73 protein-coding genes (1 of these 73 running past the window's edge) are annotated in these 115,343 nt (G+C 66.7%); 31 read left to right on the plus strand and 42 right to left on the minus strand.

The genetic code is table 11. The annotated features are described in order from the left end of the window. Positions 1-507: 507 nt before the first annotated feature. The 5 genes from CAG29_RS06565 to CAG29_RS06585 form a co-directional block, all read right to left on the minus strand. On the minus strand, positions 508-2,463 hold the full coding sequence (locus CAG29_RS06565) for a MacB family efflux pump subunit (RefSeq protein WP_085639780.1): 1,956 nt from the start codon (positions 2,461-2,463) through the stop codon (positions 508-510). A 2-nt stretch (positions 2,464-2,465) separates the two neighbouring features. Continuing rightward, complete coding sequence (gene macA / locus CAG29_RS06570; RefSeq protein ID WP_085583613.1) at positions 2,466-3,614, minus strand: macrolide transporter subunit MacA; 1,149 nt, start codon at positions 3,612-3,614, stop codon at positions 2,466-2,468. A gap of 66 nt (positions 3,615-3,680) precedes the next feature. Beyond that, positions 3,681-18,371: a non-ribosomal peptide synthetase gene (locus CAG29_RS06575; protein ID WP_085694017.1), complete on the minus strand. Its 14,691-nt coding sequence runs from the start codon at positions 18,369-18,371 to the stop codon at positions 3,681-3,683. Continuing rightward, complete coding sequence (locus CAG29_RS06580) at positions 18,368-31,435, minus strand: non-ribosomal peptide synthetase (protein ID WP_085694019.1); 13,068 nt, start codon at positions 31,433-31,435, stop codon at positions 18,368-18,370. The genes CAG29_RS06575 and CAG29_RS06580 overlap by 4 nt, the downstream gene beginning before the upstream one ends. Before the next feature lie 158 nt (positions 31,436-31,593). Further along, positions 31,594-38,007: a non-ribosomal peptide synthetase gene (locus CAG29_RS06585; RefSeq protein WP_085694021.1), complete on the minus strand. Its 6,414-nt coding sequence runs from the start codon at positions 38,005-38,007 to the stop codon at positions 31,594-31,596. Between the two features lie 475 nt (positions 38,008-38,482). On the opposite strand from CAG29_RS06585, the gene CAG29_RS06590 reads away from it, so the two are divergent. The 4 genes from CAG29_RS06590 to CAG29_RS06605 all read left to right on the plus strand — a co-directional run bounded on the left by CAG29_RS06590 (position 38,483) and on the right by CAG29_RS06605 (position 41,984). Beyond that, entirely contained in the window at positions 38,483-39,277 is a 795-nt protein-coding gene (locus CAG29_RS06590; protein ID WP_085583607.1) for a helix-turn-helix transcriptional regulator, read from the plus strand. Positions 39,278-39,345: 68 nt separating this feature from the next. Then, a complete protein-coding gene (locus CAG29_RS06595) occupies positions 39,346-40,758 on the plus strand; it encodes an efflux transporter outer membrane subunit (RefSeq protein ID WP_085694023.1) in 1,413 nt (470 codons plus the stop codon). 141 nt (positions 40,759-40,899) lie between these two features. Next, a complete protein-coding gene (locus CAG29_RS06600) occupies positions 40,900-41,505 on the plus strand; it encodes an SCO family protein (protein ID WP_085583603.1) in 606 nt (201 codons plus the stop codon). Next, positions 41,505-41,984: a copper chaperone PCu(A)C gene (locus CAG29_RS06605; RefSeq protein WP_085694024.1), complete on the plus strand. Its 480-nt coding sequence runs from the start codon at positions 41,505-41,507 to the stop codon at positions 41,982-41,984. Before CAG29_RS06600 ends, CAG29_RS06605 begins: the two co-directional genes overlap by 1 nt. 49 nt (positions 41,985-42,033) lie before the next feature. Here CAG29_RS06605 and CAG29_RS06610 read toward each other — a convergent pair whose 3' ends face one another. Further along, a complete protein-coding gene (locus CAG29_RS06610) occupies positions 42,034-42,450 on the minus strand; it encodes an organic hydroperoxide resistance protein (protein WP_085694025.1) in 417 nt (138 codons plus the stop codon). Between the two features lie 195 nt (positions 42,451-42,645). Continuing rightward, complete coding sequence (locus CAG29_RS06615) at positions 42,646-43,674, minus strand: sterol desaturase family protein (RefSeq protein ID WP_085694027.1); 1,029 nt, start codon at positions 43,672-43,674, stop codon at positions 42,646-42,648. Positions 43,675-43,948: 274 nt separating this feature from the next. On the opposite strand from CAG29_RS06615, the gene CAG29_RS06620 reads away from it, so the two are divergent. After that, complete coding sequence (locus CAG29_RS06620) at positions 43,949-46,159, plus strand: LTA synthase family protein (RefSeq protein WP_085583595.1); 2,211 nt, start codon at positions 43,949-43,951, stop codon at positions 46,157-46,159. Positions 46,160-46,208: 49 nt separating this feature from the next. Here CAG29_RS06620 and CAG29_RS06625 read toward each other — a convergent pair whose 3' ends face one another. Beyond that, positions 46,209-48,239 (minus strand): TonB-dependent receptor, encoded by a 2,031-nt coding sequence (locus tag CAG29_RS06625; protein WP_085694029.1) that lies wholly within the window; start codon positions 48,237-48,239, stop codon positions 46,209-46,211. Positions 48,240-48,566: 327 nt separating this feature from the next. Here CAG29_RS06625 and katG point away from each other — a divergent pair, with 327 nt between their 5' ends. Further along, complete coding sequence (katG, locus tag CAG29_RS06630; RefSeq protein WP_085583591.1) at positions 48,567-50,834, plus strand: catalase/peroxidase HPI; 2,268 nt, start codon at positions 48,567-48,569, stop codon at positions 50,832-50,834. Between the two features lie 202 nt (positions 50,835-51,036). Here the strand turns inward: katG and pepN are convergent, their stop codons facing one another. The 6 genes from pepN to CAG29_RS06660 are packed head-to-tail and all read right to left on the minus strand — an operon-like array spanning position 51,037 to position 57,553. Further along, entirely contained in the window at positions 51,037-53,694 is a 2,658-nt protein-coding gene (pepN, locus tag CAG29_RS06635) for an aminopeptidase N (RefSeq protein ID WP_085694031.1), read from the minus strand. 10 nt (positions 53,695-53,704) lie between these two features. Beyond that, positions 53,705-54,535: a DUF2797 domain-containing protein gene (locus tag CAG29_RS06640; RefSeq protein WP_085583586.1), complete on the minus strand. Its 831-nt coding sequence runs from the start codon at positions 54,533-54,535 to the stop codon at positions 53,705-53,707. After that, positions 54,532-54,792, minus strand: a complete 261-nt coding sequence (locus CAG29_RS06645; protein ID WP_085583584.1) for a YeaC family protein — start codon at positions 54,790-54,792, stop codon at positions 54,532-54,534. The genes CAG29_RS06640 and CAG29_RS06645 overlap by 4 nt, the downstream gene beginning before the upstream one ends. A gap of 33 nt (positions 54,793-54,825) precedes the next feature. Further along, on the minus strand, positions 54,826-55,695 hold the full coding sequence (locus CAG29_RS06650; protein WP_085583582.1) for a rhomboid family intramembrane serine protease: 870 nt from the start codon (positions 55,693-55,695) through the stop codon (positions 54,826-54,828). Then, positions 55,692-56,666 (minus strand): metallophosphoesterase, encoded by a 975-nt coding sequence (locus tag CAG29_RS06655; RefSeq protein ID WP_371857687.1) that lies wholly within the window; start codon positions 56,664-56,666, stop codon positions 55,692-55,694. Before CAG29_RS06655 ends, CAG29_RS06650 begins: the two co-directional genes overlap by 4 nt. Next, entirely contained in the window at positions 56,663-57,553 is an 891-nt protein-coding gene (locus tag CAG29_RS06660; RefSeq protein WP_085583578.1) for an NAD(+) kinase, read from the minus strand. The genes CAG29_RS06655 and CAG29_RS06660 overlap by 4 nt, the downstream gene beginning before the upstream one ends. Before the next feature lie 113 nt (positions 57,554-57,666). On the opposite strand from CAG29_RS06660, the gene CAG29_RS06665 reads away from it, so the two are divergent. Beyond that, positions 57,667-58,617, plus strand: coding sequence for a DUF1853 family protein (locus tag CAG29_RS06665; RefSeq protein ID WP_085583576.1), 951 nt, complete (start codon positions 57,667-57,669; stop codon positions 58,615-58,617). 87 nt (positions 58,618-58,704) lie between these two features. On the opposite strand, the gene CAG29_RS06670 is transcribed toward CAG29_RS06665, so the two are convergent. Next, a complete protein-coding gene (locus tag CAG29_RS06670) occupies positions 58,705-59,988 on the minus strand; it encodes an arsenic transporter (RefSeq protein ID WP_085583574.1) in 1,284 nt (427 codons plus the stop codon). A gap of 258 nt (positions 59,989-60,246) precedes the next feature. Beyond that, positions 60,247-60,804 carry an NADPH-dependent FMN reductase gene (locus CAG29_RS06675; protein WP_085583572.1) on the minus strand — a complete coding sequence of 186 codons (558 nt, stop codon included), beginning with the start codon at positions 60,802-60,804 and terminating at the stop codon, positions 60,247-60,249. A 183-nt stretch (positions 60,805-60,987) separates the two neighbouring features. On the opposite strand from CAG29_RS06675, the gene CAG29_RS06680 reads away from it, so the two are divergent. Both CAG29_RS06680 and CAG29_RS06685 read left to right on the plus strand, forming a co-directional pair. Beyond that, positions 60,988-61,224: a hypothetical protein gene (locus tag CAG29_RS06680; RefSeq protein WP_085583570.1), complete on the plus strand. Its 237-nt coding sequence runs from the start codon at positions 60,988-60,990 to the stop codon at positions 61,222-61,224. A gap of 85 nt (positions 61,225-61,309) precedes the next feature. After that, complete coding sequence (locus CAG29_RS06685; protein ID WP_085583568.1) at positions 61,310-62,203, plus strand: LysR family transcriptional regulator; 894 nt, start codon at positions 61,310-61,312, stop codon at positions 62,201-62,203. On the opposite strand, the gene CAG29_RS06690 is transcribed toward CAG29_RS06685, so the two are convergent. The 5 genes from CAG29_RS06690 to CAG29_RS06710 all read right to left on the minus strand — a co-directional run bounded on the left by CAG29_RS06690 (position 62,169) and on the right by CAG29_RS06710 (position 67,433). Continuing rightward, positions 62,169-62,783, minus strand: a complete 615-nt coding sequence (locus CAG29_RS06690) for a GNAT family N-acetyltransferase (protein ID WP_085583566.1) — start codon at positions 62,781-62,783, stop codon at positions 62,169-62,171. The two genes, CAG29_RS06685 and CAG29_RS06690, sit on opposite strands and share 35 nt — an antisense overlap. 14 nt (positions 62,784-62,797) lie before the next feature. Further along, the gene (locus CAG29_RS06695) at positions 62,798-65,053 is read right to left on the minus strand and encodes an Orn/Lys/Arg decarboxylase N-terminal domain-containing protein (protein WP_085583564.1); all 2,256 of its coding nucleotides are present in this window, start codon (positions 65,051-65,053) and stop codon (positions 62,798-62,800) included. 142 nt (positions 65,054-65,195) lie between these two features. Beyond that, entirely contained in the window at positions 65,196-65,939 is a 744-nt protein-coding gene (dnaQ, locus tag CAG29_RS06700; protein ID WP_085583562.1) for a DNA polymerase III subunit epsilon, read from the minus strand. Between the two features lie 191 nt (positions 65,940-66,130). Then, entirely contained in the window at positions 66,131-66,583 is a 453-nt protein-coding gene (gene rnhA, locus CAG29_RS06705; RefSeq protein ID WP_085583560.1) for a ribonuclease HI, read from the minus strand. Positions 66,584-66,674: 91 nt separating this feature from the next. Continuing rightward, on the minus strand, positions 66,675-67,433 hold the full coding sequence (locus CAG29_RS06710) for a class I SAM-dependent methyltransferase (RefSeq protein ID WP_085583558.1): 759 nt from the start codon (positions 67,431-67,433) through the stop codon (positions 66,675-66,677). A 65-nt stretch (positions 67,434-67,498) separates the two neighbouring features. On the opposite strand from CAG29_RS06710, the gene gloB reads away from it, so the two are divergent. From gloB to fabI, 8 genes are all read left to right on the plus strand, one after another. Continuing rightward, on the plus strand, positions 67,499-68,266 hold the full coding sequence (gene gloB / locus CAG29_RS06715) for a hydroxyacylglutathione hydrolase (protein WP_085583622.1): 768 nt from the start codon (positions 67,499-67,501) through the stop codon (positions 68,264-68,266). 99 nt (positions 68,267-68,365) lie between these two features. Then, positions 68,366-69,832, plus strand: a complete 1,467-nt coding sequence (locus CAG29_RS06720) for a transglycosylase SLT domain-containing protein (RefSeq protein WP_085583556.1) — start codon at positions 68,366-68,368, stop codon at positions 69,830-69,832. Positions 69,833-70,102: 270 nt separating this feature from the next. Next, positions 70,103-71,935: an extracellular solute-binding protein gene (locus tag CAG29_RS06725; protein WP_085656554.1), complete on the plus strand. Its 1,833-nt coding sequence runs from the start codon at positions 70,103-70,105 to the stop codon at positions 71,933-71,935. Next, positions 71,932-73,773, plus strand: a complete 1,842-nt coding sequence (locus tag CAG29_RS06730; RefSeq protein ID WP_085583552.1) for an extracellular solute-binding protein — start codon at positions 71,932-71,934, stop codon at positions 73,771-73,773. The genes CAG29_RS06725 and CAG29_RS06730 overlap by 4 nt, the downstream gene beginning before the upstream one ends. A gap of 4 nt (positions 73,774-73,777) precedes the next feature. Then, on the plus strand, positions 73,778-74,851 hold the full coding sequence (locus CAG29_RS06735) for a microcin C ABC transporter permease YejB (protein WP_085583550.1): 1,074 nt from the start codon (positions 73,778-73,780) through the stop codon (positions 74,849-74,851). A gap of 1 nt (position 74,852) precedes the next feature. Beyond that, positions 74,853-75,872: an ABC transporter permease gene (locus CAG29_RS06740; protein WP_085583548.1), complete on the plus strand. Its 1,020-nt coding sequence runs from the start codon at positions 74,853-74,855 to the stop codon at positions 75,870-75,872. Position 75,873: 1 nt separating this feature from the next. Next, positions 75,874-77,484 (plus strand): ABC transporter ATP-binding protein, encoded by a 1,611-nt coding sequence (locus CAG29_RS06745; protein ID WP_085583546.1) that lies wholly within the window; start codon positions 75,874-75,876, stop codon positions 77,482-77,484. 19 nt (positions 77,485-77,503) lie between these two features. Beyond that, entirely contained in the window at positions 77,504-78,298 is a 795-nt protein-coding gene (gene fabI / locus CAG29_RS06750; RefSeq protein WP_085583544.1) for an enoyl-ACP reductase FabI, read from the plus strand. A 429-nt stretch (positions 78,299-78,727) separates the two neighbouring features. Here fabI and CAG29_RS06755 read toward each other — a convergent pair whose 3' ends face one another. The 6 genes from CAG29_RS06755 to CAG29_RS06780 all read right to left on the minus strand — a co-directional run bounded on the left by CAG29_RS06755 (position 78,728) and on the right by CAG29_RS06780 (position 84,704). Beyond that, complete coding sequence (locus CAG29_RS06755; protein ID WP_085639824.1) at positions 78,728-79,693, minus strand: diguanylate cyclase; 966 nt, start codon at positions 79,691-79,693, stop codon at positions 78,728-78,730. A gap of 40 nt (positions 79,694-79,733) precedes the next feature. Continuing rightward, on the minus strand, positions 79,734-80,312 hold the full coding sequence (locus CAG29_RS06760) for a hypothetical protein (RefSeq protein WP_085583540.1): 579 nt from the start codon (positions 80,310-80,312) through the stop codon (positions 79,734-79,736). A gap of 1 nt (position 80,313) precedes the next feature. After that, positions 80,314-82,476, minus strand: a complete 2,163-nt coding sequence (locus tag CAG29_RS06765) for a xanthine dehydrogenase family protein molybdopterin-binding subunit (protein ID WP_085694033.1) — start codon at positions 82,474-82,476, stop codon at positions 80,314-80,316. Between the two features lie 22 nt (positions 82,477-82,498). Continuing rightward, complete coding sequence (locus CAG29_RS06770) at positions 82,499-82,954, minus strand: (2Fe-2S)-binding protein (RefSeq protein ID WP_085583535.1); 456 nt, start codon at positions 82,952-82,954, stop codon at positions 82,499-82,501. A gap of 137 nt (positions 82,955-83,091) precedes the next feature. After that, positions 83,092-83,775 (minus strand): type 1 glutamine amidotransferase domain-containing protein, encoded by a 684-nt coding sequence (locus tag CAG29_RS06775; protein WP_085694279.1) that lies wholly within the window; start codon positions 83,773-83,775, stop codon positions 83,092-83,094. 5 nt (positions 83,776-83,780) lie between these two features. Next, the gene (locus CAG29_RS06780) at positions 83,781-84,704 is read right to left on the minus strand and encodes an acetoacetate decarboxylase family protein (RefSeq protein WP_085632657.1); all 924 of its coding nucleotides are present in this window, start codon (positions 84,702-84,704) and stop codon (positions 83,781-83,783) included. A 227-nt stretch (positions 84,705-84,931) separates the two neighbouring features. On the opposite strand from CAG29_RS06780, the gene CAG29_RS06785 reads away from it, so the two are divergent. Then, entirely contained in the window at positions 84,932-85,762 is an 831-nt protein-coding gene (locus tag CAG29_RS06785) for an alpha/beta fold hydrolase (RefSeq protein WP_085632655.1), read from the plus strand. A 36-nt stretch (positions 85,763-85,798) separates the two neighbouring features. Here CAG29_RS06785 and CAG29_RS06790 read toward each other — a convergent pair whose 3' ends face one another. Further along, complete coding sequence (locus tag CAG29_RS06790) at positions 85,799-86,191, minus strand: GFA family protein (RefSeq protein ID WP_085694035.1); 393 nt, start codon at positions 86,189-86,191, stop codon at positions 85,799-85,801. 106 nt (positions 86,192-86,297) lie between these two features. Here CAG29_RS06790 and CAG29_RS06795 point away from each other — a divergent pair, with 106 nt between their 5' ends. Together CAG29_RS06795 and CAG29_RS06800 are read left to right on the plus strand one after the other, a co-directional pair. After that, positions 86,298-87,446, plus strand: coding sequence for a GGDEF domain-containing protein (locus tag CAG29_RS06795; RefSeq protein WP_085694037.1), 1,149 nt, complete (start codon positions 86,298-86,300; stop codon positions 87,444-87,446). A gap of 52 nt (positions 87,447-87,498) precedes the next feature. Then, positions 87,499-88,170 (plus strand): bifunctional 2-polyprenyl-6-hydroxyphenol methylase/3-demethylubiquinol 3-O-methyltransferase UbiG, encoded by a 672-nt coding sequence (locus CAG29_RS06800; RefSeq protein WP_085632649.1) that lies wholly within the window; start codon positions 87,499-87,501, stop codon positions 88,168-88,170. Here CAG29_RS06800 and CAG29_RS06805 read toward each other — a convergent pair. Genes CAG29_RS06805 through CAG29_RS06815 form a run of 3 tightly spaced genes read right to left on the minus strand, consistent with a single transcriptional unit; the run spans position 88,167 to position 89,983 of the window. Next, on the minus strand, positions 88,167-88,550 hold the full coding sequence (locus CAG29_RS06805; RefSeq protein WP_256575731.1) for a glyoxalase/bleomycin resistance/extradiol dioxygenase family protein: 384 nt from the start codon (positions 88,548-88,550) through the stop codon (positions 88,167-88,169). The genes CAG29_RS06800 and CAG29_RS06805 overlap by 4 nt on opposite strands. Before the next feature lie 28 nt (positions 88,551-88,578). After that, entirely contained in the window at positions 88,579-89,733 is a 1,155-nt protein-coding gene (locus CAG29_RS06810) for an NnrS family protein (protein WP_085656558.1), read from the minus strand. Next, positions 89,726-89,983, minus strand: coding sequence for a transmembrane sensor/regulator PpyR (locus CAG29_RS06815; protein ID WP_085583521.1), 258 nt, complete (start codon positions 89,981-89,983; stop codon positions 89,726-89,728). Before CAG29_RS06815 ends, CAG29_RS06810 begins: the two co-directional genes overlap by 8 nt. Before the next feature lie 252 nt (positions 89,984-90,235). On the opposite strand from CAG29_RS06815, the gene CAG29_RS06820 reads away from it, so the two are divergent. The 3 genes from CAG29_RS06820 (at position 90,236) to CAG29_RS06835 (ending at position 95,460) form a co-directional block, all read left to right on the plus strand. Beyond that, on the plus strand, positions 90,236-90,739 hold the full coding sequence (locus CAG29_RS06820) for a VOC family protein (RefSeq protein WP_085632643.1): 504 nt from the start codon (positions 90,236-90,238) through the stop codon (positions 90,737-90,739). A 35-nt stretch (positions 90,740-90,774) separates the two neighbouring features. After that, positions 90,775-91,608, plus strand: a complete 834-nt coding sequence (locus tag CAG29_RS06825; protein ID WP_085583517.1) for an AraC family transcriptional regulator — start codon at positions 90,775-90,777, stop codon at positions 91,606-91,608. A gap of 189 nt (positions 91,609-91,797) precedes the next feature. Next, positions 91,798-95,460 (plus strand): hypothetical protein, encoded by a 3,663-nt coding sequence (locus CAG29_RS06835; protein ID WP_139831478.1) that lies wholly within the window; start codon positions 91,798-91,800, stop codon positions 95,458-95,460. Between the two features lie 56 nt (positions 95,461-95,516). Here CAG29_RS06835 and CAG29_RS06840 read toward each other — a convergent pair whose 3' ends face one another. After that, positions 95,517-96,104 (minus strand): LysE family translocator, encoded by a 588-nt coding sequence (locus tag CAG29_RS06840; protein ID WP_085583513.1) that lies wholly within the window; start codon positions 96,102-96,104, stop codon positions 95,517-95,519. A gap of 170 nt (positions 96,105-96,274) precedes the next feature. Here CAG29_RS06840 and CAG29_RS06845 point away from each other — a divergent pair, with 170 nt between their 5' ends. After that, the gene (locus CAG29_RS06845) at positions 96,275-96,895 is read left to right on the plus strand and encodes a LysE family translocator (protein ID WP_085583511.1); all 621 of its coding nucleotides are present in this window, start codon (positions 96,275-96,277) and stop codon (positions 96,893-96,895) included. Between the two features lie 4 nt (positions 96,896-96,899). On the opposite strand, the gene CAG29_RS06850 is transcribed toward CAG29_RS06845, so the two are convergent. After that, on the minus strand, positions 96,900-97,799 hold the full coding sequence (locus CAG29_RS06850) for an AraC family transcriptional regulator (RefSeq protein ID WP_170930387.1): 900 nt from the start codon (positions 97,797-97,799) through the stop codon (positions 96,900-96,902). Positions 97,800-97,993: 194 nt separating this feature from the next. Between CAG29_RS06850 and CAG29_RS06855 the strand changes: the two genes are divergently transcribed. Further along, a complete protein-coding gene (locus CAG29_RS06855; RefSeq protein ID WP_085632633.1) occupies positions 97,994-98,677 on the plus strand; it encodes a type 1 glutamine amidotransferase domain-containing protein in 684 nt (227 codons plus the stop codon). A gap of 34 nt (positions 98,678-98,711) precedes the next feature. On the opposite strand, the gene CAG29_RS06860 is transcribed toward CAG29_RS06855, so the two are convergent. Next, positions 98,712-99,128 carry a VOC family protein gene (locus CAG29_RS06860; RefSeq protein WP_085583505.1) on the minus strand — a complete coding sequence of 139 codons (417 nt, stop codon included), beginning with the start codon at positions 99,126-99,128 and terminating at the stop codon, positions 98,712-98,714. A gap of 109 nt (positions 99,129-99,237) precedes the next feature. On the opposite strand from CAG29_RS06860, the gene CAG29_RS06865 reads away from it, so the two are divergent. Then, on the plus strand, positions 99,238-100,320 hold the full coding sequence (locus tag CAG29_RS06865; protein ID WP_085632630.1) for a bifunctional transcriptional activator/DNA repair enzyme AdaA: 1,083 nt from the start codon (positions 99,238-99,240) through the stop codon (positions 100,318-100,320). A gap of 100 nt (positions 100,321-100,420) precedes the next feature. Then, positions 100,421-101,038 (plus strand): DNA-3-methyladenine glycosylase, encoded by a 618-nt coding sequence (locus tag CAG29_RS06870; RefSeq protein WP_085632628.1) that lies wholly within the window; start codon positions 100,421-100,423, stop codon positions 101,036-101,038. A gap of 308 nt (positions 101,039-101,346) precedes the next feature. On the opposite strand, the gene CAG29_RS06875 is transcribed toward CAG29_RS06870, so the two are convergent. The 3 genes from CAG29_RS06875 to CAG29_RS06885 all read right to left on the minus strand — a co-directional run bounded on the left by CAG29_RS06875 (position 101,347) and on the right by CAG29_RS06885 (position 104,094). Then, positions 101,347-102,633: an ATP-binding protein gene (locus tag CAG29_RS06875; RefSeq protein ID WP_085583499.1), complete on the minus strand. Its 1,287-nt coding sequence runs from the start codon at positions 102,631-102,633 to the stop codon at positions 101,347-101,349. Next, positions 102,634-103,341 carry a winged helix-turn-helix domain-containing protein gene (locus tag CAG29_RS06880; protein ID WP_085583498.1) on the minus strand — a complete coding sequence of 236 codons (708 nt, stop codon included), beginning with the start codon at positions 103,339-103,341 and terminating at the stop codon, positions 102,634-102,636. It abuts the gene before it with no gap. A 144-nt stretch (positions 103,342-103,485) separates the two neighbouring features. Continuing rightward, complete coding sequence (locus CAG29_RS06885) at positions 103,486-104,094, minus strand: tRNA-(ms[2]io[6]A)-hydroxylase (protein ID WP_085583496.1); 609 nt, start codon at positions 104,092-104,094, stop codon at positions 103,486-103,488. 158 nt (positions 104,095-104,252) lie between these two features. On the opposite strand from CAG29_RS06885, the gene CAG29_RS06890 reads away from it, so the two are divergent. Beyond that, positions 104,253-105,116, plus strand: a complete 864-nt coding sequence (locus CAG29_RS06890; RefSeq protein WP_085583494.1) for a universal stress protein — start codon at positions 104,253-104,255, stop codon at positions 105,114-105,116. Positions 105,117-105,236: 120 nt separating this feature from the next. Here the strand turns inward: CAG29_RS06890 and CAG29_RS06895 are convergent, their stop codons facing one another. Next, positions 105,237-105,707, minus strand: coding sequence for a DUF1289 domain-containing protein (locus tag CAG29_RS06895; RefSeq protein WP_085583492.1), 471 nt, complete (start codon positions 105,705-105,707; stop codon positions 105,237-105,239). Positions 105,708-106,174: 467 nt separating this feature from the next. Here CAG29_RS06895 and acnB point away from each other — a divergent pair, with 467 nt between their 5' ends. Then, complete coding sequence (acnB, locus tag CAG29_RS06900) at positions 106,175-108,784, plus strand: bifunctional aconitate hydratase 2/2-methylisocitrate dehydratase (RefSeq protein WP_085583490.1); 2,610 nt, start codon at positions 106,175-106,177, stop codon at positions 108,782-108,784. A gap of 419 nt (positions 108,785-109,203) precedes the next feature. On the opposite strand, the gene CAG29_RS06910 is transcribed toward acnB, so the two are convergent. Continuing rightward, positions 109,204-110,850 carry a SulP family inorganic anion transporter gene (locus tag CAG29_RS06910; RefSeq protein ID WP_085583488.1) on the minus strand — a complete coding sequence of 549 codons (1,647 nt, stop codon included), beginning with the start codon at positions 110,848-110,850 and terminating at the stop codon, positions 109,204-109,206. A gap of 93 nt (positions 110,851-110,943) precedes the next feature. Then, a complete protein-coding gene (locus CAG29_RS06915) occupies positions 110,944-112,224 on the minus strand; it encodes an HAAAP family serine/threonine permease (protein ID WP_085583486.1) in 1,281 nt (426 codons plus the stop codon). 345 nt (positions 112,225-112,569) lie between these two features. Between CAG29_RS06915 and CAG29_RS06920 the strand changes: the two genes are divergently transcribed. Both CAG29_RS06920 and CAG29_RS06925 read left to right on the plus strand, forming a co-directional pair. After that, on the plus strand, positions 112,570-112,953 hold the full coding sequence (locus tag CAG29_RS06920) for a tautomerase family protein (RefSeq protein ID WP_085583484.1): 384 nt from the start codon (positions 112,570-112,572) through the stop codon (positions 112,951-112,953). A 174-nt stretch (positions 112,954-113,127) separates the two neighbouring features. Beyond that, positions 113,128-114,096, plus strand: coding sequence for a 2-hydroxyacid dehydrogenase (locus CAG29_RS06925; RefSeq protein ID WP_085694045.1), 969 nt, complete (start codon positions 113,128-113,130; stop codon positions 114,094-114,096). Here CAG29_RS06925 and tssA read toward each other — a convergent pair. Together tssA and CAG29_RS06935 are read right to left on the minus strand one after the other, a co-directional pair. Beyond that, positions 114,093-115,193, minus strand: a complete 1,101-nt coding sequence (tssA, locus tag CAG29_RS06930; RefSeq protein ID WP_085694047.1) for a type VI secretion system protein TssA — start codon at positions 115,191-115,193, stop codon at positions 114,093-114,095. The two genes, CAG29_RS06925 and tssA, sit on opposite strands and share 4 nt — an antisense overlap. Next, positions 115,190-115,343, minus strand: partial view of a type VI secretion protein IcmF/TssM N-terminal domain-containing protein gene (locus tag CAG29_RS06935; protein WP_085632617.1) — the end only. It continues 3,668 nt past the right edge of the window; only the last 154 of its 3,822 coding nucleotides appear in the window; the start codon falls outside the window, past its right edge — the gene reads right to left on this strand; it ends in the stop codon at positions 115,190-115,192. Before CAG29_RS06935 ends, tssA begins: the two co-directional genes overlap by 4 nt.

The raw sequence follows: 115,343 nt of genomic DNA on the forward strand, positions 1-115,343 counted from the left end.
TGTTGATGTCCACATGGGGCTGGGCTCTGGCCGCACGCTCGGCCTGAGCAGCCTGGTCAACCATGGCCAGTTTTTCGGCGCTCATGGGGCGAGGTCCTTGTCAGTCAGTGACGGCTGCGTCAATGCGCTGTTGAGGTTGTCCAGCCGCTGACGGGGTGTTAAGCCGGACTCAACGTGGATGCGGCAGGAGGTGCCGGAGTCTTCGGTGCTGCTGAAGGCCAGCACCCTGGAGTCGTGACGGAAAGGGGGAATCCGCAACGCGAAGTGCGCCGCGTCGGACGGCCGATACATACGCTTATCCTTGCGCAATGAGGAAAGGAGCGCGATGTCCAAACCCTCCATGGTTCGTGCTCGCGAGAATGGGCGGGCACGCTACCAAGGCCAAAAACGGATAGATGTAGGGATAATCTCCAAGTTTTGAAGGACGCTTCCGGTACGAGGATCCGCTGTTCAACAAGCGCAAAAAAAGCCGCGATCATGTCGCGGCTACTTTTCATGAACGCCCGTTCAGTCCCGGGCCAGCGCCTCGATCGGGTCGAGCCGGGACGCGTTGCGCGCCGGGACGAAGCCGAAGACGATGCCGATCAGGCTCGAACAGACCACGGCGGTGAGCACCGCCAAAGGCGAGAACACCATCTCCCATTCCTTGATGAACACCGAGAACAGGTGGCCGATGGCGTAGCTCAGGGCGATGCCGACGGCGCCGCCGAGCAGGCAGACCATCACCGCCTCCACCAGGAACTGCTGACGGATGTCCGACTGCCGGGCGCCGACGGCCATGCGGATGCCGATCTCGCGGGTGCGCTCGGTGACCGACACCAGCATGATGTTCATCACGCCGATGCCGCCCACCACCAGGGAAATCACCGCGATCAGCGACAGCAGCAAGGCCAGCGAGCGGCTGGTCTTCTCCACGGTCTGCATGACGCTGTCGAGGTTGTTGGTGAAGAAGTCCTTGGTGCCGTGGCGCTGCAGCATCAGTTTGGTGACGTTGTCCTCCACCACTTTGCTCGGCTGGCCGTCCTTGATGCGCACGCTGATGCTGTCCAGGTAGCGCTGGCCCAGCAGGCGCCCGGCGGCGGTCTCGTAAGGCACCCAGACGTTGAGGGTCTTGCTGGCGAACAGGTTGCGGTTCTCCGCCGCCACGCCGATCACCGTGCACGGCAGGTTGCCGATCAGGATCACCTGCCCCAGCGGATCGACGCCTTCGCCGAACAGCCGGTGGCGGGTGTTGTAGTCGATCACCACCATCTGCGCCTGGCGCCGGGCATCGCTGTCGCTGAACGGGATGCCCGCCTCCATCTTGATCCCGCGCACCTGGAAGTACTGGTGGCTGACGCCGTTGACCTGGGCATCGACATCGATGTTGCGGTAGCGCAGCAACTGGTTGCGCCCCACCACCGGGGTGGCGCTGTCGACGTAGTACAGCCCGTTGAGCGCTGTCACGTCGGCGGGCACCAGGGTTTCGATGGCGCCTGAGCGGCTGTCGCCGAAACTGGCGCCGGGGTAGATGTCGATGGTGTTGCTGCCGATGGCCTGGATGTCGTTGAGCACATAGCGCTTGGCGCCCTCGCCGATGGCCGAGATCGACACCACCGAGGTGATGCCGATGACGATGCCGAGCATGGTCAGCAAGGTGCGCATGCGGTGCGAGATCAGCGCGACCCAGGCCATGTTGAACGCTTCCTTGAACAGCCCCAGGCTCGCCACCAGGCGCCTTGTGGTGCCGGGCCTGGGCGCGGCGGCGGTGTCGTTGGGCAGCGCGTCGGTGGCGCGTTCGTTGCGCCGGTCGCTGAGGATCTGGCCGTCGCTGACTTCGATGATCCGCTCGGCGTTGGCGGCGACCTTCGGGTCGTGGGTCACCAGGATCACCGTGTGCCCGGCGGCGTGCAGCTCCAGCAGGATGCGCATCACTTCCTTGCCGCTGGCGGTGTCGAGGGCGCCGGTGGGTTCGTCGGCGAGGATCACTTCGCCGCCGTTCATCAAGGCGCGGGCGATGCTCACCCGCTGCTGCTGGCCGCCGGAGAGCTGGCTGGGCCGATGGGTCAGATGGCCGTCCAGCCCCAGCCGCGCCAGCAGCTCCTTGGCCCGGGCATGGCGCTGCGGTTCCGGGGTGCCGGCGTAGATCGCCGGCATCTCGACGTTGTGCACCGCGCTCAGGTGCGGCAGCAGGTGGTAACGCTGGAAGATGAAACCGAAATGGTCGCGGCGCAGTTCGGCCAGGGCCTGGTTGTCCAGGTCGCGGGTTTCCTGGCCGTTGATCTTGTAGCTGCCGGCGGTGGCGTAGTCGAGGCAGCCGAGCAGGTTCATCAGGGTCGACTTGCCGGAGCCCGAGGCGCCGATGATCGCGACCATTTCCCCGGCCTCGATGGTCAGGCTGATGTCGTTCAGCGCCAGGAACTCGCGGTCGCCGGCGGTGAAGCTGCGGCGGATGCCGCTCAGTTGCAGCAACGGTTCGGTCATGCTCACGCCCCTGCCGTGCGGGTCACCGGATCGCCGATCACCACCCGGTCGCCTTCGGTCAGGCCCTGGTTGATCTGCACCTTGACGTTGTTGTTGATGCCGGTCTGCACGTTGCGCGCCTGGGCATGGCCCTTGGCGTCCAGCACCCGCACCGGGAAGCTGCCGTCGGCGTTGCGCGGCCCCAGCGCGGCCACCGGCACGGTCAGCACCGACTTGGCGGTGTCGAGCACCACCCGCACCTGGGCGGTCATGGCGATGCGCAGGCGGTGGTCGGGGTTGGGCACGTCGAACAGGGCGTTGTAGAACACCGCCGTGTTCTGCTTCGGCGTGCCGGCCGGCGGGGTTTCAAGGAAGTTCTGTGGCGCCGGCTCGGTGCCGCGCAGCTTGCCGTAATAGCGCTTGTCCTCGCCGAGGATGGTGAAATACACCTCCTGCCCCGGCGCGATGTGGATCACGTCGGCCTCCGACACCTGGGCCTTGACCGTCATGGTGTCCAGGTCCGCGAGCTTGAGCAGCACCGGCGCCAACTGATTGGCGATCACGGTCTGGCCTTCCTGGGTGACGATGCCCACCACGTCGCCGTCGATGGGCGCGACGATCCGGGTGTAGGCCAGGTTGACCTTGGCCGTGTCGATCTGGATGTGCGCGCTCTTGATCTGCGCATCCAGCGCCAGCAGGTTGGCGGCCTGCACTTCGTAGTTCGACTGCGCGGTCTCGAAGTCCTGCCGCGAGATCGACGCGTCGTCCTGCAGGTCCCGGTAGCGCTCGTAGATCGCTTTGGTCTGCTTGAGCTGGGCCTGGGTCGCCCGGCGCTGGGCCTGCAGGTTCTCTTCATCGACCAGGGCCTGGCGCAGGGTGTTCTGCAGCACCAGCGGATCGATCTCCGCCAGCCACTGGCCCTTCTTCACCTTGTCGCCGACCTTGACCTTGAGCGACTTCAGTTGCCCCGAGACCTGGGCGCCGACGTCCACCTGGCGGATGCCCTCCAGCAGACCGGTGGCCAGCACCGCGTTTTCAATGTCACCGCGTTCCACCGTGGCGGTCAGGTACTGCGGCGCCTCGGCCGGTGCCTGCACCGTGTAGAACACCAGCCCGGCCACCAGCGTCAGCGCCACGGCCAGACCGACTTTGCGCAACTTCGACTGTTCCATAAATGACCACAATTCCGTTCAGGGTTGGGCCCGGTCGGTGACCGGGCCCGGTTGGAGAAACACCGCTCAGGACAGCACCTGCCCCGCCGGCACGGTCAGCCCGTCATGCCACCACGCCGCGAGACTGAAGACGTTGGGCGCCTTGAGGATCGTGAAGTGGTTGCCCGGCCCGTACCACACCGCCAGGTCCGTGGCCTGCCGCCGCCAGCCCTCGACCATCGCCGCCTGCTCGCGCTGGTTGCCCGCCGCGTCCAGGGTCGGGTCGTCCACCAGCGCCAGCCGCAGCGGCCCGGTGTAGGCCAGCGCCGGTCGGTAGACCGTGCGCAGCGCCGTGGCGAAGGTGCGCACCGGGCCGTCCATGGCCTGGGGCGAGGAACGCTCGGAAAGAATTCCCGCGCGCACCATGCCCCTATGCAACAGGCGCATCTGAGTGTCCCCGTCGGCCTCGGCGAAGGCCGGCGGGTCGATGCCCAGGGACTTGCCGCTGGCCAACTGCAGCGACTCGACCAGCCGCTGCAACGCCGCCGTGGCGGTGTACGGCTTGCCCGCCACGCCGTTGCCGCCGGGGGACTCGCTGTCGATCAGGCTCAGGGACGCCACCTCGCGGCCCTGGGCTTGCAACAGCGCCGCCATGGCGTACGCCACCCAGCCGCCGAACGAGTGGCCGATCAGGTGTACCGGCCCCTGTGGGTAGAGCTGCCCGAGGGCCTGCACATAGAACGCGGCGGCCGCCTCGACCCGGCTGTGCGGCACCGTCACGCCGTCGAGGCCACGGGGCTGCAAGCCGAAGATCGGCCACTCCGGCCCCAGCGCCTCGGTGAGGTGGACGAAACCGATGACGTTGTCCCCCGCCCCCGGCACGCAGAAGATCGGCGCGTGGCCGGGGTGGCCGCTCTGGATGGTGAGCAACGGCTGGTAGCTGGCCGGTTCCGGCGCGGCCGCCGCCTCCAGCGCCTGAGTGAGGGCATGCCCCATCGCCTGGACAAGGGGCGGTTTCATCAGAGTGCGGTGATCGCCGGGCACGTCGATGCAGCGCAGCAGGTCTTGCGGCACATGCCCGCCCCAACCGCGCAGCGGGTCGGGCTGTTCCTGCCCGGGCATCAAGTCCTGCGCCCGGAACAGGTGCACGGCCTGGCTGGCCGGGCTCACCCGGTAGTGCTCCAGCGCCTGCCCATGGGCCGCCTCACGGTCGAAGTAGTGCCAGGCGTCGGTGACCCCGGCCGCCGAAAGTTCAGGGTCCGACAACTGCTGATCGCGGCAACGCGCGAACAGCTCATTGAAGTCGAGCCGTTCGATCTCGGCCTCCAGCAACGCCACTTGCGCGAGCGCCGCTTCGCCCTCCTCGCCACGGTCCAGGGAATAGGCACGGCAGTGTTGCAGCAACTGGTGCCTGTCCAGGTGTTCGCCGGTCCAGCGCGACTTGTCCTGGTGGGCGGGGTGCGGCGCGTAGGTGTCGATCAGGCCGACGAAGGCCACCGGCTCGTCCATGCCGATCAGTTGCTGGGCGATTTCGTACGACAGCAGCCCGCCGAACGACCAACCGGCCAAGCGGTACGGCCCATGGGGCTGAACCGAACGCATGATGCCGATCATCCTCGCCGCCATGCATTCCACTGTACGCAGCTGCGGTTGGCCGAGGGTGACGCCGGGCAGGCCGTAGACCGGGAAGTCGCCGCCGATGTGCAGGGCCAGCGCCGGGAAGTACATCTCCCGGCCGCTGAACTCGTGCACCAGGAACAGCGGCGTGCCCTGGTCGCCGGGACGCACCACGATCAGGCCGTCAGGCTGTTGCTCGCCCTCCTGGCGCCCGGCAAGCCGCGTGCACACCCCTTCCACGGTCGGGGACTGGAACAGCTCGGCCAGCGTCACCGCAAGGCCGGCTTGTTTCATCTGATTGATCAAACGGATCGCCAGCAGCGAATGCCCGCCCAGTTCGAAGAAGCTGTCGTGGCGGCCGACCCGGCCGATGTCGAGCAGCTCGGCCCAGATCTGCGCTACCGCCTGTTCGGTCTCGCCTTGCGGCGCGACGTAAGGACGGTCGCGCAGCACTTCGGCATCCGGCGCCGGCAGGGCCTGGCGGTCGACCTTGCCGTTGGGCGACAGCGGCAAGGCGTCCAGCGGCACGAAGGCCCCCGGTGCCATGTACTCCGGCAGCCGCTGCGTGATGTGCGCCCGCAGCGCCTCCGCGGTCGGCATTTCGCTGCCGGTGCGCAGGGTGAAATAGGCCACCAGCCGCTCGTCGCGCATCAGCACCACTGCCGTCCGCAGCGCGGGGTGCTCGATCAGCCGCGCTTCGATTTCGCCCAACTCCAGACGCAGGCCGTGCAGCTTGACCTGGAAGTCGTTGCGCCCCAGGAACTCCAGGTTGCCGTCGGTGCGGTAGCGCACCAGGTCCCCCGTGCGGTACAGGCGGTCGCCGGCCACGAACGGGCTGTCGATGAACCGCTCGGCCTGCAGCTGCGGCAGGTTCATGTAGCCCCGCGCGCCCCCCACGCCGCCGATGTGCAGTTGACCGCTGACACCCAAGGGCACCGGCAAGTCATTGGCATCGAGGACATACAGGCGGGTGTTGCAGATGGCCTTGCCGATCGGCAGCTCGGACTCCGGCACCGGCCGATCCGGCTCCAGCGTCCAGGCCGTGCTGTCGACCGTCGCCTCGGTCGGCCCGTAGACGTTGTGCAAGCGCACCCACGGCAGGCGCCGGCGCACCGCACGGGCCAGCGCGGCGGTGAGTTCCCCGCCGCCGCAGAACACGTCGGTGAGGCTGGTGCACTGGCCGGCCTCCTCCAGTTCGAGGAACTGCTCCAGCAACGCCGGCACGAACTTGACCACGGTGATCTGCCGCTCACGGATCACCCGCGCCAGATAGGCCGGATCCCGGTGGCCGTCGGGCCGCGCGAGCTCCAGCCGCACGCCGCTGGTGAGGGGCCAGAAGAACTCCCACACCGACCCGTCGAAACTGAACGGTGCCTTTTGCAGCAGCGCGGCGGACGCCGTCGGCGGGCAGATCTGCGAGCCCCAGTGCACCAGGTTGCACAGGCCTCGGTGTTGCAGCATGACGCCCTTCGGCGTACCGGTGGAGCCTGAGGTGTAGATCATGTAGGCCAGGTGGCCGGCACTCAGGCCCGGCACCGGAACATCATGGGCCGGGGCATCCTGCCAAGTGCAGCGGTCGAAGTCGATCAACAGGCTGTCGGCCCCGTCGAACAGCGGCCGAGTGGCCGGGTGCACCAGCACCGCCACCGGCGCGCTGTCCTTGAGCATGTAGGCCAGCCGGTCCGCCGGGTACCCCGGATCCAGCGGCACATAGGCGCCGCCGGCCTTGAGGATGGCCAGCAAGCCCACCACCAGGTCCAGCCCGCGCTCGACGCAGATCGCCACCCGCGCATCCGGCTGCACGCCTTGGCTGCGCAGGTGATGAGCGAGGCGGTTGGCCTGGGCATTGAGCTCGCGGTAGGTCAGGCGCTGCGGCCCCGCCGCGACTGCCACCGCATCTGGCGTGCGCGACACTTGCGCCTGGAACAGCTCATGCACGGTTTGCTCCAGGTCATAAGCGGTTTCGGTGGCGTTGAACTCGCCGAGTACGCGTTGCCGTTCCTGCGGCCCCAACAGGTCCACCCGATCCAGCACGGCCTGGTCATCCTCGACCATGGCCTGCAACAGACGCTTGAAGTAGCCGACAAAGCGTTGCACCGTCGCTTCGTCGAACAGCGCCGTGGCGTAGGTCAACGCACCGCGGACGCCGTCCGGCGTCTCGCCCAGCCGCATCGACAGGTCGAACTTCACGAAGCGGCTCGGCTCGGCAATGCCTTCGAGGGTCAGCTCGCCCAACGCCAAGGCCGGCGCCATGCTGCTGTCCCAGCCCAGCAAGGTCTGGAACAGCGGGCTGTGCGACAGGCTGCGCACCGGCCGGGTGACCTCCACCACTTGCTCGAACGGCAAATCCTGGTGGGCCTGGGCCTCCAGCGTGCACGCCTTGACCCGCGCCAGCAGCGCAGCGCCGCTCAGGCCCCCGGAGGTGTCGATGCGCAGCGCCAGGGTGTTGACGAACATGCCGATCAAGCCTTCGATCTCGGCCCGGATGCGGTTGGCCACCGGTGAGCCCACCACCACCTCGGACTGGCCCGAGAGCCGGGTCATCAGCACCGCCCAGGTGCCCATCATCACCATGTACGGGGTCACGCCGTGGCGCTGGCACAGTGCCTTGAGCCCGGCGCTCAAGCCGGCGTCGAACCAGACCTCCACACTGCCGCCGGCATGGTCCTGACGGGCCGGGCGCGGCCGGTCGGTGGGCAGGGTCAGCAGGGTCGGCGCACCGGCCAGGGCTTGCTGCCAGTAGTCGCTCTGGCGCTGCAGCACCTCGCCGCTGAGCCAGCGCCGTTGCCACACCGCGTAGTCGCTGTATTGCAGCGCCAACGGCGGCAACGGGTCGGCCTCGCCGCGGCTGAAGGCCTGATACAGCGCCGTCAGCTCGCGGGTCAGTACCCCCATGGACCAGCCGTCGGAGATGATGTGGTGCATCGTCAACAGCAGCACATGATGGTCGTCCGCCATGCGCAGCAACCGTCCGCGGATCAGCGGATCGTCCTGCAGGCTGAACGGCTCGCGCGCCTCTCTCTCGATCCGCACCTGCAGAACGTGTTCAGGCCGCTCGACGTGCCGCAGGTCCTCGACCTGCAGCAACAGGCCGCTGTCGTCCGGCATGATCAGCACTTGAGGCCCGTCGTTGACGGCCGCGAAGCGGCTGCGCAAGGTCTCGTGGCGGGCGACGATCCGCGCCAATGAGCGCTGCAGCGCGTCTTCGTCGAAACGCCCGCGCAGGCGCAGGGCAAACGGAACGTTGTAGGCGGTGTTGCCACCTTCCATCTGCGCCAGGAACCACAGCCGCTGCTGGGCGAACGACAGCGGCAGCGCCTGGTCGCGCGGCGCCGGCACGATGTCCGGCAGCGTGCTGCGGCCCGAACGGGACAGCACCTCGGCCACGGCCGCCAGCTCTGCGTTGGCGAACAGGTCGCTCAACGCCAGTTCCACGCCCAGCCGCTGGCGCACCTGGGACACCATGCGCATCGCCAGCAGCGAATGCCCGCCCAGTTCGAAGAAGTGGTCGTGACGCCCCACCCGCTCCACTTGCAGCACCTCGGCCCACACCTGCGCCAGGGTCTGCTCCAGCGCCGTGGCCGGCGCCTCGTAGGCGCAGGTCAGCAGCGCGTCCTGTTCGGGGGCCGGCAAGGCCTTGCGGTCGACCTTGCCGTTGTTGTTCAGCGGCAAGGCGTCGAGCCGCACCCAGGCCGACGGCACCATGTAGTCCGGCAGCCGCGCCTGCAACTGCGCGCGCAGGCCGGCGCTGTCCACGGACGCGTCATCGGCCGAGTAGTACGCCACCAGGCGCAGCGGCTCCTGGCCGTCACGACGGGCCAGCACCACCGCTTCCTTGAGCCCGGCGCAACCGAGCAGGCGGTTTTCGATTTCCCCCAATTCAATGCGGAAGCCGCGCACCTTCACTTGATCGTCGTTGCGCCCCAGGCACTCCAGTTGACCCGGCGCGATCCAGCGCGCCAGGTCGCCGGTGCGGTAGAGCAAGGCGCCCGGGTGGTCGCAGAACGGATCCTTGAGGAACTTCTCGGCCGTCAGGTCGGGGCGGTTCAGGTAACCCATCGCCACGCCCTGCCCGCCGATGTACAGCTCGCCGGTCACGCCGAAAGGCACCGGCTGCTGCCGCGCATCGAGGACGTACACCTGGGTGTTGGAGATCGGGCCGCCGATGGACACGCTCTCGGCGTCGGTCGCCACCTCCTGCACCTCGAAGGTCGTGGCGTAGGTGGTGGTTTCGGTGGGGCCGTAGCAATGCACGATGCGCAGGTCCGGCGCCTCGGCCCGCAGACGGCGGAACGCCGCCGGGTCGCCGCGCTCGCCGCCGCACAGCAGGATGCGCAGGCCTTTGAGCGCCTGCGGAATCAGCTGCACGTACTGGTTGAACAGCGCGGTGGTGACGAACAGCACCGTCACCCCGCTTTCGGCCAGCTCACGGCCGAACAGCGCCGGATCGAGCAGCGTGCGGTGGTCGATCACCACCACCCGGCCGCCGTTGAGCAGCGGGCCCCAGACGTCCATGGTGCTGGCGTCGAACGCCGGGTTGGAGGCGAACGCCACCCGGTCCTGCGGGTTGAAGTCGGCGTAGCCGTTGTTGATCGCCAACCGGCCGATGGCCCGGTGCGGCACCATCACGCCTTTCGGCGCGCCAGTGGAGCCGGAGGTGTACATGATGTACGCCAGGGATTCGGACGACTGCGGCAGGTTCGGGTCGTGCGTCGGTTGCCCGTCCAGCGCCAGGGTGTCCAGGTCGATGCGGAGCACCGGGTGGTCGGCCTCTTCGCCGCTGAAGGTCAACAGCAGCATCGCTTCGCAGTCCTGCACCATGAACGCCTGGCGCTCGGCCGGGGCGTTGATGTCCAGCGGCACGTAGGCCGCCGCGCATTTGCTGATCGCCAGTTGCGCCGCCAGCAGGTCGAGCGAACGCGGCAGCAGGATCGCCACGTTGTCGCCCGGCTCCACGCCGTGCTCGATCAGGTGATGGGCCAGACGGTTGGCCCATCGGTTCAGCTCGGCGTAGGTCACCGAGGCCGCGCCATGCACCGCCGCCACGGCGTGCGGGTGTTCCTCGGCCTGCCACTCGAACAGACGGTGCACGGTCAGGGCCGCCGGGTATTTGCGGAACGTGGCGTTGAATTCCGACAGCAAGCGCGTGCGCTCGGTGTCCGGCAGGATCGAGAGCCGGTCGAGCTGCAGTTGCGGCGTCTGTTCCAGCGCCTGCACCAGGTTGCCCACCGCCTGGAGCATGTACCGGCAGATCCGCTCGGCTTCGATCCCGGCGGCCGTCAGGGCCGTGAGGCTGAAGTCCTCGCCCAGGTCATCGACGCTCAGGCTCAGGCGGTAGCTGCTGTGCTCCTCGGCATTGAGCAGTTGCATGCCCTCCCACGCGGCACCGGTCTCGGCGGACGGCGCGGCCGCCGCACCGCTGTGGCGGTAATTGAGCAACGCATTGAACAGCGGCGCGCCGGAAGCGATGCCGCTGCACCGCTGCGCCAGCGCCAATGACGCTTGTTCGTGGCGCAACAGGCGATTGAGCCGCTCATGGACGGCCAATACCCCGTCCTTCACCGTCTGCCCGGTCATCTCGACCCGCAGCGGCAGCGTGTTGATGAACACCCCCAGCGCCCGCTCGACGCCTTCGCCGCCGTTCAGCCGCCCCAGCAGGACCGTGCCGAACACCACGTCGTCGCGGCCCGACAGTTGCCCCAGCACCTGGGCCCACGCCAGGTGCATCAGGCTCGCGGCGCTGACGCCCAGTTGCCTGGCCTGGGTTCTGACCCGGAGGCTGAGGCCGCGATCCAGCGACTGTTGCGAATGGCCGGTGCAGAGGTCGTCTGCCGTGCCCTGGCCGAACGGCACGGTCGGCTCGTCGACATCGCCGAGCATCTCGCTGAAGAACGCCAAGTGCTCCTGCTCGCCCAACCCCAGACGGGTCTGGGCCACGTGGTTGCGGTACGGCACCGGTGCCGGCAGTTGCTCCACCCGGTCGAGCAGCACGGCGTTCATCTCGTGCTGCAGCACTTGCAGCGCCACGTGGTCCATCACCAGGTGATGGAACAGCAGCAACGCCACCACGCGCCGGTTGTCCGCGTCCCAGGCATGCACCACCCGCATCAGCGGCGCCTGATCGACGGCCATGCGGTAGTGCCCGACATCGAAGCGCGCGCGCAGCTGCGCCAGTGCGTCACCGCCGCCGATGTCCAGCGCTTCGCACACCAACGGTGCCCGGCGCCAGACCACTTGCACCGGCTCGTCCAGCCCTTCGTGGAACAGCGACGTGCGCAGGATGTCGTGACGCTCGATCACCCGTTGCAACGTCTCGACGAACGTATTCAGGCGTTGTTCGTCGGCAAACGCGAACTGCGCCTGCAGCACGTACGGATCGCCCTGGGTGGCCGACAGGTGATGGAACAGGATCCCGGCCTGCAGCGGCGCCAACGGGTAGATGTCCTGCACGTTGGCCGCACCGCCCGGAATGCTGGCGATGATGCGGTCGATGGCGGCCTGATCGAGCGCAACCAGCGGCAGCAGCTCAGGGGTGATCCGCCGGCAGTCCGGCGTGATGCGGTTGGCCGGCACCTCGACCTCCGGCGCGCTGCTCACGGCGGCGGCCAGTGCGGCGAGGGTCGGCTGGCTGAACAGCGCATGCACGTCCACCGCCAGCCCGGCACGGCGCATGCGCGCCGCCAGGTTGACCGCCAGCAGCGAGTGGCCGCCCAGTTCGAAGAAGTGGTCGTGGCGCCCCACCCGCTCGACGTTGAGCAGTTCGCACCACAACCGCGCGAGGGTGATTTCCGTCTCGCCGACCGGGGCTTCGTACTCGCGCACGATCACCGAAGCCTGATCCGGCGCCGGCAACGCGCTGCGGTCGACCTTGCCGTTGGGGCTCAGCGGCCAGGCGTCGAGCCGCACCCACGCCGACGGCACCATGTAGGCCGGCAGGCGGGCGTGCAGATGCGCATGCAGGCTCTCGATGGCAGGCGCGTGTTCGCCGACGGTGTAGTACGCGATCAGCCGCACGTCGCCCGGCGCGTCTTCGCGGGCCAGCACCAACGCCTCGCGCACGCCTTCGGCTTGCAGCAGGCAAGCCTGGATTTCGCCTAGCTCGATGCGCAGGCCGCGGATCTTCACTTGGTCGTCGTTGCGCCCCAGGTACTCGATGTTGCCGTCGGCCCGGTGACGGGCCAGGTCGCCGGAGCGGTAGATCCGTGCGTCGGCCTGCTCACTGAACGGATCCTTGAGGAAACGTTCCGCCGTCAGGTCCGCACGGTTGAAGTAGCCCCGAGCGACTTGCACGCCGCCGATGCACAGCTCGCCGACCGCACCGCGCGGCACCGGTCGGCCGTGGCCATCGAGAAGGTACACGCGGGTGCTGCTGACCGGTTTGCCGATCGGCGGCGCGCCTTCCGGCAGCGCGGCGCCGGGCTCCAGCGTCCACACCGTGCTGTCCACCGTGGCCTCGGTCGGGCCGTAGACGTTGTGCAGCCGCACCTGCGGCAAGCGCTCGCGCACGCTGCGCACCAGCGCTTCGGTCAGCTCGCCGCCCCCGCAGACGATGTCGGTGAGGCTGGCGCACTGGCCGACCTGCTCCACGTCGAGGAACTGCTGCAGCAGCGCCGGCACGAACTGCACCACGCCGACCTGTCGCTCACGGATCACCTGCACCAGGTACGCCGGATCGCGGTGTCCCTCGGGGCTGGCGAGCACCAGGCGCATCCCGGCGGTCAGCGGCCAGAACAGCTCCCAGACCGAGGCGTCGAAACTGAACGGGGTCTTCTGCAACAGCGCATGGCCTTCGCCCTGCGGACACAGCTGCGCGCTCCAGTGCAGCAGGTTGTTCAGGCTGCGGTGCTCGACCATCACGCCTTTCGGCGTGCCGGTGGTGCCGGAGGTGTAGATCACGTAGGCCAGGTGTTGCGGGGTCAGGCCTTCGGCCGACAGGTTGTCGTCCGGTTGCGATGCCCAGACGGCCTTGTCCAGATCAACCACCTGGGCGGCGGATTCGCCGAGCACACTGCGGGTCGCGCCGTGCACCAGCACCGCCACCGGCGCGCTGTCCGCCAGCATGTAGGCCAGACGCTCCGCCGGGTACGCCGGATCCAGCGGCACGTAGGCGCCGCCGGCCTTGAGGATGGCCAGCAGGCCGACCAGCAGCTCGGGGCTGCGCTCGACGCAGATCGCCACCCGCGCATCCGGGCCCACGCCCAAACCGCGCAGGTGACGGGCCAGTCGGTTGGCCTGGTGGTTCAGCTCGGTGTAGTTCAGCGCTTGATCGCCGCTCTGCACGGCCACCGCAAGCGGTGTGCGCAATGCCTGGGCCTCGAACCGGCCATGAACGGTCCCGTCCGCCGCGACCGACGACGTGGTGGCATTGAAGTCGAGCAGCAGGATCCGTCGTTCGTCCTCAGACAGGATCTCCACCCGCTCAAGGATCGCCTGATCGTTGCCGACCATGGCCCGCAGCAGTTGCCGGAAGTAGCCGACAAAGCGCTGCACGGTCGCCTCGTCGAACAGCGCCGTGGCGTATTCGAGCGAACCGCCGATCACGCCCCGGGCCTCGCCCAGGGTCAGCGACAGGTCGAACTTGGCGACCGGGTTCTGACCGGCCAGCCCTTCCAGCGTCAACTCGCCCAACGCCAGGGCCGGCGCCACGCTGCTGTCCCAACCGAGCAGGGTCTGGAACAGCGGGCTGTGGGCCAGGCTGCGCTCCGGCTTGACGATATCCACCACCTGCTCGAACGGCAGGTCCTGATGGGCCTGGGCTTCCAGCGTGCGGGCCTTGACCTGGGCCAGCAGCGCCTCGGTGCTCAGCTCGCCCGAGGTGTCGATGCGCAGCGCCAGGGTGTTGACGAACATGCCGATCAGGCCTTCGATCTCGGCCCGGCTGCGGTTGGCCACCGGCGAGCCGATCACCACGTCCGTTTGGCCGGACAGGCGACCGAGCAGCATCGCCCAGGCGCTCATCATCACCATGTACAGGGTCACGCCGTGGCGTTGGCTCAGGGCCTTGAGCCCGGCGCTCAGGGGCGCGTCGAGAATCACCTCGACGCTGCCGCCGGCATATGCCTGACGGGCCGGCCGCGGACGGTCGGTGGGCAGCGAAAGCAGCGTCGGCGCACCGGCCAATGCCTGCTGCCAGTAGTCGCTCTGGCGTTGCAGCACTTCGCCGCTGAGCCAGCGGCGCTGCCACACGGCGTAATCGGTGTACTGCAAGGCCAGCGGCGGCAACGGATCGGGCTCGCCATGACTGAAGGCCTGGTACAGCGCCGTCAGCTCGCGGGTCAGTACCCCCATGGACCAGCCGTCGGAGATGATGTGGTGCATCGTCAACAGCAGCACATGATGGTCGTCCGCCATGCGCAGCAACCGTCCGCGGATCAGCGGATCGTCCTGCAGGCTGAACGGCTCGCGCGCCTCTCTCTCGATCCGCACCTGCAGAACGTGTTCAGGCCGCTCGACGTGCCGCAGGTCCTCGACCTGCAGCAACAGGCCGCTGTCGTCCGGCATGATCAGCACTTGAGGCCCGTCGTTGACGGCCGCGAAGCGGCTGCGCAAGGTCTCGTGGCGGGCGACGATCCGCGCCAATGAGCGCTGCAGCGCGTCTTCGTCGAAACGCCCGCGCAGGCGCAGGGCAAACGGAACGTTGTAGGCGGTGTTGCCACCTTCCATCTGCGCCAGGAACCACAGCCGCTGCTGGGCGAACGACAGCGGCAGCGCCTGGTCGCGAGGCGCCGGCACGATGTCCGGCAGCGTGCTGCGGCCCGCGCGGGACAGCACCTCGGCCACGGCGGCCAGTTCGGCGTTGGCGAACAGGTCGCTCAGTGCCAAATCCACGCCCAGCCGCTGACGCACCTGGGACACCATGCGCATCGCCAGCAGCGAATGCCCGCCCAGTTCGAAGAAGTGGTCGTGGCGCCCCACCCTTTCCACTTGCAGCACCTCGGCCCAGACCTGCGCCAATGCGTTCTCCAGCTCGCCCTGCGGCACCTCGTACTCGCGGGTGAACAGCGCGCTGCGCTCGGGTTTCGGCAAGGCCTTGCGGTCGAGCTTGCCGTTGGCGGTCAGCGGCAAGGCCTCCAGACGGACGAACGCGGAAGGCACCATGTATTCCGGCAGTTGGCTCAGCAGGTGCGTGCGCAGTTCGCCCACCTCCAGCGGCTCGACTTGTGCCTGGGCGGTGAAGTACGCCACCAGGCGCACTTGGCCGGGTTCATCCTCCCGGGCCAGCAGCACCGCTTCCTGGATGCCCGGCAGGTGGTTGAGGCGGTTCTCGATCTCGCCCAACTCGATGCGCACGCCGCGGATCTTCACCTGGTCGTCGTTGCGGCCCAGGTACTCGATGGAGCCGTCCTCGCGCCAGCGCGCCAGGTCGCCGGTGCGGTACATGCGGCCGGGGTTGAACGGGTCTTGCAGGAAGCGTTCTTCGGTCAGTTCCGGACGGTTGAGGTAGCCCCGGGCGACGCCGGCGCCGCCGACGTACAGCTCGCCGGCCACGCCGATCGGCACCGGACGCTGCTGTTCGTCGAGCAGGTACACCGTGGCGTTGGCCACCGGGCGGCCGATGTGCAACGTCTGCCCCGCCTCGATCAGGCCCGAAGTCGCGACCACCGTGGCCTCGGTCGGGCCGTAGTTGTTGATGACGTCGAAGGTCTGGCTGCGGCCGAACTGGCGCAGGCGGTCGCCGCCGATCAGCAGCGTGCGCAGGGTCGGGTGTTCCAGGTTCTGGCCGAAGGCGTACTCGGCCACCGGGGTCGGCAGGAAGCTGACGTCCAGCGGCTGCCCGCGCCACCAGCCGAGCAGCGCGTCGATGTCCTCGGTGCCGTCGTGGACCGGCGCCAGGTGCAGGGTCGCGCCCGCGCACAGCGCCGGCCAGACCTCCCAGGCCATGGCGTCGAAGCCGAAGCCGGCCAGGCTCGAAGTGTGACGGCCGGCGCACAGGTCGAACGCCGCGCAGTGCCAGTCGATCAGGTTGCCCAGGGTCTGGTGCTCGACCATCACGCCTTTCGGCAGGCCGGTGGAGCCGGAGGTGTAGATCACGTAGGCCAGGTGCCCGGGGGTGAGGCCTGGGATCTGCGGGTTGCCGGCGTCATGGCTTGGCCATTGCGCCAGATCGAGGTCGAGCACCGGCACCTCCAGCGCCGGCAGGCGTCCACGCAAACCGCTCTGGGTCAGCACGGCCACCGGGGCGCTGTCGCCGAGCAGGTACTCCAGGCGCTCGGCCGGGTGCGCCGGATCCACCGGCACGTAGCCGGCGCCGGCCTTGAGGATCGCCACCAGGCCGACCAAGGTGTCGAGGCCACGGCGGGCGACGATGGCCACGCGGTCGTCGGGGCGCACGCCCAGCCCGGTCAGGTGCCGGGCCAGGGCGTTGGCCCGACGGTTGAGGCCGGCGTAGGTCAGCTGTTCGCCGAGGAATGCGGCGGCCACGGCGTCGGGCCGTTGCGCGGCCTGGGCCTCGAAGCGTTGCTGGGTGGTGAGGCCTTGCGGGTAGTCGGCGGCGGTGGCGTTGAAGCCGAACAGCACTTGCTCACGCTCGGCCGTTGGCAACACCGACAGTTCATGGACGGGCAGATCCGGCGTCTGCTCCAGCGCCTGGACAAGGCCTTCCACGGCGCTATGCATGTAACCGCAGACCCGCTGCGGATCAAGTTGCGTGGAGGCCAGCAGCATCAGGCGGAAGGCGTCGCCGAAATCGTCGACGCTGAGCGTCAGCGGATAGTTGCTGCGTTCCTCGGCATGCAGGTTGGTGATGCCTTCCCAGGCCGTCTGCGCCTGAGCGTGCGCAGCTGCCGCGCCATGGCTGTGGCGGTAGTTGAACAACGCGCTGAACAACGGCGTCGGCGCGGCCACCTGGCTGCACCGCTGGGCCAGCGCCAGCGGCGCATGTTCGTGGCGCATCAGGGTGGTGAGGCGCGCGTGGGTCGCCTGGACGGCGGCGCGTACGCCCTGCCCGTCGATGTCCAGCCGCACCGGCAGCGTGTTGATGAAGATGCCCAGGGCCCGGTCAATGGCTTCGGCGCCTTGCAGGCGCCCCATCAGCACCGTGCCGAACACCACCGACGGCTTGCCGGTGAGCGTGGCCAGCACCTGTGCCCAGGCCAGGTGGAACAGGCTCGCCGCACTCACGCCGAGTTGCCGCGCCTGCGTGCGCAGGCGCTGCCCCAGCTCCGCCTCCACCGGCATGCCCAGCTCGGCGATGCCTTGACCGTCACCCTGCACGTCCTGCAAGCCGAACGGCAGCGTCGGTTCGTCGATGTCGCCGAGCATGTCGCGAAAGAACGCCTCATGTTCCGCTTCGCTGATGCCCAGCCGCGCCTGGGCCACGTAGTTGCGGAACGGCACCGGCCGCCCCAGCCGTGCGCCCTGCCCCGACAGGCACTCGCGCATCTCGTGGCTCACCACCTCCAGCGCCGAGTGGTCCATCGCCATGTGGTGGAACAGCAGCGTGGCGATGATGCGTTGCCCGGCGGTGTCTTGGGCATACGCCAGACGCACCATCGGCGCCCGGCTGACGTCCAGGCGGAAATGCCGTGGGTCAAAATGTTCATTCAATTGCGCCAGCGCATCGGCTTCGCCGTCCTGCGGCACGAATTCTTCCAGCGGCAGGTGCGCCCGGCGCCAGACCACTTGCAGCGGCGCGTCCAAACCTTCCCAGACCACGGCCGTGCGCAGGATGTCGTGGCGGTTGATCACGGTCTGCAAGGCCTGGGCGAACGCCTGGAAACGCTGCATGTCGGTGAACGCGAACTGCGCCTGCATCACGTAGGGATCGCCTTCGCCGCCGCTGACGTGGTGAAACAAAATGCCCTCCTGCAGCGGCGCCAGCGGGTAGATGTCCTGCACGTTTTCGGCGCCGCCCGGTACGTCGGCGACGAGGTGGTCGAGGGTGTCCTGGCTCAGCTCCGCCAGGGTGACCATCGCCGGGGTGATGCGGGTGGTGCCGGGGACGATGCCGTTGGCCGGCACCTCCACCTGGCCGTGTTTGGCGGCGGCATACCCGCCGGCCTTGATCAGCTCGATCAGCGCGGCCTTGTGCTCGCGCAGCAGCGCCAGCACCGCCGGATCGCTCAGGGCCTGCTTGTTGCCTTGCACCCGCAGTTGGTCGTCCGTGACCGCCAATTGGATGTCTTTCGCTTTGAGTGTCGCCAACAGTTCGATCAGGTTCACAGAACGATCTCCATTCTTTCCGTAATTGCCGCGTAACCGGCCAGGGTCGGGTGTTCGAACAGCGCCCTGACGTCGGCTTCCATGCCTTCTTGTCGCAACCGGCCGATCAGACTGACCGCCAGCAGCGAGTGCCCGCCCAATTCAAAGAAATGGTCGTGCCGGCCGATCCGCTCCACCTTGAGCAGTTCGGCCCACAGCCGCGCGAGGATGATTTCCGTCTCCCCCTGCGGGGCTTCGTATTCGCGGGTGATGACCGAGGTCTCATCCGGCGCCGGCAGTGCCCGGCGGTCAAGCTTGCCGTTGGGGCTCAGCGGCAACGCCTCCAGGTGCACGAACGCGGTCGGCACCATGTAGTCCGGCAAGCGGGCCAGCAGATGGCTGCGCAGGCTCGCGGCGTCTTGCCGCTCGCCGGTGCAGTAGGCCACCAGCCGCTTGTCTCCGGACGCCTCTTCGCGGATCAGCACCGCTGCCTCGCGCACGCCGTCGACCTGCTCCAGGCACGCCTGGATCTCGCCCGGTTCGATACGCAGCCCGCGCAGTTTCACTTGGTCGTCGTTGCGCCCCAGGTACTCAAGCTGGCCGTCGGCCCCGTACCGGACGATGTCGCCGGTGCGGTACATCCGGGCGCCCGGCCGGGCGCTGAACGGATCCTTGAGGAAACGCTCGCCGGTCAGCTCCGGTCGGTTCATGTACCCCCGGGCCACCTGCACCCCGCCGATGCACAGCTCGCCCGGCACCCCTTGCGGCACCGGTTGTTGCCCGGAGTCCAGGACGTACAGCAGGGTGTTGTCCACGGCACGGCCGATGGGCGGCGCGTGCTGCGGAGCGGGAGCGGACGGGTCCAGCGTCCACACCGTCGCATCCACCGTGGTTTCGGTCGGGCCGTAGACGTTGTGCAAACGCACCTGCGGCAGACGCTCGCGCACCTTGCGCGCCAGCGCGGCGCTCAGCTCGCCGCCGCCGCAGAACACATCGGTGAGGCAGGTGCACTGGCCGGCCTGCTCAAGTTCGATGAACTGCTGCAGCAGCACCGGCACGAACTGGATCACGCTGATGCGCTGCTCGATGACCAAACGCACGAGCTCGGCCGGGTCGCGGTGGTCGTCCGGGCCGGCCAGCACCAACCGCAGACCGGCGGTCAGCGGCCAGAAAAGCTCCCACACCGACGCGTCGAAACTGTACGGCGTCTTCTGCAACAGGGCGCCATCCACCGCCTGCGGGCAGTGCCGGGCGCTCCAGTGCACCAGGTTGACCAGGCTGCGGTGCTCGACCATCACGCCCTTCGGCCGCCCGGTGGTGCCGGAGGTGTAGATCACGTAGGCCAGGTTCGACGGGCTCAGGCCCGGCGCCGGCGGGGCCGTGTCCGGGTTGGCCTGCCAGGTGCAGCGGTCGAGGTCGACCTGCGCCACCCCGGTGCCCTCCAGCAAGGCGCGGGTGGCGCCGTGCATCAGCACGGCCACCGCTGCGCTGTCCTTGAGCATGTAGGCCAAGCGGTCCGCCGGGTAGCCCGGATCCAGCGGCACGTAGGCACCGCCGGCCTTGAGGATCGCCAGCAGGCCGACCACCATGTCCGGCCCGCGCTCGACGCAGATCGCCACACGCGAGTCCGGCCCGACGCCCAGGTTTTGCAGGTGATGGGCCAGGCGGTTGGCCTGCCCGTCCAGCTCGGCGTAGCTCAGGCGCTGCCCGCCGCACTGCACCGCCACGGCCAGCGGCGAACGTTGCGCCCGGGCCTCGAACAGCGCGTGGACGGTCCGCTCCAGGTCGTGGCCGATCTCGGCGGCGTTGAGGCCGGACAGCACCTGGCGGCGCTCCTCGTCCGGCAGCACCGCCAACCGGTTCAACGGTTGCTGCGGTGACTGCTCCAAGGCGTCGACCAGCGCCGTCAGCGCCTGCTGCATGTAGCCGCACACCTTCGCGGCGCCGATGCGGGCCGGTGTCATCGCCGTGAGCGTGAACCCGCTGCCCAGATCGTCGACACTCAGGCTCAACGGATAGTTGGTGCGTTCCTCGCTGGCCAGGACCTCGATGCCCTGCCAGGCCTCGCGGATGGCCTGTTGTCGCGCTTCGCTTTCGCCATGGCGATAGTTGAGCATTGCGCTGAACAGCGGCAACGTCGCGGCCACCCCGCTGCAACGCTGGGCCAGCGCCAGCGAAGCGTGCTCATGCCCCAGCAGGGCCGTGAGCCGGTCATGGGTCGCCTTGACCCCGGCCCGCACGCCGGTCTCGCCCAGGTCCACCCGCAGCGGCAAGGTGTTGATGAACATGCCCATTGCCCGGTCGGCGCCGCTGCCGCCCTGCATCCGGCCCAGCAGCACGGTGCCGAACACCACCCGCTCCTGGCCGGACGCTGCCCCCAGCACCCGCGCCCAAGCCAGATGGAACAGGCTGGCGGCGCTCACCCCGGCGAGCCGCGCCTGGCTGCGCAGGCGCAGGGCCAGCGCTTCAGGCAGCGCCCGGCTGGCTTCTTCGATGCGGTTGCCGTCACCGCGCACATCCTGCAAGCCGAACGGCAACGTAGGTTCGTCGATGTCGCCGAGCATGTCGCAAAAGAACGCTTCGTGCTCCTGCTCGCTGACGCCCAGACGGGTCTGGGCCACGTAGTTGCGGTAAGGCACCGAGGCCACAGGCACGCGGTCTTCGCCCCGCATGATGGCCTGCATTTCATGGCCTACCACGTCCAGCGCCGTGTGATCCATGGTCAGGTGATGGAACAGCAGCATCGCGGCGACCCGGCCATTGGCCGGATCCTGCGCATGCACCAGCCGGATGATCGGCGCCTGGCTGATGTCCAGGCGCACCTGCCGCGCATCGAACCGCGCCTGCAACTGCCCGGCCACGTCGCCCTGCGCCGGATCCGCCGTCACCTCTTCGAGCGACAGCGCGGCATGGCGCCAGACCACCTGCACCGGCGTCGCCAACCCCTGCCAGACCACGCCGGTACGCAGGATGTCGTGCCGTGCGATGACTTGATCGAGCGCTGCGGCGAAGGTCGCCAGCCGCACCGGGCTGTCGAACGCCATCTGCGATTGCAGCAGGTACGGGTCGCCCTCCACGGCGCTGAGGTGGTGATAGAGAATCCCCTCCTGCAACGGCGCCAGCGGGTAGATGTCCTGCACGTTGGCCGCACCGCCGGGCACCGTGGCGATCACCCGGTCGATGCTGTCTTGATCCAGCTCGATCAGGGTCAGCAGGTCCGGGGTGATGCGGGTGCAGCCGTCCGGGATACGGTTGGGCGGCACGGCCACTTCGCGCCCGCTGCCCACCGCCGCGGCCAGCGCCGCCAAGGTCGGCTGGCTGAACAGCACGCGCACGTCGGTGCTCAGGCCGATCTGGCGCATGCGCTCGATCAGGCTCACCGCCAGCAGCGAATGCCCGCCCAGTTCGAAGAAATGGTCGTGGCGGCCGACCTGCTCCACCTTCAGCACGTCCGCCCAGATCTGCGCCAGCGCGGTCTCGACCGGGCCCTGCGGCGCTTCGTAGCCACGGCTCAGCCAGGCGTCCGGCCCCGGCTCGGGCAAGGCCTTGCGGTCCAGCTTGCCGTTGGCGGTCAGCGGCAAGGCGTCGAGCCGCACATAGGCCGCCGGCACCAGCGCCTGCGGCAACAGGCTGTGCAGATGGCTGCGCAGTTCGTCGATGCCGACCGCTGCCTGGGCGGTGAACCACGCCAGCAGTTGCCCGTCGCGCACCAGCGCCACGGCCTCCTGCACCGCCGGATGGCGGGTCAGCGCCGCTTCGATTTCCCCCAGCTCGACCCGCACGCCGCGCAGCTTCACCTGATCGTCGTTGCGGCCCAGGTACTCGATGTTGCCGTCGGGCCGCCAGCGCGCCAGGTCGCCGGTGCGGTACATGCGCGCCTGGGGCTCATCGCTGAACGGGTCGTCGAGGAACCGTTCGGCCGTCAGCGGCGCCCGGTTCAGGTAACCCCGCGCTACCCCGGCGCCGGCCACGTACAGCTCGCCGGTCACGCCGACCGGCACCGGACGCTGCTGCTCGTCCAGCAGGTAGACCCGGGCGTTGGCCATCGGCTTGCCGATGTGCAGCGCGCCGCCCGCCTCCACCGGCCCGGAGGTGGCGACCACCGTGGCCTCGGTCGGGCCGTAGTTGTTGACCACCGCGAAGGTCTGTCCGCGGTTGAACTGGCGCAGGCGGTCGCCGCCGATCAGCAAGGTGCGCAAGGTCGGGTGCTGCAGTTCGCGGCTGAACGCGTACTCGGCCACCGGCGTCGGCAAGAAGCTCACCTGCAACGGCTGCGCCCGCCACCAGTCGAGCAGTTCGTCCAGGTGCTCATTGCCGATCGCGGCCGGCGGCAGGTGCAGGGTCGCGCCCATGCACAGCGCCGGCCAGACTTCCCAGGCCATGGCGTCGAAGCCGAACCCGGCGACGCTGGCGGTGTGGCTGCCGGCGTGCAGGTCGAAGGCTTCGGCGTGCCAGTGCACGAGGTTCTCCAGGGTCGCGTGCTCGACCATCACGCCCTTGGGCTGGCCGGTGGAGCCGGAGGTGTAGATCACGTAGGCCAGGTGCGCCGGGGTCAGGGTCGGCAGTTGCGGGTTGCTGTCCGGCTGCGCCTGCCAGTCGCCGGCGTCCAGGTTCACCGCCGGCAGTGGGCCGGTCAGGTGCAGGGTCGCAGCCTGCGCGAGCACCGCCACCGGGGCGCTGTCCTGCAACAGGTAAGCGATGCGCTCGGCCGGGTACGCCGGATCCACCGGCACATAGCCGGCGCCGGCCTTGAGGATCGCCAGCAGCCCCACCAGCATGTCCGGGCCGCGGTTCACGCAGATCGCGATGCGATCGTCCGGCCGCACGCCGAGACCGAGCAAATGATGGGCCAGGCGGTTGGCGCGGCGGTTGAGCTGAGCGTAAGTCAGTTGTTCCGCGCCTTGGATGACCGCAGGCGCCTGCGGGTCGCGCTCGGCCTGGGCCTCCACCAGGGCATGGATCGTCGCGCCCCGGGGATAGGCCGTCACCGGCGGGTTGAAGCCTTCCAGCAATTGAGCCTGCTCTTCGGTCGAGAGGATCGGCAGACAGTTCAGCGCCACCTCCGGCGACTGCTCCAGCGCGTCGACCAAGCGCTCCAGCGCCGTGTGCATGTAGGCGCAGATGCGCTGCGCGCCGATCCCGCCCGCCGCCAGCACCGTCAGGGCGAACCCTTCGCCCTGGTCATCGACGCTGAGGGTCAGCGGGTAGTTGCTGCGCTCTTCGCCGCCCAGCAGCTGCACGCCCTCCCAGATCCCTTCGCCGTCGCGGGCCTGGTGTTCGGCCGCGCTGTAGCGGTAGTTGAGCAGCGCGCTGAACAGCGGCGACGAGCCCGGCACGCCGCTGCAACGCTGGGCCAACGCCAGCGAGGCATGCTCATGGCCCAGCAGCGCGGTGAGCCGGCCATGCACGGCCCTGACCCCGTCGCGCACGCCTTGGCCGACGTCGACCCGCAACGGCAAGGTGTTGATGAACACCCCCAGCGTCCGGTCGGCGCCCTCGCCGCCCTGCATCCGGCCCATCAGCACGGTGCCGAACACCACGTCGCGCCGGTTGGCCAGCACGCCCACAACCTGCGCCCAGGCCAGGTGCATCAGGCTCGCGGCGCTCACGCCCAGTTGCCGCGCCTGGCCGCGCAGGCGAAGGCTCAGGCCGTCGTCCAGCGGTTGCTGGGCGTCCTCGATGTCGCGTCCGTCACCTTGCACATCGTGCAAACCGAAAGGCAGCGTCGGCTCGTCGATGTCGCCGAGCATGTCGCGGAAGAACGCCTCATGTTCCTGCTGGCCCGCGCCCAACCGGGCCTGGGCCACATAGTTGCGGTACGGCGTCGGCGCGGCCAGCGTGTCGGTGCGGTCGAACATGAACGCGCGCATTTCCTGGCCCACCACCTCCATGGCGGTGTGGTCGAGGATCAAGTGATGGAACAGCACGATCGCCACCACCCGCCGCTGCGCCGGATCCGCGGCGTAGACCATGCGCAGCAGCGGTGCGCGGCTCAGGTCGAAGCGGTGATGGCGGGCGTCGAAGCGTTGGTGCAGCTGTTCGAGGATGTCGCCGTCCGCAGGCGCCAGCGCCACGTGCTGCAACGCCAGGTCGGCATGGCGCCAGACCACTTGCTGCGGGCTCGGCAAGCCTTCCCAGACCACGCTGGTGCGCAGGATGTCGTGGCGGGCGATGACCTTCTGCAACGTCGCGGCGAAGGCATGCAGGCGCTCGACGCTGTCGAAGGCCATGCGCGACTGCAGCAGGTACGGGTCGCCCTCTTCGGCGCTGAGGTGGTGATAAAGGATGCCCTCTTGCAGCGGCGCCAGCGGGTAGATGTCCTGCACGTTGGCGGCACCGAACGGCACCGTGGCGACGATGCGGTCGATGGCGGCCTGATCCAGCTCGGTCAGGGTGAGCATGTCCGGGGTGATGTGCGTGCAGCCCTCGGGAATGCGGTTGGCCGGCACGTCGATCTCGCGCCCGCTGCCCACCGCAGCGGCCAGCGCCGCCAGGGTCGGCTGGCTGAACAGGGCGCGCACGTCGGTACTCAGGCCGATTCGGCGCATGCGTTCGATCAGGCTGACCGCCAGCAGCGAGTGGCCGCCCAGCTCAAAGAAATGGTCGTGCCGACCGACGCGCTCGACCTTGAGCAAACTCGCCCAGATCTGCGCCAGGGCGGTTTCGACCTCGCCCTGCGGGGCTTCGAAACCACGGCTGATCAGCGCCTCCCGGTCCGGCGCCGGCAAGGCCTTGCGGTCCAGCTTGCCGTTGGCGGTCAGCGGCCAGGCGTCCACCCGCACGAAGGCGGACGGGATCATGTAGTCCGGCAGTTGGCCTTGCAGGGCCGCGTGCAGTTCGGCGGCGGTCGGCGCCGAAGCGTTGTTGCCCGCGATGAACCACGCCACCAGGCGCTTGTCTCCCGGTTCGGCCTCACGCACCAGCACCACGGCTTCGCTGACGCCGGCGCAGGCGACGAGGCGGGTCTCGATCTCGCCGAGTTCGATGCGGAAACCGCGCAGCTTCACCTGATCGTCGTTGCGCCCCAGGCACTCCAGTTGGCCCGGCGCCATCCAGCGTGCAAGGTCGCCGGTGCGGTAGAGCAAGGCACCGGGCCGGTCGCTGAACGGATCCTTGAGGAATTTCTCGGCGGTCAGGTCCGGCCGGTTCAGGTAACCCAGCGCCACGCCGTCCCCACCGATGTACAGCTCACCGGTCGCGCCGCACGGCACCGGCTGCTGCCGGGCGTCGAGCACGTACACCTGGGTGTTGGAGATCGGCCCGCCGATGGACACGCTCTCGGCGTCCGCCGCCACGTCGCGCACCTCGAAGGTGGTCGCGTAAGTGGTGGTTTCGGTCGGTCCGTAGCAATGCACGATGCGCAGGTCCGGCGCCTCGGCCCGCAGACGGCGGAACACCGCCGGATCGCCGCGCTCGCCGCCGCACAGCAGGATGCGCAAGCCTTTGAGCGCCTGCGGGATCAGTTGCACGTACTGGTTGAACAGCGCGGTGGTGACGAACAGCACCGTCACCCCGGACGCCGTCAGCGCCCGGCCGAACGCCTGCGGATCGAGCAAGGTGCGGTGGTCGATCACCACCACCTGGCCGCCGTTGAGCAGCGCACCCCAGACGTCCATGGTGCTGGCGTCGAATGCCGGGTTGGAGGCGAACGCCACCCGGTCTTCGGCATTGAAGTCGGCATAGCCGTTGTTGATCACCAGCCGCGCGACGGCGCGGTGCGGCACCAGCACGCCTTTGGGGGTGCCGGTGGAGCCGGAGGTGTACATGATGTACGCCACCGATTCGGACGACTGGCGCAGCTCCGGGTTGTGCACCGGGTGATGGTCCAGCGCCAGGGTGTCGAGGTCGAGGCGCCACGGGGCATATTCGGCGGCCTCGTCGGTGCGGGTCAGCAGCATGACCGCCCGGCTGTCCTGCGCCATGAACGCCTGGCGCTCGGCCGGGGCGTTGATGTCCAGCGGCACGTACACCGCCGCGCATTTGCCGATCGCCAGTTGCGCCACCAACAGGTCCAGCGACCGGGGCAGCAGCGTCGCCACGCTGTGGCCCGGCTGCACGCCCAGTTCGATCAGGTAGTGGGCGAGCCGGTTGGCGCGCTGGTTGAGTTCGCGGTAGCTCAACTGCGCCTCGCCCTGCACCGCCGCCAGCGCATCCTGACGCAGCGCGGCCTGGGCTTCGAACAGGCGGTGGACGGTCTGCTTGCACGGGTATTCGCGGCCGGTCAGGTTGAAGCCGATCAGCAGCCGCTGGCGCTCGCCCGGCGACAGCCCCGACACCTGATGCAGCGGCTTGGCCGGGTCGTGCTCCAGTGCGTCGGCCAGCCCCAGCAGGGCCGTCTGCAGCAGGTGGCAGACCCGCGCCCCGTCCACGTCCGGCACGGCCTGCACCGTCAGGCGCAGCCCTTGGCCGAAGTCGTCGACGTTGACCGCCAGCGGGTAGTTGCTGCGCTCGCGGGAGCTGAGGACGTGGATGCCGTCCCAGTCCAGCGCCGGCGCCTGCGGCGCGCTGTGGCGGTAGTTGAGCAAGGTGCTGAACAGCGGCAACGCGCCCGGCACGCCGCTGCAACGCAGGGCCTGGGCCAGTGACGCCTGTTCATGGCCGAGCAGTTGCGCCAGCCGTTGATGGGTGGCACGCACGCCCTCTTCCACCGGCGCCGATCCGGCGCCGACCCGCAGCGGCAACGTGTTGATGAACATGCCCAGCGCCCGGTCGGCGCCCTCGCCGCCCTGCATCCGCCCGAGCAGCACGGTGCCGAACACTACGTCGTCGCGGCCGGACATCTGCGCCAGCACCTGGCCCCAGCCTTGGTGCACCAGGCTCGCCAGGCTGATGCCGAGCCGTCGGGCCTGCTCGCGCAGGCGTTCGACGAGGCTGTCGTCCAGGGCCATCTCGCTTTCGATGACGGTGCTGCCGTCGCCGTGCACGTCGTGCAGACCGAACGCCACGGTCGGCTCCTCGATGTCGCCGAGCATCTCGCGAAAGAACGCCTCGTGGGCCTCGGCCGCCGCGCCGAGCCGCGCCTGCGCCACGTAGTTGCGGTACTGCACCGCCGCCGGCCCTTGAGCGGCGCGGTCGTTGAGGGCATCGCCCATCTCCGTCACCAGCACCTCCAGGGCGGTGTGGTCGAGCACGATGTGATGCAGCAACAGGATGCCGACCCAGCGGTTGCGTTGCGGATCCTGGGTGTAGGCGAACCGCATCAGCGGCGCGCGCTCGAGATCCAGGCGATAGCGGCGCGGATCGAAGCGTGCCTGCATCTGGCGCAGGACATCGCCGTCCAGCGGATCGACATCGACCCGTTCCAGCGCCAGCGGCGCCTCGCGCCAGACCACTTGCACCGGCTCCTCAAGGCCTTCGCCGACCACGCTGGTGCGCAGGATGTCGTGACGGGCGATGACGCTGTTCAAGGCCCGCACGAACGCCTTGACCTGCGTCAGCGTATCGAAGGCGAACTGCGCCTGGAGCACGTACGGATCGCCGTCGGCGGTGGCCAGGTGGTGGTAGAGAATCCCGGCCTGCAGCGGGGCCAGGGCATAGATGTCCTGCACGTTGGCGACGCCGCCGGGCACGGTCTCGACGATGCGGTCGATGGCCGCCTGGTCCAGCGTGGCCAGCGGCAGCAGGTCCGGGGTGATGCGGGTGCAGCCAGGCTCGATGCGGTTGGCCGGCACGCTGACCGTCTGCGCCGCGCCCAGGGTCGCCGCCAGCGCAGCCACGCTCGGCTGGCCGAACAGCACGCGCACGTCGCAGTGCAGTTCCTGCTGGCGCATGCGTTCGATCAGCTTGACCGCCAGCAATGAATGGCCGCCCAGTTCGAAGAAGTTGTCATGCCGGCCGACCGAGTCCAGCCCCAGCACCGCCTGCCAGATCGCGGCGATGCGGGTCTCCGTTTCGCCGACCGGCGCTTCGAAGCCACGACGGGCGAAGGCCTCGCCGTCAGGCTGCGGCAACGCCTTGCGGTCCAGTTTGCCGTTGGCGGTCAGCGGGAAGGCGTCGAGCCGCACGAACGCGCTCGGCACCATGTAGTCGGCCAGCGACAGCAGCAGGCGGTCGCGCAGGTGCGCCGCGCTCGGCTCAAAGCCCTCGTCGGCCAGCCAGTACGCCACCAGGCGTGGCTCGCCGGGGCTGTCCTCGCGGGCGATCACCACCGCTTCGCGCACCCCGTCGCACTCGGCCAGGCGCGCTTCGATCTCACCCAGCTCGATGCGGAAACCGCGGATCTTCACCTGATCGTCGTTGCGCCCCAGGTATTCGAGGCTGCCGTCCGCCGCCCGGCGCGCCAGGTCGCCGGTCTTGTACAGGCGGGCCTCGGCGCGGTGGCTGAACGGGTCGGCGATGAAGCGTTCGGCCGTGAGGGTCTCTCGGTTCAGGTAGCCGCGGGCCACCCCAGCGCCGCCGACGTACAGTTCACCGGCCACACCCACCGGCAACGGTTCGCCGCGGGCGTCGAGCACATACAGTTGCAGGTCGGGGATGCGCACGCCGATGGGGCTGGCGCCGACCGATTGGGCGTCCGCCGCCTCCAGCGGCCGATAGGTCACGTGCACCGTGGTCTCGGTGATGCCGTACATGTTCACCAGCCGGGTGCCGGCGTTGCCGACCCGCGCGTACCAGGGCTTGAGCGAACCGGGCTCCAGCGCCTCACCGCCGAAGATCACCTCGCGCAGGGAATGCTGCAACGGGCTGCGGCCCTGGGCTGCGATCAGCTGGCGGAACGCGCTGGGCGTCTGGTTGAGCACCGTGACGCCGGCGCGGCACAGCAGCGCGTAGCACTCGTCCGGCGAACGGCTGATGCGCTGCGGCACCACCAGCAACTGCCCGCCGAACGCCAGCGCGCCCCAGATCTCCCAGACCGAAAAGTCGAAGGCAAAGGAATGGAACAGCGCCCAGACGTCCTTCGGGTTGAACTGGAACCAGTCGTGCGTCGCCGAAAACAGCCGGGCCACGTTGCGGTGCTCGACCATCACCCCTTTGGGCTGGCCGGTGGAGCCGGAGGTGTAGATCACGTAGGCCAGGTGCGCCGGCGTCAGCTCCGGGACCTGCGGGTCGAAGTCCGGTTCGGCCTGCAGGTCGTGGTCGTCGAGGTCGACCGACGGCGCCGTGGTTGCCCCCAGCCGGTCCCGTGTGCCGGCCTGCATCAGCACCGCCACAGGCGCGCTGTCTTTGAGGGTGAAGGCGATCCGCTCCAGCGGATAGGCGGGATCGATGGGGACATAACCGGCGCCGGCCTTGAGCACCGCCAGCAGGCCGACGATCATCTGCGGACCGCGTTCGACGCAGATCGCCACCCGGTCATCCGGGCGGATGCCCATGGCCAGCAGGCGGTGGGCCACCCGGTTGGCCTGGCGGTTGAGCCCGCCGTAGCTGTAGGTCTTGCCTTCGAACAGCAGCGCCACGGCCTGGGGCCGGCCCTGTGCGTGGGCTTCGAACTGCTGGTGGATCAGCGGCGTGTCGGGGAACATGCGCAACGGCGCGTTGACGCCATGCAGCAGGTATTCGCGCTCGGCGGCCGGCAGGATGTTCAGGCTGTGCAGCGGCGCCTGCGGGCGCTCCTGCAAGGCATCGGCCAGGCTCTCCAGCGCCGTGTGCAGGTAGCCGGCGATACGCTCGGCGCCCAGGGCTTCGTCGGCCAGCGCGGTGATGCGCAGGTCCTCGCCCAGATCGTCGATGTTGACGGTCAATGGGTAGTTGGTGCGTTCGCGGGCGCCCAGCACCTGCACGCCCGGCGCCAGGTCGATCACCTCGGCCACATCTTCGGCGCTGCTGTGGCGGTAGTTGAGCATGGCGCTGAACAGCGGCGTCGGCACCGCCACGGCGCTGCAGCGCTGGGCCAGCGCCAGCGGGGCCTGCTCATGGGCGAGCAGCGCGGTCAGGCGCCGATGGGTCGCCAGCACGCCGTCGCGCACGCTGCCGTCGCCGATATCCACCCGCAGCGGCAGGGTGTTGATGAACATGCCCAGGGCCTGCTCGACGCCGTCGCCCGCCTCCATCCGCCCCAGCAGCACGGTGCCGAACACCACCGCCGTGCGCCCGGACAACTGCCCCAGCACCCGCGCCAGCGCCAGGTGCATCAGGCTCGCCACGCTCACCCCCAACTGCCGGGCCTGCCCGCGCAGGCGCAGGCTCAGGTCGCTATCGAGCATGCGCCAGGCCTCTTCGATGCCTTGGCCGTCGCCCTGCACGTCGTGCAGGCCGCCGGGCAGCGTCGGCTCGTCGATGTCGGCGAGCATGTCGCGGAAGAAGGCCTCCTGCGCCGCCTCGTCCGCCTCCAGACGGGCCTTGGCCAGGTGATTGCGAAACGGTACGGCCGCCGCAACCTCTTCGCCGCGGCCGAGCAGGTGCGCCTGGATTTCCCGGCGCACCACGTCGAGGGCGACGTGATCCATGATCATGTGGTGAAACAGCAGCAGGGCCACCACCCGGCCGTTGGCCGGATCTTCGGCGAACGCCAGCCGCAGCAGCGGCGCCTGTTGCAGGTCGAGGCGGAAATGCCGCGGATCGTGCCGCGCCAGCAGTTGCGTCAGCACGTCCCCGCGCCCGTCCAGCGGCATTTCTTCGCAGACCAGCGGCGCCTCGCGCCACACCACTTGCAGCGGTTCGTCCAGGCGCTCCCAGACGAAAGATGTGCGCAGGATGTCGTGGCGGCCGATCACCCAACGCAGCGCGTCGGCGAACGCTTCCAGCCGCTCGCGGCCGTCGAAGGTGAACCGCGCCTGGGACACGTAGGGATCGCCCTCGGCCGCCGAGAGGTGCAGATACAGCAGGCCCTGCTGCAAAGGCGCCAGCGGGTAGATGTCCTGTACGTTGGCCGCCCCGCCCGGCACGGCGGCGACGAGGCGGTCGAGGGTGTCCTGATCCAGTTTCGCCAGCGGCAGCATGTCCGGGGTGATGCGCAGCGCCGGGCTCTGCCAGTCGCCGCCGTGGCGGGCCACCAGTTCCAGCAATTGTGCCTTGTGTTCGGCGAGGCTGTCCCACAACGCATCGTCCAGCGCGTCGTCGTTGCCCAGAATGACCAGATCTTCATCGTCCTGTTGAAGGCGGATCGCATGGGTGGAGATAACAGCCATCAGTTCACTGAATTGCATGAGGTAACCTGCTGTAATTTCGAAAAAAGAAGCGCGCAGCATCGAGTCCGTGCCCGCTGCGCACAGCCTGGAAAAGCTAAAACATCAAGCCCCGTGGGGCTGACATGGGAAGCGGGGACAATCCCCTGTGGCGAGGGCTCCCTTGCCACAGGGGCCGGTCAGAGCCGCCGCTTGCGGTCGAGCACCGGGATGGTGGTCTGCGGGATGTCCACCTGCCGGGCCTGGCCTTGGGTGTGCGCCGCCAGGGCCGCCAGCGTCGGCTGGCTGAACAGCGTGCGCGCATCCACGTGCAGCCCGGCCTGGCGCATGCGCGCCACCAGGCTTACCGCCAGCAGCGAGTGGCCGCCGAGCTCGAAGAAGTGGTCGTCGCGCCCGACTTGCTCAAGCCCCAGCACTTCGGCCCAGATCTGCGCCAGGCGGATCTCCACATCGCCCTGCGGCGCTTCGTAGCGGCGGCTGAGCACCGCCTCCGCCCCCGGTGCGGGCAAGGCCTTGCGGTCGACCTTGTCGTTGGGGGTCAGGGGCAACGCGTCCAGCCTCACATAGGCCCCCGGCGCCATGAACTCGGGCAGACGCTCCAGCACATGGGCGCGCAAGGCCTCGATGGCCGGCGCCGCGAACCCCTCGCGCACGGTGAAGTACGCCACCAGGCGCTCGTCGCGCACCGTCACCACCGCTTCGCGCACCGCCGGGTGTTCGGTCAGCCGCGCCTCGATCTCGCCCGGCTCCAGACGCAGGCCGCGCAGCTTGATCTGGAAGTCGTTGCGCCCGAGGAACTCAAGGTGGCCGTCCGGGCGGTAGCGCACCAGGTCGCCGGTGCGGTAGAGCCGGTCCCCCGGCACGAACGGGCTGTCGATGAAGCGCTCGGCCTGCATCGGCGCAAGCCCCCGGTAGCCCCGCGCAACGCCGACGCCGCCGATGTGCAGCTGGCCGCTGACGCCCATCGGCACCGGTTGGTCGTGGGCATCGAGGACGTACAGACGGGTGTTGCTCAAGGCCTTGCCGATGGGGATCGCGCCCTCCGGCACCGGCTCGTGGGGCTCCAGTGTCCAGCCGGTGCTGTCCACCGTGGTTTCGGTCGGGCCGTACACGTTGTGCAGGCGCACCCACGGCAGGCGCCGGCGCACGGCACGGGCCAACGCGACGGTCAGCTCGCCGCCGCCGTTGAGCACGTCGGTGAGGCCGGTGCACTGGCTGACGTCGTCCTGCTCGATGAACTGCTGCAGCAGCGCCGGCACGAACTTGACCACGGTGACGCCCTGCTCGCGGATCGCTTGCGTCACATAGGCCGAATCGCGGTTGCCGTCCGGGCGCGCCAGCACCAGGCGCAGCCCTGCGCACAGCGGCCAGAAGATCTCCCACACCGAACTGTCGAAGCTGAACGGCGCCTTCTGCAACAGCGCGCCGTGCTCGGTCGGCGGGCTGATCTGCGAGCCCCAGTGCACCATGTTGCACAGGCTGCGGTGCTCGACCATCACCCCCTTCGGCGTGCCGGTGGAGCCGGAGGTGTAGATCATGTACGCCAGGTTCGAAGCGCCGAGGCCCGGCACCGTCAGGTCGCCGGCCGGCGCGTCCTGCCAGTCGCCGCGGTCGATCTCGATCAGCGGCACGCCGGGCTCGCCGAGCAGTCGCCGGGTCGCCCCGTGCATCAGCAGCGCCACCGGTTCGCTGTCCTGCAGCATGTAGTGCAGGCGTTCCAGCGGGTAGTCCGGATCCAGCGGCACGTAGGCGCCGCCGGCCTTGAGAATGGCGAGCAGGCCGATCACCAGTTCCAGGCTGCGCTCGACGCAGATCGCCACCCGCGCGTCCGGCTGCACGCCCTGCCCGCGCAGGTGATGGGCGAGGCGGTTGGCCCGTTCGTTGAGCTCGCGGTACGTGAGGGACTGCCCTTCGAACTGCAATGCGACGGCGTCCGGCTTGCGCCGCACCTGCGCCTCGAACAGCACATGGGCGGGCTGTTCGAGCGGACAATCCACTTCGGTGGCATTGAGCCCGACCAGCAGGTGCTCAAGTTCCTGCGGCGGCAACACCGACAGTCGGTTCACAGGCTGGTGCGGGCTCTGCTCCAAGGCCTCGACCAGCGCCTGCAATGCGGTCTGCACGTAACTGCCGATCCGCTGCGCGCCGATGCCCGCCACGGCCCGGGTGGTCAAGCGCATACCGTCGCCCAGGTCATCGACGCTGAGGGTCATCGGGTAGTTGGTGCGCTCTTCGTTGGCCAGGGTCTCGATGCCCTGCCACGCCTGAACGGCAGATGCGTCCTGGGTGCGCTCGTCCGTGTGCCGGTAGTTGAGCAGCGCACTGAACAGCGGCGACGGCGACGCCACCCCGCTGCAGCGCTGGGCCAGCGCCAGCGACGCATGCTCATGCCCCAGCAGCGCCGTCAGCCGGGCGTGGGTCGCCTGCACGGCGGCGCGCACGCCCAGGTTCACGTCCACCCGCAACGGCAGCGAGTTGATGAACACCCCCAACGCCCGGTCGGCGCCCTCGCCGCCCTGCATCCGCCCCATCAGCACGGTGCCGAACACCACCCGCTCCTGTCCGGAGGTCGCCGCCAGCACCCGCGCCCACGTCAGGTGCAGCAGGCTCGCCACGCTCACGCCCAGTTGCCGGGCCTGCGCGCGCAGGCGAAGGTCCAAGTCCGCCGGCAGCGACCGCTGCGCCTCTTCGATGCCGCGGCCGTCGCCCTGCACGTTCTGCAGGCCGAAGGGCAGCGTCGGCTCGTCGATGTCGCCGAGCATCCCGCGAAAGAACGCCTCGTGTTCCTGTTCGCTGACGCCGAGCCGGGTCTGGGCCACATAGTTGCGGTACGGCACCGCCGGCGCCGACGGCTCGCTCAGGCCCAGCAGGCTGGCCTGCATTTCTTCGCGCATCACCTCCAGCGCGATATGGTCCATGGCCAGGTGATGGAACAGCAGGGTCGCGACGATCCGCCCATGGGCCGGATCCCGTGCGTAGACCAAGCGGATCAAGGGCGCCTGGCTGATGTCGAGACGGTAACGGCGGGCGTCGAAGCCCTCGTGCAACTGCGCCAGGACGTCCCCCTGTGCCGGGTCGGTAACGACTTCCTCCATCGGCAGTTCGGCTGTGCGCCACACCACCTGCACCGCTGCGTCCAGCCCTTCCCAGAGCACCGCCGTGCGCAGGATGTCGTGGCGCGCCATGACCCGGCGCAGTGCCTGCGCGAAGGCGTCGAGACGTTCGGCGTCATCGAACGCCAGCCACGATTGCAGCAGATACGGATCGCCCTGCTGCGCGGTGATGTGGTGATAGAGGATGCCTTCCTGCAACGGCGCCAGCGGGTAGATGTCCTGCACGTTGGCCGCGCCGCCCGGCACCGTGGCGACGATCCTGTCGAGGGCCGCCTGGTCCAGGCGCACCAGCGTCAGCAGGTCCGGCGTGAGGTGCGTGCAGCCGGGCGCAATGCGGTTGGGCGGCACTTCGACCTCGCGGCCGCTGCCCACCGCCGCAGCCAGGGCCGCCAGGGTCGGCTGGCCGAACAGCACGCGCACGTCGCTGCTCAGGCCGGCCTGGCGCATGCGTTCGATCAGCCCCACCGCCAGCAACGAGTGCCCGCCCAGTTCGAAGAAATGGTCGTGACGCCCCACCCGCTCCACTTGCAGCACCTCGGCCCACAGCTGCGCGAGCACGGTTTCCACATCGCCCGACGGCGCTTCGTATTCACGGCGAACCTGGGCCTCCGGCCCCGGATCCGGCAAGGCCTTGCGGTCCAGCTTGCCGTTGGCGGTCAGCGGCAGCGTCTCCAGGCGCACGTAGGCCCCCGGCAGCAGCGTGCCCGGCAGACGGGCCTTGAGGTGCTCGTGCAGCTCGCGGATGTCCAGCGCCCGGCCCTCGGTGAACCAGGCCAGCAGCTGGCCGTCGCGCACCTGCACCACGGCCTCGCGCACGGCGTCGTGGCTGAGCAGCGCGGCCTCGATCTCGCCGGGCTCGATGCGCACGCCGCGCAGCTTGACCTGATCGTCGTTGCGCCCCAGGTATTCGAGGGTGCCGTCGTTGCGCCAGCGGGCGAGGTCGCCGGTGCGGTACATCCGCCCTTCAGCGAACGGGTTGTCGAGGAAGCGTTCGGCGGTGAGTTCGGGCCGGTTCAGGTAACCCCGCGCCACCCCCGCGCCGCCGACATACAACTCCCCGGCCACGCCGACCGGCACCGGACGCTGCCGGTCGTCGAGCAGGTGCACGGTGCCGTTGGCGATCGGCTTGCCGATGTGCAGCGCCTTCCCCGCCACGACCCGCCCGGACGTGGCGACCACCGTGGCTTCGGTCGGGCCGTAGTTGTTGATCACCTCGAACGTCTGTTCGCGGTCGAACCGGCGCAGGCGATCGCCGCCGATCAGCAGCGTGCGCAAGGTCGGGTGGCCGAGCTGACGGCTGAAGGCGTATTCGGCCACCGGCGTCGGCAGGAAGCTCACGTCCAAAGGTTGCGCGCGCCACCAGGCCAGCAGCGCATCGATGTCTTCGCCGCCCTCCTCAAGCGGGGCCTGCACCGGGGCCAGGTGCAGGGTCGCGCCCACGCACAGCGCCGGCCAGACCTCCCAGGCCATGGCATCGAAGCCGAACCCGGCCAGGCTCGACGCATGGCTGCCGGCGCGCAGGCCGAAGGCCTCGCAATGCCAGTCGATCAGGTTCGACAGGGTGCGGTGCTCGACCATCACGCCCTTGGGCAAGCCGGTGGAGCCGGAGGTGTAGATCACGTAGGCCAGGTGCCGGTGGGTGAGCGCCGGCACATCGGGCCTGGCCGGGTTGATCGGCCAGCGGCGCCGGTCCAGCTCAACCACCGGCACGGCGGAGTTCGGCAGGCGTTCGCGCAGATCGCTCTGGGTCAGCACCGCCACGGGGGCGCTGTCCTCCAGCAGGTAGCGCAGCCGTTCGGCCGGGTGCGCCGGATCCACCGGCACATACCCGGCGCCCGCCTTGAGGATGGCCAGCAGGCCGACCAGGGTGTCCAGCCCGCGCCGGGCGACCACCGCCACCCGGTCGTCGGGGCGCACGCCGAGGCCGATCAAGTGGTGCGCCAAGCCATTGGCCTGCCCGTCGAGATCGGCGTAGGTCAACGGCCTGCCTTCATGGATGGCCGCCAGGGCCTGGGGACGCTCCGCCGCCTGCGCCTCGAAACGCCGGTGCACGGGCTGGCCCTGGCGGAAGTCGGTGCGCGTATTGTTCCAGCGCTGCAGCAACGCTGCCTCCGCCGGGGTGGCCAGGCTGAAGTCGGCCACCGCCAGGCCGGCGTCCTCCAGCCCTTGCTCCAGCACCCACAGCAGGCGCTCGGCCAGGACCTTGATGTCGTCGGCGTCAAAATAGGCTTCGTTGTAGACCAGGTACAGGCTGTCCTTTTCGTTGCTGCGGTTGCTGAGCAGATGTACCGACAGCGGCGTGCCTTCCTCGTGGTTCGAGACCTTGACCACCTCCCCTCGGGCCTCGCCGTAGCGGTACTCGTGGATGTCCTGCTCGTAGGACACCGTCAGTTCGAACAGCTGCGAGCGATCCTCGCGCAGCAGGCCCAGCGCCCGGTTCATTTCGCTGAGGGGAAAGCGCTGATGGCGGAAGTCCTGTTTCAGCTCATCGCGGATCGCCACGATCAATTGGCTGAACGACAGCTCGCGGCCAAACCCCATGCGCACGGCGCTGACTTGGGTGAAGAGACCGAGGGTGGACTTGAAACGGGCCCCGGAGCGGTTGAGCAGCGGCACCCCCACCACCCATTCGTCGCGCTGGGCGGAGCGGCTGAAATAGACGTGCATCGCCGCCAGCAGCACATGGAACGCCGAGGCGCCGAACTCCCGCGCCACCTGCTTCATGCGCTCGTGCAGGCTGACCGGGAACGGCTGGGAAAAGATCCGGCTCGGTGCCGCAGCCGGCCCGTGGCGTTCCTGATGACGGGGCAGCAGCAGGCGCTCGGGCACGTGGCGGTACTTGTCCAGCCAGTAGGCACGGTCTTGTTCGTACCGCGCACAGCCGTGGTAACGCGCATCGTCGAGGATGAAGTCGACGTAGGACGGCGCCTCTTCGGGTGGCTGGTCGCCGCTGGCCAGCGCGTTGTAGATCTCGTCCAGCGACTTGAGCATCTCGCCGAACCCCCAGCCGTCGGTGATCAGGTGGTGGGCCAGGATCGACAGCCAGTGCCGCTGACGGTCCAGCCGTATCAGCAGGAAGCGGAACAGCGGCCCGCCGTCCAGCGTGAAGGGCTGTTCGATGCGCTCCTGGATCAACGCCCGCGCCGCCGCTTCAGGGTCGGGATGGCTGGAGAAGTCATGCAGCGGCATCGGCGCCGGCAGCGACCGCGCAAAGCGCTGCAGCGGCATGCCCTGCTCGCCCGCCCCCGGCAGCAGAACCGTGCGCACGGCGTCGTGGCGGGCCACCAGGCGTTCGAGCGCCGCCTGCATCAGCTCAGGCTCCAGCGGGCCGCTCAGGTCGACATAGCCGCCGATGTTGTACAGCGGCGAATCGCCCTGACGCAGTTGATCGAGCCAGATGTCACTCTGGGCGGCGGTCAGCGCAAAGGTTTCGGCGGTCGCGGACAGTCCGTCCGCCGCATCGGCAGCAAATGAGTTCATAAGATCCTTCTCATGTGATTGTGCCGGTATTCAAGCACCGGCCCCGGAAGCGGCATGACACGTGAAACCCGGACACCCGGGCCGGGCGCCGCGCCTGCCTTTTGCGCGGGGCCACGACGGGCGCTCGGCAACCGCCCCTTACGTCCCGAAAGGAATAGCTGAAAGTCTTGTAGGACAATTGCCATACCTGCGGCACGCTCTAGATCCGGTTTTGCCGGCCAATCTCGCCGATCCTCCCGGTTTAGTGCCCCTGTGATTAACCGTTCAGTCACCGGGGCGATTTTCGCAGCCCATTCCGCGTAGGAATCGTGGGCGCATCAATTCAGAAAAGATGGCAATTTGTGTCCCCGCTTTCCCTTACAGACGCAAGACAAACCCATAGGCTTAAATCCCTGCTCAAGGAGAAACGGGACTTGCAGGGGCGTGTGCACGGCAGACGATTCGGTAAAGGCGTGAAGACAAGGATGACAAAGACATGAATCTGACCGGCAGTATCCGCAACACGGAAAACCCGCACTTCTACTGGCAACTGGGCGAATTGATCGCCAGCACCGGCGACGAACGGTTCGCTACCAACCTGTTCCAGTTGGTCGATACCCTGGTGCCGGTCAACCGGGTCGACCTGAGCGAATGGACGCTGGACGAGCGCCAGGCCAGCGTGGTCGAGGTCAAGGCACTGGGCAGCGCCGGCCAGCCGCAGACGTTCCCGCCCCCGGATCCCCTGCAGCGGCCGGACGACCATCCGTTGCTGCAGAAAATGATCGAGATGAACGACTCGCTGCTGATCCAGCTCAAGGCCTCGCTCCAGCACCGCCACCCGCATTTGGGTGTCCATCAATGCAATCTGGTGTCGCGCAACTCCAATCGCCGCTGCGTCATTTCGTTCTACCGCCCGCAAACGCACCGGGTGTTTTCCCTGCCGGAGCTGTCGTTCCTCAAGAGCCTGTCCGACACCCTGCTGCCGTTGATCGAGCGCCACGCCCACCTCAGCCGGCAGACCACCGCCCGACACCTGCGACCGCCCGTGGCCGACCAGGACCAGGCGCCGTTGCACCAGGTGTTCGAGGAGCGCCTGACCCTCAGCGAAATCAACCTGTCGGTGCGGGAAAAGGAAGTCTGCCTGGGCCTGCTGACCGGCGGCACCGTGCCGCAACTGGCCGAGCGGCTTCGGGTGAAGAACAGCTCCGTCGAGACCTACCTCAAACGCGCGACGGCCAAGCTGGGCGTCAGCGGGCGGCACGGTCTGGCGAAATGGATGGCCGGCGCCTGATCCGGCGGTCGGTTCACTTCGGGCCCCTGCACAGCGGCGCCCGTTCTTTGCGTGCATGAGGCTGTTTGATGTCCAGGTTGCCCTTTTCCCTGCTGTGCGCCGCCCTGCTTTTGAGCGGCTGTTCGTTGATTCCCGAGTATCGCCGCCCCGAGTCGCCCAATGCCGCGCAGTATCCGCAAGGCCCGGCCTACGCGGCGAACACGCAGCCTGCGGTCGGCGTCGACGACTGGCGGGGGCTGTTCAACGATCCGGCCCTGGAACAGTTGATCGAAAGCGCTTTGGCCAACAACCGCGACCTGCGGGTGGCGGCGCTCAACGTCGAGGCCTTCCAGGCGCAGTACCGGATCCAACGCGCCGACCTCTTTCCGGCGGTGTCGGCCAACGGCAACGAACTGCGCCGGCGCATGCCGCCCAGCGTCACCCGGACCAAGGCGATGATCACCTCGACCTATGCGGTGAACCTCGGGGTCAGCGCCTACGAGCTGGACTTCTTCGGCCGGGTGCGCAGCCTCAGCGAGCAGGCGCTGATGACTTGGCTGTCCACCGAAGAGGCCCGGCGCAGCGCACAGTTGAGCCTGGTGGCCAACGTCGCCAGCGCCTACCTGACCTGGCGCGCCGACCAGGAACTGCTGGCCCTGACCCAGGAAACCCTGGCCGCCGACGAACAGAGCCTGCGCCTGACCACCCGCAGCCGCGAGGCCGGCAAATCGTCGGCGCTGGAGCAGATCCAGGCGCAGACCAGCGTCGACAGCACCCGCGCCAGCCTGGCGCGCTATCAGCGGCAGGTGGCTCAGGACCTGAACAGCCTGACGCTGCTGGTGGGGGCGCCGATCCCCGAACACTTGCCGGCGCTGCCGCTGGCCAACGACCTGGTGGCGCAGCTGCCGGCGGGGTTGCCGTCGGACCTGCTGCAGCGCCGCCCGGACATCCTTCAGGCCGAGTACAAGCTCAAGGCCGCCAACGCCAACATCGGCGCGGCGCGGGCGGCGTTCTTTCCCAGCGTCAGCCTGACCGCCAATGCGGGAACGTCCAGCCCCGACCTGGCCGGGCTGTTCAAGGGCGGTTCCGGCGCCTGGACGTTCCAGCCGCAGCTCAACCTGCCGGTGTTCAACGCCGGCAGCCTGCGCGCCAGCCTGGACTACGCCAAGCTGCAGAAGGACATCACGGTGGCCGAGTACGAAAAGTCGATCCAGACCGCGTTTCAGGAAGTGGCCGACGGCCTGGCGGCGCGCAAGACCTACCGGGATCAGCTTCAGGCCCAGCACGACCTCGTGCAGGCCACCCAGGACTACTACGACATGGCGCAGCACCGCTATCTGAGCGGCGTCGACAGCAGCCTGACGTTCCTCGACGCCCAGCGCTCGCTGTTCAGTTCCCAGCAAGGCCTGATCAACGACCGGCTGGCGCAACTGGTCGCCGAAGTGAACCTGTACACCGCCCTGGGCGGGGGCTGGAAGGCGCCGCCGGACGCCGCCCGCTGATCGCGGCCATTTGTCGCACCATGTGTCTAGACCGCCGTTCGGCAGCCGGGAGCGCTCCCCGCTTTGCTATCATGCGCCGCTTTTACGGTAACCCCGCCCGGACGGCTGCACGCCGACGGGCTCGCAAAGGGCGCTAAATCGATGACCGCTTCGTTGACCCGCCGCCAGGTGCTGGCCGGCATGGGTGTGCTGGGCCTGGGCCTGCTCGCCGGCTGCGACACCCGTGGTGAACTGTCGTACAAGTACGGCAAGGATCTGAGCAACAAGATCCTGGGACGCACCTTCAAGCTCAAGGACACCGAAGGCAATACCCTGACGCTGTCGAGCTTTCGCGGCATGATGCCGATGGTCTTCTTCGGCTTCACCCAATGCCCGGCCATCTGCCCCACCACGCTTGCCCGTGCGGCGAAGATCAAGAAGCTGATGGGCAAGGACGGCGACCGCCTGCAGGTGATCTTCATCACCCTGGACCCTGAGCGCGACACGCCGCAGATCCTCGACACCTACGTCAAGGCCTTCGACCCGAGCTTCGTCGCGCTGTACGGCACCCTGGAAGAGACCAAGGCCACCGCCAAGGAATTCGACGTGTTCTTCGAGAAGGTGCCGGCCGGCGACACCTACACGATCTCCCACACCGCCACCAGCTACGTCTACGACTCCCGGGGCGAACTGCGCCTGGGCCTGTCCCAATCGCTTTCGGCACAAGAGTGCACGGAAGATTTGCTTACCGTTATGGAGGTCTGCTGATGCACCCCGTTCTGAACACCCTCAAACGTGCCGCTTGCGCCCTGTCCCTGCTGGGCCTGGCTTTCCAGGCGTCGGCGCAGACCAAGGTCGATGACGCCTGGGTGCGCGCGACCGTCGCCAGCCAGCCGGCGACCGGCGCGTTCATGACCGTCACCGCCGACAGCGACAGCAAACTGGTCAAGGTGGCGTCGCCGGTGGCCAAGGACGTGCAGATCCACGAAATGAGCATGAAGGACGACGTGATGAAGATGGGCCCGGTGGCCTCCGTCGACCTGCCGGCCGGCAAGGCCGTGACCTTCGACCCGAACGGCTACCACGTGATGCTGATGGGCCTGACCGGCCAGGTGAAGGAAGGCGACAGCGTGCCGCTGACCCTGACCGTCGAGAACGCCAAGGGCGACCAGGAAACGGTTGAAGTGAAGGCCGCCGTGCGTTCGCTGACCCATATGGAAGGCCACGATCACAGCAAGATGCATTGATCCCCGGCTGAACCGGCCTGCCCGCGCAACGCGGGCGGGCCGCCTGGGCTCAGACCAGTTTCAACTCGACCTGGATGTTGTTGCGCGTGGCCTTGGAATAAGGGCACACCTGATGCGCATCCTCCACCAGCTTCTGCGCGGCGGCGCGCTCCATCCCCGGCAGGCTCACGTTGAGCCGCGCCTGCAGCAGATACCCTCCGGCATTGGTGACCAGATCCACTTCGGCGTCCACGGCCACGTCCGCCGGAACGCTGATCTTCTGTTGCGCCCCCACCGCCTTCATCGCGCCGATGAAGCACGCCGACCAGCCGGCGGCGAACAACTGTTCCGGGTTGGTGCCGCCGCCGTTGCTGCCGGGCGAGGACAGTTTCACGTCAAGGATGCCGTCGGAACTGCGCGAAGCGCCGTCACGTCCGCCGGTGGTGTGGGTCTTTGCGGTGTACAGCACTTTATCGATCTGGCTCATGGCGATCTCCTGATTCAGAGGCACAGCCTGTCGTCTCGGCGCCCCCGCCGATCACCGACAGGCGCACCACCCATTTCGCACAGCCTTCTCACTATAGACGGGCGTTCACGGAATGCCGGGTGTTCGCAGGATTCATGCACACCACCCAAAACTGTAGGCGCTTGCCTGCAAGCGATGAGGCCAGCACAGGCGACATCACCGGTGCCTGACCCACCACCCTCGCCCCCACACGGATTTTGGGAACAGCTTGCGCGCCGTCTCCACGAACGGCGTGATGACCAGCCCGTACAGCGTCAGGTAACGCTCGCGATCCTGCTCCCCCGTGCCGAAGCGCAAGGCCTCAGGCTTCGGTGTAGTCACGTACAGCGTGCCGAACAGCCAGTCCCACAGCGACAGGTTGATGGCGAAGTTCTTGTTGAAATGGCGCGGTGCGTCGCTGTGGTGGATCTGGTGCTGGGCCGGGCTGTTGAGCACATGCTCGAGCGCAGGCCCGAACGACAGCCAGACATGGCTGTGGCGCAGGTTGGCCCCCAGGCTGTTGACGATCAGCACCAGCCAGGTCACGCCGAACAGGGTGTAGCGGCTGACCTCCCCGCCGCAGGCATACCAGACCGCGCCGGCGAAGGCGCCGAGGCCGGCGGTGATGACGAGCCGCTCGACCAGCGACTCGACGATGTGGATCCGGCTGGCCGTGGCCGGCACCAGCACCGGCGCCGAATGGTGGACCTTGTGGAATTCCCACAGCCAGCGGGAATGAAAGGCCCGGTGGATCCAGTAATGCAGGAAATCCCTGAACAGGAACACGCCCAGCCCGTAGGACACGGCGAGCAACGGATGATCGGGAAGTTGTTCCCGGGCGCCCCACAGTTGCGTGAAAAACCGCTGGTAGTCGCCGGAGCGCAGGATGTACGGATCGACCAGGCCGACGACCGGCAGCACCAGCGCGACCCGCAGGATGGCCTTGATGAAGTAGTAGCGGTAATCCAGCCACGCCGAGCGGTGGCCGTGGATCCGGCCGCCACCGATGAACTGCCAGAACGAACCCGCCCCGGTCAGGCCACGCCGTTTGCGGTGACGGTACAGTCCGTAGGCCACGGCGTAGGAGGCCAGCAGAAACACCACGCCGAGGCGCCCGTTCAGATCGAACAGGCCAAGGAACTGCCCGGTGACCGGAGCGATCACGAAATGGTTGAGGCCTGTCGAGAGCTGCGCGAACACATCCACGAGGATCGGACTCCATCAGAGGTGGCGCATTGTAAATCGCAATGTTTCGCAAATGCAGCCGGGCCGGATCAAAGGCATTAATACTTTTTAAATAGGTTGATACAAAAAAGCGTCCCCTGTCCCAACCGCCCGCGCCCGCGATTCGCCTGCCCGTGCCCGCCGGATGTGTCCGGGGCCGATCTTGGCCTGCGTTTAATCGCGCGATCCGAATGCCTGCCCTTGGTATCATCGCGCACACTTTTATGACGGTTTGATGGCTGGAAGGTCTTTTTTCGTGAACGCTCTCTTTCACCGGTTGCGGCATCCTCACGCCCGCCTCTTCTCCCTGATCACCCTGGCGCTGATCGTGCCCGTGTGCCTGCGTGCGGCGCTGGGATGGTCGTCCACGTTCGGTTACCTGTCGGACCTGGCCATCGGCAGCCTGCTGGTGGTGCTGCTGCACCGCCGGCCGTGGTGGCTGGCGCTGCCGCTGCTGCTGTTCTGGGGACTGCTGGCGGTGGCGACCGCGGAGCTTGTCAGCGCCGTCGGCCGCCTGCCGAACCCGGCGGACCTGCATTACCTGATCGACCCGCAGTTCGTGGAAAACTCCACCGGCGGCGGCTTCGCCCATCCCGGCGTGGCCGTTGCCCTGCTGCTGGCCCTGGCGCTGTGGCTGCTGACCCGTTGGGCCGGCCGCGCCACCGAAGCCAAGGCATTGCCCCGCGCCGCCTGGGCGGCGCCGCTGCTGCTGTTCGGCGCCCATTGGGCCGCGCAGCATGTCGCCCCCAGCGACGCCGACCCGTGGCGCCTGTACAACCTGCCCCATCAATTGCTCGCCGCCCAGGTCGCCGACGCGCAGATGCAGGCCGAAGAATGGCTGGCGGGCGACGTCGAACACACCGCCCCGCCCATGGCCGGGCTCACCGACCTGGACCTGAACGGCCACAAGCTGCTGAGCGCCCCGGGGCAGGCCCGCAACGTCCTGATCGTCGCCCTGGAAGGCATCCCCGGCGCCTACATCGGCGCCAACCGTGAGGCCATCGGCAGCCATTACCGGGAAAACCTCATGCCCAACCTCAGCCGCTGGGCCGAGCGCGGCATGAACACCCCGGACTACGTGCTGCACACCCACCAGACCATCCGCGGCCTGTACGCCATGCTCTGCGGCGATTACGACAAGCTCGATAACGGCACGCCCAAGGGCGTCGAGATGCTCACCCAGAACGAACGCAACCAGGCCTGTCTGCCGTCCCAGCTGCGCCAGCACGGTTTCGCCACCCACTACCTGCAAGGCGCCGGCCTGCGGTTCATGGCCAAAGACAAGATCATGCCGCACATCGGTTTCGATGCGACCCACGGCCTTGAATGGTTCACCCGCGCCAACTACCTGGAATTCCCGTGGGGCAAGGACGACAAGGCGTTCTTCGAAGGCGCGCTGGACTACGTCGCCCAACTGAAGAAGCAGAAGCAGCCGTGGATGCTCACCCTGCTGACCGTCGGCACCCACCAGCCCTACTCCGCGCCGGACGAGTACCTGCAACGCTACGACACGCCGAAACAGGCCGCCGTCGGGTATCTGGACGATGCGCTGGAAGTGTTCCTGACCGGCCTCGAACGCCAGGGCGTGCTCAAGGACACGCTGGTGGTGATCACCTCCGACGAGTCCCACGGCATCGACGGCGTGCGCCTGGCCTCGTCCTGGGGCTTCAACCTGACCCTGGCCCCGGAGCACGCGCAATTGCCGCGGCTGAACGCAGGCGTCTACGGCCATGTCGACCTCAGCGCATCGATCCTCGACTACTTCGACCTGCCGGTGCCCACCGCCCTGAGCGGCCGTTCGCTGTTTCGCGACTACGACACGGGCCGCGAGATCATGTCCTTCACCAACGGCAAGCTGCGCTACCACAACGGCCAGGGCGTGCTGACCGAGTGCGACATGCCGCGCCGCTGCCGGGATTACGCCAGCGCCGGCTTCATCGCCGACAGCGCCACGTTCAAGGGCAACGCCAGCGGCCAGAGCGCACGGCAGATCGCCGCCCGCGCCACGGCGCTGGACCTGTCGCTGCTGCGTTCGCCGCTGAATCAGCGCTACCAGTTCGGCAGCTCCAACGTGATCCCGCTGCAGGCGCAGATCAAGGACGACTGGGCCGACAACCTGATCGGCGCGCAGTACCTGGAGATGCCCAAGGGTTCCCACACCCGCGTGCGCCTGACCGTGCGCTCGGTCGATCCGGCGCAGGCCGCCTTCATCCAGCTCAAGGCCAAGGAAATGGAGCAGGACGTGCAACTGGGCCTGCCGACGGAAATGGTCGCCACCGCCGATCAGCCGCTGGAGATGGACTTCAGCTTCGACAACCCGATGGCGCGCAAGGCGTTCTCCTTCCACCTGCTGGGTTACGGGGCGGGCGCGGTCGAGGTCAGTGACTTCAGCGTGATCACCGAACTGCCCGGCCAGGATGACCTGCTGGACGAAGTGCCGGCGGACGACACGGCGCAGTCGAGCTGAGGCCGGCGCCGACGTCCCGCCTAGCGTGGGACGTCGGCGGATCCGTGGATCAGAACGTGGTGCGCAACCCCACCTGGATGCTGCGCCCCTGCGCCGGCGCAATGTCGCGCAGGATCGAACTGGCGTAGCGTACGGTCTGGTCAGTCAGGTTCTCGGCATTGACGAAGGCCAGCCATTTGCTCCGGCCGACATCGAAGTTGTAACCCACATTGGCCCCCAGCGTGGTGTAGCCGTCAGTTCGGCTTTCGTTGTCCGGCACGCGGTGCTGCGAGCTGGCGTGCTCGACATCGAGCCGCGCCTGCCAACGGTCCAGGCTCCAGACCAGCCCGCTGTTCAGGCGCAGCGGCGCGATGCGCGGCAGGTCTTGGCCGGTGTCGAGGTTTTTCGCCCGGGTGTAGTCGCCGGACAACTCCAGGGCGAATTTGCCGTAGGCGTTTTCGCCGAGCTCCCAGCGATCCTGCGCCTCGATTCCGCTGAAGCGCGCACGCACGCCCGAATAGGCGTACTCCGGCATGCCGTCGGCGTCTTGTTCGCCTTCATCATTGAGCGTGCGACCGGTACTCAACAGGCCGATGTAGTTGGAGAAGTGGCTGTAGAACACACCGACGCTGCCCTTGTGGGTGCCGTTGTCGAAACGCAGCGCCAGGTCGCTGGACACCGCCTTCTCTTTCGACAGGCCGGCATCGCCGACCTCGTAGGTGCCGGTAGCCACGTGGGCGCCGTTGGCATACAGCTCGTAGAACGTCGGCGCCCGTTCGGTGTAGCCCAGGGTCGCGGCGACCGACCAGACAGGCGTCAGGGTGTACACCGCACCGGACGACAGGCTGCCGGCGGTGAAGTTGCTGGAGCGGCCGGCCTCGGCGAAACGCTCCTTGCCTTTGGCGTCGGGGTCGACGGTGGTGTGTTCCAGGCGTCCGCCCAGGGTCAGCAGCAACCGGTCCGTGGCTTGCAGTTCCTCCAGGAGGAACAGCGCGCCGGCGTTGGTGTCGGTCTGCGGCACGAACGCTTCTTCGCCCAGCGCAGAGAATTCATTGCGGCTGACCTGGGCGCCGATCACACCATTGAGCGGCCCCAGCGGCTGGTGCCGGGCCTCGACCCGCGCTTCGTATCCTTTGTTCTTGAAGGTGGTGCCGGTTTCGCCGCCTTCGATTTCCCGGTGTTCGTAATCGGTGTAGCCGGCGTCGAACTTCACCGAACTGAAGGGGCCGTCCAGGTTGCGGATTTCCGAGGCAAAGGCGTAGTGGTCCTGTTGCATGCGGATGCGCACGTCGTCTTCGGCGGGCGAGCCGTAGTTCGAATCGTAATGGCTGTAGGAAAGACCGGCATAACCGTCGTCCCAGGTGTAGGAACTCCCCACCGCGCCGCCGTCCTGGCGACCGTCGCTGTTGGCCAGACGGTGCTTTTTCGCATCACCGTCATCGTCGGCGCGTTCACGGCCGGTCTTGGCGTAGCCGGGGATCTTCAGGTCGTTGAACTCCCGGGCGCTGGCGTCTACGTGCAACGCAAATTGCCCATTGCCCGCCTCCAGCTTGCCGGCGCTGCTGCGGGTGGTGTCGGCGCCGCCGTAGCGCAACTCGCCGGCACCGTGAATGCCGTCGATGGCTTCGGTGGGAATGCGGTTGTCGAAGGTGTTGACCACCCCGCCGATGGCGCTGCCGCCGTACAGCAACGCCGCCGGGCCACGGACGATCTCGACGCGCTCGACGTTGACCGGATCCAGCGGCACCGCGTGGTCATAGGAGAGCGACGAGGCGTCCAACGCGCCGACGCCGTTGCGCAGGATGCGGATGCGGTCGCCGTCCTGGCCCCGGATGATCGGCCGGCTCGCGCCGGGGCCGAAATACGACGATGAAACGCCCGGTTGCCTGTTCAGGGTTTCGCCGAGGCTGCCCTTCTGCTGAAACGTCAGGTCATCGCCGGACAGCACCGTCGACGGCGCTGCGAGGGTCTGGCTGCCCAGCGGGTTGGCGGTGATGACCTGCGGTTGCAGTTCGAGGGGTTCGGCGGCGACCAGGGGCGATGCGAACAGCAGCGCAGCGGCCAGGGGCGTCAGGCGCCAAGGGAGAGGACGGGCAGACATTTCTGGATTCCATAGACAGAAGAGTGAACGTCGCCGGCAGTCATGGACGACACGCCGAGACAGGATGAAACAAAATTAATGTTATACAATAACATTTCTATTTGCCATCACTGTTCTGCCAGCCGAGATGCGGCAACCGCTCAACCACGCGGTTCTCGCGGGTGCATCCCACGCATCAACACGGCGCATCACCCCGTAAAGACCTGAAAGCTTTCCCCTATCGGCCTCCAATAGTCGGCCTATTAGCCGACTGCCGGAGTCGGGACTAGCCTTACTAGTCCGAAGTCGGCACGAGCCGGCCGCAGAAGACCTGATAAGGACCCGGACATGGCAAACGAATCGAAATGCCCGTTCAATCACGCCGCCGGCGGTGGCACGACGAACCGCGACTGGTGGCCCAATCAACTGAACCTGAAGATCCTCAGCCAGCATTCGCCCAAGTCCGATCCGCTGGGCAAGGACTTCGACTACGCCAAGGCCTTCAAGAGCCTGGACTTCCAGGCCCTCAAACGCGACCTGACGGCGCTGATGACCGACTCCCAGGACTGGTGGCCGGCCGACTTCGGCCACTACGGCCCGCTGTTCATCCGCATGGCCTGGCACAGCGCCGGCACCTACCGCACCGCCGACGGCCGCGGCGGCGCCGGCTCCGGCCAGCAGCGCTTCGCACCGCTCAACAGCTGGCCGGACAACGTCAGCCTCGACAAGGCCCGGCGCCTGCTGTGGCCGATCAAGCAAAAGTACGGCCGCAACATCTCCTGGGCCGATCTGATCGTGCTGACCGGCAACGTCGCGCTGGAGTCCATGGGCTTCAAGACCTTCGGCTTCTCTGGCGGCCGCCCGGACGTCTGGGAACCCGATGAAGACGTCTACTGGGGTTCGGAAACCACCTGGCTCGGCGGCGACAACCGCTACGGCAAAGGCCCGGACGTGCAGCCGCCGGGCGACGGCACCCTGGTGGCCGAACCGGCCATCCACGGCAGCGAGGAAAGCCGCACCAACCAGGGCGAGCGCAATCTGGAAAACCCGCTGGCCGCCGTGCAGATGGGCCTGATCTACGTCAACCCGGAAGGCCCTGAAGGCAATCCCGACCCGGTGGCATCGGCCAAGGACATCCGCGAAACCTTCGGCCGCATGGCCATGAACGACGAAGAGACCGTGGCCCTGATCGCCGGCGGCCACGCGTTCGGCAAGACCCACGGCGCCGGCCCCGCCGACCATGTCGGCCCGGAACCGGAAGCGGCAGGCCTTGAGCAGCAGGGCCTGGGCTGGAAAAGCACCTTCGGCACCGGCAAGGGCGGCGACGCCATCACCAGCGGCCTGGAAGTGACTTGGACCACCACGCCGACGAAATGGAGCAACAACTACCTGGAGAACCTGTTCGGCTACGAATGGGAACTGACCAAGAGCCCCGCCGGCGCCCATCAGTGGAAACCGAAGAACGGCGCCGGCGCCGGCACCATTCCCGATGCCCACGACCCCGGCAAACGCCGTGACCCGACCATGCTGACCTCCGACCTGGCCCTGCGCTTCGACCCGGCCTACGAGCAGATTTCGCGGCGCTTCCTGGCCAACCCCGATCAACTGGCCGACGCCTTCGCCCGGGCCTGGTACAAGCTGATCCACCGCGACATGGGCCCGCTGTCCCGTTACCTCGGTCCGGAAAATCCCAACGAGGAACTGCTCTGGCAGGATCCGATCCCGGCGGTCGATCACCCGCTGGTGGGCGACAGCGAAATCGCCGAGCTCAAGAGCAAAGTGCTCGCCTCAGGGCTCACGGTGTCGCAGTTGGTCTCCACCGCTTGGGCCGCCGCATCCACCTTCCGCGGCTCTGACAAGCGCGGCGGCGCCAACGGCGGGCGTCTGCGCCTGGCGCCTCAGGTGTTCTGGGCGGCGAACCAGCCCGAGCAACTGGCCAAGGTGCTGGCGACACTCGACGGCATCCGCAATCAGTTCAACGACAGCCACGGCGGCACGAAAATCTCCTTCGCCGACCTGATCGTGCTGGCCGGCAATGCCGGCGTCGAACAAGCGGCGAAAAATGCCGGGCATTCGGTCACCGTGCCCTTCTCGCCCGGCCGCACCGACGCCACGCAAGACCAGACAGACGTGGACTCCTTCGGTTTCCTTGAACCGCACACCGACGGCTTCCGCAACTACGCCAAGGCCACGTACCGGGTATCGGCCGAAGCGCTGCTGATCGACAAGGCGCAACTGCTCACCCTGTCGGCGCCGGAGATGACCGTGCTGCTCGGCGGCCTGCGGGTGCTGGACACCAACGCCGGCCAAACCAAGCATGGCGTGTTCACCGACCGTCCCGGCACCTTGACCAACGACTTCTTCCGCAACCTGCTGGACATGGGCGTCGAATGGGCGCCGACGTCGAAAGCCGCCGATGAGTTCGAAGGCAAGGACCGCAAGACCGGCAACGTGAAATGGACCGCGACCCGGGTGGATCTGGTGTTCGGCTCCAACGCGCAGCTGCGTGCGCTGGCCGAGGTGTACGCCAGTGCCGATGCGAAGGATCAGTTTGTGAAGGACTTCGTGGCAGCGTGGAGCAAGGTGATGGAGCTGGACCGGTTTGACCTGAAATAGCGTCAAGCCAAAACCGGTGGGAGCGGGCCTGCCCGCGATGACAGACACTGACGCATTGCCTGGTCAGACGTCATCGCTGGCAAGCCAGCTCCCACAGGGTTCTGTGGAGTGACCGGCACCTGGTCAACCCCACATCCACATCAGGCCGGGCTCCCACAGGGTTTTGTGGGGTTGCCGGCTCTTGGCCAGCCCCACATCTACCTCAGGCCAGGCTCTTGCTCACCACTTCATACACATCGCTGGACAGTTGGCCCGACGCGAGGATCCGCTCCAGTTCGCCCTTCATCAGCGCCTGACGGGCGCTGTCGTATTTGCGCCAGCGGGTCAGCGGCGCCAGTTGCCGCGAAGCGATCTGCGGGTTGAGCGCGTTCAGTTCGATCACAAGGTCCGCCAGGAAGCGATAGCCCGAACCGTCCGCCGCGTGGAAGTTGATCAGGTTCTGCCCGGCGAACGCGCCGATCAGCGCACGTACCTTGTTCGGGTTCTTGATGCTGAACGCCGGGTGCTGCATCAGCGCCTTCACCCGGGCCAGACCGCCCGGCAAGGTGCTGCCGGCCTGCACGCTGAACCACTGGTCCATGACCAGCGGATTGTCCTTGAAGTGCTCGGCGAACGTGGCCAGGGCCTTGGCCTTCTGCTCCTCGAACGGCGAGTTGACCAGCACGGCCAGCGCCGTCAGGCGTTCGGTCATGTTGTCGCAGGTGTCGAACTGCTCAAGCGTGGCGGCGAGCACCTCAGGCTTGCCGCTGAGCATCAGGTACGACAGCGCGATGTTCTGCAGCGCACGGCGGGCGAAGTGCTCGGCTTCGGCCACGTACGGCGTCTTCTTCGACAGGTCGCGGTTGGCCTGGTAACGCAGCCACAGCGCTTCGAACAGGTTGTCCGCCAGTTGCCGGCGGGCGAACTCCCGGGCGGTGTGGATCGCGTCGACGTCGGCCGTCTCGCTGATCTCGGTCAGGTAGGCTTCGCTCGGCAGCGACAGCATCTCCGCGACCATGGCCTGATCCAGCGACTCGTCGGCCAGCACGGTGCGCAGGGCCGACACCAGGCGCGGATCCAGCACCAGGGGCTCACCCTTCTGCTGTTGGGCGATCAGTTCCTGCAGCACCAGCACCGACAGTTGCTGACCGGCATCCCAACGGTTGAAGCCGTCGCTGTCATGCTGCATCAGGAACATCAGCTGGTCGCGGCTGTACGGGAAGCTGAGCTTCACCGGCGCGGAGAAGCCGCGCAGCAGCGAAGGCAGCGGCTGCTCGGCGACGTCGACGAAGGTGAAGGTCTGCTCGGCCTCGGTCACCGAGATCACCCGGGAGGTGCCCTGCGCCGAGGCTTCGCCCGCCAGGCGCAGCGCGACGGCGTTGCCCTGGCTGTCCAGCAGGCCCAGCTCGACCGGGATCACGAACGGTAGCTTCTCGACCTTGTCCGGGGTCGCCGGGCAGCTCTGGCGGAACGTCAGGCCGTAGGTCTTCGCAGCGGCGTCGTAGGACTCGCTCACCGCCAGGCGCGGCGTGCCGGCCTGGCTGTACCAGCGCTTGAACTGGGTCAGGTCGACGCCGTTGGCGTCCTCCATGGCCTTGACGAAATCGTCGCAGGTCACGGCCTGGCCGTCGTGGCGCTGGAAGTACAGGTCGCTGCCCTTGCGGAAGCCCTCGGCACCCAGCAGCGTGTGGATCATGCCGACCACTTCCGAGCCCTTTTCGTACACGGTGAGGGTGTAGAAGTTGGAGATCTCGATGAAGCTGTCCGGGCGCACGGCGTGGGCCATGGGGCCGGCGTCTTCGGCGAACTGGTGGGTGCGCAGGTACGCCACGTCCTGGATGCGCTTGACCGTGGCCGAGTTCATGTCCGAGGAGAAACCGGCGTCGCGGAACACGGTGAAGCCTTCCTTGAGCGACAACTGGAACCAGTCGCGGCAGGTCACGCGGTTGCCCGACCAGTTGTGGAAGTACTCGTGGGCGACGATGGCCTCGACCCGCTGGTGCGCGGCGTCGGTGGCGGTCTCGGCGCGGGCCAGCACGGCGCTGGAGTTGAAGATGTTGAGGCCCTTGTTCTCCATGGCGCCCATGTTGAAGTCGTTCACGGCGACGATCATGAAGATGTCCAGGTCGTACTCGCGGCCGTAGACCTCTTCGTCCCAGCGCATGGACTTCTTCAGGCTGTTCATGGCGTGCTGGCACTTGTCGATGTTTTCCGGCTCGACATAGATGCGCAGCGCCACGGTGCGCTGGCTCATGGTGGTGAAGCTGTCCTCGACGCACCACAGGTCACCGGCCACCAGCGCGAACAGGTAGGCCGGCTTCATGAACGGGTCTTCCCAGGTCGCCCAATGCCGGCCGTCTTCGCCGGGGCCCGAGGCGACCGGGTTGCCGTTGGACAGCAGCACCGGGTAGCTGTGCTGCTCGGCCACCACGGTGGTGGTGAACTTGCTCATCACGTCCGGGCGGTCGAGGTAATAGGTGATCTTGCGGAACCCTTCGGCCTCGCACTGGGTGCAGAACATGCGGCCGGACTTGTACAGGCCTTCCAGCGCGGTGTTGCTCTCCGGGTGGATGCGCACGCTGGTGTCGACCGTGAAGGTCTCGCTGGCCGGGTGCAGGGTCAGGTGGCTGTCGGTCAGTTGGTAGTCGGCGGCGCCCAGTTCCTGGTCGGCCAGGGTCACCGACAGCAGCTCCAGCTGCTGGCCGTCGAGCACCAGCGGCGGCAGGCCCGGGCCGCGGGCCGGGTTGCGGCGCATCACCAGTTGCGCGTGCACCAGGCTGTGATCCTCGAACAACTCGAAGGTCAGGTGCGTTTCGTCGATCAGGTACTCGGGCGCCTGATAGTCCTTCAGGTAGATCATCTTCGGTTGTTCGGTGCGCATGCTGGCGTCCTTATTGATGCACGGCGAGCTGGTAGGCCGTGTACTTGCGAATGTTGATCACGCCGGTGTCGAAGATCAGGTACTGGCCCTTGATCCCCAACAGGGTGCCTTCGGCAATCGGGTTCTTGTCCAGGTTGAAGCTGACGATTTTGGCCGGGTATTGCTCCACCGGATAGCGGATCTCCAGCGGTTGTACGTCGGTAACTTTCTGAATCGCTTGTAGGCCGAATCGCTGCTGCAGGCCCAGCAGGCCTTCGGCGCAGCTGTCGAACAGCCGGTCGCGCACCTGCACCAGGTCCACCGCCTCGGCATCGCCCTTGAGCAAGGCGCGCCAGTTGGTCTTGTCCGCCACCTGGGTGCGCAGCAGATCCTCGACGAACCCCGACTGCTGGCGGGTGGCGACACGCAGGATCGGCAGCGCCTGGCTGGCGCCCTGGTCGAGCCAGCGGGTCGGCAGCTGGGTGGCGCGGGTGATGCCGACCTTGATCCCGGAGGAGTTGGCCAGGTACACGACGTGGTCGGTCATGCAGAATTTTTCGCCCCACTCGGGCTCCCGACAGGTGCCGGCATCGTAGTGGCACCGCTCCGGGCTCATGATGCACACGTCGCACTGGGCCAGCTTGGTCATGCACGGGTAGCAGTAGCCCTGACTGAAGCTGGTCTTGGTCTTGCGTCCGCAATGGGTGCAGTGGATCGCCCCCAGGTACTCCAGACGCAGCGTGCTGCCGATCAACGGGTTGACCGGCACCTCGACGCCGTCCAGACGAAACGCGTACTGCACGTCGGCCCCATCCAGGCGCGCCGACATCTTGCTGATGGAACCGCGGCCGATCTCGATCAATGGATGGCGTCCGACTTGAACAGGATGTTCGGCACTTCGATCGACTTCGACGAGCATTCCTGCGGGCCCATGTAACCGGTGCGCTCTTCCTCGGGCAGGTTCTGGATCTCCCAGGCGATCATCGCCTGCAGCGACAGTTCGCGCTGCTCGGCGGTGAGCTTGTTGCCGTCCGACCACTTGCCGATCTCCACCGCCAGCTTCAGGCTGCGGTAGATGTCCGGGGTGATGTTTTTGATCATTTCGTTGAAAGAGGACATCAGGGTCTCCGGTCTCTTTTTCCAGTAAACGGTTCAGGCGGCCAGTTTACGGCGGTTGTACAAACCGCCCAACAGGCCGGTGAAGCATCCGATGAACAGCCCGCCGACGTGGGCGGCGTTGGCGATCTGGCCGAAGCCGATGGCCGAGACCAGCCCGGACAGGCACACCAGCAGCCACACCAGCATCATCACCAGCACGCCGCGCGGCAGGCGGTAGGCCGGGTTCGGCGCCAGCAGCTGGAAGATCCAGCAGTGCCCGAGCAGGCCGTAGAGCACGCCGGACAGGCCGCCGAACAGGGTCGGGCCGCTGAACAGGTATTGGGCGAAGTTCGACACCAGGCTGAACAGCAGCGTCAGGCCGATCAGGTTGACGCCGCCCTGGCGCGACTCGATGCGCCGCCCCAGCTCCCAGTACCACATGCCGTTCATGGCCAGGTGCAGGATGCCGAAGTGGATCAGCATCGGCGTGACCAGCCGCCACCACTGCCCCGCCGCGAGGCTGTCCGCCAGCGGCGTGAACTGGATGTACTCGCCGACCACGCGGAATTCGAGGAAGGTCAGCCAGCGCATCGTGTCGAGGTTGTCGCCCAGCAGGGTCAGCGCGGCGACGATCAACGTCAGCAGCAGGACGGACGCCGTGGCCTTGGCGTACTTCAGCTGTTCGACGAAGCCCGGACGGCTGAGGGGCTGCCCCGCCGGGATGTCCAGTTGCAGGTCGGGGTCGCCGGCCGGGAAGCGCTCGTACAGCGAGCGCACGTCGTCGCTGATCTCCGCCGGCACCCACAGCACCTGCTCGCCCGCCTCTTCGCTGACGCGGTGGGGCACCTGCATGCGCTGCAGCAGTTTGACGAAGCCGCTCAGGTCCGCCGCCAGGGGCAGACGCAATACCGCCACCGCGCTCATCGCAGCACCTCCGGCCGCTCGACGTCGACCCAAACGAACTTGTGCGGATCGAGGCGGGTTTCCTGATCCAGGCGATAGGCCACCAGCTTGCCGTAGAGCACCGCGCTGTAGTCCAGGCAGGCGAGGTTCGGCCGGATCGGCGCCGGCTTGCCGCTGCGCCAGTAGTGGCCGACGAACAGCAAAGGCTCATCGATGCCGTAGCGCAGCAGGCTGTTTTTCTCGCTCGAGGTCAAAGGCTTCTGCGCCACCGGCTCCGGCAACGCGTCGGGCTGGAACACAATGTCGCCGTAGGTCTGCGGATCGTCCTCCCAGAACTTGGTGCGGAAGAACGAACGCACCAGGCCGTCGCCGCTGGTCATCGTCAGGCCGTCCGGCAGACGCATGTCGGTGCCGCGCAGCAGGCGGTCGAACACGGTGCAGGCGAAGCTGCCCGGCACGGCCGAGGCCTGGAGGAAGTGTTCGTCAATGCGCGCATCGGGGAACAGGCCGCGCAACGGTTCGATCATGCCGGCGTCCCAGCAGGCGTGCACCACGCGGAAACGCCCGGCGTCCGCCACCAGCGGCAGTTCGTAGAACCATTGCAGGAAGTCGTGCCAGTCGTGCGGGTGCTGCTCGAACTGGGTCAGGGTCTCGTGCAGCAGGCGCGCGTGGCGCGGCGTGTGCTCGCGCACGAACTGCTTGCCGCTGCCGGGCAGCGCCGGCGTGCTCCAGCCCAGGGCGTTGAATTCGTGGTTGCCCATGATGCACAGCGCCTGGCCGGCCTCGACCATGTCGTGGACGATGTGCAGCGCCTCGCGGATCCGCGGGCCGCGGTCGATGATGTCGCCGACGAACACCGCCATGCGCGACGGATGCCGCCAGACGCCGCCCTGCTTGTGGTAGCCGAGCCGGTCCAGCAGATGCTCCAGCGTCAGGGCGCAGCCGTGCACGTCACCGATCAGGTCGTAACTTCGCGCAGGATCGAGCATCACTCGCCTCCGCCACCCAGCCTGCTGCCCCAGCCGAGCTTGGTGCGGCAGACTTCGTAGTAGTTGTGGTCCAGCGGATGGATCAGGCGCAGCTTCTGCGCCTTCTTGCTGACGGTGATGGTGTCGCCCGGCGCGCAGGTGAAGTGGTTCTGCCCGTCGCAGGACACTTGCGGGTAGATCTGCATATCTTTGGACACGACGATTTTCAGCTCACTGTTGCCATCGACCACGATGGGCCGCCCGGACAAGGTATGGGGGTACATCGGCACAATCACAATGGCGTCGAGCTTGGGATGCATGATCGGGCCGCCGGCGGACAGCGCATAGGCCGTGGAGCCGGTGGGCGTGGAGACGATCAGGCCGTCGGCCTTCTGGCTGCAGACGAATTGGCCGTCGATGTACAGCTCGAACTCGATCATCCGCGTCGACTTGCCGGGGTGCAGCACCACGTCGTTCAGCGCATCGCCCTGGCCGATGGCTTCGGCGTGGCGGCGCACTTCGGCCTGGAGCAGGAAGCGGTTCTCCACCAGGTAGTGGCCGTCGAGCACTTCGGCGACCTTGACCTCCAGCTCGTCGGGGCGGATGTCGGTGAGGAAGCCGAGGCTGCCGCGGTTGATCCCCAGCACCGGTATGTTGTGCCGGGCCAGCGCCCGGGCGGCGCCGAGCAGGCTGCCGTCGCCGCCGACGACGATGACCATGTCGCAGACCTCGCCGAGCATCTTGCGCGAGGACGTCTGCAGGCCGTGGCCCGGCAGGACTTCGGCGATGGTGTCTTCGAGGATCACGTGCAGGTGGCGATCGAGCAGAAAGCGTTTCAGTCGGCGGACGGTATCCAGCACCTGGGAGCTGCCCAGGCGACCGATGATGCCGATATTGCGAAATTGCTCCATGGGACTCCTGCGGGGCGGATGCGGCGAAAAGCACGATTATGGGCGAAAGCGGCGCATAGACAAAATCCTTTCAGCCACAAGGGCGTACCCGCGTTTGGGGCTATGCTCGCAAGATGATCCTATTTCCCGATTTGCTCCAGTTGCCCCACCGCCTGCGCCACCCTGAGGTGCGCGATCTGGCGTGGGTGATCCTCGCCCCGCCGATGCTGGCCGCCACGCCTTGGCCGCAGCGCCATCCGCTGGCCGCCAGCGACTGGGTGAGCGATCCTGAACGGCTGGAGCACTGGCTGCGCCGGCTCGACCGCGACAGCTACGGCCTGCTGCACTGGCTGTCCCAGGCCCGCACCCGGCGGCTGGGCCTGTATTACGAACGGCTGTGGCAGTTTGCCGTGGAGCACGCGCCGGGCATCGAACTGATCGCCGCCAACCTGCCGATCCGCCGCGACGGCCACACCCTGGGCGAACTGGACATGCTGCTGCGCGACCGTGACGGCGTGCATCACCTGGAACTGGCGATCAAGCTCTACCTCGGCCCGCAGAACGGCGGCGGCCAGGATCCGGCGCAGTGGCTGGGGCCCGGCTGCCATGACCGGCTGGACCGCAAGCTGGCGCACCTGAGCGAGCATCAGTTGCCGATCTCCGCCCGGCCGGAAAGCCGCGAAGCGCTGGCGGCGCTGGATGTCGGGCCGTTCAGCGCGCAATTGTGGCTCGGCGGTTATCTGCTGTATCCGTGGCCCGGAGAATCCCAACCGCCCGACGGTGCCCATCCGCAGCACTTGCGCGGCAGTTGGCTGCACCAGAAGGACTGGCCGGCGTTCGTCGCACAGCGGCCCGCCGGACGCTGGCAACCCCTGCCCCGCCACGCCTGGCTGGCGCCGGCCCACTATCCGGCGGACCAGACCTGGAGCAACGGCCATCTCCAAGCCTGGCTCGATGCGCTGGAACCGCTGGCCCCGGCGCAGCTGATGGTGCGCCTGACCGAAAACGCCCGCGGCGAATGGGAAGAGGCCGAGCGGCTGTTCCTGGTGTCCGACCTGTGGCCGAACGTGCCGGGCCAGGTTTGAGGTCGGCGGCGTGCCCATCGCCAGCAGGCTGGCTCCCACAGACATCCCTATGTGGGAGCCAGCCTGCTGACGATGGGGCCGACGCGGTTACAGCGACAGCCGAACGGCCAGCGCCGCCAACGTCACCAGCAGCACCGGCACCGTCAGCACGATGCCGACCTTGAAGTAGTACCCCCAGCCGATGCGGATGTCCTTGCGCGCCAGCACATGCAGCCAGAGCAAGGTCGCCAGGCTGCCGATCGGGGTGATCTTCGGCCCCAGGTCGCTGCCGATCACGTTGGCGTAGACCATCGCCTCCTTCACCACGCCTGTGGCTTGGCTGGCGTCGATGGACAGCAGGCCGATCAGCACCGTCGGCAGGTTGTTCATGATCGACGACAGCAACGCCGTCAGCACCCCGGTGCCCAGCGCCGCGCCCCATACGCCGTGCCCGGCGAAGACGTCGAGCCAGCCCGCCAGGTAGCCGGTGAGCCCGGCGTTGCGCAGGCCGTAGACCACCAGGTACATGCCCAGGGAGAAGATCACGATCTGCCAGGGCGCCTCTTTCATCACCTTGCGCGTGGAGATCCGATGCCCGCGGGCGGCGATGGCCAGCAGCAGCGCGGCGCACGCGGCGGAAATGAAACTGATCGGAATGCCCAGCGGTTCGAGGGCGAAGCAGCCCGCCAGCAGGATCAGCAGCACCGCCCATCCGGCGTAGAACGTGGGTTTATCGTGGATCGCCGTTTCCGGGCGTTCCAGTTGCTCGGGGTCGTAGGCCTTGGGGATGTCGCGCCGGAAGAACCACAGCAGCATGCCCAGCGTCGCGGCCACGCTCACGACGTTGACCGGCACCATCACCGCCGCATAGCGGTTGAAGCCGATGTGAAAGAAGTCGGCGGAAACGATGTTGACCAGGTTCGACACCACCAGCGGCAGGCTCGCGGTGTCGGCGATGAAGCCCGCCCCCATCACGAACGCCAGGGTCGCGGCAGGGGAAAACCGCAGCGCCAGCAGCATCGAGATCACGATGGGCGTGAGGATCAGCGCCGCGCCGTCGTTGGCGAACAGCGCCGACACCAGCGCGCCGAGCAGCACCATGAACGCGAACAGCTTGCGCCCGCTGCCCCGCCCCCAGCGCGCCACGTGCAACGCGGCCCAGGCGAAGAACCCGGCTTCGTCGAGCAACAGACTGATGATGATCAGCGCGACAAACGTGCCGGTGGCGTTCCAGATGATCTGCCACACCAGCGGTATGTCAGACAGGTGCACCACGCCGAACAGCAGCGCCAGCACCGCACCGAACGTCGCGCTCCAGCCGACGCCGAGGCCTTTGGGCTGCCAGATCACCAGTGTGATGGTCAGCAGGAATATCAATGACGCAGCCAGCATCCGCGAAAGCCTTCATGAAATGGAAACGCGGACAATGCCCGAATGTGGGACAGGAAAAAAGCCTGCGGGAGCGGTCGGTCATTCACATCGGTTGTGAATGACAAGACGCCATCGCCAGCAGGCTGGCTCCCACAGGTATCTCCGTTGGACGCAGCGTTTGCATTCATCGCAGAACATTGTGGGAGCCAGCCTGCTGGCGATGGCGTCAGCCGGGGCGCCGCAAGACATCAAGGCTACCCCGTCAGTCCGGCCGCCAAATCACTTCTTGTGCTGCTCCACCCACTGCCCGTAGGCATCGATGAACCCCTGCAGGAACGGCCGCACCGACTCATTCAGCTTGCCCGCCTCGTCGAACGCCGAGCCGGCGCCGCCCAGGTAGGCTTCAGGCTGTTGCATGCACGGCACATTGAGAAACACGAAAGACTGGCGCAGATGCTGGTTGGCGCCGAAACCGCCGATGGCGCCGGGCGAAACACTGATCACCGCCCCCGGCTTGCCGCTCCAGACGCTTTTGCCGTAAGGCCGGGAACCGACGTCGATGGCGTTCTTCAGCGGCGCCGGCACCGAACGGTTGTATTCCGGGGTGACAAACAGCACTGCGTCGGATGAAGCCACTTGCTGACGGAAAGTCCTGTAGGCTGCCGGCGGCGAATCACCGTCGATGTCTTCGTTGTAAAGCGGCAGATCGCCGATTTCGACAATGTTCAGTTTGAGGTTCGCCGGCGCCAGCTCCGCCAGGGCCAGGGCCACCTTGCGGTTGAGCGACGCTTTGCGGAGGCTGCCGACCACTACTGCGACGTTGTAGACATTGCTCATGGGAAGACTCTCGACTGTCCGTGGGAGGAGCCTGTAGTTATAGATGATCCGTCGGCGTTTTCACCAGGCGGCCGGGAAATCCCGGTGCACGCATTATTTTTTTCCTGTAGGAAAACTTACCGCGCCCGATGACGGTCTACCCAGCCGTCAATCCAGCGTTTTATCTCCAGAGGTTCTAAACAGATGGCAGCAGTACTCGTCGGTCAGTTCCATGCAAGAGATGCGGAAGGCCGCGTTTATTCCGTGCATGAGTACCAGGAATCCAACCCGTCGGCAGACGGACTCACCGGCACGGAGCCCGTCACCACCTACAAGCTGGCGATCGGCGATCGCATCAACAAGATCGACGAAAACGAATTCCTGCTGGTGCAGTCCGGCATCACCCTGATCCGCGAACCCGACTCCGTCATCGCTTCATAACCGGTCGTTATGAGCAGAAGTCTTCCGTGCCGAGTTGGGGTAGGATTCAGCCACTGACCCCAACCGCCGGACATGGACTTGCCGCATGCGTTTACGTCATATCGAAGTGATTCAGGCGCTGCTGCAGACCGGCCATGCAGGCACCGCGGCCGAGTGGCTGCAATTGTCGACGGCCGAGGTCGAAGCGCGGTTGCGCGAGGCCGAGAGCGAGTTGGGGTTCATGCTGTTCGCCAGCGTTCGCGGACGGCTCCAGGCCACCCCGGAAGCCAAGGCGCTGCAAGTCGAGATCGGCCACATCTACGAAGCGCTGGAGCCGGTGCAGCGTCTGGCCGACAGCCTGCGCCAGTACCTCGCCCCGCCCCTGCGGATCACCGGCACACCGCCGCTGGCCCAGCAACTGCTGCCGCAAAGCCTCGCCGCCCTGCGCCGACGCCTGCCGGACGCCCCCTGCACCCTGTTCAGCGAACCGACCCGCGACATCGTCCGCCGCCTGCTGCTGCGCGAATGCGACCTGGGCCTGAGCCTGCACGATCCTGAACACCCCGACATCCATTGCCAGGCGCTGGCCCAAGGCAAGCTTCAGCTGCTGGCGCCCCACGGCTGGCTGCAGCCGAAGCAGAAGTACGTTTCCCTGCCGGATCTGGCCGGCCAGGCGATGGTCGGCCTGGAGGGCCAGGATCCGCTGAGCCCCGCGCTGGAGCACAAGCTCCAGGCGCTGCGTCCGGCGCCGAGCATCCGCACCCGGGTGCAGACCCACCAGATGATGCGCAGCATGGTCGAGGCCGGCGAAGGCCTGGCCATCGTCGACCCGTTCACCGCCCTCGGCGCCCGTGCCGCCGGCCTCGATGCCTGCCCGCTGTCGCCGGCGGTGCCGGTCAGCCTTTACGCCCTGACCTACCGGCACGCCCCGTCGCCGGCGGCCATCCAGACGCTGCTCGCCCTCGTCACGGAACAAGCCGCGGCGATGTTGGCGGGCTGACCGGCCCTTCCAGCGGGTTATCGAACAATCGATACCAGAACAGCGCCACTTCGGCGGTGTTCGGGTCGATGCCGCGGTAGCGCAGGTGATCGATGCCGCCGATCACATAGCCGCAACGCTCGTACAGCCGGCAGGCGCCGAGGTTATTGTTCTGGGTTTCGAGCATGATGCCCGGCAGTTTCTTCTTGCGGCTCCAGAACTGCGCCACATCCAGCAATGCCTTGGCCACGCCGTGGCGCCGCGCCGGGGCATGCACCGCCAATTCGTCGATATGGGCGAAGCCGTTCCAGTTGGTGCTGACCACCAGATGACCGACCGGCTCGTCGCCCAGGTAGGCCATGAAGATTTCGCTGTCGGCGGCGTCGCGGTAGCTGCTGAATTCTTCAGGGTCGATGCCGTAGCACTTGCGGTACGGCACGATCGGCGTCACGGCCCACGCCGCCACAGGCCGGCCGATCTCGGCGGCGCCATAGGCGCTGACCTCGAAGCTGAAGTCGCTGCCCCAGATGTACGCGGCAAAGCCGTCGTCGGCGACCCGCACCGACAGGCCGGGATGTTTCGGGTTCATAAGCGCTTGCATAGGGTTGTACGTCCTCATTCCTTGACGCAATCGACGGTGTACGACCGTCCGTTGCCATGGTCGTCATGTTGCAGTCCATGCACATCAGCCACGAAACCGGGGAAGCTTGCATCGAACGTGCGGGCAAACTTCAGGTATTCGATGATCGAACGGGTGGCCTCGGTGAAGCGCTCGCCCGGCATGATCAACGGGATGCCCGGCGGGTAAGGCACCAGCATCACCGCCGCCACCCGCCCTTCCAGCTCATCGATGGGCACGGCCTCGACCTCGCCGCGCACCAGTTGGTCGTAGGCGTGGGCCGGCTTCATGGCGATCTCCGGCAGCACGGTGTACATGCGCTTGAGGTGCCTGGCCGTGGCGTTGGTGCGGTAGCAGCCATGCAATTGATCGCACAGGTCGCGCAAGCCCATGCCGCGGTAGCGCACCGCATCTTCCTGGGCGACGCACGGCAGGCAGGTGGCGAGGCTGACGTTGGCGTCATAGCTGCGCTTGAACTCCAGCAGCTCGGTCAGCAACGTGCTCCACTTGCCCTTGGTGATGCCCATGGAAAACAGCACCAAGAACGAATACAGGCCGGTCTTCTCCACCACCAGACCGCGCTCCCACAGGAACCGGCTGACCACCGCCGCCGGAATGCCCCTTTCGCTCAAGGCGCCGCCGGCGTTCAGGCCGGGCATCACCAACGTCACCTTGATCGGGTCGAGCAGCACGTAATCGTCGCCGACCTCGCCGAACCCGTGCCAGTCGGCCTCGGGCTGCAGCAGCCAGTCCTCGGTCTTCACCCGGTCGGTACCCTCGACGCCCGGCGGTTGCCAGATCGAGAACCACCAGTCATCGGCCGCGATGTGCTGGCGCAGGTTGGCCAGCGCCCGGCGGAAACTCAAGGCCTCGTCGAAGGTTTCCTGCAGCAGCGAACGCCCGGCCGGCCCTTCCATCATCGCCGACGCCACATCCAGCGACGCGATGATGCTGTACTGCGGCGACGTCGAGATGTGCATCATGAACGCTTCGTTGAAACGGTCGCGGTCCAACTGCCGCGCCCCGCCGTCCTGGACATGGATCATCGACGCCTGGCTGAACGCCGCGAGCAGTTTATGGGTGGAATGGGTGGTGAACACCAGCGGACTGTCGGCGCTGCGGGAGGTGGCCATGCCATAGCGGCCGGCGAAGAACTCGTGAAACGCGGCGTACGCATACCAGGCCTCGTCGAAATGCAGCACCTGCACGCTGTTGCCCAGGCTTTGCTTGATCAGCTCGGCGTTGTAGCACAAGCCGTCGTAGGTGGAGTTGGTGACCACCGCCAGCTTGACCTTCGGCTCGCGCCCCTGGGTCAGCGGGCTGGCGTCGATCTTGGCCTGGATCGACTCGCGGCTGAACTCGCTCAGGGGAATGGGGCCGATGATCCCCAGGTCATTGCGCTCCGGGCACAGGTACAGCGGAATCGCACCGGTCATGATGATCGCGTGCAGCACCGACTTGTGGCAGTTGCGATCCACCAGCACCAGGTCATCGCGCCCGACCATCGAATGCCAGACGATCTTGTTGGCGGTCGAGGTGCCGTTGATCACGAAAAAGGTGTGGTCGGCGCCGAAGTTGCGCGCCGCCCGCGCTTCGGCTTCGGCCAGGGGACCGGTGTGGTCGAGCAGCGAACCGAGCTCGGGCACCGACACCGACAGGTCCGAGCGCAGGGTGTTTTCGCCGAAGAACTGATGGAACGCCTGCCCCACCGGGCTCTTGTGGTACGCCACGCCACCGCCGTGGCCGGGGGTGTGCCAGGAATAGTTGGAGTCGGCGGTGTGCTGCACCAGCGCCTTGAAGAACGGCGGCAGCAGCCCGTCCAGGTACTTGCGCGCCGCCCGCGCCACTTGCCGAGCCAGGAACGGCACGGTGTCTTCGAACAGGTAGAGAATGCCGCGCAACTGGTTGAGCTCGGCCATGGCGTCGGCCGGGGCGTTTTCCAGGGTCACCTGCTCGCCCAAGGCGAAGATCGGCAACTCCGGCGCCCGCACCCGGGCCAGCCCGATCAGTTCGGCCATGTTGTGCAGCAAATGCGAGTTGGTGCTGGCGTCTTCGGCGGCGATCAGCATGCACGCCAAGCCATGATGGGTGGACGCCACCAGCCTGCCTTCGGTGTAGTCCGTGGCTGAAACGACCTTGAATCCTTCCTGCTCCAGCTCCCGGGCGATGCCCCGGATACGCTCGCCGGCAACCGTGTCGGCCTTGATGTCGCGGTGGACGATCAACACCGGAAACTTCAAATCTTTGTACATGGGGCCCAGAGTCCTGAGGCGGCAGCGCGCAGCGTGCCAATGTCCTCAGGGTAGAGGGTCAACGCCGTTGTTGCGAGGGTGGCCAGTTGGCTTCATGTCCGGGGAAGCGGTGCTTGCGCCGATCCGGTGACGAGGGACCGGATCAGGCCTGGGATTCGATCAGTTGCGTCCACAGCGCCGGTCCGCCGGCGGACTTGGCGATGATTTCCAGGCGCGCCGCGTGCTGCGCCAGTTCGTCTTCGCTGGCACGGATGATCCGGCCCGGTTGGCGGTCGGCCGGCAGGCGCCGGATCTCGGACGCGCGCCCGCTGCTTTCGCCGGAGCCGTCGGAGGCGTTGCCGGCCAGGGACAGGCTGGTCTGGCCGCCGGTCATGGTCAGGTAGACGTCGGCGAGGATCTCCGAGTCGAGCAACGCGCCGTGCAGCTCACGGCCGGAGTTGTCCACGCCATAACGCTTGCACAGCGCATCGAGGCTGTTGCGCTGGCCGGGGTGGCGCTCCCGCGCCATCATCAGGGTGTCGAGGATCGAGCAGTGGCGGGTGATGTCGGCCCGGTCCTGCTGGCCCAGCAAGGCGAATTCGTTGTTGATGAAGCCGACGTCGAACGCCGCGTTGTGGATGATCAGCTGCGCGCCGTTGATGAACTCGAAGAACTCGTCGGCCACTTCGGCGAAGCGGGGCTTGCCGACCAGAAACTCGTTGGTGATGCCGTGAACGCCGATCGCGCCCTCGTCGCTTTCCCGATCCGGTTGCAGGTACACGTGAAAGTGCCGGCCCGTCAGGCGCCGACCCATCAGTTCGACGCAGCCGATCTCGATGATCCGGTGGCCGTCGGTCACCGGCATGCCGGTGGTTTCGGTATCGAGTACAACGGATCTGGTGGCCATCAGTGTTCAGCTCTCAACGGGTGCAATCGGACAAAGGCGGCGATGGTATCACGCTCGCCGCGGGGTTTCAGGTGGACCGCGTCGTGCCCGTCGCCGGCAGGCCGGCTCCCACATTGGATCTGCACAATGCATCAGTACCCTGTGGGAGCCAGCCTGCTGGCGATCGGCCGCATCACGGTGCACGGCCGGAATCAATCCTGCTTGTAGCCACGCACTTCGTCGACGCCACGGTTGGCCAATTGGTCGGCCCGTTCGTTACCGTGATGGCCGATGTGGCCGCGCACCCATTTCCAGGTGACCTTGTGGCGGTTGACCTGCTCGTCCAGCTGCTTCCACAGGTCGGCGTTCTTCACCGGCTCCTTCGCGGCGGTTTTCCAGCCGCGCTTCTTCCAGTTGGCCATCCACTCGTTGATGCCTTTCATCACGTATTGCGAGTCGGTCACCAGCAGCACTTCGCACGGGCGCTTGAGGGCTTCCAGGCCGCGGATCGCGCCGAGCAGCTCCATGCGGTTATTGGTGGTGTTGGCTTCGCCGCCCCACAGTTCCTTCTCGACGCCCTTGCACACCAGCAAGGCGCCCCAGCCGCCGGGGCCGGGGTTGCCCTTGCAGGCGCCGTCAGTGAACAGTTCTACGTTATCGGTCATGCCAGTCATCCAGAAATTGCCGTGCCTCGCCGGACAGCGGCCGACGATGGCCGAGGCCGGGACAGGCCCGGCCGGAATATAAAGAAGGTGTCTACGGTTCGATGCGGCGGCGGTTGACCTTGGCCATCGGCAGCGGGATCAGCTTGCCCATCGGTTCGCGGCGCTCCTGGCGCACCGGGCGCAGGCCGACCACGATCTTGCGCGCCACCAGCAGGTAGAAGCCGCCGCCGGCCAGTTGCCAGGCGCCGGCGCGGCGTTCCCAGCCGGCCAGGCGCGCCTGCCACGCGGACGACGCAAGCGGCGGACGATAGCACCCGAAGCGGCGTTTCTCCAGCGCGAAGCCCAGCAGGTTGAGCCAGTCGGCGACCCGCGAGGGCGAGATGCAGCGCGCCTTGCGCAGGCCGTCATGGGCGAACACATGGCGCAGGCCCCAGGCGCTCCAGGGGTTGATGCCGATGATCAGCAGGTGCCCGCCGGGGCGCACGCTGCTGGCCGCCTCGCGCAGCAGGCCGTGGGGCGACAGGCAGAAATCCAGCCCGTGCTGCATGACCACCACGTCGGCCGCGTGCTCGCTCAACGGCCAGGCCTGTTCTTCGCAGACGATCTCTACCCCCGGCAACGGCGCGCCCAGGCGCACGTTGCGCTGCACCTGGGGCGCCGACGGCGGCGTCTCGGCGGACGGGCCGTAATGCACCAGGTAGCCGCCGAAGAAACGGCCCAGCTCGTCTTCGAGCATGCGCCGCTCCTCGTCCAGCAGGAATTGGCCCAGGGGCCCGGACAGCCACTCCCGGGCCGAACTGATCAGGGCCAGCCAGTCAGGATCGGCCTGAGCGAACGCTTTATCGGTCATGTCGTTCTCCAAAGCGCCACGAAGCTCTAAGATGCGCCAATGTTACCCGTTTGGCGAATCCGAAGATGATACAGATCAGTGCCCTCCCCGCGTTCACCGACAACTACATCTGGTTGTTGCAGGATCATTCAACCCACCGCTGCGCGGTGGTCGATCCGGGGGATGCCGCGCCGGTGCAGGACTGGCTCGACGCCCATCCGGGCTGGGTGCTGGGCGACATCCTGATCACCCATCACCACCATGACCACGTCGGCGGCGTCGAGGCGCTGAAGGCGGCCACGGGCGCCACCGTCCACGGCCCGGCCAGCGAGAAGATCCCCGGCCGCGACATCGCGCTCAAGGACGGCGACAAGGCCCGCGTGCTGGGCTGGGACTTCGACGTCTACGCCGTGCCCGGCCACACCCTGGGCCACATCGCCTACTACCGCCATGGCCTGCTGTTCTGCGGCGACACCCTGTTCGCCGCCGGCTGCGGCCGCCTGTTCGAAGGCACGCCGCAGCAGATGCACCATTCCCTGAGCCGCCTGGCCGCGCTGCCGGAAGACACGCTGGTCTACTGCACCCACGAATACACGTTGAGCAACCTGAAGTTCGCCGCCGCGGTCGAACCGGCCAACCCGGACATCGCCGCCCGTCTGGAAAAAGTCCGCCAGCAGCGGGAAAACGGCGTGATGACCCTGCCCTCGACCTTGGCCCTGGAAAAGCTCACGAACCCCTTTCTGCGGACGGGTGAAACATTAGTTAAACAAAAAGTGGACGAACGGAGCGGCCCTCAAAACCGGGCGCCGAGTGAGGTTTTTGCGGCACTGCGGGCCTGGAAAGACACGTTTTGAGGCATTCCCCAAACGGTACAAAAGTTCTGAACGGTTGACCGTTGGGGGTGCGCTTTCTAGAATCGCCCGACATTTTTGCCCGGAACTTACTTCCAGCCAATGTCGTCATCCATACGCAAGTCCGTCAACTCAGACGCACTGACCCGCCTGGCGCAAGCCATCGCGGTGGCTGTGTCCGCCACCCTGGCGGGCTGCTCCAGCCATGCGCCGCAGACTGACGCGACCCACGCGCCGAACATCGCTGCCCGGGCCAAACAGAAGCCGATCTGGCTGAACGAGAAGCCCAGCCCGCAGGTGCCCCAGGACATCTGGGCGCGGATGCGCGAAGGCTTCCAGCTGCAAGAGGGCCTGGGGGTCAACCCGCGCATCGAGCAGCAACGCCTTTGGTTCGCCAGCAACCCGTCGTTCCTCGAGAACGCCGGCGAACGCGGCAGCCTCTACATCCATTACATTGTCGAGCGCCTCGAAGAGCGCAACATGCCGCTGGAGCTGGCGCTGCTGCCGGTGATCGAAAGCGCCTACAACCCGATGGCCTATTCCCGGGCCGACGCGGTGGGCCTCTGGCAGTTCATCCCGTCCACCGGGCGCTCCTTCAACCTGCGCCAGACCCGCTTCTACGACGGCCGCCGGGACATCACCGCCTCCACCACCGCGGCAATGGACTACCTGACCCGCCTGCACGACATGTTCAACGGCGACTGGCTGCTGGCCCTGGCGGCCTACAACGCCGGCGAAGGCACGGTGAGCCGCGCCATCGAGCGCAACGAGCGCCTCGGCCTGCCGACCGACTACTGGAACCTGCCGCTGCCGGCCGAGACCCAGGCCTACGTGCCGAAGCTGCTGGCCCTGTCCCAGGTGGTCCTGGCGCCGGAAGCCTACGGCGTGAACCTCAACCCGATCGCCAACGAACCGTATTTCCAGGTCGTCGAGATCAACCAGCGCATGGATCTGTCCAAGGTCGCGGCGGTGGCCAACATCGACGAAGACGAGCTGTTCCAGCTCAACCCGGCGTTCAAGCAGCGCACCACCATCGACGGCCCGCAGCACCTGTTGGTGCCGACGTCCAAGGCGCAGCTGCTGACCGCCAGCCTGCAGACCATGCGGCCTGAAGAGCTGATCAGCCCGCGCTCGCTCAAACCGGTGTTCGAAGGGGCCGACCCTGCCGAAGTCGCACAGCTCAAGCGCGCCTACCGGGTCAAGCGCGGCGACAACCTCGCCTCCATCGCCAAGGCCAACAAGGTCGAGGTCAAGGACCTGCAGCGCTGGAACAAGCTCTCCGGCAAGAACCTCAAGGTCGGCCAGACCCTGGTGATGCGCGACACCACCAAACGCACCCCGGCCCGCAATGCCGGCGGCCGCATCAACACCGTGGTCGCGGCCAACAGCAAGGGCGGCGCCAAGGCCGACGCCCAGAAGCAGACCCAGTACAAGGTCAAGCAAGGCGACACCCTGTACGTGGTGGCCAAGCGCTTCAACGTCGAGATGCAGCACCTCAAGCGCTGGAATCCGGGCGCGGGCAAGGCCCTCAAGCCTGGGCAGATGCTCACGGTCTACCAGCCGCACTGACAGCCTGACCGATAAGCCCTGCAGCGTTACGCTTGCAGGGCTTTTTTGTGGGAACAACTGTCTTGATCCTGTTCGGCGGCGGCTCAACTGACGCTATCGCCAGCAGGCTGGCTCCCACAGTGATTGACGTTCGCACGGCGGATTCATGTTCATTGCCCAACCCTGCGGGGCCCGCACAATTAACGGCGCATTAAGCGCTGTCTTTTTCCTGTCCGGACAAGCTGTTACTGTACGGGCCACATAGCCCAAGCCGCCTGGACCGGATCCGACTTGAAGCGTCCCTTCCTCCTGTTCCTGATCAGCCTGGCCTTGAGCTCTCCCGCAAGCGCGACCATCACCGAAAGCCACGGTTACGCGCAGTTCGGCACGCTCAAGTACCCGGCCAGCTTCACCCACTTCGACTGGGTCAACCCGCAGGCGCCCAAGGGCGGCACGTTGCGGGTGATGGCGTTCGGCACCTTCGATACGCTCAACCCCTACACCTTCAAGGGCACCAGCCCGGTCACCACGCCGAATTTCCTGCAGTACGGCATCAACGAGCTGAACGAACCGCTGATGGTCGGCACCGGCCAGTACGCGCCCTCCGGGGACGAGCCGGCCTCCAGCTACGGCCTGATCGCGCAATCGGTGGAATACAGCGAAGACCGCAGTTGGGTGGTGTTCAACCTGCGTCCGCAGGCGCGCTTCCATGACGGCACGCCGATCACCGCCTACGACGTCGCTTTTTCCTACCGCCTGCTGCTCAAGGAAGGCCATCCGCTGTACCGCACCAGCCTTCAGGAGGTGTCGCGGGTCGACATCCTCAGCCCGCAGCGCATCCGCTTCGTGCTCAAGCGTTCGGGCAATCCCTTGCTGATCCTGCGCCTGGGCGAACTGCCGGTGCTGCCCCAGCATTACTGGAAAGGCCGCGACTTCAAGGCCACCACCTTCGAACCGCCGCTGGGCAGCGGCCCTTACCGCATCACCTCGGTGACGCCCGGGCGCCAGTTGGTCTTCGAACGGATCAAGGACTATTGGGGCAAGGACCTGCCGGTCAACCGCGGCAAGTACAACGTCGACCGCATGGAGGTCGAGTTCTACCGCGACAGCGACGTGGCCTTCGAAGCGTTCAAGGCCGACGAGTTCGACATCTACATCGAGCACCAGGCCAAGAACTGGGCCAACGGCTACAACTTCCCGGCCCTGCGCCGCGGCGAAGTGATCAAGGCGCAGATCCCGCACCGGATCCCGACCCAGAGCCAGGGCCTGTTCATGAACACCCGGCGTCCGGTCTTCGCCCAGATCAAGGTGCGCGAAGCCCTGGGCCTGATGTTCGATTTCGAATGGACCAACCGCGCCCTGTTCAGCGATGCCTACCGGCGCAGCGTCAGTTACTACCCCAACAGCGAATTCAGCGCCGAAGGCCTGCCGGTGGGCCATGAATGGCTGATGCTCAAGCCGTACAAGGATCAGCTCCCGGCCCGCCTGTTCACCGAACCCTTCAGCCTGCCGCAGACCGACGGCCGCGGCATCCCCCGGGACACCCTGCGCAAGGCCCTGGGGCTGCTGGCCGAAGCGGGCTGGACGCTCAACGGCCAACGCTTGCAGAACGCCGCCGGGCAACCCTTGCGCTTCGAGATCCTGCTGGTCAACCCGAACCTTGAGCGGATCCTCCAGCCCTATGTCGAGAACCTCAACGGCATCGGCATCGACGCCCGGCTGCGCACCGTGGACCGCGCCCAGTACAAGCAACGCCTGGATCAGTTCGATTTCGACATGATTCTGATGACGCTCAACCAGACCCTGAGCCCGGGGCTTGAGCAATGGCAGTACTTCCACTCAAGCCAGGCCGCCGTCAAGGGCAGCAAGAACTACGCCGGCATCGCCGACCCCGTGGTCGACCACCTGCTCGAGCAATTGCTCGCCGCCCGCACCCGGGACGAGCAGGTGGCCGCCGGCAAGGCACTGGACCGCGTGCTGCTGTGGCAGCACTACAGCATTCCCAACTGGTACCTCAATTATCACCGCCTGGCCTACCGCAACCGGTTCGCCTTCGTCACCACGCCCCCCTACACCCTGGGCCTGAGCGCGTGGTGGCTGAAGTCTTCGGAGAAAGATCGATGAAACCCTTCCGCGCCCTGCTCCTGCAGGCCAGCGGCCTGCTGTTCGCCGGGCTGGCCTGCGCCGCCCCGCAGCACGCCGTGACCCTGTACAACGAGCCGCCCAAATACCCGGCCGACTTCAAGCAGTTCGACTACGTGAACCCCGACGCGCCCAAGGGCGGGATCTTCCGCCAGGCCGGGTTCGGCGGCTTCGACAGCCTCAACCCGTTCATCAGCAAAGGCGTGCCGGCGGACAACATCGGGCAGATCTACGACACCCTCACCCGCCACAGCCTGGACGAGCCCTTCACCGAATACGGCCTGATCGCCGGCAAGATCGAAAAGGCCCCGGACAACAGCTGGGTGCGCTTCTACCTGCGCCCGGAGGCGCGCTTCCACGACGGCCATCCGGTGCGCGCCGAGGACGTGGTGTTCAGCTTCCAGACCCTCACCAAGGACGGCTCGCCCCTGTACCGCGGCTACTACAATGACGTCGACGACGTCATCGCCGAAGACCCGCTCAAGGTGCTGTTCAAGTTCAAGCACACCAACAACCGCGAACTGCCGCTGATCCTCGGCCAGTTGCCGGTGCTGCCGAAACACTGGTGGGCCAGCCGCGACTTCAACAAGGGCAACCTGGAGATCCCGCTGGGCAGCGGCCCGTACCGTGTGGCTGAAGTGAAGGCCGGACGCTCCGTGCGCTACGAGCGGGTCAAGGACTACTGGGGCAAGGACCTGCCGGTCAACCGAGGCTTCTACAACTTCGACGTGATGACCACCGACTACTACCGCGACAACACCGTGGCGCTGGAAGCCCTCAAGGCCGGGCAGTTCGACTATTGGCTGGAGATGACCGCCAAGAACTGGGCCAACGCCTACAACGTCCCCGCCGTCACCGAGGGGCGGCTGATCAAGGAGCAGATCCCCAACGGCAACCCCACCGGCATGCAGGGCTTCGTCTACAACCTGCGCCGTCCGGTGTTCCACGACGTGCGGGTGCGTCAGGCCCTGAGCCTGCTGCTGGACTTCGAGTGGACCAACAAGCAATTGTTCAACAGCGCCTATGCGCGCACCCGCAGCTATTTCGAGAACTCGGAAATGGCCGCCACCGGCCTGCCGGACGCCGACCAACTGGCGATCCTCGACCCGTTCCGCAGCCAGTTGCCGGCCCAGGTGTTCAGCGAGGCGTTCGAAAACCCCAAGACCGACGGCAGCGGCATGATCCGCCCGCAGCAGCGCGAGGCCTACCAGCTGCTGCAAGAGGCCGGCTGGAAGATCGTCGACGACAAGATGGTCGACGCCGACGGCAAACCGGTGGTCATCGAGTTCCTGCTGGCCCAGACCGATTTCGAGCGGGTGCTGCTGCCGTTCAAGCGCAACCTGAGCGACCTGGGCATCGACCTGGTGATCCGTCGCGTGGACGTCTCGCAGTACGTCAACCGCGTGCGTTCGCGGGACTTCGACATGATCGTCGGCAGCTTCCCGCAGTCCAACTCGCCGGGCAACGAGCAGCGCGAGTTCTGGATGAGCGCCGCCGCCGACAAGCCCAGCAGCCGCAACTCGATGGGCCTGAAGGATCCGGTGGTCGACCGGCTGGTGGAGCAACTGATCAACGCCGATTCGCGCAAGAGCCTGGTGGCCCACGCCCGGGCCCTCGACCGCGTGCTGCAATGGGGCTACTACGTGATCCCCAACTGGCACATCAAGACCTGGCGCGTGGCGTACTGGAACCACATCGGCCATCCGAAAGTCTCCCCCAAGTACGACATCGGCATTGATACCTGGTGGATCAAGCCCGACGCCAAACCGGCGATAGAAGTCCAGACCCAACTGCAGGCCGCCCCAGCGGACACGGAGTAATCAGATGCTGGCGTACATTTTTCGGCGACTGCTGCTGATCATCCCGACCCTGTTCGGCATCCTGCTGATCAACTTCGTGATCATCCAGGCCGCCCCCGGCGGGCCGGTGGAGCAGATGATCGCCAAGCTCGAAGGCTTCGAAGGCGCCACCAGCCGCATCGCCGGCGGCGGCGCCGAGGTGTCGGTGGCCGGTTCGTCCTACCGCGGCGCCCAGGGCCTGGATCCGGCGCTGATCAAGGAAATCGAGCACATGTACGGGTTCGACAAGTCGGCCCCGGAACGCCTGTGGATCATGGTCAAGAACTACGCCCGGCTGGATTTCGGCGACAGCTTCTTCCGCGACGCCAAGGTGATCGACCTGATCAAGGAAAAGATGCCGGTGTCGATCTCCCTGGGCCTGTGGAGCACGCTGATCATGTACCTGGTGTCGATCCCGCTGGGGATCGCCAAGGCCACCCGGCACGGCAGCCACTTCGACGTCTGGACCAGCTCGGCGATCATCGTCGGCTACGCGATCCCGGCGTTCCTGTTCGCGATCCTGCTGATCGTGGTGTTCGCCGGCGGCAGTTACCTGGACTGGTTCCCGCTGCGGGGCCTGACTTCGAACAACTTCGACGAACTGAGCCTGGGCGGCAAGGTCCTCGACTACTTCTGGCACCTGGCGCTGCCGGTGACCGCCCTGGTGATCGGCAACTTCGCGACCATGACCCTGCTGACCAAGAACAGCTTCCTCGACGAGATCAACAAGCAGTACGTGGTCACCGCCAAGGCCAAGGGCCTGACCCGCCGCCGCGTACTGTACGGCCATGTGTTCCGCAACGCGATGCTGCTGGTGATCGCCGGGTTCCCGTCGGCGTTCATCGGCATCTTCTTCACCGGTTCCCTGCTGGTGGAAGTGATCTTCTCCCTCGACGGCCTCGGCCTGATGAGTTTCGAGGCGGCGATCAACCGCGACTACCCGGTGGTGTTCGGCACCCTGTTCATCTTCACCCTGCTGGGGCTGGTGGTGAAACTGATCGGCGACCTCACCTACACCCTGGTCGATCCGCGCATCGACTTCGAAAGCCGGGAGCATTGAGATGAACCTGTCCCCTCTCAACCGCCGCCGCTTCGAACTGTTCAAGGCCAACAAGCGCGGCTGGTGGTCGCTGTGGCTGTTCCTGATCCTGTTCGGCTTGAGCCTTGGCGCCGAACTGATCGCCAACGACAAGCCGCTGGCGATCCACTACGACGACCAATGGTATTTCCCGGCGCTCAAGCGCTACCCGGAAACCGCGTTCGGCGGCGAATTCCCGCTGGAGGCCAACTACAAGAGCCCGTACATCCGCGAACTGCTCCAGAGCAAGGACGCCTGGGTGCTGTGGGCGCCGATTCCGTTCAGCTACCAGAGCATCAACTACGACCTGAAGGTCCCCGCCCCCGCCCCGCCCTCGGCGGTCAACCTGCTGGGCACCGACGATCAGGGCCGCGACGTGCTGGCGCGGGTGATCTATGGCTTTCGCATCTCGGTGCTGTTCGCCCTTACCCTGACGGTGCTCAGTTCGCTGATCGGCGTGATCGCCGGCGCACTGCAAGGCTTCTACGGCGGCTGGGTCGACCTGGCCGGCCAGCGCTTCCTGGAGATCTGGTCGGGGCTGCCGGTGCTGTACCTGCTGATCATCCTGGCCAGTTTCGTGCAGCCGAACTTCTGGTGGCTGCTGGGGATCATGCTGCTGTTCTCCTGGATGAGCCTGGTGGACGTGGTGCGCGCCGAATTCCTGCGCGGGCGCAACCTGGAATACGTGCGGGCGGCCCGGGCGCTGGGGATGCGCAACGGCGCGATCATGTTCCGCCACATCCTGCCCAACGCCATGGTCTCGACCATGACTTTCATGCCGTTCATCCTGACCGGCGCCATCGGCACCCTCACGGCCCTGGACTTCCTCGGCTTCGGTTTGCCGGCGGGCAGCCCGTCGCTGGGCGAGCTGGTGGCCCAGGGCAAATCCAACCTGCAGGCGCCGTGGCTGGGGATGAGCGCGTTCGCCGTGCTGGCCCTGATGCTGAGCCTTCTGGTGTTCATCGGCGAATCCGCCCGCGACGCCTTCGACCCGAGGAAGTGAAATGAATCAGGACAATCTGATCGAAGTGCGCGACCTCGCCGTCGAGTTCGGCCTGGGCGACCGCATCCAGCGGGTGGTGGAGGGCGTGAGCTTCGACATCAAGCGCGGCGAGACCCTGGCCCTGGTCGGCGAAAGCGGCTCCGGCAAGTCGGTGACGGCGCACTCGATCCTGCGCCTGCTGCCCTACCCGCTCGCCCGCCATCCCGCCGGCAGCATCAACTACGCCGGGCAGAACCTGCTGGATCTGAAGGAAAAGACCATCCGCCACATCCGCGGCAACCGCATCGCGATGATCTTCCAGGAGCCGATGACCTCGCTCAACCCGCTGCACTCCATCGAGAAGCAGATCAACGAGGTGCTGGGCATCCACAAGGGCCTGACCGGCAAGGTCGCCACCCGGCGCACCCTGGAGCTGCTGGAGATGGTCGGCATCCCCGAACCCGCCAAGCGGCTCAAGGCCCTGCCCCACGAACTCTCCGGCGGCCAGCGCCAGCGGGTGATGATCGCCATGGCCCTGGCCAACGAGCCGGAGCTGCTGATCGCCGATGAGCCGACCACCGCGCTGGACGTGACCGTGCAGCTGAAAATCCTCGATCTGCTCAAGGAACTGCAGGCCCGGCTGGGCATGGCGCTGCTGCTGATCAGCCACGATTTGAACCTGGTGCGAAGAATTGCGCACCGCGTATGTGTCATGCAGCGCGGTTGCATCGTCGAACAGGCATCGTGCGCCGAGTTGTTCCGTTCTCCGCAGCATCCGTACACTCGGGAGCTGCTGGCGGCGGAGCCCAGCGGAGGCCCGGCGGGCAACAAGGCCGGGGCGCCGCTGCTGGAGGTCGAGGATCTGAAGGTCTGGTTCCCGATCAAGAAAGGCCTGTTCAAGCGCACGGTGGACCACGTCAAGGCCGTGGACGGCATCCGCTTCAGCCTGCCTCAGGGGCAGACGTTGGGGATCGTGGGCGAAAGCGGTTCCGGCAAGTCGACGCTGGGTCTGGCGATCCTGCGGCTGATCGGCAGCCGCGGCGGCATCCGTTTCGAGGGCAAGCAGCTAGACTGCCTGACGCAGAACGAAGTCCGCCCGCTGCGCCGGGAGATGCAGGTGGTGTTCCAGGATCCGTTCGGCAGCCTGAGCCCGCGCATGTGCGTGAGCCAGATCGTCGGCGAAGGCCTGCGGATCCACGGGATCGGCACCGAAGCGGAGCAAGAGGCGGCGATCATCGCCGCGTTGAAGGAGGTAGGCCTGGATCCGGAGACCCGGCACCGCTACCCCCATGAATTTTCCGGTGGGCAACGGCAGCGTATCGCCATTGCCCGGGCCCTGGTGCTCAAGCCGGCGCTGATCCTGCTGGACGAGCCCACTTCGGCGCTCGACCGGACGGTGCAGCGGCAAGTGGTGGAGCTGTTGCGTTCACTGCAAGCCAAGTACAACCTGACGTATTTGTTCATCAGCCATGACCTGGCTGTCGTCAAAGCGCTGAGCCACCAGTTGATGGTGGTCAAGCATGGCCAAGTGGTCGAACAGGGGGACGCGCAAGACATCTTTGCCGCCCCCCGACATCCGTATACACAGCAGTTGCTGGAAGCCGCTTTTTTGGCGCCAGCCTCTGCGCAATAACCTGAAAGAGGAGCAACACATGGGTTTTCTCGCCGGTAAGCGCGTACTGATCGTCGGTGTCGCCAGCAAGCTGTCCATCGCATCCGGCATCGCTGCCGCCATGCATCGCGAGGGCGCTGAGCTTGCCTTCACTTATCAGAACGACAAATTGAAAGGTCGTGTCGAAGAGTTCGCCGCAGGCTGGGGTTCGAGCGCGGATCTGTGCTTCCCTTGTGACGTGGCCAGCGACGAAGAGATCGCCAAGGTCTTCGAGGAGCTGAGCAAGAAGTGGGACGGCCTGGACTGCATCGTGCACTCCGTCGGCTTCGCCCCGGGCGACCAACTGGACGGCGACTTCACCGAAGCCACCACCCGCGAAGGTTTCCGCATCGCCCACGACATCAGCGCCTACAGCTTCGTGGCCCTGGCCAAGGCCGGCCGCGAGATGATGAAAGGCCGCAACGGCAGCCTGCTGACCCTGTCCTACCTGGGCGCCGAGCGCACCATGCCGAACTACAACGTGATGGGCATGGCCAAGGCTTCGCTGGAAGCCGGCGTGCGTTACCTGGCCGGCTCCCTGGGCCCGGACGGCACCCGCGTCAACTGCGTATCGGCCGGCCCGATCCGCACCCTGGCCGCTTCCGGCATCAAGAACTTCCGCAAGATGCTGGCCGCCAACGAAGCGCAGACCCCGCTGCGCCGCAACGTCACCATCGAAGAAGTCGGCAACGCCGGCGCCTTCCTGTGCTCCGACCTGGCGTCGGGCATCAGCGGTGAAATCATGTACGTGGACGGCGGCTTCAACACCACCGCCATGGGCAACATCGAAGAGTGATCTTCGGTTAGCCGACGAAAAACCCGCCATCCGGCGGGTTTTTTGTGCCTGCGGATCCTGCATTCCCCGGGGTCCCCGTGGGAATGCAGCATCTGCATGCGATGGCGGCGTGTCAGGCATGAAGGTATCAACTGTCCCGGCCTCATCGCCAGCAGGCTGGCTCCCACAGTGGATCCCACCTGCCCGCAGGATCTCTGCACACCGCTGAACCCTATGGGAGCTTGCCTGCAAGCGATGAGGCCAGCACTGCCGACATCTCTGCTGCCTGACCCACCGCCATCGCGGGCAAGCCCGCTCCCACAGGAACCGCAGGTGTCTGCAAGATGGGTTGCACACCACCGAACCCTGTGGGAACCAGCATGCTGGCGATGGGGCCGGCACTGCTGACATCTCTGTTGCCTGACCCACCGCCATCGCGAGCCCCTGCGGTCAGCGGCGCTTCAGCGCCTGTTTGTGCGCATACATCGCCCCGTCGGCGTCGGCCAGCAGCCGATCCACCGTGTCGTGCCGCTGCGGGTCGTATTCGATCTGGCCGACGCTGAAGCGGATGTCGTAGCCGCGTTGCAGGGTGGCGTTGCGCTCGTCGAGGATGTCCTTGAGCCGAGCCATGATCGACGTGGTCTCGACATGGCTGGAGCCGGTCAGCAGCGCCACGAACTCGTCGCCGCCGAGCCGGCCCACCACGTCGCTCTCCCGGAAGGCGATGCGCAGCACGTCGGCGAAAGTCTTGAGGGCGCTGTCGCCCTCGGCGTGGCCGAACAGGTCGTTGATCTGCTTGAAGTCGTTGAGGTCGAAGAACAGCAGCGTCGCCGGTTTGCCGAGCCGGACGCAGGCGTCCAGGCCATGCTGCGCCAAGGCCTTGAAGCCCCGGCGGTTGGACAGCAGCGTCAGCTCGTCCAGGGTCGCCATCTGCACCGCCATCAGCTCCTGCTCGGCCATCCGGGCGAGATCGCGCAGCAGTTCGCGCTCTTCGTCGTCGAGCCGGCGGGGTTTGGTGTCGATCAGGCACAGCGTGCCCAGCTTGCTGCCGTCACCGACCGTCAGCGGGCAACCGGCATAGAAGCGGATGCCGGGATTGCCGGTGACCAGCGGGTTGTCGTGGAAGCGCTCGTCCTGCGCCGCATCGTCGACCTGCAGGATCTGATCGCCCAGGATCGCATGGCCGCAGAACGACACGTCACGCCCGGTCTCCGTGGCGTCGAGCCCCACGCACGACTTGAACCACTGGCGCTCGGCATCCACCAGGCTGACCAGCGCGATCGGCACGTTGAACACCCGCCGCGCCAGGCGGGTGAGGCGGTCGAAGCGTTCCTCAGGCAAGGTGTCGAGGACATTGAGCCCGTGCAGCGTCGCTACGCGGGCCTGCTCATTGACGGGTTTTCCGGGGGGCAACATCGCTCACTCCATTGAGGGGTCTGCCCCTGAGCGTAGACCATCAGCCGCCCGTCACCGGACACGGCCCGCCGGCACCGGCCCACAGCTTGAACTGTTCGACGAAAATATCGTGCGGCACCGGCACGGGTTGGCGCCCGGCGCCGGGGTTCCAGCCCCAGAGCACCAGCTTGTCTTCGCTGACATGCTTGATCAGCGCCGCGAAGTCGCGGTCGCCGTTGCTGGCGCGGTCCTTGATCATGGCGCACAGCCTGTCCGGCGGCAGGCCGATCCAGGCCATCTTGTGCGCGGCCGGCGGCAGGCTCCAGTGCGGCGCCCCCGGGGGCGCATGGGGGCCGTAGCTGGCCGGCGGATTGCTTTCGGCGTGGCAGGTGGCGCAGGGCAGCCCGGCGGCGCCCTTGCCGTCCAGCCCGCGCACCACGTTCATCGCATGGGGCGTGCCGGCGTCGAACTGCAACGGCGAATCGCCGGGAATGTGGCAGTTCTGGCAGCGCGGGCTCTGGAACACCTTCTGCACCGTGCCGAACGCCTTCAAGGCTTCCTGATCGTCGGCGAACAGATCCGAGGCGTAGCCGCCCAGACCGATCAGAATCACCGTGCCCAACAGCAGATGGCGTCTCATCTCACACCCCCGACAGTTGCAGCGGCAGTTCCCGCAGGCGTTGCCCGGTCAGGGCGTACAGCGCGTTGGCCACCGCCGGCGCGGTGGGCGGCACCCCTGCCTCGCCGATGCCGCCGGGCTTGTCGGTGCTGGGCACGATGTGCACCTCGACCGTCGGCATCTCGTTCAGGCGCAGCACCTGATAGTCGTGATAGTTGGACTGCACCACCCGCCCGTCCTTGACGGTCAGTTTGCTGTGCAGCGCCATGCCCAGGCCGAAGGTGATGCACGACTCCATCTGCGCGGCGATGCTCTGCGGGTTGACCGCAATCCCGCAGTCCACCGCGCACACCACCCGGTGCACGCGGATCGCCAGGTTGTCCTGGGACACCTCGGCCACCTGCGCCACATAACTGCCGAACGACTCGTGCACCGCCACCCCGAGGGCGTGGCCGTCGGGCAGCGGCGCCTTCCAGCCTGCCTTCTCCACCGCCAGGTTGAGCACCCCGAGGTGGCGCGGATGGGCCTTGAGCAAGGTGCGCCGGTACTCCACCGGATCCTTGCCCGCCGCTGCGGCCAGCTCGTCGATCAGCGACTCCATGACGAACGCGGTGTGGGTGTGCCCCACCGAGCGCAGCCACAGCACGTTGATGCCGGTCTGCGGCGAATGCAGTTCGACCTGCCGGTGCGCCAGTTCCTTGAGGTAAGGGCTGTCGGCCACGCCTTCGACCGAGGTCGGGTCGATGCCGTTCTTGACCATGGTCGCTTCCAGCAAGGTGCCGGTCATGATCGACTGCCCGACCAGCACATGCTGCCAGGCCTGCGGCAGGCCGTCGGCGCCGAGCCCGACCCGGGCCTGGTGCAGGAACATCGAGCGGTAGTAGCCGCCGCGGATGTCGTCCTCCCGCGACCACACGGTCTTCACCGGCATGGCCGCCGCCTTCGCCACCTGCACCGCTTCGGCGACGAAGTCAGACGTCGGGTTGGCCCGCCGGCCGAAGCCGCCGCCGAGGAACTCGGTGTGGATCTCGACCTGCTCAGGCTTCAGCCCGGTGATCTTGCCGGCGATCATCTGATCCAAAGTCTGGAACTGGGTGCCGGTCCAGATCTCGCACTTGTCGGCGCTGATCTTCACCGTGCAGTTGAGCGGCTCCATCGGCGCGTGGGCCAGGTACGGCACGCTGTATTCGACCTCGATCTTCTTCGCGGCCTTGGCGAAGTTGCCCTTGGCGTCCCCGGCCTGGCTGGCGGAGATGCCCGGGGTGGCCGCCAGTTTGCGGAAGCTGTCCAGCAGCTTCTCGCTGCTCAGGTCCGCGTGGGGGCCCGGATCCCAATCGACCTTCAGCGCATCTCGGCCCAACTTGGCCGCCCAGTAGTGCTCGGCGATCACCGCCACCCCGCTGGGCACCTGCACCACCTTGTGCACGCCGGGCACCGCCAGCGCCTCGGCGCCTTCGAAGGATTTGACGGTGGCGCCGAACACCGGCGCCCGGGCGACCATCGCGGTCATCAGCCCGTCGAACTGCACGTCCATGCCGAACTTGGCGCGGCCGGTGATTTTCTCCGGGGTGTCGAGGCGCTTGGTGGGTTTGCCGATGACTTTCCAGTCCTTGGCCTGCTTGAACACGATGGTTTTCGGATCCGGCGCCGGCAGTTGTCCGGCGGCGTCCGCCAGTTCGCCGTAGGTGGCGCGCTGGTCGCCGGCGATCACCACGCCGGACTCGGTGCGAATCGCCGAAGGCGCCACCCCGAAGCGCTTGGCCGCCGCCTCGACCAGCATCTGCCGCGCCGTGGCCCCGGCCAGGCGGTAGCGGTCGAACTCCATCCAGGTCGAGGTCGAACCGCCGGTGATCTGCATCCCGCCGAAGGCCGGCATGCCGTAGTCGGCCGCCGACGCCGGCGAATGCTCGACGCGGATCTTCGACCAGTCGGCGTCCAGCTCTTCGGCGATCAGCATGGTCAGGCCGGTCCAGATGCCCTGGCCCATTTCCGAATGGCCCAGCAGCACGGTGACGCTGTCGTCGGCGCCGATGCGCAGGAACGCGTTGGGCGCAAACACCTTGCCTTCATTGTCCGCCGCCCTGGCGAAACGATGCCCGCCGGGCACATTGAACGCCACCACCAGCCCGCCGCCCAGCACGGCGCTGCCCTTGAGAAATCCCCGACGGGATACGGAACCGTTCATCGCTCGCCTCCTTTGGCCGGACTCATCCGATGTCGGCCGCGCGTTTGACCGCCGCGCGGATTCTCGGATAGGTGCCGCAGCGGCAGATGTTGCCGGAGAGCGCCTGGTCGATGTCGCTGTCGGTGGGCTTGGGGATCTTCGCCAGCAGCGCGGCGGCGGACATGATCTGCCCGGACTGGCAGTAGCCGCACTGCACCACGTCCAGCTCGGCCCAGGCCCGCTGCACCGGGTGCGAGCCGTCGCTGGACAGGCCTTCGATGGTGAGGATTTTCTGGCCATGGGCCACGGCGGTGGCCGGCGTGATGCACGAGCGCATCGGCGCGCCGTCGACGTGGACGGTGCAAGCGCCGCACTGGGCCATGCCGCAGCCGAATTTGGTGCCGGTCAGGTGCGCGACGTCGCGCAGGACCCAGAGCAACGGCATGTCCGCCGGGACATCGAGCTCCTGATCCTTGCCGTTGATGTTCAAGGTCAGCATCGGGGACTTCCTCAGACTCACGGTGTTCTGAAGGGGGCGTCGCTGCGGCGGTCGATGCCTGCGCGCGCCTCGGTTATCCCTTTGAGCTAAGCGCAATTTGCCCCGACGGCCAGCCGCCGCGACCGCCGGTCATGCGTTCACAGCATCGCCGCCACCTGCTGCGCCGTGGCTTTGGCCGACTGAGGATTCTGCCCGGTGACCAGCCGGCCGTCGGTGACGACCTTGGAAGTGAACGGCAGCAGCGCCTTTTCGTAGCGCGCGCCGCGTGCCTTCATCTGCTGTTCCGAGTTGTACGGCACCTTGCCCGCAACGCCGGCCAGCACTTCCTCGAACCATGAATAACCGGTGACCTTACGCCCCGCCACCAGCAGGCTGCCGTCCGACAGCCGCGTGTTGAGCAGCCCGCAATAGCCGTGACAGACCGACGAGACGATGCCGCCCCGCTCGTAGATCTCCCGGGTCAGCCGCTGCAGGCCGGCGTCCTCGGGAAAGTCCCACATCACCGCGTGCCCGCCGGTGAAATAGATCGCATCGAATTCGGCCGTGTCGACCTGGTCAGGGCTGGCGGTTTCGGCCAGCAGCGCCATGCTCGCCGGATCGTTGAGCCAGGCGCTGGCCGAACGGTCGAGCAGCGGCCACTTCAGGGCGCGCGGCTCCAGGGGGCTGGCGCCGCCGAGCGGGCTGACCAGCCGCTGCTCGAAGCCCTTGGCGGCGAACACCTGCCAGGCGTGGGTCAGCTCACCCAGCCAAAGCCCGGTCGGCTCGGACGGGTCGGCATAGTGGGCGACGTTGGTGACGACATGGAGGATCCGGCGGGTCATTTCGATCACTCGCTCCGGTGGGTGGCGGTCTGGCCGAACGCGTTCAGCGGCACCGGCAGGTTCAGCACAATCTGCGCATCCTTGATCACGTCCAGGCGCAGGATCCGCGAAGCCCCCAGGCCGTCGAGCAACTGGCTCAGCGGGCCGCCGGTGCGCTCCAGCCGCACGTTTCGGGGGAACAGGCGTTGGGCAAAGGATAGTGTGTTGCTCTGCACCACGCTCTGGTGCCACAGGCCGTCGACCTGATGGATCATGGTGGCGGTGCCCATGCGCGACTGGGGCTGCACGTGGCTCAGCGGCGGCAGCGGCACCTTGAGCTGCAGGTCCGGCAAGCCCTTGGGCCCGGCGATGCGGGCGCTGACCTCGGCGCCGATGCTCACTTCGATGTCGGCGCGCCACTTGGGCAACTGATAGCCGTGAACGCCGCGCACACGGGCGATCTCGGTGTTCACCGGCAGCGCCAGCACATGGGCGGTGAAACTGCGCCGGCGCATGGCGTCCATCAGTTCCAGCGCGTGGGAGCCACGGGCCCCGGGACGGCGCACGACGACCGCCACCGACACTTCGTCATAGGGGTCGTTGTCGCACACCGAATAGGTGAAGAACGTCAGCGCCACCAGCCCGTAGCCGGGAAAGGCCCGCAGCGGTTCGAGCGGCGCCGGCAAGGTGGCGCGCAACCGGTCCAGGGGCGCCAGGAACAGCAGCTGGACGCTGCCGGTGCGGTAATAGAAGTTCGGCGCCCAGGTCGGTCCGACGCGGGAGGCCACCTGCTGCTTGGGAATGCGCCGGAAGAAGTCGATGTTGCCGGCCGCCTTGTCCCGGGCCACCTGATCGAGGTCGGGGTTCATCCGGAAGCGGTCGTAGTAGCCGCCCTCCAGCACCTCGACCGTGTGCGGCCCGAATTCGACCTCTGTAAAGCGCTTGCTCATGTTGGCTGACCTTTCTCGGTGAGTGGCCCGGCAGAGAGCCGGTGCGCCTCACTCTAAGATTCAACCGAACTTTAAGGTCAAGCCGATGGCGCCTGTCGTCCGTCATTCACGGGACTGATCGGCGAGGGGCCGCGACCGTTCGTAAATTCCTTGACCTTAAAGCCCGCTTCAATCCTAGAGTTGATAACGCTTGTCAACAAACCACCCTGTTTTGAGGAGTCGCGAACATGGGCTATGTCACCACGAAAGACGGCGTCGATATCTTCTACAAGGACTGGGGCCCCAAGGATGCCCCGGTGATCCACTTCCACCACGGCTGGCCGCTGAGCGCCGACGACTGGGACGCGCAGATGCTGTTCTTCCTCGCCCAAGGCTTTCGGGTGGTGGCCCACGACCGCCGCGGCCACGGGCGGTCGAGCCAGGTCTGGGACGGCCATGACATGGACCACTACGCCGACGACGTGGCGGCGGTGGTCAACCATCTGGGCACGCAGAAGGCCGTGCACGTCGGCCACTCCACCGGCGGCGGCGAGGTCATCCACTACATCGCGCGGCACGGCGAGGATCGGGTGGCCAAGGCCGCGATCATCAGCGCGGTGCCGCCGCTGATGGTCAAGACCGCCGCCAACCCCGGCGGCCTGCCCAAATCGGTGTTCGACGACCTGCAGGCGCAACTGGCCGCCAACCGTTCGCAGTTCTACCACGACGTGCCCGCCGGGCCGTTCTACGGCTACAACCGGCCCGGCGCCAAGCCGCTGGAGGCGGTGGTGCTGAACTGGTGGCGCCAGGGCATGATGGGCGGCGCCAAGGCCCATTACGACGGCATTGTGGCCTTCTCCCAGACCGACTTCACCGAAGACCTCAAGCGCGTGACGATCCCGGTGCTGGTGATGCACGGCGACGATGACCAGATCGTGCCCTACGAGAACTCGGGCGTGCTGTCGGCGAAATTGCTGAAGAACAGCACCCTGAAGATCTATCCGGGCTTCCCCCACGGGATGCCGACGACCCACGCCGAGACGATCAACGCCGACCTGCTGGCGTTCATCCGCAGTTGACGCAACGGCGGCCGGGGCCGGACGGCCCCGGTTCACCTACCCTTCCTCGCGCCCCGTCCCTTCGCGGTCGCGCGGGTAGTGCCTGGCCAGCGCGAACGCCGGCAGCCACGATTCGCGCCGCACCGTCCACAGCTCATAGGTCGGCTGCAGCTGGTCTGGCGCATCGAGCGAGCCCAGGTTCACTTCGATTTCGTCGCCCGAGCGGGAGAACACCGACGAGCCGCAGCGCGGGCAAAAGAATCGCCCGCCGTAGCTGCCGGGCTGGCCGGTGACCGTCACTGCGCCCTCGGGAAAGATCGCCGACGCATGGAACAGCGCGCCATGGAGCTTGCGGCAATCGAGGCAGTGACAGATGCCCACCCGGTAAGGCCGGCCCGTCGCTTCGATACGGACTTCGCCGCACAGACAACCGCCCGTGAACCGATCCATGCTGCACCTCCGCAAAATGGAATATCCGGTGAGTGAAAATAGCAGGCGCCGGGGCGAACGCTTACAATCGTGCGCCTTTTCACCTCCCACGCAGGCCCGCCCGTCCATGGCGCTCGACCCCCTCACGATGCTGACCATTTCCACCGCCCTGGCTGCGGCGGCGGCCCTTTACCTGGCGGTCGAATGGCGCAGCATCCGCGAAGCCTCGCTGCTGTGCTGGAGCGCGGGCTTCGCCACCATCACCGTGGGCTCGACCCTCGCCCTGCTGCGCAGCGGCGGCTATCTGCTGATCGGCATCTGGTTCGCCAACGGCTTGCTGGTGGTCGCCCACTGGCTGTTCCTGCTGGGGGTGGCGCGGTTCACCCGCCAGCGCCTGTCGGGGGGCTGGTACTTGATCGTCCCGGCCTGGCTCGGCCTGCTGTGGCTGCCGGATGACGCCTTGTGGTCGAAGGTCATGCTGATGAGCAATTCGCTGCTGGTGGCCCTGGTCACCCTGCGGGCGAGTTTCCTGCTGCGCCCCCACGGCAAGTCGCTGAGCATCGGCGCCGTGCAACTGCGCTATGTGCTGCTGATCCACGGGCTGTTCTATGTGGCCAAGGCCCTGACGGCGGTGGTGCCGGGCACGCTGATCGACCTCGCGGCCCTGCGCGGCGAGATCATCCAGATCTCCCTGGTCGAGGGCGCGATGGCGATCATACTGATCGCCCTGTCGATGACCGGCACCGAACGCCACCGCCGGGAAACCCAGATCGCGCGGCTGGCGGCGCAGGATCCGTTGACCGGTCTCTACAACCGCCGCGCCCTGGAAGTGCAGGCGCCGCGCCTGCTGGACGGCGTCTCCAGCGCCCGGCCCGGTGCGCTGCTGCTGATCGACATCGACCATTTCAAACTGGTCAACGACCTGTACGGCCACGTCGCCGGCGACCGTCTGCTGGTAACGCTCAGCGAGCTGATCCGCGCGGCGCTGCCCGAAGGCGCGCTGGCGGCGCGGTTGGGCGGGGACGAGTTCGTCATCCTGACGGGCGACGCGTCCCACGAGCGGATCATGGCGCTCGGCGGCACCCTGCGCGAACGGTTCCACGCCGCCGCCACGCAGGACTTCGCCACCCCGCAGGCCGTGACCCTGAGCATCGGCGCCAAGATATTCGAGCATCCGCCGGCCAGCCTGGCGGCGCTGATCGAGCAAGGCGACAGCGCGCTCTACGCCTCCAAACGCGGCGGCCGCAACAGCCTGCGGGTGGCCGATCACAACTAGCCTTTGGCCGATGGCCTATGCTTGCCGGCAGTCCACGATAGCGGAGCCCGCGATGCCCACCCCCGAAGCCGCCCTCCTGCACAGCTGGCACCAGAACGCTGCGGCCTGGATCTGCGCGGTGCGCAGCGGCGCCATCGAGAGCCGCCGCACCGTCACCGACCAGGCGATCCTGCTGGCGATCCTCGGCCGGCAGCCCGAACGTGTGCTCGACCTGGGCTGCGGCGAAGGCTGGCTGCTGCGGGCCTTGAGCGAAAGAGGGATCGAGACGGTGGGCGTGGACGGCGACGCTACGCTGGTGGAGGCCGCACGGGCGGCGGGCTCTGCGCCGGTGCATGTGGCCAGCTATGACGAACTGGCGGACGGCCGGGTGGACATCGGTCACGGGTACGACCTGATCTGCGCCAACTTCTCCCTGCTGCACCAGGACATCATCCCGCTGCTCGCCGCCCTGAACGCCCTGCTCGCCCCCGGCGGCGCGCTGGTGATCCAGACGCTGCACCCTTGGGCCGCAGCGGCGGGCGATTATCAGGACGGCTGGCGCGAAGAGTCGTTCGCCGGGTTCAAGGGGCACTGGCAACCGATGCCGTGGTACATGCGCACCCTGTCGAGCTGGACCTGCGCACTGGACATGGCCGGTTGGCGGCTGGCCGAACTGCGCGAACCCCAGCACCCGCAAAGTCCGCTACCGCAGTCATTGCTGCTGGTGGCCGAGCAGAAGGGCTAGCCCTGGGCCTGGGAAAACCCCAGGTGGTAGCCGTTGCAATCGCGCACGCCGAACTCCCGGGAGCCGTAAGGCATGTCCTGCAACGGCCAGGCGATGGTCGCCCGCTCCTTAACCGCATCGTAGTAGCGGTCCACCTGCTCGATCACCAGGTAAAAGGTGGCTGAACAGGCTGCCGGGCCGCCCCAGGGGTTCTCCTGGGTGAACACGAGGCTGCAGTCCCCCAGCCGGACGGTGAGCGTCGACTCCGCCGAGCCGGCGACGGTGAACCCGAGGACGTCGCGGTAGTGGCGTTCGGTCTCGGCCAGGTCATTGCAGTACAAAAGCGCGGTCAGCGGCATGTCGCCTCCGGAACGGTGGATGAACAGTGGCGCGATAGTCATCCATTGCCCGCCGCTTTGGCAACGGGCGCTACAGCCTCGGCCTGAACAGAATCCCGGTATAGCGCAGCAGGAACAAGCCGAAGGCGGCGCACCAGAGCAACACCGACAAGCCCAGGCCCAGGCTGGAGAACGGCACGACCCACACCCGGCAGGCCGCCGCGGCCAGCACCAGCGCAAACCCGGACACCATGCCTTTGGGCGGTTGCAACAGACGCCCGGTGTGCCCGAGGCAGACCCTGGCGATCATCGCCAGAATCAGCCCGCCCACCCCGCCGACCGCCAACGCATGGGTGGCCAGGCTCTGCTGCCCGATCAGCTCCAGGTGCCACAGCGCCATGGCCAGGGTCGCCAGCGCCATCCAGCCATAGGCCAGGTACAGCGACCACAGCAGCGGCACGCGCCACAGTCCGCGGTCATGCCAGCGGATCAGGCGCCACACCTGCAAACCGCCGACAAGGACGAACAGCGCCGCCAGCCACAGGCTCGGCGAATCGTTGAGGCCGGCGGCGAAGGTCACGGCGATCAGCAGGCTGGCGGGCAGCAACAGCCGCGTCGGCCATGCACCGGCCGGCGGCGCGGGCGGCCGGTTCAAGCCGCGCTGGATGAAGAACGGCAGCACCCGCCCGCCGATCACGGTCATCAGCGCCGCGATCAGCCACAGCGCGGCCAGCACGCCCTGACGTTGCAGACCGGCGTCATCCAAGTGAAGGCCGGACAGGGTCAGCGCCTGACAGCCCGCCATCAACGCCAGCACCAGCACGATCGGGTAGTTGTCCCGCTTGCGCGCAGCGATCAGATCCCGTCCCAGCAGCCCCGCCAGCAAGGGCAGAAATGCCCCTTGCACCAGCAGCACCGCACCGGCGGGCAATGGCACCCACCACGCCAGACGCCCCGCCAGCCAGACCGACACCAGCGCGATCAGCGGCCATCCGCGCAGGGGCGCAATGCCCGTCCAGTTCGGCACCGCCGTCAGCAAAAAGCCGCCGACGATCGCCGCTGCGAACCCGAACGGCATCTCATGGCGGTGCCAGGCCAGCATGCCGCCCGCCGGTTGCAGGGCAAGCCAATGGCCGTGCAGCCACAGACCCCAGACCATCACCGCCAGCACGGCAAACCCGGCCCCGGCGAGAAACAGCGGCCGAAAGCCGACACTGAACAGCGGCGCATCGGACAGGTTACGCATGGCAAGCCTCCGCTGGCGCATGCACAAGCCCCAAGCGACGCTCCGAGACCAGCCGCATCACGTAGCCGATCTTGAGCAGGGTCGGCCCGATGACGGTCAAGGCATGCATCGTCACCAGCAACCCGAGCGGCAAGTGCCCTTGATGCAGATAGGCCCCGTAAAGGCCGACCGACAGCAAGGCCAGGCCGGCGACAAGCACGCGGCTCGACAGGCGCAGGACGTTCAGCGGACTTTCGAAGAAAGCGAGCATTTTTCGTATCCTCGTGCGGCTGGATGTGTGCCTGGAACGTTACAACTCCCGTGCCAGTTTCAAGGCCCCGCCAAATCAGGGCCTTGGCAGCGGCCGAGTCGATATGACTCCAATCCAACATGGTCATTAGGACTACCAGTAGAGTCATAACGACCAAACCATGACCTTGCGACCGATCTGCGGCATCCCGCACGTCCCCCGGACTGACTACGCTGTTAATCCAGCGTGTCTAACCTGCCGAGGACAACCGCCATGCAACGTTTCCAGAAACTCACGCCTTGCCTGTGGTTCGACGACCAGGCCGAAGCGGCGGCGAAGTTTTACTGCTCGATCTTCGATCACTCGAAAATCACCGCCGTCACCCACTACGGCAAGGCCGGCCAGGAATTCCACAAGCGCCCGGAAGGCTCGGTGATGACCGTCAGCTTCGAACTCGACGGCCAAAGCTTCACCGGCCTCAACGGCGGGCCGGTGTTCACGTTCAACGAGGCGGTGTCGTTCCAGGTCAATTGCCAGACCCAGGACGAGATCGACCACTTCTGGGGCAACCTGTCTTCCGGGGGACCTTCGCAGGCGCAGCAGTGCGGCTGGCTCAAGGACAAGTTCGGGGTGTCGTGGCAGATCGTGCCGGTGGCGTTCATGCACATGATGCAAGACCCCGACACGGCCAAGACCCAACGGGCGATGCAGGCCATGCTCGGGATGAAAAAGCTCGACATCGCTGAACTTGAGCGGGCATTCGCCGGCCAGAGCTAATACACTCCAGCCCTGGCCTGCCGGGATCCACGACGATGAGACACAGTGCCGCCAAGCACCCTGAGAAAGCGCCGCGCTTCTGGCGCGACGACGCCCTGCCCTTCATCGAGGCGCGGGCCATCGCCGATGGCCGGGACGTCTGCTACGCCCGGCACTCCCATGCGCACTTCTCCATCGGCGCCATCACCGCCGGGCGCAGCACCTATGTGCACGAGCAATCGCAGCACGAGGTCGCCGCCGGCACCGTGGTGCTGATGAACCCGGGCGACGTGCATGCCTGCAACCCGATCGACGACCAGCCCTGGTCGTACCTGATGCTGTACGTGGAAACCCCTTGGCTGACCGACCTGCAGCACCAGTTGGGGTTCAGCGCCGACCTTGAGTTCCGGCGCTTCTGCGCCACCCGTTCAAACGATCCCGGCCTGTTCCGCGATCTTCAGGCGCTGTACCGCATCCTCGTCGACGACCAGCAAGACGTGCTGCGCAAAGAGAGCGCGGCGGTGGAGTTCTTCAGCGACCTGCAAACCCGACTGAACCCTGCGGCGGCGCCCGTGCGCGAGCCGAACAGCAAGCTCGAACACGCGGCCGCCTTCATCCGGGCACATTGCACGCAACTGCTCAGCCTCGACGACATCTGCGCGGCGGCGCAATTGTCGCCCTCGTACCTGATCCGCGCCTTCAAGCAGCATTACGGCATGACGCCCCACGCCTATGTGGTCAATCAGCGCATTCAGTTCGCCCGGGAGCGCCTGCGCAGCGGGCAGTTGATCGCCGACGTCGCATTGGAGGCGGGATTTGCCGATCAGGCGCACTTTCAGCGGGTGTTCAAACAGCACTTGGCGGCGACGCCGGGGCAATATCGCGGATGATGGCCTTAGTTATCCGCAGCCGATAACTTCCGGTTAAACATTGCCGCGACCCTCAACTGCCCGCCCATATTCAGCCGCCGCAACCCCACACTTCACTTGAGACTTACAAGCCGAAACGATACTCACCCGTCAGGCAGTTCAAACTTACGTAGTCTGCGTCCACATCAAACACTCGGTACGGACGCCGACATGAAACACTGGTTCAATTTGCTGCACCCGCAAACATTATCTGTCGATCAGGCTGAAAGCCGGGCCATTGCCGCGACACTCAAGAGCGCAACTTCCCTGACGGCCCAGGCAGCAAGCCAGGCCATCGGCCCTACGCTTGAGTTCGAAACTCATCAGCAACCGGGAATGCCTGTTGATGTTCGAGCATTAGGCACTTTCATCAATACGGGCAGCCGCTTCGACATCGCCCAACACTCGGCGAGGCAATTGCTCAGGCGAACAATTGCGCAGCAAACATTCAAGGCAGCCGACCATGACTTCTGGATAATGGTGAACCCGGCAGGTGAGGTTCATCGGGCCATTAACGTTCCAACCTCGCCGGCCCCCTCTCTGAAGTTGGAAGCGCTTGACCGTGCAACTTTCGCCAGCCAGAAGGGCAACATCGAACTCATCGCAAAGGCTGCTGCCCTCGCGGGCGGCGTCATTTCCTCGTCCAATGTCGTCCCGCTCGTCAATTGGCTGCAGTTTCATCAACTGAACGTGCCGAAGACTGTCGGTGACATACAGAACCTGATTGCACTGCTGACACTTGAACTGCCGACGCCCCCGCTGCACGGCAATTATTGGGGTGACGTCCATCAGGCCGGCGAGCCGACACTTTTCATCGATGAAGAGCAGCATTCAATCCTTCATCAGCACACCTACGGACTGACGAAAATGAGGAATACGTCTGCCCGGGAACCACTGATCAGTTACCTGAGCAGGGCGCTTTACGAAAAGAGAACCTCAACGTTTCTGCGCGAATACCCACAAGAAAGTTGGGCACTGCTGTTGGAGCTCCCGTTTATCAAGCAAATCGCCCAATCGTACATCGAGGCACTGGGACTTGACGCATCGTCAGCCGAAACCGACTTGCCGGTTGAACTGTACAGCCGGGTACTGGTATCCGCCATCATCGAGGATCTCGACCTTGGCACGCATGACAAGAACACCGATTTTCGCCGCACCCTGCTGTATGCCCGCGCCAATGCGCAAGCCAACGTCTACCAGGTACGGGAAGGAATAAAGGACTGGTTGAGCGGCGTCGACGAAGCCGCTCTCCCCTTGGCAATTGAACTGATACTCGCAGGACTGGCGCCGGAGTTTCTGGTTGATGCCCCCGTGTCCGTGACGATCGGCTCACTGGAGTGGGTTACGCTGCGTAGATCGGTCATGCTGACGGAAAGCATTGCTCCAGGCCTGTCCCGAAACATGTCGTATGCACAGTTGATGGAACTGGGAGCGATTGCGCCCGCCAGCCCTCAACAGCAGATCCTCCACGACTGGGTGACATTGCAGGGCATCAAGGACTGGGCAACGGTCAACGACCTGGAGGACGATGCGCACAGCGATGCGGAACAGGACCTCGTGAAGAATGCGCTGACGCAATACTCGGCACACGCCAGAACGCTCGAAGAAGCCCATGACGCAATGGGCGCTCGACCCGTCAATCGCCGCCTGCTGGCAACAGACCAACTGTCGCTTTACAAGCAAGACCCCATGGAAATGCTGTCCGTATGGGCGCCACTGAACAGCTACTCCTCAGAGTCGCTTATCGATCTCTATCTGGCAGGCGTGTTGAAAGAGAAACGGTACGACAGAAGGCTGGGCACCAGCATTTACAAAGAGAATCCCGACCTCCTGACGCTGCCGCCCATCAACGACCTGTACGCCGCGCGGACGAAGGCACATACCGAACGCTACAAGGCCGCCATTGCGACGATGCTGCGCCTGGCGATGTCGCGCTTGCCGAACGATGACCGGATCGCGCTTGAGCGTGGAAAAATCGGCCTCTATTACGTGCGCAAGAATCTGTCCCGGACCCTCGACGGCGGAGCAGATCTGCGTGAAAACCAGATCGCGGGTTTCGGCGTTGTTGTTCTCTGCCGGCACGACAGCCAGATCCGTTGCGTTGAAGTGTTTCCCCACCAAGGCCTGTGCCGCGCCAATCCGGCACTGGCCCAAGCTTATGTCAAAGGCTACGTGCTGGACGAAAGCGGGGGCTGGTTCTCCAAAGGCCCGAACGGCAACAACGATGATTTCAAAGCATTGACCCACATGAGAGTCGCCGACTTCGACACGCGGGCTTACTTTGCGGGCGGCTCGCCAGACGGCCCACCGGTATACGACGTCACGAACATGGGAATGGAGCGCTTCGCCGAACTCGACTACAACGACGGCCCGCAGCCCTTCTCCTTCAGCCCCATGAGCAGTTTCCGTTCGGCACGGTTCGAACAGATCAGCCGACTGATAGCCGAACACCGCTCTCCGCTGACCTACGAACATTTCTACGCCATCGCCTACGACAAGACCGGTATCGAAGAACGGAACGAGGCCATCAGCAACACGTTCGACACCATCCTGAACACCGTCATCCCTTTCAAAGGCTGCATCGAAGACCTGGCGTCCGGCGACCCGGATCGGCGAAGCGGTGCCCTCTTCAGCTGCATCATGGACGTCACTGCCGTCGTCACCGTTTTTGCGGGCGGAGCCGGACTGTTCACCAAAGCCCTGGCCAGCAGTTCCAGACTGTTGAACCTGAGCAAGGTGGCCGCACGTTCGTTGCTGTCGCTGTTCAACCCACTGGACGGCGTGCCGCAGTTGATTCACGGCGGCGCCAAACTCGTCGGCCAGACCGCGCTGAAGCTCAACCACCTGGGCAAGGCCATGACCCGCACCGGCGCCGACCAGTTGCGCTTGTTCACCGGCGGCAGCGGCGCCTATGACCTGATCAAGGCCTTGGACAAGACCGGCTCCGCCGCCCAGATCCGCATGACCCTTGGGACCGTGGCGCATGGGCGTGCGCTGTTCAGGGACGAAACGCTGGAAACCGCCGGGCATGTGCTCAAGCGGTTGGGCGACAAGGCCCTGCCGCCCGACGGCATTCCCCTGTCGGAGTTGGATCATTTGTTCGAAAAGGCTCTGATCGAAGCCTCGGCGAAATTGCAACCGGCCCAGGCACTGAAGGCCTTGATCGGCAAGCAACCCTTGCAGGAACTGCTGGGCGGCATCAAGTCGACCTACTTCAAGCACTACGAAACCGCGCGAAAAACCACGAACGTGGTCGAGTCGATGGAAGCGTTGGTCACCATCGACGTCAAAAACATCAATGCCCTGAACGAACACCATCGAACGTTGCTGACGTCGGAAGGCCTGAGCGACGCCAAGTATCACCAGGTGTACGAAGAAGGGCGATTCAACCCCACCGGCCTGACCGATGATGCGGACCGAGCGACAGCCTGGATCCTCAATGCCTCCAGCTCCAAAGGCAATGAGTTCGCAACGCTCAAGGCGCTGCTGCTCGAGTACAGCGGCAACGGCCTGGCGCTGAGCGATCCGGCGGTGGTGCGGGAACTGCACAAACGCCTCGTCCCCACCGTTCCGGCCCTGCGGACACCGAAACCCGAGACGGGCTACCCGTCTTCCATCAGCGGCAGCATCATGCTCGACCGGCATCTGCCAAGGCTGGATGCTGGCCATGAACACTTCGGCAAACAGCTGTACGGTGCGGTCACGGGCTTCCATGCCTTCACCGACGGCAACGGTCGCACCGCCCGGGCCCTGTACGCGATCCACGAGTTGCGCGCCAATCGCTTCAGCCCGTTGGCGCCCGCCTCAGAGGGGGCATTGAGCGGCCTGGCCTAACGCCAGCTCAGCGAGGCCCTTGCCCTGTCGAACCGGGCAAGGGCCGCGCGCGAAACTTACGGAATCAGCAGATACACCGCACTCCCCGCCAGCAACACCGCCATCGTCCGGTTGAACAGACGCATCCCGGCGGGATTCTCCAGATAGCCGCGCAGGAACGTCCCGGCATACGCCCAGCACCCCACCGACAGGTAGCAGATCACCAGGTACACCGCCGCGAACTGCCACACCAGCCTTGCCTCGCCATCGGCGACGAACGCGCCCATCCCGGCCACGCAGGCCAGCCAGGCCTTGGGGTTGAGCCACTGCATGACAGCGCCGTACAGCATCGACGGCGCACGCTGCGCCTCCCCCGCGCCCAGTTTTCCGTCATCGGTGAACAGTTTCCAGGCCATGAACAGCAGGAACGCCACCCCGGCCACCTGCACCCCCCGCGTCAGCGCCGGCCACAGCCTCAGCACTTCGTGCAGGCCCAGCCCCATCAGCACCAGCAACAGCACGAAGCCCAGGGTCGCCCCGGCCACATGCCGCTGACTGGCCAGAAAGCCGAACCGCGCCCCCGCCCCCAACGCCACAATGTTCACCGGCCCCGGCGTAATCGACGCCACCAGGGCGAACGCCGCCATCGACACCATCAGACTCATCGCACACCTGTTCCCTTTCCGTTGAACCGGTCGTCACCCTAACCGCCTGCACAACACCCGTATTGAACAAAACACCCCTGGCCTGTACCGCGACGGCCGCGCCTGACTGTATGGGTTCGAACGCACGCGCCCCGTGGTAAAAAGGCACACCCGCCACCGGAGCCACCGCCATGGACCTCGCCACCCTCACCTTGTTCCTGCCCGCCTGCTTCGCCCTGAACATGGCGCCCGGCCCGAACAACCTGCTGTCGGTCAGCAACGCCACCCGCTACGGCTACCGCCGCGCCTGCGTGGCCGGAATCGGCCGGCTGCTGGCGTTCGCCGGGATGATCGCCCTGGCGGCGGCGGGCCTGGCGGTGGTGCTGCAGACGTCCGAGCTGCTGTTCTACGGGATCAAGATCCTCGGCGCCGGCTACCTGCTGTACCTGGCCTGGCAGTTGTGGCGGGCCGAACCGACGGCGCACAGCAGCGCCGACGCGGCGCCCAACGGGATCCTGGCCCTGGCCCGCCAGGAATTCCTGGTGGCGGCGGGCAACCCCAAGGCGATCCTGATCTTCACCGCGTTCCTGCCGCAGTTCGTCGATCCGGCCCGGGCGATCACCCCGCAGTTCATGGTGCTGGGCCTGCTGTTCCTGGCGCTGGAATGGATCGCCATCAGCGCCTACGCCTACATGGGCCTGCACATGCGGCGCTGGTTCGCCGAACCGCGCGGCAAAAGGATCTTCAACCGCTGCTGCGCGGGGCTGCTGTCGGCGGCGGCTTCGGTGCTGCTGATGGCCAAACGCGCCTGAGGGCTCACTCGGCAGCTTCGGACGGTTGCCGAGCGATGGCGGACGGCGGGCAGCCGAACAGCCGCTTGAACTCCCGGCTGAACTGCGTCGCGCTGGCGTAACCCACCTCGTAGGCCGCCTGGGCGCTGCCGAACCCTTGCTGCACGATCAGCTGACGGGCCCGGTGCAGGCGCAGATTCTTGAGGTACTGCATGGGCGCGTGGCCCGTCACCTCGCGAAAGGCCTGGTGGTAGCCCGACTGGCTCATGCCGGCCTCTGCCGCCAGCGCCGCCACGGAGAACGGCGCGGCGGGGTCGCGGTACAGGCTGTCGATCGACCGCCGCACCCGCCCCAACCGGCCCTGCCGGGACACCAGCGAGCGCAGGCATTCGCCGGCCGGCCCCAGCAGCATCTGGTAATGCAACTCGCGCAACAGCCCGGCGCCGAGCACCCGGGTGTCCATCGGCGACGCCAGCGCCGCCAGCAGGCGATTCAAGGCATCCACCAGGCCGGGCGTCATGTCGGTGATCATCATCCCCCGCTCGCCCGGATTCGCCGACGCCTGAGGCGGCGCGTCCATGGTCAGCAGCAATTCGCTGACCAGGCTGCTGTCGATCCGCACCGCCACCGCCAGCATCGCACCGTCGGGGCCCACCTGCGTGTCGCAGTCGAACGGCATGGGCACCGTCACCACCAGGCACTGGCCGGCGTGGTAGGTGTAGGTCTCTGCGCCCAGGTAACCGCGCTTCATCCCTTGGGCCAGCAGGACGAAGCTCGGCTCCTGCAGCACCGGTGCCTTGGGCTGCGAAGTGTCGGCGCGCATGTAGGTGATGCCGTCCAGCGGCGCGGCGGTGAAACCGTCGTTGGCCGCCAGGCTGCGCAACCGGTCGATCAATAGCTGGCGTACGTTCGCCCCGTCCGTCATGTGCCTTGCCACCCGTCGATATCCACGAAAGTCCCATGGTAGGCCAGCGAACGCGCGGCGGGCGAGCCCGGCGCCGTGTGCCTGGAGGATTGGGCAAGCCATTTGGGATTTTGTGTATTGGGCCGCCCGCCGACGGCTTCTAGACTTCACCGGCAGTGCGACGACCGTCGCTCATTCACAAGAGGAGTCTTGCGATGTCCAGGAAAATTCTGGTTGTGCTGACCAGCGTCGAGAAGTACCCCAACCTGAACCGCGCCACCGGCCTGTGGCTGGGCGAAGCGGTGCATTTCGTCAAGAAGGTCGAGGCGGCGGGCTACACCGTGGACTACACCAGCCCTCAGGGCGGCTACACCCCGATCGATCCCCACAGCCTGGCCATGGCCGAGCCGGTGGACTGGACGTGGTATCACGACAAGGCCTTCATGAACCGGCTCGGCGCCACCCTGCCGGCCAGCCAGGTCAATGCCGCGGACTACGTGGCGATCTACTACGCCGGCGGCCACGGGGTGATCTGGGACTTCCCCGACAACCCCGACCTGCAGAAGCTCAGCGCGGCGATCTATGAGAACGGCGGCTACGTGTCGTCGGTCTGCCACGGTGCGGTGGGCCTTTTGAACATCACGCTGTCCGACGGCCAGGCGCTGGTCAAGGACAAGCAGGTGACCGGGTTCTCCAACGAGGAAGAGCGCCTGGCCGAACTGGACCAGTACGTGCCCTTCCTCACCGAAGACGAACTGGTCAAGCGCGGCGCCCGCTACGTCAAGGCCGACCAGCCGTGGGCCGCCTACGCGGTGGCCGACCGGCGCGTGATCACCGGCCAGAACCCGGCGTCGGGCGGCGCGGTGGCGGACCTGCTGCTCAAGGAACTGGCCCGCTGAACCGGCCGGGGCGACAGCGGAGGTCGCCCTCCCTTCACTCGGCCTGCGACGGCCCCTTGAGTTCGACCTGGTTGCCGTCCGGGTCAAAGCAGTACAGCGACAGGCCGTTGCCCTCGGCGCCGAAGCGCGTCGCGGCCTTCTCCACCGTGAGGCCGGCCGATTGCAGGTGCTCGGTGATCGCCTGCTCATCGAACGGCTCGATGCGCAGGCAGAAATGGTCGACGTTGCGCCGCTCGGCGCCGGCGGCGGCACCGCCCTTGCGGCCGATCTCGCCGTTGAGGTCGACCAGGTCGATCATCGAGGTGCCGGCGCGCAAGTGCACCAGGCCCAGCTTCTCGTTGCGCTTGACCAGCTCGGCGCCGAAGACCCGGTCGTAGAACTCGATGCTGCGCTGAAGGTCCGCCACCCGCAGCACGATGTGGTCGATGCGTTGAATCGTAAAAGGCGTCATGCATTCAATCCTTGGGCTGAAACGACCCGCCCACTCTAGTGCAACCGCGAAAAAATTCACTGTCGATTTTTCGGTGGAGCCATCGCAAAAGCGGATTTATCCTCGGCCCATGAACATACAGACCGCTGTCCTGCCGCCCCACGCCGAAATGGTTCGCGCCATGCTCGAACGCGACACCGCCTATGAAGGCGTGTTCTTCACGGCCGTGAAAACCACCGGGATCTTCTGCCGCCCCAGCTGCACGGCGCGCAAGCCGAAACCGGAGAACGTCGAGTTCTTCGCCCACGCCGACGATTGCCTGTCCGCCGGTTACCGCGCCTGCCTGCGCTGCAAACCGCTGGACGCCGCCGCCATCGCCCCGGACTGGGTGCAGCGGCTGCTCAAGGCCGTGGACGCCGACCCGGAGCTGCGCTGGAGCGATGCGCAACTGCTCGCCGTGGGCATTGAGCCGCTGAAGCTGCGGCGCTGGTTCAAGCAGCATTTCGGCATGACCTTCCACGCCTGGCTGCGCACCCGCAGGCTCGGCATGGCCCTGGGCGGCATCCGCCAAGGGACGTCCATCGACCATGCCGCGTTCGATTCCGGCTACGAATCCCTGAGCGGCTTTCGCGATGCGTTCCAGAAGTCGTTCCACATCACGCCGGGGCGTGCGGCGGCCAGCGAGCCGCTGCTGTTCACCCGCCTGACCACACCGCTAGGGCCGATGATCGCCATGGCCGAGCGCCGTGGGCTGGTGCTGCTGGAGTTCCTCGACCGGCCGGCGCTGACCCGGGAGGTCGAAGACCTGCAGAACCGCTTCGGCTATGTGGTCGCACCGGGGCACAACGACCATCTGCGGCGGATCGAAGCGCAACTGGCACAGTATTTCGCCGGGCAGCTCCACGAGTTCACGGTGGCGCTGCACCTGCCCGGCAGCGAGTTCGCCCGTCAGGTGTGGGCCGAACTGCTGCAGATCCCCTACGGGCACACAAGCACCTACGGCGCCATCGCCGCCCGCCTGGGCAAGCCGGGCGCCAGCCGTGCGGTGGGCCTGGCCAACGGGCACAATCGGCTGTCGATCGTGGTGCCCTGCCATCGGGTGATCGGCGCGGACGGCTCGCTGACCGGCTATGGTGGAGGACAGCCGCGCAAGGCGTTCCTGCTCAGGCTGGAAAACGCCGCCGTGCAACTAACGCAGCCATTGGCCTTCTGACCGGGCCGCCACACCGCCAAGGATTTCCATGAGAACGCTCGACACCCGCCGCGAGAAGGCGTTAGCCCGTGGCGAAGCCAAAGGCCGACGGAAATAGACCATGCCTGACGCCTATCAACCCGCCACCGCCTTCCTGGCCGGCCTGGACGCCGACTGGCAGCGCCACATCGCCGCCGTCGGCCCCTGCCTGCATCAGCCCCACCCGGCCCGCGACCCTTACGAGTCGCTGGTGCGGGCGATCGCCTATCAGCAACTGCACGCCAAGGCCGGGGATGCGATCGTCGGGCGGTTGGTGGGGTTGTTTGCGGACCGGGCGTTTCCCCGCCCGGAGCAGATCCTTGCGACCGATTTCGACCGGCTGCGCAGTTGCGGGTTTTCGGCGGGCAAGATCGCGACGATCCAGGGCATCGCCCAGGCCACGCTCGACGGCGTGGTGCCGGACTACGCCACGGCGCTGGCGATGGACGACGAGGCGCTGATCGAACGCCTGGTCAGCCTGCGCGGGGTCGGGCGCTGGACGGTCGAAATGCTGCTGATCTACAGCCTGGAACGGCCCGACATTCTGCCGGCGGACGATTTCGGCGTGCGCGAAGGCTACCGGCGGCTCAAGGGCCTGGAGGCGCAGCCGACCCGCAAGCAGATGATCGAGATCGGCTCCGCCTGGAGTCCGCACCGCACCGTGGCGGCCTGGTACCTGTGGCGGGTGCCGACCCGCTAGACCGCGTCATCGTTCATCGCCGGCAAGCCGGCTCCCACAGGACTCAGCAGCGGCCGTAGATTCTGCGCCCCACCGCAAAAACCTGTAGGAGCTTGCCTGCAAGCGATGAGGCCGGCGCTGCCGACATCTGCAGTGGCTGACCCACCGCCATCGCCAGCAGGCTGGCTCCCACAGGTTCCGCATCCACCCGCAATTCCTGTGGGAGCTGGCTTGCCAGCGATGAGGCCAGCACTGCTGATATCTGTGTTGCCTGACCCACCGCCATCGCCAGCAGGCTGGCTGGCTCCCACAGGGAATCGCGGCGCAGGTCAGTCCTGGTGCGCCCAGGTCATGCGGAACGACGCCCCGCCCCACGCCGAATCCCCGACCTCGACCTGCCCGCCATGGGACTGCGACACCCGCCGCACCAGCGCCAGGCCGAGGCCGAAGCCGCCGGTGCGGCGGTCGCGGCTGGCGTCCAGGCGCGAGAACGGTTCGAAGATCTTTTCCCGGCCCGCCAGCGGCACGCCCGGTCCGTCGTCGTTGACCTGCACCTCGTACTGATCGCCGCTGCGCGACAGCGACACCTCCACCCGCCACTCGGCGTACCGGATGGCGTTGCGCAGCAGGTTGATCACCGCCCGCGCCATGAACCGCGGCTCGATCCGCACTTCGTCGACCCCGCACTCGCGGATCACCAGTTGCACCCCGGCCGCCTCGGCCTCCAGCGCCACGCTGCCGACCACACTCTCCAGCCAGTTGAAGGCCTGAATGTTCTCCCGGGTGATCACCGTCGCGCCGCGCTCAAGGCTGGCGTAGGTGAGCAGTTCGGACACCATCTCCTCCAGTTCGCCCAGGTCGGCGTACATGTCGGCGATCAGTTCGCGGCGCTGCCCCGCCTCAGGCTGCTGCTTGAGTTGGTCGAGCTCGAACGACAGCCGCGCGATCGGCGTGCGCAGCTCGTGGGACACCGCATTGGTCAGTTCGCGCTGGTTGGCGATCAAGGTTTCGATCCGCGCGGCCATCAGGTTGAAGTGCCCGGCCAGGTCGCGGATGTTCGAACGCTTCGACAGCTGGATCCGCGCCGACAGGTCGTTGTCGCCGAAACGCACCGCCGCCAGGCGCAGCTTCTCCAGGTCGCGCCAGTGCGGGCGCACCCAGAAGAACAGGACGATGCCGATCATCACCGCCACCATCAGGTAGGCGCCGACGATGTAGAACGGCATCAGGCTCGGCTCGCCGGGCAAGCGGATGCTGAGCAACTGCGTGCCGCCGTCGATGGACGCGATGTAGCGCATGTATTTGTCGCGGATGACCAGCAGGCCCTGGGCCAGTTCGGCCTGTTCCTTGTCGGTCAGGCCCAGCTCGCCGGCCTCGACCAGCGTCAGCTCCAGGCCGTAGTGCGGACGGATGGATTGCAGCAGCGCCTCGCGGCCCGGGCCGTCCAGCCCGCGCAACTGTTCGCCCAGGGTCCAGGCCTGGCCGCGGACGGCTTCGCGGTTGTAGTCCTGCATCTGGTAGTCGAGCAGCGCATCGAAGGTGTGCTCCACCGTCTGCAGCGCCAGCACCAGCCCGATGGTCATCACCACGAATAGCCCGAGGAATAGCCGCAGCATCTACAACTCCCACGCGAACGGATTGAACAGATAACCCTTGCCCCACACGGTCTTGATGCACACCGGCTCGCGGGGGTTGTCGTTGAGCTTGCCGCGCAGCTTGCTGATGTAGACGTCGACGCTGCGGTTGAGGCCGTCGAACGCGATGCCGCGCATGCGGTTGAGGATCTCGTCGCGGGACAGGATCTTGCCGGCGGCGCTGGCCAGCAGCCACAGCAGCTCGAATTCCATGGTGGTGAGCTCGACCGCCTCGTCCCCCAGACGCACCTCGCGACGGCTGCGGTCGATGGCCAGGTGGCCGAACGTCAGCGCGTTGCACACGCCGGCGTCCGGCACCTGACGCCGCTGCAGCGCCCGCAGGCGGGCCAGCAGCACCGGCGGCTTGATCGGTTTGATCACGTAATCGTCGGCGCCGGACTCCAGGCCCAGGATATGGTCGAGGTCGTCTTCCTTGGCGGTGAGGATGACGATCGGCGTGTCCGACACGCTGCGGATCTCACGGCACACGTGCAGGCCGCTCTGCCCCGGCAGCATCAGGTCGAGCACCACCACCTTGGGCCTGAATTCGACGAACGCGGCCACCGCCAGATCGCCGCGGTGCACCGTGCGCACCTCGTAGCCGTGCTGTCGCAGAAAATGCGCGATCAGTGTGGCCAGGCGCTCATCGTCTTCCACCAGCAGGACTTTGCCAAAACCCAGGTTATCCATAACGACTGTCTGCCGACCTCTGTGAAGTGGGCGACATTATGGCGGCAATCGGTGTCCGGGCGGTTACCGTGGGCAGCAAAAACCGGCCGCAAGGGCCGGTTTCCTGTGATGTTTCATCGTCTTAAGAGTTTTTTACAAGTACCGTCACGCGGCGCTCGGCACGCCGCTGTGGAAGCGGAACTCCACGTCCGGCGATTCGATCAGGTCCTGCTCGACGGCCCGCACCTTCTCGATCACCTGGGCGATGTCCTTGGCGTCGCCGTACTGGTAGGCCAGTTTCAGGTAACCCTGAAAGTGCCGCGCCTCGCTCTTGAGCAGGCCGAAATAGAATTTGCCCAGCTCTTCGTCCAGGTGCGGCACCAGCGCCTCGAACCGCTCGCAGCTGCGCGCCTCGATGAAGGCGCCGACCACCAGGGTGTCGACCAGCTTCACCGGCTCGTGGCTGCGCACCACCTTGCGCAGGCCCGAGGCGTAGCGGCCGGCATGCAGTTGGCGCAGTTCGACCTTGCGCCGCTTCATGATGCGCATCACCTGTTCGTGGTGCACCAGCTCTTCCCGGGCCAGGCGCGACATCATGTTGATCAGATCGACGTGGGAATGGTACTTGGCGATCAGGCTCAACGCGGTGCTGGCGGCCTTGAACTCGCAGTTCTTGTGGTCGATCAGCAGCGTCTCCTGATCGGCCAGCGCGGCCTGGACCCAGGCGTCCGGGGTGCGGCAGCCAAGGAATTCGTGGATTTCGGGAAGGTTCATGGGGCTCACGGGCAATGGGTATCAAGCGAAGGGCGCGATTATACCGGCCTGTCCGCAGACCACCAGCGGCCGCCATTGATATGCATCAAGCCGCAGGCGCGGGCGCAGCAACTATAGTTGTGCAACGCCGTGCCTTTTCATTGCTGGAGACTCCGCTCATGCAAGCCATTCGCAGCATTCTGGTGGTCATCGAACCCGAACACTCGGAAAGCCTGGCGCTCAAGCGCGCCAAGCTGATCGCCGGCGTGACCCAGGCCCACCTCCACCTGCTGGTGTGCGACAAGAAGCACGACCACGCCGGCATGCTCAGCGTGCTCAAGGCCGCGCTGCTGGCGGACGGCTACAGCGTCACCACCGAACAGGCGTGGAACGAAAGCCTGCACGAAACCATCATCGACGTGCAGCAGGCCGAAGGCTGCGGGCTGGTGATCAAGCAGCACTTCCCCGACAGTTCGCTGAAAAAGGCCCTGCTGACCCCGGCGGACTGGAAACTGCTGCGTCACTGCCCGACCCCGGTGCTGCTGGTGAAGACCGCCGGTTCCTGGAAGGACAAGGTGATCCTGGCCGCCGTCGACGTGGGCAACGCCGACGGCGAACACCGCCACCTGCACACCACCATCATCGACCACGGCTACGACATCGCCAGCCTGGCCAAGGGGCACCTGCACGTGATCAGCGCCCATCCGTCGCCGATGCTGTCGGCGGCCGACCCGACCTTCCAGCTCAAGGAAACCATCGAGGCGCGCTACCGCGAGCAGTGCCGGGCGTTCCAGGCCGAGTTCGACATCGATGAAGCGCACCTGCACATCGAGGAAGGGCCGGCCGACGTGCTGATCCCGTTCATGGCCCACAAACTGCAGGCGGCGGTGACCGTGATCGGCACCGTGGCCCGCACCGGGCTGTCCGGCGCACTGATCGGCAACACCGCCGAAGTGGTGCTCGATGCGCTGGAAAGCGACGTGCTGGTGCTCAAGCCGCAGGAGGTCGAGGATCATCTGGTGGAGCTGGCGGTCAAGCACTGAGGCTTGCGGCGCCCGGGCCGGCCTCATCGCTGGCAAGCCAGCTCCCACAGGTATCCCGGGTGTTTGCAGGATGTAGGTACACCACAAAACCCTGTGGGAGCCAGCCTGCTGGCGATGCCTTCAGTCGCCCAAGGCATCCTTGAGGAACCCGGGGGCGATGTAGCGCTGGTAGTGCGCCTCCGACAGCAGGAAGAACTCCCGGTCGATGGCGTCGCGCAACTCCGGCAGGTTCCAGTCGCGAAATTCCGGCATCAGCACCATCCCGTACGCCTCCAGGTTGACGATCACCCGCGCGCCCCGGGCGATCAGCTGGTAGGCCCAGCAATATTCCGACTGGTGCGGCACGAAGCGGATCTTGCGCTGCTCCAGCTGCTGGCGCAGCAGCGCCCGGTCGAACACCTCGACCTTGCTCGCCATCACTTGTGACAGCAACTGCTCAAGACGCAGCCACACCGCAGTCTTCTGCTCCTCGCCGTAGCCGTTCCAGTGGATCACCTCATGGTGGAAACGCTTGCAGCCGCGGCACACCAGGTCACCGTAAACGGTGGAGCAAAGGCCGACGCAGGGGGTCTTGATGGTCTGATTGGGCATAAGGGGGCAAAACACGGCAACGCGGAACAGGCCGGTATGGTAGCCCTTTGTCCGCCGTTGATCACCCCTCCGTTCGCAGGGTCAAGCGGCCGGCGGGCCCTGGGACGGGCCGTCCGACCCGCCACCAAAGTCCAATGCCGGCCGACTTACCTTTAATTTTTTTTTGCCGTAGAATCAGCCAGCCTTTTTAGGCGCCAATGTCCGTCAAGAAGCTGTTTTCAAAGCGTCACGAGCACAGTCGTTCCTTCAGAGCGGTGTTGGCGAACGGTTTTTCCAGCGGGGAAAAGCCCGACGCCAACCCTCATCAGCTCCCGTTCTGCAGGCGTAAAACTTTGAAAGCAGCTTCTGTAAGGAATGGTCGGTAATTCTGGCTAAGCGGCTCACAACGCCACGCAGCGCATGAATACGTCCATTTCGGGATGAGCGTCCCGGACACCCATTTGGGACCACTGATGAGGGTAATAACTGTGCTTGAAGCCTACCGCAAACATATCGAAGAGCGTGCAGCACTGGGTATCGTTCCCCAGCCGCTCAACGCCGAACAAACTGCAGGCCTGGTCGAGCTGCTGAAGAATCCCCCGGCTGGCGAAGAAGCTTTCCTCGTTGACCTGATCACCAACCGCGTTCCGCCAGGAGTGGACGAAGCCGCCTACGTCAAGGCCGGTTTCCTGTCCGCCGTCGCCAAGGGCGAAGCCAAATCCCCGCTGATCGACAAAAAACGCGCCGTCGAGCTGCTGGGCACCATGCAGGGCGGCTACAACATCGCCACCATGGTTGAACTGCTGGACGACGCCGAACTGGCTGCCGTCGCCGCTGAACAGCTCAAGCACACCCTGCTGATGTTCGACGCCTTCCACGACGTGGCCGAAAAAGCCAAGGCGGGCAATGCCCACGCCAAGGCCGTGCTGGAATCCTGGGCCGCCGGCGAGTGGTTCACCAACAAGCCTGCCATCGCCGACAAGTACAGCCTGACCGTCTTCAAGGTCCCGGGCGAAACCAACACCGACGACCTGTCCCCTGCCCCGGACGCCTGGTCGCGCCCTGACATCCCGCTGCACGCCCTGGCCATGCTGAAAATGGCCCGTGACGGCATCGTGCCTGAGCAGCAAGGCGCCATCGGCCCGCTCAAGCAGATCGAAGAAGTCAAGGCCAAGGGCTTCCCGGTCGCCTACGTCGGCGACGTGGTCGGCACCGGTTCCTCCCGTAAATCCGCCACCAACTCGGTGCTGTGGTTCTTCGGCGACGACATCCCTTACGTGCCGAACAAGCGCGCCGGCGGCTTCTGCTTCGGCTCCAAGATCGCTCCGATCTTCTACAACACCATGGAAGACGCCGGCGCCCTGCCGATCGAGTTCGACGTGTCGAACCTGAACATGGGCGACGTGATCGACGTCTACCCGCACGCCGGCAAAGTGTGCAAGCACGGCACCGACGACGTCATCACCACCTTCGAACTGAAGACCCCGGTGCTGCTGGACGAAGTCCGCGCCGGCGGCCGTATCCCGCTGATCGTCGGCCGTGGCCTGACCGAGAAGGCGCGCGCCGAGCTGGGCCTGGGCCCGACCGACCTGTTCAAGCTGCCTGAAGCGCCTGTCGACACCGGCAAGGGCTACACCCTGGCGCAGAAGATGGTCGGCAAGGCCTGCGGCCTGCCGAAAGGCAAAGGCGTGCGTCCCGGCACCTACTGCGAACCGAAGATGACCACCGTCGGTTCCCAGGACACCACAGGTCCCATGACCCGTGACGAACTGAAGGACCTGGCGTGCCTGGGCTTCTCCGCCGACCTGGTGATGCAGTCCTTCTGCCACACCGCGGCGTATCCGAAGCCGATCGACGTGACCACCCACCACACCCTGCCTGACTTCATCATGACCCGTGGCGGCGTTTCGCTGCGTCCGGGCGACGGCATCATCCACTCGTGGCTGAACCGCATGCTGCTGCCGGACACCGTGGGCACCGGCGGTGACTCGCACACCCGCTTCCCGATGGGCATCTCGTTCCCGGCCGGTTCCGGCCTGGTCGCGTTCGCCGCCGCCACCGGCGTCATGCCGCTGGACATGCCTGAGTCGATCCTGGTTCGCTTCAAGGGCAAGCTGCAGCCTGGCATCACCCTGCGTGACCTGGTTCATGCCATCCCTTACTACGCGATCCAGAAAGGCCTGCTGACCGTCGAGAAGAAAGGCAAGAAGAACGCCTTCTCCGGCCGCATCCTGGAGATCGAAGGCCTGGACGAGCTGACCGTCGAGCAAGCGTTCGAACTGTCCGACGCCTCCGCCGAGCGTTCCGCCGCCGGCTGCACCATCAAGCTGCCGGAAAAGGCCATCGCCGAGTACCTGCAGTCCAACATCACCCTGCTGCGCTGGATGATCGGCGAAGGCTACGGCGATGCCCGCACCATGGAACGCCGTGCCCAGGCGATGGAAGCCTGGCTGGCCAACCCTGAGCTGATGGAAGCCGACAAGGACGCGGAATACGCCGAAGTCATCGAGATCGACCTGGCCGACATCAAGGAGCCTGTGCTCTGCGCGCCGAACGACCCGGACGACGCCCGTCTGCTCTCCAGCGTTGCCGGCGAGAAGATCAACGAGGTGTTCATCGGTTCGTGCATGACCAACATCGGTCACTTCCGCGCCGCCGGCAAGCTGCTGGATCAGGTCAAGGGCCAACTGCCTACCCGTCTGTGGCTGTCGCCGCCGACCAAGATGGACGCTCACCAACTGACCGAAGAAGGCTACTACGGCATCTACGGCAAGGCCGGCGCCCGCATGGAAATGCCAGGCTGCTCGCTGTGCATGGGTAACCAGGCACGCGTTGAGCCGAACAGCACCGTGGTGTCGACGTCGACCCGTAACTTCCCGAACCGTCTGGGCGACGGCGCGAACGTCTACCTGGCTTCGGCTGAGCTGGCGTCCGTGGCTTCGATCCTGGGTCGCCTGCCGACCGTCGAGGAGTACATGGAATACGCCGGCAAGATCGACAGCATGGCGGCCGACGTTTACCGCTACCTGTCCTTCGACCAGATCGCCGAGTTCCGTGAGGCTGCTGCGAACGCCAAGATTCCGGTCGTTCAAGCCTAACGCTGCAAGGCAATGAAGAACGCCGCCCGTCGCAAGACGGGCGGCGTTTTTTTATGCCTTCAATCCCCCGTGCAGGAGCCAGCCTGCTGACGATGCACCGGCACAGCCGACATCGCCAGCGCCTGACCCATCGCCATCGCCGGCAAGCCGGCTCCCACAGGTTCCTCCGTGAGCGCCAAAGAAAACTGTGGGAGCCAGCCTGCTGGCGATGGGGCCGGCACATCCAGCATCCTCTCAGGCAGGCACCCCGCCATCGCGAGCAGGCTCGCTCCCACAGGATCGAAGGCGTTCGCCGATTCCGTGTACGCCAGAGCAAACTGTGGGAGCCGGCTTGCCGGCGATGGCGTCGGCATATCCAGCATCTCTCAGGCAGGCACCCCGTCATCGCGAGCAGGCTCGCCCCCACTGGGAATCATCGCTCAGGGCGCCAGATCGCGCGCCTTCTGCACCGCGCCGTCCACGCTCAACCCGCTCAGGATCACGCCATTGGCCTGGGTCTGCGGCAACGCATCCAGCGCCGCCAGCGCCTCGTGCTTGAGCCGGGCCAGAATCAGCCGCTTGCCCGCCTGATGCACCCGCACGAAGAACTCCTGCATCGCCTCAAGGCTGGTGCCGTCCAGGTCAGGAGACTCCTCAAGGCTGAGGATCACTGTATGCACGGGCACCTGCGAGTGGCGGACCAGCCGCAACGCGCCGCCCAGGATCCGTTCGACATTGGCGAAGAACAGCGCCTCGCCGGGCCGCACGATCAGCACGCCCGGCTCGGTGGCCGCCGTCGGATGGCGCTGAAGGTCGACAAAGTCATGGCCGCCGTCGATCCGCCCGAGCACCTGGATGTCCGCCGCCGACAGCTGCTTGAGCATCAGCAGCACACTGATGGCCACCGACACCAGCAAGCCGTCCAGCACCCCCAGCACCAGCACGGACGTCACCGCGCAGACCACCAGCACCCGGTCGCGCCGCCAGATGAAATAGCGCCCCAGCGGCTGCAGGCTCAAGCCCCTGCCCAGCGCGTGCATGACGATGGCCGCCAGCACCGGCTCCGGCGTCAGCGCAATCCACGGCAGCACGGTCAGCACGATGATCAGCACCGTCAGCGCCGCGATGCCGCCTGCCCAGCGTGACGTGGCGCCGGCGGCTTCGTTGGCCGAGGTCGCCGAATAGCCGGCCCCCACCGGCATGCCATGGAACAGGCCGGACAGCAAGTTGCCGGCGCCCAAGGCCAGCAAGTCGCGGTTGGAGGTCACGCGGTCGCCGTGCTTGAGCGCATACGCACTGATCGAACCGTAGGATTCGGCGTACAGGATCATCACCATGGCGAACGCCACCTCCCCCAGGCGCAGCCAGTCGGCGAACGGCAGCGCCGGCAGGTTGGGCACCTCCAGGCCCAGATCGATGGCGCCGATCAGCTTCACGCCGTGATCCGACAGGTTCAGCCATTGCCCGGCCGCAATGCCGATCACCACCACCAGCAGACCGCCGGGCACCCGGGGATGGCGCGAAAGCACCCCGAGCAGCACCAGCGCCGCGGCGCCGACAGCGGCGGACGGCCAGTTCCATTGCGGCAACTGCTCCAGCAATTGCGGGGCGAAACGCACCAGGTTGGCGTCCGTCAGGTGCACGCCGACCACGCTCGCCACTTGCTTGAGAATGATGGTCAGCGCCAGTCCGAAGGCAAACCCGCGCAGCACCGGCTTGGCGATGAAGGACGTGACGCTGCCGAAACGGAACGCCCCGGCCAGCAGAAACAGCGCGCCGGTGACCAGCACCAGCCCCACCGCCAGGGTCGAACGCAATTGCGGGTCGCCGTTGGCCAGGGTCGCCGTGGCCGCCGCCAGCACCGCCGCCGACGACGAGGTCGCCGAGACGATGGCGAAACGGCTGGAGCCCAGCAGTCCGTAGCACAGCAGGCCGGCGAACAGCGCGATCACCCCAGCCTGGGGCGCCAACGCAGCGATGGTCGAATAGGCCACGGCTTCGGGCAGCAGCAGGCCGGCGATCGATAGCCCGGCCAACAGGTCTTGCCAGCGGTTGGCAGGTGCGACGGAAGGGGGAACGCTCGACAATCCTCTGTCTCCAGGCGAAAAAAAGCCGCTGCGCACATCGTGCGCAGCGGCCACTGTAGCTGTGTATCTGCCGGGGTGCGAGGCCCTGCGCGGTTATGCCGCCAGCGAATAGATCAACGCGGAAATCGCCACCAGGCCGACGGCCGTGACGAACACGTTGGACGCCTGACCGCGGTAGCGGGCCATCGCCGGCACCTTGCGGATGGCGTACATCGGCATCAGGAACAGGATCGCTGCGATCACCGGGCCGCCGATGGTTTCGATCATGCCCAGGATGCTCGGGTTGAGCGTGGCCACGATCCAGCACACCACCAGCATGAACGCCGCGACGATGCGGTCCAGGGCCTTGGCGCCCGGACGCTTGCCGCTCTTGACGATCAGGCCCTTGAGGCCTTCGCTGGCGCCGATGTAGTGGCCCAGGAACGACTTGGAGATGGCCACGAACGCGATCAGCGGCGCCGCGAACGCAATGGTCGGGTTGCTGAAGTGGTTGGCCAGGTACGACAGGATCGACAGGTTCTGCGCCTTGGCCTCGGCCAGTTGCTCCGGCGACAGGGTCAGCACGCAGCTGAACACGAAGAACAGCACCATCAGCACCATCAGGGCGTGGGCGCGGGACAGGATCTGCGAGCTGCGCTCATCGGCGTGGACGCCATAACGGCGCTTCTGGTCCACCGCGAACGCCGAGATGATCGGCGAGTGGTTGAACGAGAACACCATCACCGGAATCGCCAGCCACAGCGTGTGCAGGAACGCCGAAGGCGCCGGCACGTGCGAGGCGGTGGTGAGGATGCCGCCGGTCCAGTGCGGGATCAGGTACACCGCCAGGAACGCCAGGGCGACGATGAACGGGTACACCATCAGGCTCATGGCCTTGACGATCACCTGCTCGCCGCAGCGCACCACCGCCAGCAGGCCGAGGATCAGCGCGAACGACAGCACCGCGCGCGGCGGCGGCGTGATGTGCAATTGGTGCTCAAGGAAACTGGCGACCGTGTTGGTCAGGCCGACGCTGTAGATCAGCAGGATCGGGAAGATGGCGAAGAAGTACAGCAAGGTGATCAGGGCGCCGGCCTTGATGCCGAAGTGCTGCTCGACCACCTCGGTGATGTCGGCGCCTTCGCGGCCGGACAGCACAAAGCGAGTCAGGCCCCGGTGTGCGTAGAACGTCATCGGGAACGCCAGCAGCGCCAGGATCAGCAGCGGCCAGAAGCCGCCCAGCCCCGCGTTGATCGGCAGGAACAGGGTACCGGCGCCGATGGCCGTCCCGAACAGTCCCAGCATCCAGGTGGTGTCTTGACGGTTCCAGCTCGACAGTTCAGCTGGTGCCGCCGATTCAAAGCGCTCGTTGACGCTATTGGCCTGATCATTCATCCGGTCGGATCTCCGCATTCCGGTCACTTGCCACTCGGTCAAAACGCGCCGGAAAAAACCGACAGAAACGTCGCAACCGAAACAGGGTCGCGATTCTCCGGGATAAATGAGCAGAAGCAAAGACTTAGCTGAGGAATGGTTGTACGGATCAGATTCCAGGTATGTCGTTTTCGGCAAAATAGCTGTCGCTTACAGACACCAAAAATGTCGTTTTCCGACAAGCCCAAGCGCTGCAAGCCTGGCGGAAGTGGCGCTCAGGGCAGCTCACCGACCGGTGTTTATCGGCTATACCCAATGGCGAGATTCCGACCGTGTTCCCCAGCCTTCCGCCCTTGGAGCCGCCCCATGCCCCTTGTCCGCGTCGACATCAGGAAAAACCCCGACCCCACTTTCGCCAAACGCATCGGCGAGGTGATCTACGCCGCCCTGCGCAGCACGTTCAACGTGCCGGAGCACGACAACTTCCAGATCCTGGCCGAACACGACGGGCCGCATTTCATCTATGACCCGCAGTACCTGGGCATTCCGCGCAGCGACGGCATGGTGTTCATCCAGCTGACGGTCAGCGAAGGCCGCAGCGTCGAGCAGAAGCAGCAGCTGTACCAGACGATCGCCCATCACCTGCACAACCAGTTGGCGGTGCGCCAGGAAGACGTGTTCATCAACCTGGTGGAGGTGAAAAAGGAGAACTGGTCGTTCGGCCACGGCATCGCCCAGTACGTGAGCTGAAACCGTGCCCGCCCACGGCGGCGCGACCGCCTGACCAAGCGCCCTCCGGGCCCCCGCACCAGCTCCTACACTGGCTGGTGCGAGCCCAGGGTCTGCGGTTGCCAAACCGCTGCGCGATCCGCACTCTGGCACGACTTTCGCGACCGACACGACGACGATCACAGGAGCCGAGCAATGCCCGCCACCGTTCTGGTACTGGTTGAAACCATCAATGACTACCTGCCGATCCTCGAACGACAGGGCTTTCACCTGATCCTCGCCCCCACCCCCGCCGAACGCGCCCAGGCCATCGCCACCCACGGCCCGCGGATCGATGCCGTGCTGACCCGCGGCCCGCTGGGCCTCTTCGCCGACGAGATCGCCGCGTTGCCGGCGCTGAAGATCATCTGCGTGATCGGCGCCGGCTACGAAAAGGTGGACCTGCAGGCCGCCAGCGACCGGGGCCTCACCGTGACCAACGGCGCCGGAGTCAACGCCTCCTCGGTGGCCGACCACGCGATGGCCATGCTGCTGGCGCTGGTGCGTGACATTCCGCGCTGCGACGCCGCCGTGCGCCGGGGCGAATGGCCCAAGATCATGCGCCCGTCCCTGTCCGGCAAACGGCTGGGCATCCTCGGCCTGGGCGCAGTGGGCATGGCCATCGCCAAACGCGCCGGCAGCGGCTTCGACATGGAGATCAGCTACCACAGCCGCCAGGTGCGCAACGACGTGCCCTACACCTTCTGCTCGACCCCGACGGAGCTGGCCCGGGCCTCGGACTTCCTGGTGGTCGCCACCCCCGGCGGCATCGGCACCCAGCACCTGGTGACCCGCCCGGTGCTCGACGCCCTGGGGCCCAAGGGTTTCATCGTCAACATCGCCCGCGCCAGCGTGATCGCCACCGCCGATCTGATCGCCGCGCTGGAGCAGCGGCGGATCGCCGGGGCCGCGCTGGATGTGTTCGACCACGAACCGCAAGTGCCGGATGCCCTGAAAGGCCTGAGCAACGTGATCCTGACCCCGCACGTCGCCGGGCTGTCACCGGAGGCCACCCAAGGCACTGTCGAGCTGGTGGGGAAAAACCTGGTGGCGTTCTTCTCCGGGCAACCGGTGCTGACGCCCGTCGACCTGCCCCCTCGCCTCAACGACCAGCGCGTGCACTAAAGCACGCCGAGCAACGTCCACATCCGCCGCGCCTCGGCGTCGGCGGAAATCAGTTCGCCCAACAGCTCGCTCAACGGCTTGTTGCCCCACTCCACCGCCCGCCGGATCAGGTACGGCACCGGGCTGTGGGGCTCGGTGCGGGCCAGGTATTCGGCGATCAGCAGCAGTTGCCGGTAGGCTTCCTCGCGGCTGGCCGGCTCGCGGGACGCCTGGGCCGTCGGCGCTTCGTTCACCGCAGCATCAAGCGCCTCATCGGCGGACGGGACCTCGGCGACCGGTTCCTGAACCGGTGGCGGCGCGGGTTGTTGCGGGTGCATGGCGATGAACTCCTTGACCAGCGTCAGCAGCGCTTGGAGGGTCTCCTGCAAGGGCTTGAGCCCCGGCCCCTGATCCCCCAGATAGGTGTCGCTCCAGGCGTCGAGCCTTTGCAGGTGCTGCAACCCCAGCAGCAGGTTGCCCTGCTGGCGCAGCCAGAACGCCATGGGCGTGGCGCGCACCTGATCGCTGAGGGTCTTCTGTTCGCTGCGGGCGGTTTCCGCCAGGGCCTTGGCGTTCTTGCTGTCGTTGACCTGCACCTGCTGCACCTGCAGACGGCGCCAGGCACTCAGGCTGTAGCCCTCGAAATCACGGTTGTGGGCGCCGAACAGCGGCACCCGGGTCAGCAGGATTTCGCTGTAGCGGCGCACCAGCCATTCCAGCGGCGTCACCCGCCAGGACTGGTCGCCGTCTTCGGCCTGTGGGTGCACCTGATCGGAATAGCGCTCGCACAGCCCCGCGACCAGCGCCAGGCTCCCGGGCAGACCGTCCAGCCCCTGCAAATGGAGCCACGCTTCGCCGAGCCAGGCGCTGAGCATCAAGTCCTTGCTGCGTTCCAGCAGCAGGTGGGTGGTGATCGCTTCCACCTTCGGCCAGTCCGCCCGCTTGAGCGTCGATTCCCATACACCGGTCGGCAGGCTGGCGTCGTCTTCGCGGCGCAGGTCGCGCAGTTGGTCGAACTCGCGTTCGTAGCGCAGGTCCACGCCGCACGGCGCGTCTTCGCTGATCGGCGCCAGCAGCTGTTCAATGAGGTCAGGCAACGCGGCGGATGGCAGGCTCACAGCCCCTCCTTCTGGGTGTCGATGGCGGCGGTGGTGCCGGTCATCTGAAACGGCGAACGCGGCGCCCGGGTCGGCGGCGGCGTGATGGACATCGGCAGTTTCGAGCCCTGGCTCATCAGCGACAGGCGCACGAACATCCGAGTGAAGCCG

Source organism: Pseudomonas sp. B7(2017), from assembly GCF_002112745.1.
GTDB lineage: Bacteria > Pseudomonadota > Gammaproteobacteria > Pseudomonadales > Pseudomonadaceae > Aquipseudomonas > Aquipseudomonas ekonensis.

Excerpts from the sequence above, each read along its gene's own strand:
- CAG29_RS06610 (WP_085694025.1), bottom strand. The coding sequence starts at position 42,450 with ATGAGCCAGATCGATAAAGTGCTGTACACCGCAAAGACCCACACCACC.
- CAG29_RS06790 (WP_085694035.1), bottom strand. The coding sequence starts at position 86,191 with ATGGATCGGTTCACGGGCGGTTGTCTGTGCGGCGAAGTCCGTATCGAA.
- CAG29_RS06870 (WP_085632628.1), top strand. The coding sequence starts at position 100,421 with ATGCCTGACGCCTATCAACCCGCCACCGCCTTCCTGGCCGGCCTGGAC.
- CAG29_RS06675 (WP_085583572.1), bottom strand. The coding sequence starts at position 60,804 with ATGAGCAATGTCTACAACGTCGCAGTAGTGGTCGGCAGCCTCCGCAAA.
- CAG29_RS06755 (WP_085639824.1), bottom strand. The coding sequence starts at position 79,693 with ATGTTGCCCCCCGGAAAACCCGTCAATGAGCAGGCCCGCGTAGCGACG.
- CAG29_RS06880 (WP_085583498.1), bottom strand. The coding sequence starts at position 103,341 with ATGGATAACCTGGGTTTTGGCAAAGTCCTGCTGGTGGAAGACGATGAG.
- CAG29_RS06770 (WP_085583535.1), bottom strand. The coding sequence starts at position 82,954 with ATGCTGACCTTGAACATCAACGGCAAGGATCAGGAGCTCGATGTCCCG.
- macA (WP_085583613.1), bottom strand. The coding sequence starts at position 3,614 with ATGGAACAGTCGAAGTTGCGCAAAGTCGGTCTGGCCGTGGCGCTGACG.
- CAG29_RS06855 (WP_085632633.1), top strand. The coding sequence starts at position 97,994 with ATGTCCAGGAAAATTCTGGTTGTGCTGACCAGCGTCGAGAAGTACCCC.
- CAG29_RS06680 (WP_085583570.1), top strand. The coding sequence starts at position 60,988 with ATGGCAGCAGTACTCGTCGGTCAGTTCCATGCAAGAGATGCGGAAGGC.
- CAG29_RS06805 (WP_256575731.1), bottom strand. The coding sequence starts at position 88,550 with ATGACTATCGCGCCACTGTTCATCCACCGTTCCGGAGGCGACATGCCG.
- CAG29_RS06565 (WP_085639780.1), bottom strand. The coding sequence starts at position 2,463 with ATGACCGAACCGTTGCTGCAACTGAGCGGCATCCGCCGCAGCTTCACC.
- CAG29_RS06595 (WP_085694023.1), top strand. The coding sequence starts at position 39,346 with ATGTCCAGGTTGCCCTTTTCCCTGCTGTGCGCCGCCCTGCTTTTGAGC.
- CAG29_RS06645 (WP_085583584.1), bottom strand. The coding sequence starts at position 54,792 with ATGTCCTCTTTCAACGAAATGATCAAAAACATCACCCCGGACATCTAC.
- CAG29_RS06840 (WP_085583513.1), bottom strand. The coding sequence starts at position 96,104 with ATGAGTCTGATGGTGTCGATGGCGGCGTTCGCCCTGGTGGCGTCGATT.
- CAG29_RS06920 (WP_085583484.1), top strand. The coding sequence starts at position 112,570 with ATGCCCCTTGTCCGCGTCGACATCAGGAAAAACCCCGACCCCACTTTC.
- CAG29_RS06670 (WP_085583574.1), bottom strand. The coding sequence starts at position 59,988 with ATGCTGGCTGCGTCATTGATATTCCTGCTGACCATCACACTGGTGATC.
- CAG29_RS06795 (WP_085694037.1), top strand. The coding sequence starts at position 86,298 with ATGGCGCTCGACCCCCTCACGATGCTGACCATTTCCACCGCCCTGGCT.
- CAG29_RS06885 (WP_085583496.1), bottom strand. The coding sequence starts at position 104,094 with ATGAACCTTCCCGAAATCCACGAATTCCTTGGCTGCCGCACCCCGGAC.
- CAG29_RS06860 (WP_085583505.1), bottom strand. The coding sequence starts at position 99,128 with ATGACGCCTTTTACGATTCAACGCATCGACCACATCGTGCTGCGGGTG.
- CAG29_RS06915 (WP_085583486.1), bottom strand. The coding sequence starts at position 112,224 with ATGAATGATCAGGCCAATAGCGTCAACGAGCGCTTTGAATCGGCGGCA.
- CAG29_RS06695 (WP_085583564.1), bottom strand. The coding sequence starts at position 65,053 with ATGTACAAAGATTTGAAGTTTCCGGTGTTGATCGTCCACCGCGACATC.
- CAG29_RS06925 (WP_085694045.1), top strand. The coding sequence starts at position 113,128 with ATGCCCGCCACCGTTCTGGTACTGGTTGAAACCATCAATGACTACCTG.
- CAG29_RS06665 (WP_085583576.1), top strand. The coding sequence starts at position 57,667 with ATGATCCTATTTCCCGATTTGCTCCAGTTGCCCCACCGCCTGCGCCAC.
- CAG29_RS06865 (WP_085632630.1), top strand. The coding sequence starts at position 99,238 with ATGAACATACAGACCGCTGTCCTGCCGCCCCACGCCGAAATGGTTCGC.
- CAG29_RS06780 (WP_085632657.1), bottom strand. The coding sequence starts at position 84,704 with ATGAGCAAGCGCTTTACAGAGGTCGAATTCGGGCCGCACACGGTCGAG.
- CAG29_RS06835 (WP_139831478.1), top strand. The coding sequence starts at position 91,798 with ATGAAACACTGGTTCAATTTGCTGCACCCGCAAACATTATCTGTCGAT.
- CAG29_RS06735 (WP_085583550.1), top strand. The coding sequence starts at position 73,778 with ATGCTGGCGTACATTTTTCGGCGACTGCTGCTGATCATCCCGACCCTG.
- CAG29_RS06775 (WP_085694279.1), bottom strand. The coding sequence starts at position 83,775 with ATGACCCGCCGGATCCTCCATGTCGTCACCAACGTCGCCCACTATGCC.
- dnaQ (WP_085583562.1), bottom strand. The coding sequence starts at position 65,939 with ATGGCCACCAGATCCGTTGTACTCGATACCGAAACCACCGGCATGCCG.
- CAG29_RS06810 (WP_085656558.1), bottom strand. The coding sequence starts at position 89,733 with ATGCGTAACCTGTCCGATGCGCCGCTGTTCAGTGTCGGCTTTCGGCCG.
- CAG29_RS06785 (WP_085632655.1), top strand. The coding sequence starts at position 84,932 with ATGGGCTATGTCACCACGAAAGACGGCGTCGATATCTTCTACAAGGAC.
- CAG29_RS06800 (WP_085632649.1), top strand. The coding sequence starts at position 87,499 with ATGCCCACCCCCGAAGCCGCCCTCCTGCACAGCTGGCACCAGAACGCT.
- CAG29_RS06625 (WP_085694029.1), bottom strand. The coding sequence starts at position 48,239 with ATGTCTGCCCGTCCTCTCCCTTGGCGCCTGACGCCCCTGGCCGCTGCG.
- CAG29_RS06875 (WP_085583499.1), bottom strand. The coding sequence starts at position 102,633 with ATGCTGCGGCTATTCCTCGGGCTATTCGTGGTGATGACCATCGGGCTG.
- fabI (WP_085583544.1), top strand. The coding sequence starts at position 77,504 with ATGGGTTTTCTCGCCGGTAAGCGCGTACTGATCGTCGGTGTCGCCAGC.
- CAG29_RS06605 (WP_085694024.1), top strand. The coding sequence starts at position 41,505 with ATGCACCCCGTTCTGAACACCCTCAAACGTGCCGCTTGCGCCCTGTCC.
- CAG29_RS06850 (WP_170930387.1), bottom strand. The coding sequence starts at position 97,799 with ATGACGGACGGGGCGAACGTACGCCAGCTATTGATCGACCGGTTGCGC.
- katG (WP_085583591.1), top strand. The coding sequence starts at position 48,567 with ATGGCAAACGAATCGAAATGCCCGTTCAATCACGCCGCCGGCGGTGGC.
- gloB (WP_085583622.1), top strand. The coding sequence starts at position 67,499 with ATGATACAGATCAGTGCCCTCCCCGCGTTCACCGACAACTACATCTGG.
- CAG29_RS06580 (WP_085694019.1), bottom strand. The coding sequence starts at position 31,435 with ATGCAATTCAGTGAACTGATGGCTGTTATCTCCACCCATGCGATCCGC.
- CAG29_RS06685 (WP_085583568.1), top strand. The coding sequence starts at position 61,310 with ATGCGTTTACGTCATATCGAAGTGATTCAGGCGCTGCTGCAGACCGGC.
- CAG29_RS06890 (WP_085583494.1), top strand. The coding sequence starts at position 104,253 with ATGCAAGCCATTCGCAGCATTCTGGTGGTCATCGAACCCGAACACTCG.
- CAG29_RS06585 (WP_085694021.1), bottom strand. The coding sequence starts at position 38,007 with ATGAACTCATTTGCTGCCGATGCGGCGGACGGACTGTCCGCGACCGCC.
- CAG29_RS06660 (WP_085583578.1), bottom strand. The coding sequence starts at position 57,553 with ATGGAGCAATTTCGCAATATCGGCATCATCGGTCGCCTGGGCAGCTCC.
- CAG29_RS06730 (WP_085583552.1), top strand. The coding sequence starts at position 71,932 with ATGAAACCCTTCCGCGCCCTGCTCCTGCAGGCCAGCGGCCTGCTGTTC.
- CAG29_RS06720 (WP_085583556.1), top strand. The coding sequence starts at position 68,366 with ATGTCGTCATCCATACGCAAGTCCGTCAACTCAGACGCACTGACCCGC.
- CAG29_RS06690 (WP_085583566.1), bottom strand. The coding sequence starts at position 62,783 with ATGCAAGCGCTTATGAACCCGAAACATCCCGGCCTGTCGGTGCGGGTC.
- CAG29_RS06845 (WP_085583511.1), top strand. The coding sequence starts at position 96,275 with ATGGACCTCGCCACCCTCACCTTGTTCCTGCCCGCCTGCTTCGCCCTG.
- CAG29_RS06740 (WP_085583548.1), top strand. The coding sequence starts at position 74,853 with ATGAACCTGTCCCCTCTCAACCGCCGCCGCTTCGAACTGTTCAAGGCC.
- CAG29_RS06815 (WP_085583521.1), bottom strand. The coding sequence starts at position 89,983 with ATGCTCGCTTTCTTCGAAAGTCCGCTGAACGTCCTGCGCCTGTCGAGC.
- CAG29_RS06760 (WP_085583540.1), bottom strand. The coding sequence starts at position 80,312 with ATGAGACGCCATCTGCTGTTGGGCACGGTGATTCTGATCGGTCTGGGC.
- rnhA (WP_085583560.1), bottom strand. The coding sequence starts at position 66,583 with ATGACCGATAACGTAGAACTGTTCACTGACGGCGCCTGCAAGGGCAAC.
- CAG29_RS06650 (WP_085583582.1), bottom strand. The coding sequence starts at position 55,695 with ATGAGCGCGGTGGCGGTATTGCGTCTGCCCCTGGCGGCGGACCTGAGC.
- CAG29_RS06600 (WP_085583603.1), top strand. The coding sequence starts at position 40,900 with ATGACCGCTTCGTTGACCCGCCGCCAGGTGCTGGCCGGCATGGGTGTG.
- CAG29_RS06820 (WP_085632643.1), top strand. The coding sequence starts at position 90,236 with ATGCAACGTTTCCAGAAACTCACGCCTTGCCTGTGGTTCGACGACCAG.
- CAG29_RS06590 (WP_085583607.1), top strand. The coding sequence starts at position 38,483 with ATGAATCTGACCGGCAGTATCCGCAACACGGAAAACCCGCACTTCTAC.
- CAG29_RS06895 (WP_085583492.1), bottom strand. The coding sequence starts at position 105,707 with ATGCCCAATCAGACCATCAAGACCCCCTGCGTCGGCCTTTGCTCCACC.
- CAG29_RS06825 (WP_085583517.1), top strand. The coding sequence starts at position 90,775 with ATGAGACACAGTGCCGCCAAGCACCCTGAGAAAGCGCCGCGCTTCTGG.
- CAG29_RS06765 (WP_085694033.1), bottom strand. The coding sequence starts at position 82,476 with ATGAACGGTTCCGTATCCCGTCGGGGATTTCTCAAGGGCAGCGCCGTG.
- CAG29_RS06745 (WP_085583546.1), top strand. The coding sequence starts at position 75,874 with ATGAATCAGGACAATCTGATCGAAGTGCGCGACCTCGCCGTCGAGTTC.
- CAG29_RS06710 (WP_085583558.1), bottom strand. The coding sequence starts at position 67,433 with ATGACCGATAAAGCGTTCGCTCAGGCCGATCCTGACTGGCTGGCCCTG.
- pepN (WP_085694031.1), bottom strand. The coding sequence starts at position 53,694 with ATGCGCACCGAACAACCGAAGATGATCTACCTGAAGGACTATCAGGCG.